Annotated in this window: 101 protein-coding genes and 2 pseudogenes (2 of these 103 cut by a window edge); 58 read left to right on the forward strand and 45 right to left on the reverse strand. The window is 60.8% G+C overall.

The genetic code is table 11. The annotated features are described in order from the left end of the window. Nucleotides 1–201: the 5' portion of a hypothetical protein gene (locus HY067_18665; GenBank protein MBI3529975.1), read on the reverse strand. The gene continues 96 nt to the left of window position 1, outside the view; 201 of the gene's 297 nt are visible here — the first part of the coding sequence; its start codon is at nucleotides 199–201; its stop codon lies beyond the left edge, outside the window. 351 nt (nucleotides 202–552) lie between these two features. Here HY067_18665 and HY067_18670 point away from each other — a divergent pair, with 351 nt between their 5' ends. Together HY067_18670 and HY067_18675 are read left to right on the forward strand one after the other, a co-directional pair. Further along, nucleotides 553–1,959, forward strand: coding sequence for an amidase (locus tag HY067_18670; GenBank protein ID MBI3529976.1), 1,407 nt, complete (start codon nucleotides 553–555; stop codon nucleotides 1,957–1,959). Between the two features lie 24 nt (nucleotides 1,960–1,983). Continuing rightward, nucleotides 1,984–2,286: an N-acetyltransferase gene (locus tag HY067_18675; GenBank protein ID MBI3529977.1), complete on the forward strand. Its 303-nt coding sequence runs from the start codon at nucleotides 1,984–1,986 to the stop codon at nucleotides 2,284–2,286. A gap of 23 nt (nucleotides 2,287–2,309) precedes the next feature. Here HY067_18675 and HY067_18680 read toward each other — a convergent pair whose 3' ends face one another. Both HY067_18680 and HY067_18685 read right to left on the reverse strand, forming a co-directional pair. Continuing rightward, nucleotides 2,310–2,900 carry a DUF479 domain-containing protein gene (locus HY067_18680; GenBank protein ID MBI3529978.1) on the reverse strand — a complete coding sequence of 197 codons (591 nt, stop codon included), beginning with the start codon at nucleotides 2,898–2,900 and terminating at the stop codon, nucleotides 2,310–2,312. A gap of 189 nt (nucleotides 2,901–3,089) precedes the next feature. Then, nucleotides 3,090–4,379, reverse strand: coding sequence for an amidohydrolase (locus HY067_18685; GenBank protein ID MBI3529979.1), 1,290 nt, complete (start codon nucleotides 4,377–4,379; stop codon nucleotides 3,090–3,092). Nucleotides 4,380–4,506: 127 nt separating this feature from the next. Here HY067_18685 and HY067_18690 point away from each other — a divergent pair, with 127 nt between their 5' ends. Beyond that, entirely contained in the window at nucleotides 4,507–5,991 is a 1,485-nt protein-coding gene (locus HY067_18690; GenBank protein MBI3529980.1) for a glucose-6-phosphate dehydrogenase, read from the forward strand. A 112-nt stretch (nucleotides 5,992–6,103) separates the two neighbouring features. Here HY067_18690 and HY067_18695 read toward each other — a convergent pair whose 3' ends face one another. Then, nucleotides 6,104–9,487 (reverse strand): PAS domain S-box protein, encoded by a 3,384-nt coding sequence (locus tag HY067_18695; GenBank protein MBI3529981.1) that lies wholly within the window; start codon nucleotides 9,485–9,487, stop codon nucleotides 6,104–6,106. Between the two features lie 393 nt (nucleotides 9,488–9,880). Continuing rightward, nucleotides 9,881–10,390, reverse strand: a complete 510-nt coding sequence (locus tag HY067_18700) for an EAL domain-containing protein (protein ID MBI3529982.1) — start codon at nucleotides 10,388–10,390, stop codon at nucleotides 9,881–9,883. A 124-nt stretch (nucleotides 10,391–10,514) separates the two neighbouring features. Between HY067_18700 and HY067_18705 the strand changes: the two genes are divergently transcribed. Continuing rightward, nucleotides 10,515–11,789 (forward strand): GGDEF domain-containing protein, encoded by a 1,275-nt coding sequence (locus tag HY067_18705; GenBank protein ID MBI3529983.1) that lies wholly within the window; start codon nucleotides 10,515–10,517, stop codon nucleotides 11,787–11,789. 381 nt (nucleotides 11,790–12,170) lie between these two features. Next, nucleotides 12,171–12,647: a sel1 repeat family protein gene (locus HY067_18710; GenBank protein ID MBI3529984.1), complete on the forward strand. Its 477-nt coding sequence runs from the start codon at nucleotides 12,171–12,173 to the stop codon at nucleotides 12,645–12,647. 62 nt (nucleotides 12,648–12,709) lie between these two features. Here the strand turns inward: HY067_18710 and HY067_18715 are convergent, their stop codons facing one another. Both HY067_18715 and HY067_18720 read right to left on the reverse strand, forming a co-directional pair. Then, entirely contained in the window at nucleotides 12,710–13,060 is a 351-nt protein-coding gene (locus HY067_18715) for a cupin domain-containing protein (protein ID MBI3529985.1), read from the reverse strand. Nucleotides 13,061–13,225: 165 nt separating this feature from the next. After that, nucleotides 13,226–13,516: pseudogene (locus HY067_18720) on the reverse strand (DUF962 domain-containing protein). Between the two features lie 260 nt (nucleotides 13,517–13,776). Here HY067_18720 and HY067_18725 point away from each other — a divergent pair. Continuing rightward, a complete protein-coding gene (locus HY067_18725; protein MBI3529986.1) occupies nucleotides 13,777–17,505 on the forward strand; it encodes an EAL domain-containing protein in 3,729 nt (1,242 codons plus the stop codon). A 78-nt stretch (nucleotides 17,506–17,583) separates the two neighbouring features. On the opposite strand, the gene HY067_18730 is transcribed toward HY067_18725, so the two are convergent. After that, nucleotides 17,584–19,089, reverse strand: a complete 1,506-nt coding sequence (locus HY067_18730; GenBank protein ID MBI3529987.1) for an amidohydrolase family protein — start codon at nucleotides 19,087–19,089, stop codon at nucleotides 17,584–17,586. A gap of 212 nt (nucleotides 19,090–19,301) precedes the next feature. Here HY067_18730 and HY067_18735 point away from each other — a divergent pair, with 212 nt between their 5' ends. Beyond that, nucleotides 19,302–20,348: a hypothetical protein gene (locus tag HY067_18735; protein MBI3529988.1), complete on the forward strand. Its 1,047-nt coding sequence runs from the start codon at nucleotides 19,302–19,304 to the stop codon at nucleotides 20,346–20,348. A gap of 189 nt (nucleotides 20,349–20,537) precedes the next feature. On the opposite strand, the gene HY067_18740 is transcribed toward HY067_18735, so the two are convergent. Then, nucleotides 20,538–21,539, reverse strand: coding sequence for an alpha/beta fold hydrolase (locus HY067_18740; GenBank protein ID MBI3529989.1), 1,002 nt, complete (start codon nucleotides 21,537–21,539; stop codon nucleotides 20,538–20,540). Nucleotides 21,540–22,014: 475 nt separating this feature from the next. Between HY067_18740 and HY067_18745 the strand changes: the two genes are divergently transcribed. From HY067_18745 to HY067_18810, 14 genes are all read left to right on the forward strand, one after another. Continuing rightward, nucleotides 22,015–23,001, forward strand: a complete 987-nt coding sequence (locus HY067_18745) for a serine/threonine protein kinase (protein MBI3529990.1) — start codon at nucleotides 22,015–22,017, stop codon at nucleotides 22,999–23,001. A 130-nt stretch (nucleotides 23,002–23,131) separates the two neighbouring features. Next, nucleotides 23,132–24,385, forward strand: coding sequence for a polyhydroxyalkanoate depolymerase (locus tag HY067_18750; protein MBI3529991.1), 1,254 nt, complete (start codon nucleotides 23,132–23,134; stop codon nucleotides 24,383–24,385). Nucleotides 24,386–24,487: 102 nt separating this feature from the next. After that, a complete protein-coding gene (locus HY067_18755; protein ID MBI3529992.1) occupies nucleotides 24,488–24,826 on the forward strand; it encodes an SDR family oxidoreductase in 339 nt (112 codons plus the stop codon). 60 nt (nucleotides 24,827–24,886) lie between these two features. Next, nucleotides 24,887–25,858 (forward strand): quinone oxidoreductase, encoded by a 972-nt coding sequence (locus tag HY067_18760; protein MBI3529993.1) that lies wholly within the window; start codon nucleotides 24,887–24,889, stop codon nucleotides 25,856–25,858. 109 nt (nucleotides 25,859–25,967) lie between these two features. Then, entirely contained in the window at nucleotides 25,968–26,732 is a 765-nt protein-coding gene (locus tag HY067_18765; GenBank protein MBI3529994.1) for a glucose 1-dehydrogenase, read from the forward strand. Nucleotides 26,733–26,906: 174 nt separating this feature from the next. Continuing rightward, a complete protein-coding gene (locus tag HY067_18770; GenBank protein MBI3529995.1) occupies nucleotides 26,907–27,671 on the forward strand; it encodes a glucose 1-dehydrogenase in 765 nt (254 codons plus the stop codon). Between the two features lie 41 nt (nucleotides 27,672–27,712). Continuing rightward, nucleotides 27,713–28,732 carry a dehydrogenase gene (locus HY067_18775; protein ID MBI3529996.1) on the forward strand — a complete coding sequence of 340 codons (1,020 nt, stop codon included), beginning with the start codon at nucleotides 27,713–27,715 and terminating at the stop codon, nucleotides 28,730–28,732. A gap of 145 nt (nucleotides 28,733–28,877) precedes the next feature. Then, nucleotides 28,878–29,690, forward strand: a complete 813-nt coding sequence (locus HY067_18780) for a hypothetical protein (protein MBI3529997.1) — start codon at nucleotides 28,878–28,880, stop codon at nucleotides 29,688–29,690. A gap of 63 nt (nucleotides 29,691–29,753) precedes the next feature. Beyond that, nucleotides 29,754–30,773, forward strand: a complete 1,020-nt coding sequence (locus HY067_18785; GenBank protein ID MBI3529998.1) for a hydroxyacid dehydrogenase — start codon at nucleotides 29,754–29,756, stop codon at nucleotides 30,771–30,773. 98 nt (nucleotides 30,774–30,871) lie between these two features. Beyond that, nucleotides 30,872–31,861 carry a TRAP transporter substrate-binding protein gene (locus HY067_18790; protein ID MBI3529999.1) on the forward strand — a complete coding sequence of 330 codons (990 nt, stop codon included), beginning with the start codon at nucleotides 30,872–30,874 and terminating at the stop codon, nucleotides 31,859–31,861. A gap of 203 nt (nucleotides 31,862–32,064) precedes the next feature. Continuing rightward, complete coding sequence (locus HY067_18795) at nucleotides 32,065–32,550, forward strand: TRAP transporter small permease (protein ID MBI3530000.1); 486 nt, start codon at nucleotides 32,065–32,067, stop codon at nucleotides 32,548–32,550. Continuing rightward, nucleotides 32,543–33,847, forward strand: coding sequence for a TRAP transporter large permease (locus HY067_18800; protein MBI3530001.1), 1,305 nt, complete (start codon nucleotides 32,543–32,545; stop codon nucleotides 33,845–33,847). Before HY067_18795 ends, HY067_18800 begins: the two co-directional genes overlap by 8 nt. A 15-nt stretch (nucleotides 33,848–33,862) precedes the next feature. Continuing rightward, on the forward strand, nucleotides 33,863–34,738 hold the full coding sequence (locus HY067_18805; protein MBI3530002.1) for a TauD/TfdA family dioxygenase: 876 nt from the start codon (nucleotides 33,863–33,865) through the stop codon (nucleotides 34,736–34,738). Between the two features lie 158 nt (nucleotides 34,739–34,896). Beyond that, entirely contained in the window at nucleotides 34,897–35,979 is a 1,083-nt protein-coding gene (locus HY067_18810) for an alpha/beta fold hydrolase (protein MBI3530003.1), read from the forward strand. Between the two features lie 405 nt (nucleotides 35,980–36,384). Here HY067_18810 and HY067_18815 read toward each other — a convergent pair whose 3' ends face one another. After that, complete coding sequence (locus HY067_18815; GenBank protein MBI3530004.1) at nucleotides 36,385–37,284, reverse strand: MBL fold metallo-hydrolase; 900 nt, start codon at nucleotides 37,282–37,284, stop codon at nucleotides 36,385–36,387. 677 nt (nucleotides 37,285–37,961) lie between these two features. Here HY067_18815 and ltrA point away from each other — a divergent pair. Then, nucleotides 37,962–39,293, forward strand: coding sequence for a group II intron reverse transcriptase/maturase (gene ltrA / locus HY067_18820; protein MBI3530005.1), 1,332 nt, complete (start codon nucleotides 37,962–37,964; stop codon nucleotides 39,291–39,293). 450 nt (nucleotides 39,294–39,743) lie between these two features. On the opposite strand, the gene HY067_18825 is transcribed toward ltrA, so the two are convergent. From HY067_18825 to HY067_18845, 5 genes are all read right to left on the reverse strand, one after another. Continuing rightward, nucleotides 39,744–40,409 carry an HD domain-containing protein gene (locus HY067_18825; protein ID MBI3530006.1) on the reverse strand — a complete coding sequence of 222 codons (666 nt, stop codon included), beginning with the start codon at nucleotides 40,407–40,409 and terminating at the stop codon, nucleotides 39,744–39,746. A 48-nt stretch (nucleotides 40,410–40,457) separates the two neighbouring features. Then, on the reverse strand, nucleotides 40,458–41,246 hold the full coding sequence (locus tag HY067_18830) for an SDR family oxidoreductase (GenBank protein ID MBI3530007.1): 789 nt from the start codon (nucleotides 41,244–41,246) through the stop codon (nucleotides 40,458–40,460). 18 nt (nucleotides 41,247–41,264) lie between these two features. Then, nucleotides 41,265–42,215, reverse strand: a complete 951-nt coding sequence (locus HY067_18835) for an alpha/beta fold hydrolase (protein MBI3530008.1) — start codon at nucleotides 42,213–42,215, stop codon at nucleotides 41,265–41,267. Between the two features lie 203 nt (nucleotides 42,216–42,418). Continuing rightward, nucleotides 42,419–42,682, reverse strand: coding sequence for a hypothetical protein (locus tag HY067_18840; protein MBI3530009.1), 264 nt, complete (start codon nucleotides 42,680–42,682; stop codon nucleotides 42,419–42,421). A 270-nt stretch (nucleotides 42,683–42,952) separates the two neighbouring features. Continuing rightward, nucleotides 42,953–43,786, reverse strand: a complete 834-nt coding sequence (locus HY067_18845; GenBank protein ID MBI3530010.1) for a helix-turn-helix transcriptional regulator — start codon at nucleotides 43,784–43,786, stop codon at nucleotides 42,953–42,955. Between the two features lie 121 nt (nucleotides 43,787–43,907). On the opposite strand from HY067_18845, the gene HY067_18850 reads away from it, so the two are divergent. Beyond that, complete coding sequence (locus HY067_18850; protein ID MBI3530011.1) at nucleotides 43,908–44,495, forward strand: hypothetical protein; 588 nt, start codon at nucleotides 43,908–43,910, stop codon at nucleotides 44,493–44,495. 79 nt (nucleotides 44,496–44,574) lie between these two features. Next, nucleotides 44,575–44,970: a helix-turn-helix transcriptional regulator gene (locus tag HY067_18855; GenBank protein ID MBI3530012.1), complete on the forward strand. Its 396-nt coding sequence runs from the start codon at nucleotides 44,575–44,577 to the stop codon at nucleotides 44,968–44,970. Nucleotides 44,971–45,048: 78 nt separating this feature from the next. Here HY067_18855 and HY067_18860 read toward each other — a convergent pair whose 3' ends face one another. The 5 genes from HY067_18860 to HY067_18880 all read right to left on the reverse strand — a co-directional run bounded on the left by HY067_18860 (nucleotide 45,049) and on the right by HY067_18880 (nucleotide 49,476). Next, nucleotides 45,049–45,513, reverse strand: a complete 465-nt coding sequence (locus tag HY067_18860) for a hypothetical protein (protein ID MBI3530013.1) — start codon at nucleotides 45,511–45,513, stop codon at nucleotides 45,049–45,051. Between the two features lie 27 nt (nucleotides 45,514–45,540). Continuing rightward, the gene (locus HY067_18865; GenBank protein MBI3530014.1) at nucleotides 45,541–46,290 is read right to left on the reverse strand and encodes an FAD:protein FMN transferase; all 750 of its coding nucleotides are present in this window, start codon (nucleotides 46,288–46,290) and stop codon (nucleotides 45,541–45,543) included. Further along, nucleotides 46,287–46,826 carry an FMN-binding protein gene (locus HY067_18870; GenBank protein ID MBI3530015.1) on the reverse strand — a complete coding sequence of 180 codons (540 nt, stop codon included), beginning with the start codon at nucleotides 46,824–46,826 and terminating at the stop codon, nucleotides 46,287–46,289. The genes HY067_18865 and HY067_18870 overlap by 4 nt, the downstream gene beginning before the upstream one ends. Further along, nucleotides 46,826–48,082, reverse strand: coding sequence for a hypothetical protein (locus HY067_18875; GenBank protein MBI3530016.1), 1,257 nt, complete (start codon nucleotides 48,080–48,082; stop codon nucleotides 46,826–46,828). The genes HY067_18870 and HY067_18875 overlap by 1 nt, the downstream gene beginning before the upstream one ends. Nucleotides 48,083–48,300: 218 nt before the next feature. Continuing rightward, on the reverse strand, nucleotides 48,301–49,476 hold the full coding sequence (locus HY067_18880) for a c-type cytochrome (GenBank protein ID MBI3530017.1): 1,176 nt from the start codon (nucleotides 49,474–49,476) through the stop codon (nucleotides 48,301–48,303). A gap of 533 nt (nucleotides 49,477–50,009) precedes the next feature. On the opposite strand from HY067_18880, the pseudogene HY067_18885 reads away from it, so the two are divergent. Together HY067_18885 and HY067_18890 are read left to right on the forward strand one after the other, a co-directional pair. Next, nucleotides 50,010–51,302, forward strand: a pseudogene (locus HY067_18885) (glycerophosphodiester phosphodiesterase). 565 nt (nucleotides 51,303–51,867) lie between these two features. After that, complete coding sequence (locus HY067_18890) at nucleotides 51,868–52,413, forward strand: type II secretion system protein (GenBank protein MBI3530018.1); 546 nt, start codon at nucleotides 51,868–51,870, stop codon at nucleotides 52,411–52,413. A gap of 87 nt (nucleotides 52,414–52,500) precedes the next feature. Here the strand turns inward: HY067_18890 and HY067_18895 are convergent, their stop codons facing one another. The 3 genes from HY067_18895 to HY067_18905 form a co-directional block, all read right to left on the reverse strand. Next, nucleotides 52,501–54,309, reverse strand: coding sequence for a redoxin family protein (locus HY067_18895; protein ID MBI3530019.1), 1,809 nt, complete (start codon nucleotides 54,307–54,309; stop codon nucleotides 52,501–52,503). Between the two features lie 86 nt (nucleotides 54,310–54,395). Further along, nucleotides 54,396–54,833 carry a hypothetical protein gene (locus tag HY067_18900; GenBank protein MBI3530020.1) on the reverse strand — a complete coding sequence of 146 codons (438 nt, stop codon included), beginning with the start codon at nucleotides 54,831–54,833 and terminating at the stop codon, nucleotides 54,396–54,398. A gap of 104 nt (nucleotides 54,834–54,937) precedes the next feature. After that, nucleotides 54,938–55,141: a cold-shock protein gene (locus tag HY067_18905; GenBank protein MBI3530021.1), complete on the reverse strand. Its 204-nt coding sequence runs from the start codon at nucleotides 55,139–55,141 to the stop codon at nucleotides 54,938–54,940. A gap of 392 nt (nucleotides 55,142–55,533) precedes the next feature. On the opposite strand from HY067_18905, the gene HY067_18910 reads away from it, so the two are divergent. Beyond that, entirely contained in the window at nucleotides 55,534–56,628 is a 1,095-nt protein-coding gene (locus tag HY067_18910) for a TRAP transporter substrate-binding protein (protein ID MBI3530022.1), read from the forward strand. Between the two features lie 76 nt (nucleotides 56,629–56,704). Here the strand turns inward: HY067_18910 and HY067_18915 are convergent, their stop codons facing one another. Continuing rightward, a complete protein-coding gene (locus HY067_18915; GenBank protein ID MBI3530023.1) occupies nucleotides 56,705–58,270 on the reverse strand; it encodes a TRAP transporter large permease subunit in 1,566 nt (521 codons plus the stop codon). Beyond that, nucleotides 58,267–58,842, reverse strand: a complete 576-nt coding sequence (locus HY067_18920; protein ID MBI3530024.1) for a TRAP transporter small permease subunit — start codon at nucleotides 58,840–58,842, stop codon at nucleotides 58,267–58,269. The genes HY067_18915 and HY067_18920 overlap by 4 nt, the downstream gene beginning before the upstream one ends. A 153-nt stretch (nucleotides 58,843–58,995) precedes the next feature. Between HY067_18920 and HY067_18925 the strand changes: the two genes are divergently transcribed. Next, complete coding sequence (locus HY067_18925; protein ID MBI3530025.1) at nucleotides 58,996–60,015, forward strand: methionine synthase; 1,020 nt, start codon at nucleotides 58,996–58,998, stop codon at nucleotides 60,013–60,015. Between the two features lie 4 nt (nucleotides 60,016–60,019). Here HY067_18925 and HY067_18930 read toward each other — a convergent pair whose 3' ends face one another. The 7 genes from HY067_18930 to HY067_18960 all read right to left on the reverse strand — a co-directional run bounded on the left by HY067_18930 (nucleotide 60,020) and on the right by HY067_18960 (nucleotide 68,661). Then, the gene (locus tag HY067_18930) at nucleotides 60,020–60,364 is read right to left on the reverse strand and encodes an antibiotic biosynthesis monooxygenase (GenBank protein ID MBI3530026.1); all 345 of its coding nucleotides are present in this window, start codon (nucleotides 60,362–60,364) and stop codon (nucleotides 60,020–60,022) included. Between the two features lie 87 nt (nucleotides 60,365–60,451). Further along, nucleotides 60,452–61,753 carry an MHS family MFS transporter gene (locus tag HY067_18935; protein ID MBI3530027.1) on the reverse strand — a complete coding sequence of 434 codons (1,302 nt, stop codon included), beginning with the start codon at nucleotides 61,751–61,753 and terminating at the stop codon, nucleotides 60,452–60,454. A gap of 111 nt (nucleotides 61,754–61,864) precedes the next feature. Then, nucleotides 61,865–63,832, reverse strand: a complete 1,968-nt coding sequence (locus tag HY067_18940; GenBank protein MBI3530028.1) for a hypothetical protein — start codon at nucleotides 63,830–63,832, stop codon at nucleotides 61,865–61,867. A gap of 227 nt (nucleotides 63,833–64,059) precedes the next feature. Next, on the reverse strand, nucleotides 64,060–65,160 hold the full coding sequence (locus HY067_18945; GenBank protein ID MBI3530029.1) for an ABC transporter ATP-binding protein: 1,101 nt from the start codon (nucleotides 65,158–65,160) through the stop codon (nucleotides 64,060–64,062). A 137-nt stretch (nucleotides 65,161–65,297) separates the two neighbouring features. Beyond that, nucleotides 65,298–66,128, reverse strand: coding sequence for a carbohydrate ABC transporter permease (locus tag HY067_18950; GenBank protein MBI3530030.1), 831 nt, complete (start codon nucleotides 66,126–66,128; stop codon nucleotides 65,298–65,300). Nucleotides 66,129–66,168: 40 nt separating this feature from the next. Beyond that, entirely contained in the window at nucleotides 66,169–67,065 is an 897-nt protein-coding gene (locus tag HY067_18955) for a sugar ABC transporter permease (protein MBI3530031.1), read from the reverse strand. 120 nt (nucleotides 67,066–67,185) lie between these two features. Beyond that, nucleotides 67,186–68,661 (reverse strand): extracellular solute-binding protein, encoded by a 1,476-nt coding sequence (locus HY067_18960; GenBank protein MBI3530032.1) that lies wholly within the window; start codon nucleotides 68,659–68,661, stop codon nucleotides 67,186–67,188. Between the two features lie 158 nt (nucleotides 68,662–68,819). Here HY067_18960 and HY067_18965 point away from each other — a divergent pair, with 158 nt between their 5' ends. The 4 genes from HY067_18965 to HY067_18980 all read left to right on the forward strand — a co-directional run bounded on the left by HY067_18965 (nucleotide 68,820) and on the right by HY067_18980 (nucleotide 72,595). Next, nucleotides 68,820–69,722, forward strand: coding sequence for a fumarylacetoacetate hydrolase family protein (locus tag HY067_18965; protein ID MBI3530033.1), 903 nt, complete (start codon nucleotides 68,820–68,822; stop codon nucleotides 69,720–69,722). A 125-nt stretch (nucleotides 69,723–69,847) separates the two neighbouring features. Next, nucleotides 69,848–70,657, forward strand: coding sequence for an ABC transporter ATP-binding protein (locus tag HY067_18970; GenBank protein MBI3530034.1), 810 nt, complete (start codon nucleotides 69,848–69,850; stop codon nucleotides 70,655–70,657). Further along, entirely contained in the window at nucleotides 70,654–71,922 is a 1,269-nt protein-coding gene (locus HY067_18975) for an ABC transporter permease (GenBank protein ID MBI3530035.1), read from the forward strand. Before HY067_18970 ends, HY067_18975 begins: the two co-directional genes overlap by 4 nt. A 19-nt stretch (nucleotides 71,923–71,941) precedes the next feature. Beyond that, entirely contained in the window at nucleotides 71,942–72,595 is a 654-nt protein-coding gene (locus tag HY067_18980; GenBank protein ID MBI3530036.1) for a DUF3299 domain-containing protein, read from the forward strand. 180 nt (nucleotides 72,596–72,775) lie between these two features. Here the strand turns inward: HY067_18980 and HY067_18985 are convergent, their stop codons facing one another. Next, a complete protein-coding gene (locus tag HY067_18985; protein MBI3530037.1) occupies nucleotides 72,776–73,318 on the reverse strand; it encodes a hypothetical protein in 543 nt (180 codons plus the stop codon). A 125-nt stretch (nucleotides 73,319–73,443) separates the two neighbouring features. Here HY067_18985 and HY067_18990 point away from each other — a divergent pair, with 125 nt between their 5' ends. Beyond that, nucleotides 73,444–74,199 (forward strand): methyltransferase domain-containing protein, encoded by a 756-nt coding sequence (locus HY067_18990; GenBank protein ID MBI3530038.1) that lies wholly within the window; start codon nucleotides 73,444–73,446, stop codon nucleotides 74,197–74,199. Between the two features lie 69 nt (nucleotides 74,200–74,268). Here HY067_18990 and HY067_18995 read toward each other — a convergent pair whose 3' ends face one another. Next, nucleotides 74,269–75,366 (reverse strand): cyclase family protein, encoded by a 1,098-nt coding sequence (locus tag HY067_18995; protein ID MBI3530039.1) that lies wholly within the window; start codon nucleotides 75,364–75,366, stop codon nucleotides 74,269–74,271. Between the two features lie 306 nt (nucleotides 75,367–75,672). Here HY067_18995 and HY067_19000 point away from each other — a divergent pair, with 306 nt between their 5' ends. The 6 genes from HY067_19000 to HY067_19025 all read left to right on the forward strand — a co-directional run bounded on the left by HY067_19000 (nucleotide 75,673) and on the right by HY067_19025 (nucleotide 84,217). Beyond that, a complete protein-coding gene (locus HY067_19000; GenBank protein MBI3530040.1) occupies nucleotides 75,673–76,554 on the forward strand; it encodes a phytanoyl-CoA dioxygenase family protein in 882 nt (293 codons plus the stop codon). A gap of 116 nt (nucleotides 76,555–76,670) precedes the next feature. After that, entirely contained in the window at nucleotides 76,671–77,783 is a 1,113-nt protein-coding gene (locus tag HY067_19005; GenBank protein MBI3530041.1) for an S-(hydroxymethyl)glutathione dehydrogenase/class III alcohol dehydrogenase, read from the forward strand. Between the two features lie 215 nt (nucleotides 77,784–77,998). Next, nucleotides 77,999–78,835 (forward strand): S-formylglutathione hydrolase, encoded by an 837-nt coding sequence (gene fghA, locus HY067_19010; protein MBI3530042.1) that lies wholly within the window; start codon nucleotides 77,999–78,001, stop codon nucleotides 78,833–78,835. Between the two features lie 192 nt (nucleotides 78,836–79,027). Then, nucleotides 79,028–79,891 (forward strand): sugar phosphate isomerase/epimerase, encoded by an 864-nt coding sequence (locus tag HY067_19015; protein MBI3530043.1) that lies wholly within the window; start codon nucleotides 79,028–79,030, stop codon nucleotides 79,889–79,891. Nucleotides 79,892–80,102: 211 nt separating this feature from the next. Further along, the gene (locus tag HY067_19020; GenBank protein ID MBI3530044.1) at nucleotides 80,103–81,038 is read left to right on the forward strand and encodes a hypothetical protein; all 936 of its coding nucleotides are present in this window, start codon (nucleotides 80,103–80,105) and stop codon (nucleotides 81,036–81,038) included. An 11-nt stretch (nucleotides 81,039–81,049) separates the two neighbouring features. Beyond that, nucleotides 81,050–84,217, forward strand: coding sequence for a hypothetical protein (locus HY067_19025; GenBank protein MBI3530045.1), 3,168 nt, complete (start codon nucleotides 81,050–81,052; stop codon nucleotides 84,215–84,217). Nucleotides 84,218–84,283: 66 nt separating this feature from the next. Here the strand turns inward: HY067_19025 and HY067_19030 are convergent, their stop codons facing one another. Further along, a complete protein-coding gene (locus HY067_19030) occupies nucleotides 84,284–84,928 on the reverse strand; it encodes a FecR domain-containing protein (protein ID MBI3530046.1) in 645 nt (214 codons plus the stop codon). A gap of 289 nt (nucleotides 84,929–85,217) precedes the next feature. Here HY067_19030 and HY067_19035 point away from each other — a divergent pair, with 289 nt between their 5' ends. After that, nucleotides 85,218–85,910 carry an MgtC/SapB family protein gene (locus HY067_19035; GenBank protein ID MBI3530047.1) on the forward strand — a complete coding sequence of 231 codons (693 nt, stop codon included), beginning with the start codon at nucleotides 85,218–85,220 and terminating at the stop codon, nucleotides 85,908–85,910. A 29-nt stretch (nucleotides 85,911–85,939) separates the two neighbouring features. On the opposite strand, the gene HY067_19040 is transcribed toward HY067_19035, so the two are convergent. The 7 genes from HY067_19040 to HY067_19070 all read right to left on the reverse strand — a co-directional run bounded on the left by HY067_19040 (nucleotide 85,940) and on the right by HY067_19070 (nucleotide 93,769). Beyond that, nucleotides 85,940–86,485, reverse strand: coding sequence for a hypothetical protein (locus HY067_19040; GenBank protein ID MBI3530048.1), 546 nt, complete (start codon nucleotides 86,483–86,485; stop codon nucleotides 85,940–85,942). After that, complete coding sequence (locus tag HY067_19045; GenBank protein ID MBI3530049.1) at nucleotides 86,482–88,020, reverse strand: GldG family protein; 1,539 nt, start codon at nucleotides 88,018–88,020, stop codon at nucleotides 86,482–86,484. The genes HY067_19040 and HY067_19045 overlap by 4 nt, the downstream gene beginning before the upstream one ends. Nucleotides 88,021–88,026: 6 nt before the next feature. Beyond that, entirely contained in the window at nucleotides 88,027–88,728 is a 702-nt protein-coding gene (locus tag HY067_19050; protein MBI3530050.1) for an ABC transporter permease subunit, read from the reverse strand. Further along, nucleotides 88,725–89,645 carry an ABC transporter ATP-binding protein gene (locus tag HY067_19055; protein ID MBI3530051.1) on the reverse strand — a complete coding sequence of 307 codons (921 nt, stop codon included), beginning with the start codon at nucleotides 89,643–89,645 and terminating at the stop codon, nucleotides 88,725–88,727. Before HY067_19055 ends, HY067_19050 begins: the two co-directional genes overlap by 4 nt. A 91-nt stretch (nucleotides 89,646–89,736) precedes the next feature. Then, complete coding sequence (locus tag HY067_19060) at nucleotides 89,737–90,654, reverse strand: N-acyl homoserine lactonase family protein (protein MBI3530052.1); 918 nt, start codon at nucleotides 90,652–90,654, stop codon at nucleotides 89,737–89,739. A 167-nt stretch (nucleotides 90,655–90,821) separates the two neighbouring features. Then, nucleotides 90,822–93,380 carry a PAS domain S-box protein gene (locus tag HY067_19065; GenBank protein MBI3530053.1) on the reverse strand — a complete coding sequence of 853 codons (2,559 nt, stop codon included), beginning with the start codon at nucleotides 93,378–93,380 and terminating at the stop codon, nucleotides 90,822–90,824. After that, nucleotides 93,377–93,769 carry a response regulator gene (locus HY067_19070; protein MBI3530054.1) on the reverse strand — a complete coding sequence of 131 codons (393 nt, stop codon included), beginning with the start codon at nucleotides 93,767–93,769 and terminating at the stop codon, nucleotides 93,377–93,379. Before HY067_19070 ends, HY067_19065 begins: the two co-directional genes overlap by 4 nt. A 152-nt stretch (nucleotides 93,770–93,921) precedes the next feature. On the opposite strand from HY067_19070, the gene HY067_19075 reads away from it, so the two are divergent. After that, the gene (locus tag HY067_19075) at nucleotides 93,922–94,647 is read left to right on the forward strand and encodes a response regulator (GenBank protein ID MBI3530055.1); all 726 of its coding nucleotides are present in this window, start codon (nucleotides 93,922–93,924) and stop codon (nucleotides 94,645–94,647) included. Here the strand turns inward: HY067_19075 and HY067_19080 are convergent. Then, entirely contained in the window at nucleotides 94,619–95,473 is an 855-nt protein-coding gene (locus HY067_19080; protein ID MBI3530056.1) for an IclR family transcriptional regulator, read from the reverse strand. The two genes, HY067_19075 and HY067_19080, sit on opposite strands and share 29 nt — an antisense overlap. Before the next feature lie 221 nt (nucleotides 95,474–95,694). On the opposite strand from HY067_19080, the gene HY067_19085 reads away from it, so the two are divergent. From HY067_19085 to HY067_19145, 13 genes are all read left to right on the forward strand, one after another. Next, complete coding sequence (locus HY067_19085) at nucleotides 95,695–96,795, forward strand: SMP-30/gluconolactonase/LRE family protein (GenBank protein ID MBI3530057.1); 1,101 nt, start codon at nucleotides 95,695–95,697, stop codon at nucleotides 96,793–96,795. A 72-nt stretch (nucleotides 96,796–96,867) separates the two neighbouring features. Next, a complete protein-coding gene (locus HY067_19090; protein ID MBI3530058.1) occupies nucleotides 96,868–97,725 on the forward strand; it encodes a phytanoyl-CoA dioxygenase family protein in 858 nt (285 codons plus the stop codon). A 134-nt stretch (nucleotides 97,726–97,859) separates the two neighbouring features. Continuing rightward, on the forward strand, nucleotides 97,860–98,162 hold the full coding sequence (locus tag HY067_19095) for an antibiotic biosynthesis monooxygenase (protein ID MBI3530059.1): 303 nt from the start codon (nucleotides 97,860–97,862) through the stop codon (nucleotides 98,160–98,162). A 99-nt stretch (nucleotides 98,163–98,261) separates the two neighbouring features. After that, nucleotides 98,262–99,536, forward strand: coding sequence for a hypothetical protein (locus HY067_19100; GenBank protein MBI3530060.1), 1,275 nt, complete (start codon nucleotides 98,262–98,264; stop codon nucleotides 99,534–99,536). 13 nt (nucleotides 99,537–99,549) lie between these two features. Continuing rightward, entirely contained in the window at nucleotides 99,550–101,709 is a 2,160-nt protein-coding gene (locus tag HY067_19105; protein MBI3530061.1) for a hydantoinase/oxoprolinase family protein, read from the forward strand. Continuing rightward, nucleotides 101,706–102,317: a hypothetical protein gene (locus tag HY067_19110; protein MBI3530062.1), complete on the forward strand. Its 612-nt coding sequence runs from the start codon at nucleotides 101,706–101,708 to the stop codon at nucleotides 102,315–102,317. Before HY067_19105 ends, HY067_19110 begins: the two co-directional genes overlap by 4 nt. Before the next feature lie 47 nt (nucleotides 102,318–102,364). Continuing rightward, entirely contained in the window at nucleotides 102,365–103,468 is a 1,104-nt protein-coding gene (locus tag HY067_19115) for a Zn-dependent alcohol dehydrogenase (GenBank protein ID MBI3530063.1), read from the forward strand. A gap of 195 nt (nucleotides 103,469–103,663) precedes the next feature. After that, a complete protein-coding gene (locus tag HY067_19120; GenBank protein MBI3530064.1) occupies nucleotides 103,664–104,725 on the forward strand; it encodes an alpha/beta fold hydrolase in 1,062 nt (353 codons plus the stop codon). Nucleotides 104,726–104,810: 85 nt separating this feature from the next. Beyond that, nucleotides 104,811–105,224 (forward strand): hypothetical protein, encoded by a 414-nt coding sequence (locus tag HY067_19125; protein MBI3530065.1) that lies wholly within the window; start codon nucleotides 104,811–104,813, stop codon nucleotides 105,222–105,224. Nucleotides 105,225–105,275: 51 nt separating this feature from the next. After that, nucleotides 105,276–105,749 (forward strand): GNAT family N-acetyltransferase, encoded by a 474-nt coding sequence (locus HY067_19130; GenBank protein MBI3530066.1) that lies wholly within the window; start codon nucleotides 105,276–105,278, stop codon nucleotides 105,747–105,749. A gap of 357 nt (nucleotides 105,750–106,106) precedes the next feature. Then, the gene (locus HY067_19135) at nucleotides 106,107–107,351 is read left to right on the forward strand and encodes a DUF3393 domain-containing protein (GenBank protein MBI3530067.1); all 1,245 of its coding nucleotides are present in this window, start codon (nucleotides 106,107–106,109) and stop codon (nucleotides 107,349–107,351) included. Nucleotides 107,352–107,482: 131 nt separating this feature from the next. Beyond that, nucleotides 107,483–108,526, forward strand: coding sequence for a DNA topoisomerase IB (locus HY067_19140; GenBank protein ID MBI3530068.1), 1,044 nt, complete (start codon nucleotides 107,483–107,485; stop codon nucleotides 108,524–108,526). A 157-nt stretch (nucleotides 108,527–108,683) separates the two neighbouring features. Next, a complete protein-coding gene (locus HY067_19145) occupies nucleotides 108,684–108,992 on the forward strand; it encodes a hypothetical protein (protein MBI3530069.1) in 309 nt (102 codons plus the stop codon). A 183-nt stretch (nucleotides 108,993–109,175) separates the two neighbouring features. Here HY067_19145 and HY067_19150 read toward each other — a convergent pair whose 3' ends face one another. Continuing rightward, nucleotides 109,176–109,676, reverse strand: a complete 501-nt coding sequence (locus HY067_19150; GenBank protein MBI3530070.1) for a hypothetical protein — start codon at nucleotides 109,674–109,676, stop codon at nucleotides 109,176–109,178. Nucleotides 109,677–109,868: 192 nt separating this feature from the next. Between HY067_19150 and HY067_19155 the strand changes: the two genes are divergently transcribed. From HY067_19155 to HY067_19170, 4 genes are all read left to right on the forward strand, one after another. Then, entirely contained in the window at nucleotides 109,869–110,711 is an 843-nt protein-coding gene (locus HY067_19155; protein MBI3530071.1) for a pirin family protein, read from the forward strand. Nucleotides 110,712–111,046: 335 nt separating this feature from the next. After that, complete coding sequence (locus HY067_19160) at nucleotides 111,047–112,039, forward strand: DUF3617 family protein (protein ID MBI3530072.1); 993 nt, start codon at nucleotides 111,047–111,049, stop codon at nucleotides 112,037–112,039. A gap of 9 nt (nucleotides 112,040–112,048) precedes the next feature. Continuing rightward, nucleotides 112,049–112,864, forward strand: coding sequence for a D-alanyl-D-alanine carboxypeptidase (locus HY067_19165; protein MBI3530073.1), 816 nt, complete (start codon nucleotides 112,049–112,051; stop codon nucleotides 112,862–112,864). Next, a complete protein-coding gene (locus HY067_19170) occupies nucleotides 112,851–114,200 on the forward strand; it encodes a tetratricopeptide repeat protein (GenBank protein ID MBI3530074.1) in 1,350 nt (449 codons plus the stop codon). Before HY067_19165 ends, HY067_19170 begins: the two co-directional genes overlap by 14 nt. 4 nt (nucleotides 114,201–114,204) lie before the next feature. On the opposite strand, the gene HY067_19175 is transcribed toward HY067_19170, so the two are convergent. Further along, nucleotides 114,205–115,343, reverse strand: the 3' portion of a protein-coding gene (locus tag HY067_19175; protein ID MBI3530075.1) for an MFS transporter. Its footprint extends 163 nt past the window's final position; 1,139 of the gene's 1,302 nt are visible here — the last part of the coding sequence; the start codon falls outside the window, past its right edge; the stop codon is at nucleotides 114,205–114,207.

Genomic DNA, 115,343 nt, shown 5'->3' on the forward strand with positions numbered 1-115,343 from the left:
TTCTTCACGCAGTTCATCCCTGCTGATCTTGCCGTCGGCGTTCAGGTCGATTTTCATCCAGATGGGCTGGACTTCGGCCGGCTGGTAGTGCTGCGCGGCAGTCAGCGGCGCCATGTTGGCGAGCAGCCCGAAGGAAACCAGCAACGCGCAGGCGACAAGCAGTTTGGGAAAATGCCGGGATTTGGCGTTTTGATTTTTCATTCTTTACCTCCAACAATGAACAACATGATGCATCCCGGTTCTCGCGCAGGCGATGCCTTTGGTCGTGCGTCATTACAAGCATCGTGCCAGCACCGCTGACCTGTTTTGATATCAGCGGGTTAAGGCGCGCAAGTCAGGCGGGAGCAGCGGAAAAACCGTCCAGACTGTAGCTGGATGGAGTCACTATTGCATGCAATCCGCAAAATGCTGTTGTTTTGAAGGAAAAGTTTCTGTCGCCGGTTGGGGACAGCGGGCGCTTGGGCCCTCGCGTCCGAGCATGCGCCGCGTCATTGGAATGAACGCGCAATGGCCTATTCTTATCCGGCAATGGCGCGAAACCTGGAGCGAAAAATCATGAGCCAAGAGCTCTGTTTCATCCCGGCGGCCGAATTGGCCCGCATGATCAGGGAGAAAACCGTCTCGCCGTTGGAGGTCATGCGCGAGACGATCGCGCGTGCCGAGGCCCTCAATCCACGGCTCAATGCGATCTGCACGCCGACATTCGATGCCGCGATCAAAGCCGCAAGCGAAGCGGAAGATGCGGTGATGCGAGGCCGTCCATTGGGAATCCTGCACGGCGTGCCGACCAGCATCAAGGATCTCGCGTTTACGCGCGGCGTGCGCACCATGAGCGGATCGCACATCCATCGCGACCGCATTCCGGATTTCGACCATCTGCACGTCGAGCGACTGCGCGCAGCCGGTGCGATCTCGATCGGCAAGACGACGGTCTCCGAATTCGGCTGGAGCGGCGTCAGTAACAGCCCGCTCACCGGCATCACGCACAATCCGTGGAAGCAGGGCATGAATGCCGGTGCATCCAGCGCCGGCGCGGCCGTCTGTGCGGCGGCGGGGATCGGGCCGATTCATCAAGGATCGGATGGCGCCGGTTCGGTGCGCATGCCGGCCGCGTTCTGCGGCATTTACGGAATCAAGCCCTCGCATGGGCGAGTGCCTTACTGGCCGACGCCGGCGAACGGCCTGATCTCGCATGTCGGGCCGCTGACGCGCACGGTTGCCGACGCCGCATTGATGTTGCAGGCGATGGCGGGTCCCGACGATCGCGACATGACCAGCCTCGAATCCCCGCCAGACGATTTCGTCGGGCGTCTCGACGAAGGCATTGCCGGGCTGAAGGTCGCCTACAGTCCGGACCTCGGTTATCTGAAGGTGGATGCGGAAGTCGCCGGGCCGGTCCGCAAAGCGGCGGCTGCATTCGAGGAACTCGGCTGCAAAGTCGAGGAGATCAAGCCGGGCTGGGACAATCCGATCGAAATGGAGCACATGCATTTCTCGGCGAACTTCAGCAGCCGACTCGGTCCGTTGCTCGATGAATGGGAGGACCGCATGGACGCCGGATTGGTCGCGCTGGTGAAGCACGGCATGAAATTCAGCGCCGCGGAATATTGCCGGCTCGATGAGAAGCGACTGGCGCTGTACGACAAGGTGCGCGCGCTGTTCGAGCGTTACGATCTGTTGTTGACGCCGACGTTGTCGGTCGCTGCATTTCCCGCCGATCATCTGATTCCGCCGCACTGGGAACAGCATCCGTGGGACTGGATGCGCTGGGCCGGCTTCAGCTATCCCTTCAATCTCACCTGGTTGCCGGCGGCGACATGCCCCTGCGGCTTTACGCGGGCCGGATTGCCGATCGGATTGCAAATCGTGGCGAGCCGGCATCGCGATCTGCGGGTGCTGCAGGCTTCGCGCGCGTTCGAGCGCGTCCGCCCATGGGCGCAACATCGCCCGCCCTGCTGATCTTTCACTCAACTGGAGGTTAACATGCCGACCGACGCGGACTTGCCTGTCGTCCACAATACCGCGGCAAAGCGCTTCGAAATCACTCTCGATGGCAAGATCGCATTCTCCAAATATCTCCTCGTCGGCGAAAAGATCATTGTCGAGCACACCGAGGTTCCGATTGAGCTGGAAGGAAAAGGCATCGCCAGCCGGATTGTGCGCACGGCGCTGGATTACGCGCGTGCGCAGCAACTCAAGGTCATGCCGCTGTGCCCGTTCACCGCGGGCTTCATCCATCGGCATCCCGAGTACCAGGACCTGGTATTGGAGGGTTATCGATACTGAACGCCGGACCGGGCTGGAAGCTGTCAGTCGATAGTGGCCAGGTGATGGCGCTGCGCAAATTGCAGAACCTGCGGCATGAATGCTCGGAAATCCGATTCAAGTTCGCCGTAGTGCTCCACCAGTTCATCGGCTGAGTTCAGCAACCGATTCTCGCGTTTCAGCCGCCGACCCATGCGATCGAGCGCGGTGTGGATCGAACCGACTTCTGCATAGGACGCGAGCCAATTCCATTGCGCCATCTTCGGCGCCATCTGCTGAAGTCTTTCCGGGAGCATCGCGTGCTGCCGATCGAGGATCGCATAAATCCTGGCGGTGAATGCGTCGAGCGGTTCATCATGGAATTCGCGCCAGTGCCTGGCCAGGAAATGATCGTAGAACATGTCGATCATGATGCCGGCGTAGCGGCGGCGCCCGGCACTGACTCGCGATTTGCTCCGCAGCACCACGGGGTGCGCGTCGGTGAAGCTGTCTATCTTCCTGTGCAGCGCGATTGCCCGCGTGATGTCCTCGCCATAGCGCCCGTCCAGCGGCCCCTTCACGAAATCGCCCAGCAGGCTGCCCAGCCATGCCTCTTCGGTCGGCTCGGACAGGTACAGATGGGCGAGGTAGTTCAAGGGCTGTGAATGGTGATTGGTAATTAGTAATTGGGAAAGACAGGACTTCCAGGAATCATCTCCAAAGCAATCATCTAACTGCAGTCACCAGTCACCAGTCACCAGTCACCAGTCACCAGTCACCAGTCACCAGTCACCAGTCACCAGTCACCAGTCACCAGTCACCAGTCACCAGTCACCAGTCACCAGTCACCAGTCAGTCAGGTTGAGCAGCGCGCGCACGCCGAGCTTCATTGCCGAGTCCTCGACAAAAAACCGCGACGAATGGTTGTAGGCAACCTTGCTCATGTCGGTGCCCTTCGGCGATCCGCCGAGGAAGATGAACAGTCCGGGGGACTGTTGCGCGAAAAACGAAAAGTCTTCGGAGCCGGTTACCTTCGGGCGCAACTTCACGTTCGACTCACCGGCAACGCGCTGCAGCGTCGGCAGCATGCGCTCGGTCAGTGCCTGATCGTTGATGGTCACATCGTAAGGTTTCTCTATCGTCACCGTGGCGGTTGCACCGGAAGCGGCTGCAATGCTCTCGACGGTCAGCTTCACGCGCTTGTGGATGTCGTCGCGCATCTTCTCGTCGAAGGTGCGGATCGTGCCGACCATTTCCACCTTGTCCGGAATGATGTTGAAACGGTTGCCGCCGTCGATGCCGCCGATGGTAATGACGGCCGGCTCCTGCGTGACGTTGATCTGGCGGCTGACGATGGTCTGCAGTCCGAGCACGATCTGTGAGGCGGCCACGATCGGATCCACTCCGGTCCAGGGCGCGGAGCCGTGGGTGGTGCGTCCGTGCACGGTAATGCGCAGGATGTCCATCGCCGCCATGAAGGGTCCCGCGCGATAACCGATGATGCCGGTTTCGGCTGCGGACGTGATGTGCAGACCGAAGACGACGTCGGGATGCGGATTTTCCATCGCGCCCTGTTTCACCATCAGCGCGGCGCCGCCGTCCTCGCCGGGCGGGGGGCTTTCCTCGGCGGGCTGAAACAGGAATTTGACCGTGCCGGGCAGCTGATCCCTGACCTTCGACAGCGCCTCGGCGACGCCCATCAGAATGGCGACATGCGTGTCATGGCCGCAGGCATGCATGACACCGGTGTCCTTGCCGGCCCAGGTGGTTTTCACTTTCGACGCAAAGGGCAGATCGACTTCCTCGGTCACCGGCAGCGCATCCATGTCCGCACGCAGCGCGACGACCGGACCAGGCTTGCCACCCTTCAGCAGTGCCACGATGCCGGTGTGCGCCACGCCGGTCTGGACTTCGAATCCAAGCGCCCTGAGATGTCCGGCAACGATGCCCGAAGTGCGGAATTCGCGGTTGCCGAGTTCGGGATTCTGGTGGATGTCATGCCGCCATTCGATCACTTTGGGTTCGAGCTGGTCGGCCAGCCGGTCGAGATCGGTTCTGATGTCGGCCGCGAAACCGCCGGCGGAAAGAATCGTCAGGAGGCCGGCGACAAAGCATGGCGCGTAACGCATGAACATCTCCTTGCTGATGCGGTTGGTTTCGCGAAGTTTGGTGCCGCGGGCGGCGTGAGTCAATCGTACCTGCGGCCGAACGTGTATAAATGGCTGCGATACGCCCCCCCACATTTCCAGACCAGGTAAAAACGTGAACCAGGCAGACGCGTTATATCCGTGCAGTTTCGTCATCTTCGGCGCCACCGGCCATCTGGCGGCAACCAAGCTCCTGCCGGCGCTGTACCGGCTGGAATTGGCAAAGCGGCTGCCCGATGTCACCAACTTTGTCGCTTTCGCAAGGCGGGAATGGAATGACGCCGCATGGGCAGCACACATGGAGCAGGCGCTGCGACAAAAGCTCGGGGCGCAGTTCACACCCGAGTGCTTTGCCCGGTTCGCTTCGCGCTTCAGCTACGTTCGCGGTGACCTGCAGGAGGTGCAAGCCTACCCGCGTCTGCTGGAAGAACTGGGCAAACCGAAGACCGGGGTGTGCTCGAACATCGTGTTCTATCTGGCCGTCAAACCCGAGGACTTCGGCGCCATCGTCGACAATCTGGCGGCCACCGGCTTGAATCGCCCGCGCGGCCTGCACCGCATTGTCGTGGAGAAACCCTTTGGCGAGGATATCGAGAGTGCGCAGCGGCTCAATCAGCTGTTGCACCGGCACTTTGACGAGCAGCAGATCTACCGCATCGACCATTACCTGGCCAAGGAGAGCGTGCAAAACCTGCTGGTATTCCGTTTCGCCAATCTGATGATCGAGCCGCTGTGGAACCGCAATTTCGTGGACCATGTGCAGATCACGGTCGGCGAGCAGGCCGGCATCGAGACTCGCGCCGACTACTACGACAAGGCGGGTGCCATGCGCGACATGCTGCAGAACCATCTGATGCAGCTGTTCACGCTGGTGGCGATGGAACCGCCGGCCGCGTTGGAGGCCGACACGCTGCGCGACGAAAAAGTGAAAGTGCTGCGCTCCATCCGCCCGATTTCCCGGGACGCGGTCCATGCACACGCCGTGCGTGCTCAATATGGTCACGGTACCGTGGAGGGCGGGCAGGTACCCGGCTATCACGGCGAAGCCGGTGTCGGCAAGGATTCGACTACCGAAACCTACATCGCCGCCAAATTCTTCATCGACAACTGGCGCTGGCGCGGTGTGCCATTCTATCTGCGCACCGGCAAACGACTGGCGAAACAGATGTCGATGATCGCCCTGCGTTTCCGCGACCCGCCACAGCAGTTATTCCGCGAGACCCCGCTGGAAAACATGACGCCGAACTGGATACTCCTCAGTCTGCAGCCCAACGAAAGCATGCACCTGGAAATTCATGCCAAGCAGCCGGGGCTGGGCATGCATACCCGTGTAATCCAGATGAATGCCGGCTATCGGCAGGATCACGATCCCCAGCCGGACGCCTACGAAGCACTGCTCTCCGACATCATTCGCGGTGATGCCACCAACTTCATCCGCTTCGATGAAGTGGAATGGGCATGGCGGGTAGTGGACCCGATCCTGAAGTTCTGGGCACAGGAGCGGGACTTCGTTCATGCGTATCCCGCCGGCAGTTGGGGACCGGAGGAAGCCAATCGACTGTTCGAGAATGCAGACCAGGCGTGGCGCGACCAGGTCTGAGCGGACGGAACAGTTCACGATCAGCTTGTAGTCCACCGCAGCCCGAGAAGATACTTGGGATTTAGGGGAAAAGAATATCCGGTACTGCGTACTGACAACACGCAGTATTTCGCTACGCGAGCCTTCTTAGAAGCGCCGGCACTTCCTCCGGGGGCACCGGGGGACTGAAAAGAAAGCCCTGCATTTCATCGCACTCCAAATGGCGCAACAGCGCGGACTGGGCTTCGGTTTCCACGCCTTCGGCGACGACCCGCAGTTTCAGCGTATGGGCGAGCGAGATCACCGAGTTGACGATGTTCAGGCTTTCCTCGTTCTGCGTCATGCCGACAATAAAGCTGCGGTCGATTTTCAGGGAATGGATCGGAAGCCTGGCGATGTAGGCGAGGGAGGAATAACCGGTGCCGAAATCATCGATGTAAGTCTCCACGCCGAGGCCGCGGATCGTTTGCAGTTTCGGGATGATGGCATCGACATTTTCCATGATCACGCTTTCCGTGATCTCCAGGTCCAGTGCTCCGCCGGCGGCCTGCGTTTCGTCCGCCGCCCCCTTTACCTTTGCGACGAAATCCTTCTGCCGCAATTGAATCGGAGACACGTTCACCGCGACGCGAGGCGGCTTCAGCCCGTGGTTTGTCCATAGCCTGCATTCCACGGCAACCTGGGACAGAGCCCAGTTCCCCGCGTCCAGAATCATCCCGGTCTGTTCCATGATCGGAATGAATTTCCCGGGCGGAACCAAACCGGATTCCGGATCCCGCCACCGCATCAGGGCTTCCATTCCGGTGATTTTCCCCGTCTTGAGGTCGATCTTGGGCTGGTACCAGAGCACGAGTTCCTGATTGGCGATGGCGCGCCGCAATCGGGTCTCGAGCCTGAGGGATTCCGCTACTCGGGCGTTCATTTCGGGTCCGTAGAACAGGAAAGGCGCGCTCTGGGCCTTGGCAAGACGGAGCGCCGCCTCGGCGTTCGCGAACAGCGCTTCGGCATTCTCCCCATCGTCCGGGAACATCGCGATCCCCGCCGTGGCGGAGATGCGCAATTCCTCGCCGCTTACGGTGAATGGGCGCTCGAACCATTCGCGGTTGCGGGATTCCAGGGCATGAGCAACATCCGGCGAATCCGAGATGCCGGAAATCGCCAGAGCGAAGCGATTGGAACTGACCCTGGCCAGCGAGTCCCGGTCCCGGACCGTGCTGTTCAGCCTCTCGGCGACCGCTGCCAGCAACGCGTCGCCGGATTGTCTGCCCAGCGTGTCGTTGACTTGACGGAAGCGGTCCAAATCGATCAATAGCAGCGCCACGTTCGAGCCGTCGCGCGCGGCTGAGCCGAGCTGGTGTGTCAGTCTGTCGAAGAACAAGCTGCGATTGGGCAGCCCGGTCAACGCATCGTAGTAGGCGAGATAATCGACCTTCTCTTCCTTGGCGATGAACTCCAGGCCGAACGAAATGTCCCCGGCCAGCTCGTTCAGCAGTTTTATTTCCTCGTCGTCGAAGAAGTTTCGCTCCGACGCGTACAGCGTAAGGATGCCGAACGTCTCTCTCTCCACGACCAGCGGCAGCACGATGACCGATTTCGCGCCCAACTCGATGGCGGCCCGTCTGACCTTCAATGTGTCCGGCTCATGTTCAGCGTCCATTAACCCGGGCGCATCCTCTATGACGTTGTCAGTGGCTGAATGTTTTTCCCGCAGCGCGACTTCCGCGGTACCCGCCGGCACGAGTCCAACCGCGCCATTAAAAAAGGCGCTGCCAGCACCCGAATTCTCAGGCAGGCCCGCCTGGGCGACAGCCATCAGCTTCCCGGTCGCATGGTCCAGCACCGCAATCCAGCCCAGACTGAAGTGGCCATGCTCTACAATGATTCGGCACGCTTCCTGAAACAGTTCACCGCGATCGCGGATGCGAACGATCACCGCGTTGATGCCGCTCAATACCGCATGGATCCGGCTCAAGCGGGAGATTTTTAGTTCTTGTGCGCGGCGATCGGTGATGTCGCGGATGATCAACTGGATCATGCCGTTGTCGAGCATCTTGATACTGACCTCGGCGGGAAAGGCGGAGCCGTCTTTCCGGCGCATCATGCGCTCGATCCGCAAAACTTTCCCGGCGCGAACCTGTTCCAGCCGCTCGCCATACATCTGCCGTTCTTCCTCCAGATAGGTCTGCCATCCGTTCATGCCGAGCAGCTCGCTCTCGGTATAACCCAGAAGTTCGCAAGCGGTGGTGTTTACGAGAATGTAGTTGCCGTGAATATTTGTGATTACGATGCCGTCCGTAGCCTGCTCGATGAGTTGCCGGTACTTGGCCTCGCTTTCCTGCAATCGATGCTCGGCCAGCTTGCGCTCGGTGATGTCGTCCGAAATTCCCGCGATTCGGACGATCCGCCCCTCGTCGTCGAAGACCGGAAACGCCTTGTCGCTGATCCATCGGACCGAGCCGTCGGGCCGCACGATGCGATACTCCTCCACATACCCGCTGCGGTGTGCCGATCTCTCGATGACTTCGAGCATTCTTGGGCGATCTTCCGGATGGATGAAAGCGAACCACTCCGCGACCATGTTGGAAAGATCCTCTTTGCTTCGCCCCCATATTTCTTCGTGCGCCGGGCTGACGTAAAGCGCCTTCATGTAGGTGGGATCGGTCAGCCAGAAGGCCTCCTTGATGTTCTCCGCCATTTGGCGGAATCGCTCATCGCTCGCCCGCAACTCCGCTGCCGCGCGTTCGCGCTCGGTCACGTCCCGGATGAAGGCAGCGAACACCGGCTTGCCGCCGATCGTCATGTGGCTGAACGCGAGCTCCACCAGGAACTCATGACCGTCGCGGTGCAGTGCCGGCACCTGGGTGCCGCGCCAGTTCAACGTCTTGACGAGGGTTGCAAGGTAGCGTTTGAACCCTTGCCGGTGCGCCTGCCGCAGGCGTTCCGGCTGGATCACGGCAAGGTCCTGTCCCGCCAGTTCAGCGGCGTCGTAGCCGAAGATTTCCTTGACCGCGGGATTCGCGTATTGGATCCGGCTGTCGGAGTCCAGTAGAACGACTGCGTCGGTTGTGGTCTCCCAGAGCAGACGGAACCTCTCTTCGCTTCCTGCGAGCGCCTGTTCCGCCTCACGGTAGGCGAGGCGATCCTTCTGCTCGCGCATCGCGCGCTGCACAGCGGACGGCAGCCTGGTCAGGTTGGTCTTGAGGATATAGTCGGTGGCCCCGCATTTCAGGGATTCGATTGCCGTTTCCTCGCCGATGGTGCCCGAGATGAGAATGCAGGGAGTGTCAGGGGAAAATTCCTTTGCGATCGCCAATGCAGCCAGGCCGCTGAATCCGGGCAGGGTGAAGTCACAGAGAACGACATCCGGAGCGAAATCGCGAAGTTCGTGAATGAAATCCTCGCGGGTCTCCACCCGGCGGGAAACGCATGCGATCCCCGAATGCTTCAACTCGCGCATTACGAGTTCGGCGTCAACCGCTGCGTCTTCCATCATCAGGATTTTGAGCTCTCTTTCCATGGCGACGTGTGTTCCCTGACGGGGAGTCTCCCGGGTTAGCGATCTCAGGCGGACTTGAAAGAATTTCTCACGCTTGAATGACAGTACCCGCCGGCGCTCGTTCTTTATGTTAGCGGTCTTTCCGCTCGCGATGCCGGCGACGGGTGCTACTCGTACAATTTTAGGCGAAAGGACAGAAATTTCTGCCGATATCGGAGCAGACGCCGCGATCTGATGTGACTTGGCAATCTTAAAACATGCTCATGACGGCGGACTAAAAAGCAGGAACTGTGTCGTGCCGCATCGCAATAAGCCTACAGTGCGATGCCGGTGTGATGCGGTCGCGGATTGCGGAATAGGCGGGTGGCGCTGCGTCGCAGCATGGAGATGCCGGCGGAAAGCGAACAGGAACTATCAGGTTGTTCGAGTCAATTTCCCAAGCTGTGTCGCCTGCTCGTCCGTTTCCACCCCTTCAGCTATAACCGTCAGCTTCAGTGTATGCGCTAGGGATATCGCAGAGCTGACGATAGCGAGGCTCTCCTGGTTCTGGGTCATGCCCACAACGAAACTGCGATCGATCATGAGCGCGTGGATAGGTAGACTCGCGACATAGGCCAGCGAGGAATATCCGGTACCGAAATCGTCCACTGAAATTCGCACATCCAGGCCGCGTATCGCCTGAAGTGTGGAAACGTCTACCGCGATGCGCAGCTTGTTTTCCAGCGCGAGTGTTTCCGCAACTTTTGCGTTCATTTCCGGCGCGTAAAATACGAATTTCTCGCCGCGCGTGTAGTCGCGCGGCGACAGTGGCAAACACACCGTGGCTCGGCGGCTTGGCATTCGATGCTGACGGATTTGTCGTCGGCCGCCAACAAAGACGCGCAGATTGCGCGCCTCACGCCCCGTCGATGAACGAATTTCCATCTGGTATGTCTCTTGCAAATGATTGCGTGTCGTCGCCCAGGTGCTCGCGTTGCGTACATCCTCAGAAGAGAAGGATAGGGCGGATGCGTTCGAGACGACTCGCAGCAATCGACGTGGAGGCGCCGTGGATCTGGTAAGTCATAACGAATTCGTGGTCGAGGATTTCACCCCCTCTACCGCGGTTGGCAAAGTGCTCGGCAATTTCGCCGTGCCGCTTGGCCTGTGGGGAATTGCGCTGCTGCTGGCCGGACACGCAACTCTTCCCGACTATCTGTCGGGGCTCAAAATTCACGGACCTTACCTGGTGCTGACGAGCGGACTCTTGCTCAGTCTCGCCTTCAGGCGTGGTCGCGCCTTTTTTGTCCTGCTCTCCTTCACGCTTGCCTATTTCGCGTTCGTGTTCTTTCTCGAACGCGAGAATGCAGGTCTCATGTCGCGCACCGTCTACGCGGCGATCTGTGTATTTGTACCGCTCAACATCGCGATCTTTACGTTGCTGCGCGAGCGCGGGGCATTGAACGTGCCGGGGTTGCGCCGGCTGTCGTTGCCACTGATCGAAGTCGGTGCCGTCGCCGCCATGGTGCTCGCCGATGCGAGCGAATTCACCGATGTACTGTACCAGCCGATCATCGAACACGCATCGCTCACAGGCATTCAGATTCCCCAGTGGGGTATTGCCTGCACGGTTGCGGCCGTGATCATTGCAGCAACATGCGCGGTATTGCGTGGTTCGGTGATTGACGCTGCGTTCGCCGCCGCAGCCGCGTCTTTCGCGCTGGCCTGTAACAGTTTGCCGTGGCCGGGTTTGTTCCTTTGGTTTTGCACGATCGCGGGAGTGATCGTGGCTGCTGCGGTCGTGCAGGACTCTCATCGCATGGCGTTTTATGACGAATTGACCGGTTTGCCGGGGCGTCGCGCGTTGAACGAGCGCCTGGGGTCTCTCGACCGCAGTTTTACGCTGGCAATGGTGGATATCGATCACTTCAAGGCATTTAATGACACCTGGGGCCACGATGTCGGCGATCAGGTCCTGAAGCTGGTGGCCGCGCAACTGCAGCGGGTGGGCGGCGGCGGCACCGCGTACCGATATGGCGGGGAAGAATTCACCATCGTTTTCCCGGGACGGCGCGCGATCAGCGTCATGCAGCATCTCGAATCCCTGCGCAAAAAAATCGAAAGCTACAAGCTGATGCTCCGCGAGAACGGGCGCCCACGCCGTCCCAGGTCGGGCAAGGCCATGCCTACCGCTAGCGGTGCAAACAAATGGATTTCGGTGACCATCAGCACTGGCGTTGCGGAGAGAGGAGACCGCCTGGATGTGCCCGAGGTGGTGCTCGCAGCGGCCGACAAGGCGCTTTACCGCGCCAAGACCGACGGACGCAACAGGGTCAGCCGCTGATTCGACATCTGCAATTGAAACATGGCCGATTCCCCCGGTCACTCGGGGTGTCATGGACTCTTACAAATCGGCGCTTTACAGCAGGCACTTTCAGGACCACAATTTTTCCTGGCGCCCGGGACTGGGTTTCATTCGCTTGGTGACGGCGATAGTAAGGCGATTATGACCGCCTTGACGTGTACGGACCCGATGTTGCATCAGGGGTTCCGTCAGTAATTCCCTCCCACCTTGAGAGCCCTGTCGGGGTTCAGCCGCGGTCTTCATGGTTGCGGCCACAAATTGGACGACAGGCCCGGCGCCTCATCCTTCTGCGTGCGCGATATCGGCGCGGCGCACGGCAAGCGCGTTACAATCCCGGTCTGATCGTTCCGAGGATATCCAATGAAACGTTTTATCGCGGTTTTTGCTTTTCTATTGCCGCTCGCTGCATGGGCGGGTATGGACGAAGGCATAGAAGCCTATACAACCGGGGACTACCCTAAGGCGCTCACCGAGTTTCAGGCGCTGGCGGACCAAGGCAATGTGGATGGGCAATATTTTCTCGGGCTCATTTATCACAACGGTTTCGGCGTGAAGCGTGACCAGGCCGAGGCCGCCAGATGGTTCCTGAAGGCGGCGCAGCAGGGCGATGCGCGTTCCCAGTATTACGCGGGGATCATGTATGCGGCGGGACAGGGCGTGGCCAAGGATTTACCGGCGGCTGACATGTGGTTGTCGCTGTCGGCCGCCAATCCGAAGAGCAGCTACCGCGATTCCCTCTATACCAGAGAGGAGATCAGCAAGATCGAAAAGAAGATGACGCCCGAGCAGATCGCTCAGGCGAAGGAACTTACCAAGAACTGGAAGCCGCAGAATTGACCGCGTGACCGTGCGCGGCAAAAAGGCCGGGGTTGTCCCGGCCTTTTTTGTTGTTGCGCGGCTTACTTCGCGCGCAGGTAGGCATCGTCTCCGTTGATCCAGTCTTCGCGCGGCGGCGTGAAAACGTCGTAGGCCACCAGTGTCTCCAGCGCTTCGGCGGTATGCGCAACATTGGCCGGTATGAAAATCATTTCGTTCGGACCGACTTCCACGGTCCTGCCCTCGAGCTTGAAGCGCCAGACGCCGCTGGCTACGAATGTCACCTGCTGATTGTCATGCGAATGCAACGGCACGACATAGCCTTTCTCGACCAGGGTCTGCCCGATCATGATCTTCCCGTCCCAGGCCAGCTTGCGAACGAACTTGTCGTTGAGTCTTTCGGCGGGAACCTTGTCCCAATTGATGTGTTTCACGTCCGGTCTCTCGCTAGTTGAATAGTCATCGTGAGCATAGCATTTCGCCTGCGGATGAAAATCCGCCATAGGAATCTAGACTTTAAAGCCCCTAGCCCCTAGCCCCTAGCCCCTAGCCCCTAGCCCCTAGCCCCTAGCCCCTAGTCCCTAGCCCCGTGTCCTCAGTCATGCCTTCCCCCTGATTTTGGCAGACCACCAACGCAGCCCGACGAAGAGGAAGCGCCGGTCGCGGAAAAACTCCGGCGGTTTTCGATCCACATAGGGGCCGCGGAACTGGAAAATCCAGCCGGTCACGAATAGGGCGATGGGTATCGGCCAGAAATCAGACCGGAAAAACAGCGCCGCAAACAGCGGGTTGGAGCCAGCGACCAGCGGAATTCCCACGGTATGGCAAAAGCGATTCACCGGATGTTGGTGACTCCTCGCCTATTCGCCAACCCAGTCCCTTCCAGGCATGCTGCGCCGCACTACCACCTCCTATCCCGGCAATACGTCACCTGAGTTGGCAATCTAGGCCGTGACGCTGGCGAATACAAATGCAAGGTAAACTCGCAGCGCCGGGTGGAAATTGACTGACGACTGACGCGCCCCTGCGTGTCGGCGGGTTCGAGAGGAGCAATTCTTCCGTGGCCGGACGGCGCATTCAAATCCAATTGCGGCATCCTTGCGCGGCATCGACTGTAAAGCCTTCGCCGTGCCTTGGGCGCGGACTCGCTGTGCGTGGCATTTCACGTTTGGCGCTGCTGGGGTTCGTGCTGGCGATCGCCGTGGCTGGCCTGCTTGTACCGGCCTCCGTGAATGTCGTACGCAACCTGATGGAACAGGAAGACGGCATCGCGCACGGCTATCGCACGCTGCGCGAATTCGACGACTTGCGAGTCAACCGTGCGGAGGCCGAAGCCTTTTACGTCGCTTTCCTGTACTCGGGCGAAACCAAATTTATCGGCGGGTTCGATCGCGCCGGCGTACGCATCGTCGAAAACTGGCAGAAGAACAGGCCGCAATTGCGGCAAGCGAACGCCGACATTGCGGACGCTCTGGGGACGGCGCTGTTGGCCGACATGACAGCGATGCGCAAGGCCATGGAGTTGCGTCAGTCCGCTGGCGCAAGGACGGCGCGCAGACTGATAGAGCAGGAGCAAAGAGCCGATGAACTGGATGTCCGCATTGCCGGAATGATGACCGCGCTGCGGGCCGAGCAGAACGCGCGCATCGAGGCGCTGCGGCGAAACCGCGATGCGGGCATCGGCATGGCCTGGAAGAGCGCTGCACTGTTGCTCGCCGCACTGGTCGGCGGACTGGGCTGGCTTTACTGGCTGATCGTGCGCTCGCAACGGCGGGGGGAGGTGGCGATAGGTTCGTTGCGCGACAGCGAGGCGCGCTTTCGCAGCCTGATCGAGCTGTCAGCGGACTGGTATTGGGAGCAGGACGAGCAGCAACGTTTCACCTTCCTTTCGGCCGAAGCGGATGCAAAAAGCAACCTGAACATGAGCACTCTCGGGCTCACTCGTCGCGAAGTGCCGGGCATCGATCTAGCCTCCGCCGACTGGGACGCGCACGAGAAAACCTGCAGCGCTCGCCAGCCTTTCCGGGACTTTACCTATCGAAGGTTCACTCCGGACGGGGCGGTGCACTGGATCCGCACCAGCGGCGAACCGTGGTTCGACAGCTGCGGGGTCTTCAAAGGCTACCGCGGCGTGGGATCGGACATCACGCAGCAACGACGAGCCGAGCAGGAAATCGTGCGCCTCAAGGATATGTATGCGGCGCTCTCCCAGACCAATCGGGCGATTGTCCGGATTCACGAACCCGAGATGCTTTTCGACGAAGTGTGTCGGGTTGCCGTGGAATACGGACATTTCTGCCTCGCCTGGATAGGCCTGGTGGAGGAAGCGACCGGCTGGATACATCCGATTGCGATCCGCGGGCCGGTAAGCGAGGTGTACAAGCGCATGCGCGTATCCGTGAATCCCGATATTCCGGAGGGAAGAGGGTTCGCGGGCTCGGCCGTTCGCGACAATCGGCACTATATCGTCAACGATTTTCTGGCCGAACCGAGGGTCGCCCCGTGGGCGGAACAGGCACGCGCCGCGGGCGTGCGATCGCTTGCGACATTCCCCTTGAGGCGCGCTGGACATTGTGTAGGCGTGCTGAACCTGCACGGCGACGAAATCGGGTTCTTCACCGACGAACTGGTTGCCCTGCTGACGGAGATGGCGGCGAATATTTCATTCGCGCTGACGAACATGCAATTCGAAGCGGAAAGGGAAGCGGCAAAACGCGCGCTCTACGCCAGCGAACAGAAATTCCGCCATCTTGCGGCAAACGTTCCCGAAGTGTTCTGGACAGCCGATCCGGATCCGCAAAACTTTACTTACGTGAGTCCCGCGTACGAGAAGATCTTCGGGCGCAGATGCGACGCCCTGCTGCAGAATGCATCGGAATGGATGGATGCAATTCATCCGTCGGACCGACCCCGCATCGAAGCCTCGCGCCCTCTCGCCATCAACGGCAATCTCGACCAGGAATTCCGCATCGTGCGCCCGGACGGCGATGTGCGCTGGCTGCACAACCGTTCGTTCCCGGTGCTGGACGAAAGCGGCCAGGTAACAATGATCACTGGAATTGCCGAAGACGTCACATCGCGCAAGCTGGACGAGGAGAAGCTGCAGTTCCTGGCCCATTACGACAATCTGACCGAGCTACCGAATCGTTCGCTGTTTTTTGATCGCCTCCAGCAGACCATCCTGCACGCGCGCCGCGAAGGGCGTGCAGTGGCGGTGGTCTTCGTCGACGTCGATCACTTCAAGCGGGTAAACGATACGCTCGGGCACGCCGCCGGCGATCGCCTTTTGCAACAGGTTGCACGCCGCCTGGAGAGCGCCGTTCGCGCGGGCGACACCGTGGGGCGGCTCGGTGGCGACGAGTTCGCGCTGATCCTCTCCAATCTCGCCAATGCCAGCGACGCCGGACTGGTCGCGCAGAAGCTGATGGACGTGCTGCATAAATCCTTCGACGTCGAGGGGCGCGAGCTTTTCGTAACCGCCAGCGCCGGCGTCACCCTGTTTCCCGACGACAGCGAAGATCCCGACACGCTGATCAAGAATGCCGATATCGCGATGTACCGGGCAAAGGAACTCGGACGCAATGCTTACCAGTTCTTCAAATCGGAAATGAATGCCCGGGCGCTCGAGCGCATGTCCATGGAAAACCACCTGCGCCGGGCGCTGGAGCGCAACGAGTTCCAGTTGTACTACCAGCCGAAGGTGAACATCGCCAGCGGCGAGATCACCGGACTCGAGGCGCTGCTGCGGTGGCAGCACCCCGAGCTGGGCATGGTCTCGCCGGTCCGCTTCATTCCGATTCTCGAGGACAACGGGCTGATCATACCGGTCGGGGAGTGGGTGCTCGGGGAGGTTTGCCGGCAGATCGGCAGGTGGATGGGGGACAGGGCGCTTTCCGTCGTCCCGGTTGCAGTAAACCTGTCCGGACACCAGTTACAGCAGAAGGACATCGGCGAATCCCTCATGCGGATCATCACCGGATTCGACGTGAACCCGCGCCTGATCGAACTCGAAATCACGGAAAGCGTGCTGATGCGCAATGCCGAGCAGACCGGCAGCATGCTGCGCGGCCTGCAGCAGTTCGGCGTCCGCCTGTCCATGGACGACTTCGGAACCGGCTATTCCAGCCTGGGTTACCTGAAGAGTTTCCCGCTCGATGCGCTCAAGATAGACCGCTCGTTCGTCCGGGACATCGTGACGGATCCCGACGACGCCATGATCACGCGCGCGATCATCTCGATGGCGCACAGCCTGCGTCTGAAAGTCGTCGCCGAAGGCGTCGAGAACGCGGCGCAACTGGCGCTGCTTGCGCGCGCAGGCTGCGACGAGATCCAGGGGTTCCACTTTTCGAAGCCGCTGCCTGCCGAAGAATGCATGGCTCTCGTGCGGGCGCGGCGGCGGCTGCTCCGCGCGCAGCAGGGTGGGGAGGGCGAACCGACCCTGTTGGTGGTCGACGACGATCCTGCCATGCTGATGCTGTTCGAGAAATTGCTGCGCCACGAGGGCTTCCGGATTCTGACTGCCGCGGATGCCGATCGCGCTCTCGAACTGCTTGCGACCAATGAAGTCAGCGTCGTGATGGCGGACCAACGCATGCCGGGGATGCCGGGCGTCGAACTCCTGCGCAGGATAAAGAGTCTCTATCCCGAGACGGTGCGCATCGTGATGTCCGGAGAAGTGGACGTGCACACCGCGACGCAGGCGATCAACCAGGGCGCGGTATACAGGGTGCTGAACAAGTCCCTGAGCGACGAGCAGCTCAGGGCGAGTCTGAAAGAGGCCTTCGTGCACAAGGCGCTGCAGGATGAGAACCTGAGGCTCGCCAACCGTTTGCGGGCGCTGGAGGCGGTATCGAAGGAGGCGGACAAGCGGGCTTCCTAGACGCGCGCTTCCGGCGTCCGGGCAGCGCAAAGAAAAACGGGGAGCCTGCGCTCCCCGTTTCCTTTCCTGGCGGCGGCCTTACGCCGTCCTGGTCCCGACGTAGCCGTAGGCGACGTTGTTGCGTTCCACCCCCTCGGCTTCGTAGCTCTGCTTCATCAGCGCCAACTGGTCGCGGCTGAGATCCGGATACTCCGCCTGGATCTTGTACTTGTACAGACGCGCCGAGTTCTCGCCGAAGATCGTGTTCTTGATCTTGCCGTCGGCTGCGCCGAGCCTGGTTTTCCAGCCCATCTTCTGCATGATGTCGTCCGGAACTTCCAGACGGCGGAAGGCTTCGATCTGCCACTGCGGGCTGCCGTACCAAACCGAGTCCGAACCCCAGACCACGTGATCCGCACCCATGTGGTTCACCATCTGCCCGATCATGGCCGCTGCCAGGCGCGGGCTGGCCACGGCGACCGTCGCGAACGTCGTGCCGAGCTCGGCGTAGACGTTTTTACAGCCGTGCTTGCTGGCAAGCTCGCATACATCCGTCGTCCAATCGATGCGGCCGGTCTGTTCGAACTTGTCGAGCGAGTGCTGCGGATCCTCGAGGAAGTTCCTCATCGCGCCGTGATAGATGATGAAGTTGATCTGCGGCCAGTCTTTCGCGGCCTTGAGCACGTCGTCCGGGGTGGCATGTTTCCACACGCCGGGCCAGGAAGTCTCGTAGTCGAGCGGCAACAGGCCCTTGTGGATCGCGATGGTCCTGATGCCAGACTTCATTGCTTTCTCGTACCACGGGTAGACCAGTTTTTCGTCATCCAGGCGCCAGGCGGTGCCTTTGGTGGATGGCGACAAGGGATCCCCGATCGTGTAGCACTTCCATGCATCCGGCTTCAGTTCGGCGATACCCCTATCCACTTCATCCATCCACCCCGGCTGTCCCGGCGTGATCACCGTGTGGCCGAACAGGCGGCGCGAACCCGCAACCTTGTTGATTGCGGAACGAGCCTGGATGATCTGGTCGTTGGAGAGCAGCCACCAGGTGGGATCGTCGAAGGGCGCCCCGGACAGTAGCGCGACTTTGGTGTCGCTGTCGAGGTAGATCTCCTTCAGATAGTTCTGGAACTTGTAGCGCTGCAGCACCAGCGGTATGTCTTTCAGCATGTCAGGGTTCCAGTGCTCGGACGCGTATTTGCCCAGGCCCAGCAAACCCTCCTTGTCGAAATCGTCGCGCACGAAGTGCGTCTGATCGTCGAAGATGAATTGCTTCTTCAGCGCGTTGGCGCGCGCGTCCGCTGCATCGGTATCCGCGGCTTCCGCTTCGGACACGTTCCATACCGGACCGAACACTTCGTTCATGGCCAGGAACGCGACCGCCATGCCCGAGGACGTCTTCAGGAAGTGGCGGCGGTCCATGTTCAATTTTTTCGCATACTGGTCGGCGAGTTCCTTGATGCGTCCCTCGACCTGCTTCTGCTTTTCGGTTTGCGGCAACGGATTGTATTCGCCGTTTGAAACGATCTGCGTGGGTACCGGCGACGCAAAGCTGGCGTCATCGGCGTGCGCAGTTTGTTTACGTTCTTTTTCGGTTAACCACATGCTCGACTCCCCCTATAGGAATAGGAATGTTTCGTGGGCCTGCTGAACGTTCAGAAGACGGCGCGTCGGGGGTGTTTCCACTTATTTGCACCGGCGGCCGCCTCTTTCGTTCTAGCACTTGACCGGACAGAGTCAAGACAAGCTTTCGTTGCGACACGGCAGGGCGTTTCGATCCGCCGTTGCTACAATGGCCGCCCGCTGAATCCGACCCAATGAAAACCCTTCCCGATCCCCGTCGTTACGTGCCGTTCTCGTCGAATTCGCTGGTCGCGCTCGCTCAACAGGCGGTTGGACTGGGTTCTGCGATGCAGCACGGAAAGGCAGCCGAAAACCTGTCTGACGCCATTGAGCGGGCTCTTCGGAGCGGCGACGATCCACTGATCGAGCAGGCGCTCGCCCAATCAACCTCCCATGCGGCGTTTCGAATGCTGGCCGCTGCGCTGGATGCCGCGCTGAAAGCGCCCGGTGAAGCGGCGCTGCATTTGCGCATCTTCGCCATTCCGATCCTGGTCGTGACGGGTGGGCGCGGGCCGCTCATCCTGCCGGGAGTGGTGGCGGACGTCGGGGAACTGAAGAAGCTGTTTGAAATGCACGGCACGCTTGGCCCGATGAAGAATTTCGGCCTGAGCGGTGCATTGGTCTCGGCGGCGGGGCTCGCCGCGCTGAAACCGAGCGCGGTCTATCGCCGGTCACGCGAAACGGACCGGAAAAATTTCCCGCCGCTGGATCTCCCGCCCGAGGAAATCCACATAGCGGGCGACGAAGAAGAGGTGCATCTGCGTTTTCTGACCGGCGTTTCTGTCACATCCGCCGATGCTCCGGGATTTACCGAAACCGCCGGCAATATCGGCGCATGGGGAATGCCGTTCACCCGGGCGCTGGCCGCCCAGCTGGGGCAGCCGGGATTGTCGCTGTTGCCGATACCTCGACCGCCGATGAGTCATCTGCAGGCGATCGAAGCCGGCAAATTCGCCGCAAGTGAACTCGGCTTCCAGTTGTTCCTCAGCGCCGCGCTGCGCAAGTTCCGCGCGCATGTCGGCGAGGCCGAGGCCGTTGTTGCCGCCTGCGCCGATGGCAGCATCCGCATCCGCTTGCGTTCGCCTTTCGACGCATCGCTGTCGCAGGAATATGGTTGGGCGCTGCAACCCGGCGACGACTTGGCGGCGGTCGGCAGTGGCATTTTCAGCCTGCTGGCGGAGTGTCGGGTGACAAATGTCCAAGTCGCCGAAACCATCCAGCCTGTTGCAGCTTCGCATTAGATCAAATTCGAAAGGCGTCGACGCAAAGGTCGCAGAGGAAAAGCAAGAAAGGTCGCAGAGGAAAACCTTAACGAATAACGTCCGTGAGACGAACAATCTAACGACAAGCGATATTGGATTTTTTCTTCCAATAATGTTTTTGCCTTTCTCTGGGTCCTTTGCGTCCTCTGCGCCTTTGCGTTGAGATTTTTATTTTGCTGCTTCATCCAGGAACAACTGCACTTCGCGGAACAGTTGCAGGCGGTTCTTTTCCATGATGACCGTGTGCGTGCCTTCGCCGATTTCCACGTAGCGCTTCGCCGGTGTGTTTTTCAGCAGCGGGAACAGCGCCTGCGACATGTAGGCCGGTGTGTCCTGGTCCCACTCCGCCTTGATCAGCAGCGTAGGCACGCGAATGTTCGCGGGATCGTAATAGGGTTTGCCGGAGGCCCAGTAATCCTGCACGTCCTGAATCACGCCATTGGGCGCGCGCAACTGTCCGCTGTCCTTCGCCTTCGGATCGGTTCCCCAGGTGGCTTCCGCCCAGGCGTCGAACCAGCCCGCCGGGATGAGGTCCGCCTGTTTGTCCTCCGGAACGCCGGTGAGCCAGCGCTTCCTGGCGTTTTCCTTGGTTACCGCGCGATACGCGCCCAGCGGCCCGTCGCCGCCGATCAGACCCGGGGTGTTGCGCAGCCAGAGCGGCGCATACAGTGCGAGCTTGTTGACCTTGTCATTGTTGGCGGCGGTGTAAGCCGCCATGATCGATGTGCCCCAGGACCAGCCGAGCAGATTGATCTTCGACACTTTGCGCCGCTTCATGATGTAGTCCACCGCCGTGCCGACGTCGCGCACGGCGACATCCGTGGTCACGATGGGTGTGTTGTCCCTGGCCGGTTGGTCCATTTCCGGCGGTCGCGTCGACTGGCCGTAGCCGCGCAGGTCCAAGAGGTAGACATCCCAGCCGTGCGCGGCGATGTAATCCATCCACGACATGCCGTCGAGCCGGAGGTCGAACGCGGTCGTGGCGGGATAGGTTGCGCCGTGCACGTACAGCAAAATTCTGTCGGCCGATATGACGACTTCCTGCGGGCGCTTGTTGCGGATGTAGAGCTGGATGCCCGGCGTGTCGGACGCAATGGTGATGTGCTCGGTCACCAGCGCGGGCACCTTGCTCTTGATCTCGTCTTCATGCGCGGCTGCGTCGTGGACCATTGGGGCGGCGATTGCGATGGTGGCTGCCGCCAGGAACACTCGGATAACGGACTTCAACTTGATCTCCTTGAACGCGCCGTGTAGGCGCCGGCTGCCACTGTAGCGAAAGCGGCTACGCACGTCACCCTGTGCCACACAAGCCCAATAAAACGTGAACCACGGATACCCTCGCGAAGCGTGGAGTACCCTTTTAGGACACGGAGGGCACGAAGGAAAGGCAAGAGAAGAACAGAAACCGGGCTAGGGGGTTTCATTGGCGGACGACTTGTCGCGATTAAAAATTTGCGCGTACAGGTGCGCAGACAGTTATCTCGCATTTAACCCCTATCGTTCTTTCCCGTTTCTGTTTTTCCTCCGTGCCCTAAAAGGGTACTCCACGCTTCGCGAGGGTATCCGTGGTTCATTTGTTTCGCCTTGAATTCCTTCCGCTTTGCTTCGTCGTGAGCCGCGGGATTTTTTCGCGTATCGTCGCGGCATGAGCGAAACGACACCACCGTATGCCGGACTGACGCCCGATCTGATTCTGAACGCAATCGATTCCACCGGATTCCGCACCGATGGACGATTGCTCGCATTGAACAGCTATGAAAATCGGGTCTATCAGGTCGGGATTGAAGAGGAGAAGCCCCTCATTGCCAAGTTCTACCGCCCAGCACGCTGGACCGATGAACAGATACTCGAAGAGCATGCCTTTACCGCGGAACTGGCGGAGCGCGAGATTCCGGCGGTTCCCGCCCTGGTGATTCTCGATTCGACGCTGCATGCGTTCGAAGGATTTCGCTTCGCCTTGTACCCGCGCCGCGGCGGGCGGGCGCCCGAACTGGACGATCCTGATACGCTGGAATGGCTGGGCCGTTTCATCGGGCGCATTCATGCAGTCGGCGCGATCGCCCCATTTGCGCACCGTCCCGCTTTCGACATGGCGAGTTTCGGCGAGGAGCCGCGCGCGTATCTGCTCGGCAGCGAATGGATTCCCGCCGAACTTCGCGATGTCTATTCCAGCGTCATCGACCAGGCGTTGGCCGGCGTGCACGATTGCTTCGATCGCACGGGCCCGGTCAGCAACTTACGCCTGCATGGCGATTGCCATCCCGGCAACGTGTTGTGGACGGACGACGGACCGCACTTCGTCGACTTCGACGATGCCCGCATGGGCCCCACCATGCAGGACTTGTGGATGTTGTTGTCGGGTGACCGGGCTTCGATGACCCGACAGCTTTCCGATGTGCTGGCGGGGTATGAGGATTTCGCGGAATTCGACCGTCGCGAACTCGGCCTGATCGAGGCGCTGCGCACGTTGCGGATGATCCACTATTCGGCGTGGCTTGCGCGGCGCTGGGATGACCCCGCATTCCCCGCGGCATTTCCCTGGTTCCACACGACGAAATACTGGCAAGACCAGATTCTGCAACTGCGGGAGCAGGTTGCGGCCATGCAGGAACCCACGCTCGGGCCGTTATAACAGTCGGGACCGGGTCATATCGCTTCCTTGACGCTCCATGACAGAGTCTTTACAGTCCGCCGAGTCCGGGCTTTCGGACGTTTCACATTGAGAAATCGGCGGTTTTCAGCCTTCTCCGAAACGAGGCACGATGATCTATCAGTTGCATGAATTTCAGAAATCGGTGATGGCACCCGCGGTGGCATGGGCTGATACCGCACGGCATCTGTTTACCAATCCGCTGAGCCCGCTGGCCTACACGCCGCTGTCCCGAACCATTGCCGCCAACAGCGAGATGTTTGTGCGCCTGATGCGGCGTTATCCTAAGCCGGAGTGGGGCATCGACGAAGCTCTGGTCAATGGCGAGCGCGTGGCGATCACCCGCGAAGTCGTGATCGACAAGCCGTTCTGTCAATTGCTGCATTTTCGCAAGGCCGTCGACGTCGAGCAGCCGAAGCTGTTGATCGTGGCACCGCTGTCCGGGCATTTCGCGACGTTGCTGCGCGATACGGTACGTACCGCGCTGGCCGACCATGACGTCTGGATCACCGACTGGGTGGACGCAAAGATGGTGCCCCTGGCGCAGGGCGCTTTCCATCTCGACGACTACGTCGACTACATTCGCGAATTCATCCGTTTCTTGTCGCCGGAACTGAACGTGATGTCGGTATGCCAGCCGACGGTGCCGGTGCTGGCCGCGGTATCGCTCATGGCTGCGGAAAACGATCCCGCCGTGCCGAAGGCGATGATCATGATGGGCGGCCCGATCGACACGCGCCGCAATCCGACCACAGTGAACGATTTTGCCTCGGGACGCCCGCATTCCTGGTTCTCCGATCAGGTCATCATGCGCGTGCCGGCCAACTATCCGGGCTTCATGCGCAAGGTCTACCCGGGATTCCTGCAGCACGCGAGCTTCCTGGCGATGAATCCGGATCGTCACATGGATGCGCACAAACGGTTCTACAATCATCTGGTCCGTGGCGATGGCGACAGCGCCGAGGGCCACCGCAAGTTCTACGACGAATACAACGCCGTGCTCGACATGCCGGCCGAGTACTACCTCGACACGATCAAGGTCGTGTTCCAGGAATTCCAGTTGCCGAAGGGGAAATGGTCGGTACGCGGTGCCCCGGTGCGTCCGGAAACGATCCGCAAGACCGCGCTGTTCACGATCGAGGGCGAACTGGATGACATTTCCGGCAACGGCCAGACCGAAGCGGCGCAAACGCTCTGCAGGAGCATTCCTTCCGACAAGCGCAAACATCTGCTGGCGAAGGGCCTGGGGCATTACGGCATCTTCAGCGGCCGCAAATTCCGCGAAACGGTTTACCCGCAGATCCGCAGTTTCGTCCGCCTCGTGTCCCAGCGCGAAGCCGATCTCAAGCTGGTGCGCGTAAAGTAGACTACGGCGGCCGGCGTCGCCCCGCCCTCTGCACTGGATTCGACAAAAATCTGACTAGCATCGCCGCACCGCAGGCCATGCGCACGCACGTTCGGCAGTGGAATGGTCCCCGGCGATGCTCCCAGCAAGGGCGGCGCCGCGCGACTGACCAAGTTGCTCGCGATCGCGTATGCCCCTGATACAATACGAGTGAATGCTGTCGCGCCGGGCTGGATTGCCACTCCCCCGACCCGGGCGCTGCAGGACGATCTCTCCCGCCGTCAACCCCTTATCGACCGTACGCCGATGAAGTGCTGGGATCGTCCTGACGTTATCGCCGGCGCGGACGAAAAAGGCTCGACCGTCGATTACGAGGAGGTGTTCACCAAGATCGAGATATACCGCGCTCACTATCAAAAAGCAGGCCTCGGCGCGGATTTCGTGAATCAGTTCGTTAGTTAGGGGTGAGGGTTTGTACGCCACTCGAGGCATCGGTCGACAAACAACAATCAGGAGTGAGACATGGCTAAGGCGATACGTTTCCACAAAACAGGCGGGCCCGAAGTCCTGCAGCTCGACGATGTTGAAGTCGGCGCTCCCGCAGAGGGCCAGGCAAAAGTCAGGCACACCGCGATCGGCCTGAACTTCATCGATACCTATCATCGGTCCGGCCTCTATCCGTTGCCGCTGCCGAGCGGCGTCGGCAGCGAAGGCGCAGGTGTGGTGGAGGCAATCGGCAAGGGTGTAACGCAGGTGAAGGTCGGCGACCGTGTGGCCTATGCCGGCGGCCCGCCGGGCGCCTATTCAGAAGTTAGACTGTATCCGGCAGGGAGGCTGGTCAAGGTGCCGGAGGGCATTTCCGATCAGCAGGCGGCGGCGGCGATGCTCAAGGGCCTCACGGTGCAGTATCTGATTCGGCGGGTGTACCGCGTGCAGAAGGGCGAGACGGTGTTGTTCCACGCCGCGGCCGGCGGCGTCGGACTGATTGCCTGCCAGTGGCTCAAAGCGCTCGGTGCGACCGTGATCGGTACCGTCGGGTCCGACGAGAAAGCCAAGATCGCGAAGGCGCACGGCTGCGACCACGCCATTGTCTATACACGCGAGAATTTCGCCGAGCGCGTGAAGGAAATCACCGGCGGCGCGAAAGTGCCGGTGGTGTTCGATTCGGTCGGCAAGGACACTTTCGCGGGCTCGCTCGACTGCCTGAAGCCGCGCGGCCTGCTGGCCGTGTTCGGCAACGGTTCGGGACCCGTGACCGGTGTTGACATCAACACGCTGGCAAGGGGTTCATTCTACGTGACCAGGCCGACGCTGATGACTTACACCGCGGCTCGCAAAGACCTGGAAGCGTCCGCGAAGGAATTGTTCGAAGTGGTGAAAGCAGGCAAGGTCAAGATCGAGATCAACCAGACTTACAAGCTGGGGGACGCCGCGCAGGCGCATCGCGACCTAGAAGCGCGCAAAACCACCGGCTCGACCGTGCTGCTGCCGTAAAAGCAGGACTGAGGACTCGGGACTGAGGACTGAGAAAAAAGACGAGACGAGTTAGGTTGCCAGTCACCAGTTACCCGTCACCAGTCACCGATTTTGGGGAGGAGGAATGATCGAAGATCTGAAGAATAAAGTCGTCCTGGTTACCGGTGCCAGCACCGGCATCGGCGCAGCCGCAGCGATTGCATTTGGACAGAATGGGGCGAAAGTCGCGGTGCACTACAACAAGAGCAGGGCCGAAGCCGAGAAAGTCGCGGCGCAGGTGGAGAAGGCCGGCGGCAAGGCATTGCTGGTCGGTGGCGACGTCACCGACTCCGCGATCTGCAAGCAGATTGTCGACAAGACGGTCGCCGGCTTCGGCCGCATCGATGTGCTGATCAACAACGCCGGCGGACTGGTGCAGCGCGCGCCGATCGAAACCATTACCGACGAATTGTTCGAGCAGGTCATCAACCTGAATGTGCGCTCGACCATGATCTGTTCTGGCGCCGCTGCGCAACAGATGCGCAAGCAGGGTAGTGGCGGCGCCATCATCAACGTGACCTCGGTAGCGGCTCGCCATGGCGGCGGGCCGGGTGCGTCGCTCTACGCAGGATCGAAGGGTTTCGTGAGCACCATTACGCATGGCCTCGCCAAGGAACTGGTCAAGGACAAGATCCGCGTGAACGCGGTGGCGCCCGGCGTCATCACGACACCTTTCCACGATCGTTACTCCACGCCGCAGATGCTCGAAAGCTTCAAGGCCAGCATTCCGATGAACCGGCTCGGAAGCGCGGACGAGTGTGCGGGCGCCTTCCTGTTTCTCGCGTCGGAGAAGCTCAGCGGTTACATGACCGGGCAGATCCTGGAAGTGAACGGCGGGCAGTACATGCCCTGACGCGAAGCGTCGGGCATGCGTGACGGCGTGATTCTTTTTTATACTCCCTTGAGGGGTGCGAACGTGTCCACAGGGATACCGGGCTGCGCCCATAACGCGTGACGGGATGTAAAAAAGCCTTAGAGCTTGTTCGTCACGATCTAACAGAAGTTACAAGAACAACAAATATCGGAGGTGGCAAACATGTTCAATCTGGCCGGGAAGGTGGCGTTGGTATCGGGCGCATCCCGCGGTTTGGGCTGGGCGATGGCGCAATCGCTGGCAACGGCCGGCGCACATGTGATCCTGAATGCGCGCGACGAATCGGCGCTGAAAGATCGGGTCAGGGAACTTGCGGCCAAGGGCCTGAAAGGCGAGGCGGTGACCTTCGATGTCACCGACCACGCCGCGGGCGGTGCCTGCATCCAGGCCGCAGTAAAGAAGCACGGCCGGTTCGACATCCTCGTCGCCAATGCCGGCATCCAGCACCGAAAGCCGATCACCGAGTTCGAAGCCGCCGATTTCGAGCGGGTGGTTGCCACCAATCTCACTGCAGTGTGGGCGCTGGCGAAAGAAGCCGCGAAAGCGATGATCCCGGCGAAGCGAGGCCGCATCATCATGACAGGCTCGGTTGCCGCCATTCTCGCCCGGCCCACCATTTCCGCTTACATTGCCAGCAAGGGGGCGGTGCACGCGCTGACCCGCGAACTGGCGGTGGAACTGGCGCCGCACAATATCACCGTCAATTCGATTGCGCCTGGCTACTTTGCCACCGAGATGAATACCGCGCTGATCCAGAACAAGGAATTCAACGACTGGGTTTGCAAGCGCACGCCGGCGGGGCGTTGGGGCAAGCTTGACGAGATTGGCCCGGTTGCGGTGTTTCTCGCGTCGGACGAGGCGTCTTTCGTGAACGGCCATATTCTGGTGACGGACGGGGCGTTCAGCGCGGCAATGTAAACGCCGCAGGGGTTAGGGATTAGGGACGAGGGGAACAGCAATTGGCGAAATTCAAGATTGGAATCTCCCGCGACGCGATCACCGCGAACGGCACGATATTCGGTGAAGAAGCATTCAAGGTGCTCGAGGATCCGGCGGTCGAATGGGAGTTCCTGCCGGAGAAGGTGGCGGAATTGCCGCCGGAATACGGCGATGCCTACGACGCAATCTGTCTGATGTCGGCGAAGGTCACGCGCAAGACGCTGTCGACGCCCGATAGAAAAGTAAAACTGATTGCCCGATTCGGTGTCGGCTATGACGCGGTCGACGTGGCCGCGTGCACTGAAAACGGTGTCTTGCTGACCATTACGCCCGACGGCGTGCGCCGGCCGGTGGCGGCCAGCGTGATCGGCTTCGTGCTCGCGCTCGCGCACCGCATGTTCCTCAAGGACAGGCTGACGCGCGAAGGGCGTTGGGCGGAAAAAGGCAACTATCTCGGCAGCGGTTTGATGGGGCGCACGCTCGGCGTGATCGGCGTCGGCAACATCGGCAAGGAGATCTTCAAACTCGCGCAGCCCTTCGGAATAAAACTGCTGGGCTGCGATCCCAATGTCCCGCAGTCGGCCGTGGCATCGCTCGGCGTGACCATGACCGACAAGGACACACTACTCAGACAGTCGGACTACATCTCGGTCAATACGCTGCTCGATGACAAAACCCGGGGTCTCATCGGCGTACGCGAATTCGCACTGATGAAGCCCACTGCTTACTTCATCAATACGGCGCGCGGTCCGGTGGTCGTCGAATCGGCACTGATCGATGCGCTGAGGAACAATCGCATCGCCGGCGCCGCCATCGACGTGTTCGAGCAGGAACCGGTGTTGCCCGACAACCCGCTGCTGAAAATGGACAACGTGATCGTCGCCCCGCATGCTATCTGCCATACGGACGAATGCATGAGCCTGCTCGGCCAGAGCGCATTCAAGGCGGCGGTGGATCTGGCGCACGGCCGGAAACCGCACCTGATCGTCAACACGGAAGTGTTGAAGCATCCGGCGTGGGTAGGGAAGTTTCATGCGTAGCATGAAACTTCAGGTTGGAGGGCTGAGGTTCGAGGGTCGAGTGGGAGCGACAGAGTCCGGAGAGTTCACGATAACGGGCGTAGGCTTTAAATTGAGTCCCAATGTTTTTCTCGGCCCTTCCCAAACTAGCCACGGACACTGAACTATGCGGACCAATCCCGTCAAACAGAAACTCCTGAAAGACCAGCCCGTCTTCGGTGCTTTCGGCTGGGAATTCCTGGTTCCCGGCCTGCCGCAGATCGTGAAGTCCTGCGGCGCCGAATTCCTCCTGATCGACATGGAACACGCCGGTACCAGCTACGAAACGCTCAAGGACCAGGCGGCCCTGTGCCGCGGGCTCGATCTCGTGCCGATGGCAAGGGTGCCGGCAAATCAATATCACTACATCTCGCGCGCGCTGGATCTCGGCGTCATGGGCGTCATGGCGCCGATGGTGGGTTCCGCCGAAGAGGCGCGGCACATTGTTTCGTGCACGCGTTATCCGCCGGCCGGACGGCGTGGCGCGGCGTTCGGGTTCGCCTCGGACGACTACATCGGCGGCAGCGTCGCCGACAAGATCAGGATCGCCAACGAGCGCACGTTGGTCATGTGCCTGATCGAAACCGCGGAGGGCATCGAGAACGTGGAGAAGATCGCGGCTGTTCCCGGCGTGGATGTGCTCTGGCTCGGCCATTTCGATCTCACGAACTTCCTCGGCATCCCGGCGCAGTTCGACCATCCCAAATACGTCGCCGCGATCAAGAAAATGGTCGCCGCCGCGAAGAAGCACGGCAAAATCCTCGCCTGCATGACCGCGGACGAAAAATGGAGCCACGAGTACTGGGACAAGGGGTTCCGGTTGTTTGCCATGGGCGTCGATTCGATGCTGCTGCAAGGCGCGTTGACGCAGGGCATGGCGACGCTCAATTCACTCAAGGCTTCGGCAAAGGCAGAGAAGAAGAAGGCAAAGAAGAAGTAGGTGTTCGACCCGCGACCGGCCCGGGCGTCCAACAAGGGCCGGCGCATCCAAGGAGGAGAGAAAATGGTCCAGGCCCAATTTCGCGTCGGCATCACCCGGGACAACATCAAGCCCGACGGCAAGCCGATCTTCGACGAGTCAGCCTTCAAGCTCCTGCAGGACGCGGGCATCGATTATGAGTTCCTGCCCGAGATCGAAGCCGAGCTGACACCCGAGACCGCGGCCAAGTACGACGCGCTCGCCGTGATGCTGGCCAAAGTCACGCGCAAGACCGTATCCGGGCCGAACCGCCGGCTCAAGCTGATCGCCCGCTTTGGCGTCGGCTACGATACCGTCGACGTGCCGGCCTGCACCGAGAACGGAGTGATCCTGGCCATCACGCCCGACGGCGTGCGCCGTCCCGTGGCAACTTCTGCGCTGACATTTATCCTCATGCTCGCGCAGCGGGTCATGATCAAGGACCGCATCACCCGCGAAGGCCGCTGGGGCGAGCGTATGAACCACTTCGGCACCGGACTGTCCGGCCGCGTGCTCGGCTCGATCGGGGTGGGTAACATCGGCTCCGAACTGTTCCGCCTCGCCGCGCCGTTCGGCATGAGGTATCTGGCCTGTGATCCTTACGTGACCCAGGAATCGGTTGCGCCGCTCGGCGTGAAGCTGGTCGACATGGATACGCTGTTTCGCGAATCCGATTTCCTCTGCGTAAACTGTCCGCTCAGCGACGAGACCCGCAAGCTGGTCGGGTCCCGCCAGCTCTCCCTGATGAAGCCGGGCGCGTATTTCATCAATACCGCGCGCGGGCCGATCGTCGATGAAAAGGCGTTATACGAGGCGTTGTCGAACAATCGGATCGCGGGTGCCGGCATCGACGTGTTCGAACAAGAACCGGTCTCACCCGACAACCCCCTGCTCAAGCTGGAAAACATCGTGGTCACGCCGCATCACATCTGCCTGACCGACGAGTGCATCAACACGATCGCGGCAAGCGTGTTCAGTGCCTGCCGCGACCTCGCCGCCGGCCGCGTGCCGAAGAGCGTGGTCAATCAGGAAGTGCTGGGCAAAGTCACCTACTTTCACCGTTAAGATCAGGGCCGAGGATCGAGGGCCGAGGAGCGAGAGAAAGTGACTCAAACCTCGACCCTCGAGCGTCGAACTCTGCGATGATTCCATGGAGGATATACATGAATGCCGCCATCCGCTTCGTCTTCACGGCAATGCTCGCGGTTGCCATCACATCGTCCGTGGTCCGCGCCGAGACGATTACCTTGCATGGTGCGGTCCAGTTCAACGATGAGCACGCGTTTAACAAGACACTGCTCAAGTTCGAGGAACTGATCAAAAAGTACTATGGCAAACCGGTCGACTTCGTCCTGCACCGAAACAGCGAACTGGGTACCGAGAAAGATTATTTCGCCTACCTGAGCCAGGGCATCTCGGTGGACTACGCCATCGTTTCGCCCTCGCACATGTCCACCTTCGCCAAGTCGGCGCCGCTGATGGACATGCCTTTCCTGTTTCGCGACCTGGACCAATGGCATAAGGTGCTGGACGGCGACGCGCTCAAGCCGATCGCCGATGAGGTGGCGAAGCGCGCCGATGTGATGATCCTGGGCTATGCCGGCGGCGGCACCCGCAATCTGATCGTGAACAAGCCGGTGCGCAACATGCAGGAGCTCAAGGGGCTGAATATCCGCGTCATGGGCGCGCCGGTACAGACCAAGATGTTCCAGGCGATTACCACGTCACCCACCGTCATCGCCTATACCGAAATCTACAACGCGATCCAGACCGGTGTGATCCAGGCCGCGGAAAACGAGGCGGCCGGACTGGAGCAGATGAAGTTCTACGAAGTCGGCCCGCATATTTCATTGACGCGCCACGCTATTACCGTGCGCCCGGTCTGCTTTTCCGGCAAGACCTTCCGCCGCCTGCCGAAGGAGCTGCAGGACGCGATCGTCAAGGCCGGGCGCGAAGCCGGCGCTTACGGACGCAACCTTGAGTCGAGCGAAGATCAGGCCCGGCTGCAGCGCATGGAAAAGGAAGGCAAGTTGAAGACCTACGTATTTGCCGACCGCGATCAGTTGCTGAAGCTCGCCGAGCCGATCAAGCAGATGTATGCGAAGGAAGTCGGCGCCGAAGACGTGCTCGCCCGCATCAACGCAATCAAGTAAAGATAATTCCAACACCCAACGCAGAGACGCAGAGAACGCGGAGATCGCAGAGAAATGCACATCGTGGGTAAGAGCAGAAACGATCACGATCCGCGCAATGGCCACCCTCGCAAATATTACAGGCCGTTCCCTGTCCCGTTTTCTTTCATTCGTGTTCCTTTGCGTCCTCTGCGATTTCTGCGTCTCTGCGTTGAGGTTTTCACTTGAAGAAAATCGTCGATTACTTCTACCGTGGGCTGCAGATCCTGCTCACGCTGCTGATGGGATTGCTGATCTTGCCGGTGTGCATGCAGATCCTGTCGCGCTTTACCGGATTCATCCCGCGCTATATCTGGACCGAGGAAGCGGCACGCTTGGCCTTCATCTGGATCATCATGCTCGGCTCGATGATCGCAGTGCGCGACGGCACGCATTTTGACCTGGAAGTATTGCGGCAACCGAAAACTCCGCGCGGTCGGGCGCTGATGCGGATGGTGCGTCACGCCATGATGTTGCTGGTTGCATTGACCTTCGTGTGGTTCGGCTACGAGTTCTCGCTGTTCGGCTACAACCAGGAATCGGAGCTCACCGGACTCAACATGCTCGCGATCCACATAGCGTGGCCGCTGGCCGGTGTGGCCTACACGATCTTCCTGTTCGAGAAGCTGCGCAAAGACGTGCAACTGTATCGCGGGGGTCACGATGAGTAGCTTCCAGGTTGCGCTGATCCTGTTCGGCATGTTTTTCGTGCTGTTGCTGCTGAGGGTGCCGGTGGCGTTCGCGCTGGGACTGGCCTGCGTGCCGGTGTTTTTCATCGACGAGCGGCTTACACCTTTCCTGCTGCTGAACGAAATGCTCAAGTCCTACAACTCGTTCCTGCTGCTCGCCATTCCATTCTTCCTGCTGGCGGCCAACCTGATGAACGCGGCGGGCATCACCGAGAAGCTGATCAAACTCGCGCGTACCGTTGTCGGCCACCTTCCCGGCGGGTTGGGGCACGTGAACGTGGTGGTCAGCATGCTGTTCGCGGGCATTTCCGGCTCCAGCACCGCCGAGACCGCGGGCGTGGGCGGCGTGCTGATCCCGGCGATGAAGAAGCAGGGCTTCGATGCGCGTTTTACCGTGGCGTTGACGGCGTGCGCATCGGTGATGGGCGTGATCATTCCGCCCAGCATCCTGATGGTGGTGTGGGGTGGCGTGATCTCGGTTTCGATCGGTGGACTGTTTCTCGCCGGGGTCCTGCCGGGCGTGATGATCGGCCTGTCGCTGATGGTCGTCGTGGTGATCTATGCCAAGCTGAGGCACTACCCGATCTACGCCCGGGCGACCCTGGCGGAGTTCGGCTCGGCGCTGTTGCATGCGCTCTTGCCGATGGCCACGCCGGCCATCATCGTCGGCGGGATCGTCGGCGGTTTCTTCACCCCGACCGAGGCCTCGGTGGTCGCGGTGATCTACGCGCTGCTGCTGGGCACGGTGGTGTATCGCACGGTCGGCATCCGCGAGATTCCAACCGTGCTTTACGAATCCGCGCGCTTTGCCGCGATATCGCTGTTCTGCATCGGCACCGCTTCCGCATTCGGCTGGCTGCTGGCCTACTTCCACGTGCCGCAGGTTTTCGTGAACTGGGTGTCGGGCTGGGGCGGAGGGCCGATCAGCGTCGGATTCATCGTGGCCGGCTCCTTTCTGGTCATCGGCTGCTTCATCGATGCCATTCCCGCCATCATCATTCTCGGTACCATTCTCGCGCCGCTGGCTGCGAGCGTGGGGATGCATCCGATCCATTTTGCAATCATCGGCGTGATCTCGATCGCGTTCGGGCTGGTGACGCCGCCCTACGGCTTGTGTTTGATGATCGCCTGCTCGCTCGGCAAAGTGACTATCCGCGAAGCGCTCAAGGACGTTCTGGTGCTGCTCATCCCAATGCTCGGCGTACTGACCTTCGTGATCCTGTTTCCCGAGGCTATACTTGCGTTACCGCGCTGGCTGATGCCTGCGTTCGTGAAATGAGCCTGAATTCGTGAAATGAGCCAGGCAAACATGATTTCGGTCAGAAAATCCTCGTCCTGCATGGGCGCCGACATCGACGGCCTCGATCTTTCGCAACCCTTGTCCGATGCGGCGTTCAATGAAGTCCGCGATGCACTACACCGCCACCACGTACTCGCCATTCGGGGGCAGAAGCTTCAGCCGGCGTCCTTCCTTGAATTTTCGAAACGCTTCGGCCCACCCGAGCCTCACGTGCTCGATCAGTTTCACCATCCGGAGTATTCGGACATCCTGGTGCTGTCCAACGTGGTTCGCGACGGCAAGCCGGTCGGGTTGGCGGACGGCGGTACCTACTGGCACAGCGATTATTCCTATCTGGATATTCCGGCGCGGGCCACGATGCTGTATTCGGTCGAAGTCCCAAAGGTCGGCGGCGACACGCTGTTCGCCGATCAGGAGCAGGCCTACGAAGACCTGCCAGCGGCGATGAAGAAGCACATCGAAGGACTGGTTACGCTGAATGTCTACGGCAATCGCGACGACCTCGATCAGACTTCGCGTACTTCCGCTTTCGCGCCGACCCTGGAGCAGAAGGAGAAGCGCGGCGCGTTACTGATCCGCCATCCGCTGGTGCGCCGCCACCCTTACAGCGGCCGCAAGGCGTTGTACGCGGTATCCGGGACTTCGTTCGCAATCGAGGGCATGCCTGACGAAGAAGGGATCGGCCTGCTGCGCGAACTGGCTGCGCATTCGACGCAGACGAAATACCAGTATCGCATGCAGTACGGCGTGGGCGATGTCGTGGTGTGGGACAACGCCTCCGTGCTGCATTCGGCGACACTGACCGATCCGCGCCATCTGCGCACGCTGTTCCGCGTCACCACCAAGGAATTGCGGCGTCCGGCGGCATAGGAGCATTTCCCAAGTCGGCAATCTAAAACCGAATCTTGAACCACGGAGGACACGGAGGACACGGAGAAGTGCGAGGTTCGACATGAACACAATCGGCTGGATACCCGTGTTCCCATGTCGTCATCCCGGGCGGATTCAGTGTCTCTCCTTGAAATCTCATGTTATTTCTCCGTGCCCTCCGTGATTCATTCTTTCCGTTCTTTCTGTTTTGCGCAGTAACGGCGCAGGCGGCGCCGTATCCCGAGCCGGTCCACGGCGACTTCATCCTTCGCGATTTTCGCTTCGCCAGCGGCGAAGCGCTTCCCGAACTCAGATTGCACTACTTCACGCTCGGTACGCCGGCGCGAAACGTGGATGGGCGCATTACTAACGCAGTGCTGCTGTTGCACGGCACGAACGGCCGGGGCGCAGGCTTTCTAACGGATAGTTTTGCCGGAGAACTTTTCAGCGGCAGCCAGCCGTTGGATGCGGGCCACTGGTTCATCATCGTTCCGGATAGCATCGGCCATGGCAAGTCGAGCAAGCCGAGCGACGGTTTGCGCGCGAGGTTCCCACGATACGTCTACGCCGACATGATCGAGGCGCAGTACCGCCTGGTCACCGAGGGGCTGGGTGTGGATCACCTGCGGCTGATCGTGGGTGCGTCGATGGGCGGCATGCACGCCTGGATGTGGGCGGAAAAATATCCGCAATTCATGGATGCGGTACTGCCACTGGTCTGTCTGCCCGCGCAGATCGCCGGCCGCAATCGCATGGAACGGCGGCTGATCATCGACGCGATCCGCAACGATCCGCAATGGAAGGACGGCAATTACGAGCAGCAACCGCAGGGACTCGTGACCGCGCTCAGGATGATTGTGATCAGTGCCGGCAGCACCAGGCAACTTTACCGCGAAGCGCCGACGCTGAATTCGACGGACTATCTTCTGGACAAGCTGGTGCAGCAGCGCATGCAGAATAGCGACGCCAATGATCTGCTTTACGCATGGGATGCTTCGCGCGACTACGATCCCGCACCGGGCCTGGAGGGTATCCGGGCTTCGGTCACCGCGGTCAATTTCGAGGATGACGAGCGCAATCCGGTCGAACTGGGCGTCATGGAGCGCGAGATCAGGCGCATTGCCGGCGCGCGGTACGTTCTGGTTCCCGCCAGTGATCGCACCCGCGGTCACGCCAGTGTCAACGATGCGACGTTGTGGAAAGACTACCTCGTGGAGTTGCTGGCGCGGTCTGCGCGCTGAGGATGCTTATCGAGCTTCAGAAAGCGCTCCTCCCTACACGCACAACCGTGTCTGATAGGGAGCCCCATTGATCGTCCGCTATCGACCCAAAGCGGAAGTTGCGGACGGCGGGAAGCAGACGTTCAACGTCAGAGTTGACGGGCGGCGGCGAACACAAGAGCGTTGAACCAACCACGCAATTTGGGAGAGCCGCTACCCGCCGCTCCGGTCCGATGACGTGTTATGTGGCGCCAGCAAAAAACGAGTCTACGGATAAGTCGGGCGGTGCTTCATGAATTTAACCGGCATCATCACTGTGCCGTAAACAGACGCCGGCCATTCTCGATAGCAAAAAGCCCGCTCGACGACTAACAGCCAGCAACAGTAGTCTGCGGCAAGCCTACTGTCCTCTGCTGGCTGTCCAAGCTACTGTGGCGCCGGCAGATCAACCACTGATCCCACGCCCGCGTACACGTACTGGTCACCAAATGCTCTCTTCAGGGCGGCGAACTCCGGCTCGCCGGTGCAATGTCCCGGCGCCACGCGTTCCAGCTTGTACTGGTCGTGCAGCACGGCGGCAATGCGCTCCACCTCGGGATCGGGTTTCTGGATCTGGTGCAGCCCGCCGAACAGGATATTGACGTGAGGATCGATGGCGGTCGCCTCCTGCATGATGTGCTCCACGCCGGGATGCGAGCATCCAACGATCAGAATCACTCCCTGTGGAGTCTTGATGGCCAGCGATAGCTCCTTCAGCTCCAGCGTGCCGGGAGATGTGGAGACGCCAGCGAGGATAAATATTCCGGGCGCCACCTCAGTCCTTTGGCTGATAGGGATAAAATTGCCGCCCGGCCAAGGCGTGCCCGCTTCCAGGATCTCCGGCGGATGGCCGCCATAGTAGCGCATGTCGGCGGGCAACGATGGGTCTTTGCGATAGAAGTCGTTCTTCACTCCGCGCGCAAACAATCCCCAGGGTTCGTCAGGAACATAGATCTGCACCTTGGGATTGACTGTCAACAGGTAGGTGATGCCGCTGGTGTGATCGGCGTGGCGGTGCGAGATGACCACAAAATCGATGTTCCGCAGGTCAACTCCAAGCGCCTTCACATTGTGTTCGAAGATCCTGGCATTGTTCCCGGTGTCGAACAGGATGCGCTTGCCCCCATACTCCACCAGGGCTGCGAAACCCCAATCCATGGTCAGCGAAGGAGACTTGCCGAACGAGTCGTACAGAATGGTGACGCGGTTTGGCGTTTCCGCGGCAGCCATACCCGCGAGCAGCAGAACGATAACAGCCAGGGTGCGTAGCGAACTGTGCCAATACATGGTTCACCTCCGTGTCGCAACAGAAGCCATATAAACTTTGAATTAGCCGACACCAGTGTCGGTTCAATTTCTTATCCGGACAGAGGTTGTCCCAGGCATTTTGGCCTTCGGTTGGGCCCAAGACAATGCCTCGGCCAAGCTGAATGACTGCTATCGGGAGTTATCAAAAGGGGCTGTTTTTGGCGTGCGCCGTGCAAAGGCGGCGCTTTCCAGTGGGTGCAAACCCCACCCGGCAACGGCTCCAGCCGGAAGCAACCGGAGCAGCTATGGAGGAAACGAAATGGCTGAAGCCTTCGGGTAAGCGTGTCACGAATTGGTGACAGCGCGAGTGTGCAGGCCGTAACGCGAGTGAACGCCGAGCAAGCCTCGAAAAGGACGATGCGCGGGCCGACCCGGCTGCCATACCGGGGAAGGCTGATACCACTGGACGAATGAGCGACGCGGTATCGCCAGTGGCTGCGCCGGGGTAGTGGCGACAGCATGTACACAAGGAAAGCGCACGCAACACGGGAAACCCTGCGGCGTGGTCAAGGATGACCAACCGGAACTCCGTGAGGAGCGACCGGGCGCCCCGGGGTGACGGAGAGGCTCGTAGTACCGTTGAAGCCGGGTAACGCCGGTGGAGGGAAGGAGCCTTGGTTCAAGACAGACGCAAGACGTGGCGAGGGACCTGGAGATTGGGCAACCTATCAACTCCGAAGAGTGTTCAGAAACTGCAGACGGCGTTACACGCGAAAGCGAAGGCAGAAGCCGGCTATCGCTTCTACGCCCTGTACGACAAGATTCACCGAGAAGACATCCTGGCGCATGCCTATGCCCAGTGCTGCTCTAACAAGGGCGCACCAGGGGTGGACGGTCAGGACTTCGCGGACATCGAAGCGTACGGGGTGCAGCGGTGGCTTGGAGAACTGGCGCTTGCGCTCAGGCAGGAGAACTACCGACCGGACCCCATCAGACAAGTGTTCATCCCGAAGGCCAATGGCAAGCTCCGACCGCTGGGTATCTCGACCCTGCGCGATCGGGTGTGCATGACAGCAGCGATGCTGGTGCTCGATCCGATCTTCGAAGCCGATCTCCCACCAGAGCAGTACGCCTACCGGCGGGGCCGCAATGCCCAGCAAGCGGTGGTCGAGGTGGAAGAACTGCTGTTCCTCGGCCACCCGGAAGCCGTAGACGCCGACCTCGCGGACTACTTCGGAAGCATTCCCCACGCCGAACTGATGCGTTCGCTTGCGCGTCGCATCGTTGATCGGCGCGTGCTGCATCTGATCAAGATGTGGCTGGAATGCCCCGTGGAAGAAACCGATGATCGAGGACGGAAGACACGCACGACCGAGGCCAAGGATAGTAGACGCGGCATTCCGCAAGGCTCACCCCTCTCACCACTGCTGGCCAATCTGTACATGCGTCGGTTCGTGCTGGGATGGAAGAAGCTCGGGCTGGAGCGAAGCCTCGGCAGTCGCATCGTGACCTATGCCGACGATCTCGTGATCCTGTGCAGGAAGGGCAAGGCCGAGGAGGCCCTGCAACGACTACGCGAGATCATGGGCAAACTGAAGCTCACGGTCAACGAGGAGAAGACACGAATCTGCAAGGTCCCGGAAGGGGAGTTCGATTTCCTGGGGTACACGTTTGGGCGGGTATATTCGGCGCGCACGGGCCAAGCTAATATCGGGCACCGGCCATCGAAGAAGAGCATCAAGCGCATGGTCGAGAAAGTCCATGCGCTGACCGCCCAATCGATGACATGGCAAGACACCACGGAGTTGGTGGGTATGTTGAACCGCACGCTGCGCGGCTGGGCGAACTACTTCCAAGTAGGCACCGTCAACAAAGCGTATCGAGCGCTCGACATCTACACGGCTGCGCGGTTGCGTCGGTGGTTGCGCAACAAGCACAAGGTCAGGCGGCGCGGGGGCGGGAGCTATCCACTCTCGCACCTCTACGGGTACTTCGGTCTCGTGCGTCTGACAGCGCTTGGGCACGACGTGTCGTGGGTGAAGGCGTGAAGTCTTGTCCGAGAGCCGGATGCGGGAGATCTGCATGTCCGGTTCGATGAGCGGGATGTGGAAACGGAGCGACGGCGAGGTTACTCGGGCACCGCCAGACGAAAGGGGCGGCAACAGACAAACTGGACCTACTGCCACCGCGCCACATCTCGACTCTACCGAATGCAGACCTATCCAGGAGAACCCACTTTCACTTGAAGCGATGACCCGCGACTGCTTGATCAAATTCGAAAGTGAATTGGAATATGCGTGTGTTTTGGCGTTCGATAGTGGAGATCGCAGGTTCGATCCTGCATAGTTGCATAAAGAAGTGGCACGGTAGCCCACCCCTAAAAGCATTCACTATCTCCATTTCCTGTTTTCCTTTGCGCCCTCTCTTGCTTTTCCTCCGCGCTCTTTGCGTCAACGCTCTTTTTGCCGGTCAAGGGCCGGCTGTTGTGATTTGAAAAATCAAAGCGGCTTGCTCGGATCGATCAGCGTGCGCCACATGTGCGCGGTTGTGCTGCTGTCGTTGCCGAGGCCTTCCTTGGGCTGGCGGAAGTGGCGGCCGATGATGTCCGTGAAGGGGTCGATCGACCAGGACGCGCTTTTGTCGAAGCTGTAGTCGTCGAACAGCGTGATGTTGCGGGCATGCATGTACCAGCGGTGATTGCGTGCGTACTCGTGCGCCGCGGCGATGTATTCGGGCGGCCTGTAGTCTGCTCCGAACATCTTGACGTACATCTGCGGATATTCGTAGCCGACCGACTTGTCCGGGTAGTAGCGCAGCGCCTGGTGGTAGCGGATTGCCCAGGACACTTTCTCGGAAACATAAGGCTCGACCAGTTGCGCGCCCCACCAGCCGTGATCCGGCCGGACGACGGCGAGGCCGACGTCGTGCAGCAGGCAGGCCAGAACCGTTTCTTCGTCCATTCCGGCTTTCAAAGCGTTCAACGCGGACTGCACGCAATGCGGTGCCGCCGCAATCGGCAGGCCGAACTTCGGCGTGTTCAGCCGCAGGTTGAAAATATCGAACAGCGTCGGTCGCGCCGGCATTTCGGTTGTCGGCTCCGGCGGCCGGGTGCGTGCGAACGCACTGCCGATTTCCTCCAGGGTTTCCTGCCTCTCGTCATTCATGGGGATCCTCGTTCCTGTCTGACCGTTCTGCCCGCCGGTGCGTTCCGTTCAGAAGCAGGCGCGCACCACGCCGCCGTCCACGCGCAGCGCCGCGCCGTTGGTGGCCGACGAGAGCGGGCTGCAGACATAAGCGACCAGGCTGGCGACTTCCTCCACCGTGGCGTAGCGCTTGAGCAGCGAGCTTGGGCGGACTTTCTCGAAAAACTCCTTTTCGAATTCCGGAAAAGGTTTTCCCGCCGCGCGGTTTGCGATGCCGGCCTTGTTGCCGTCGGAGAGCGTCGGTCCGGGCAGCACGGCGTTCACCGTGACGTTGCTGCCGACGCAGGTCTCGGCAAGGCCGCGCGAGATCGCCAGTTGCGCGGTCTTGGTCATGCCGTAGTGGATCATGTTGTCCGGAATCTGGATGCCGCTCTCGCTGCTGATGAACACGATGCGGCCCCAGTTGCGCTGCTTCATGCCCGAGAGATAAGCACGCGAGAGTCTCACACCGCTCATCACGTTGATGTCGAAAAAACGCTGCCATTCGGCATCGTCGATCTCCTCGAACATCTTGCGCTCGAAAATACCGAGGTTGTTGACCAGAATATCCACGGCCGGAAAGCGTTTGACCATCTCGGCGGTCGGTCCCGGCGCCGACAGGTCGCCGGCGAAGCCATCCACCCTGGCCTTCGGCGTCGCGACGCGGATCCGGTCCGATGCCTCTTTGACGGCTGCGTCGGTGCGGCCGTTGATGATGACCCTGGCGCCTTCGGCCGCCAGCAACGCCGCAATGGCAAAGCCGATGCCCTTGGTGGAGCCGGAAACCAGAGCCGATTTATCCTGTAGCCTGAGATCCATGCCGCATTTTCTCCCGGTTTATTTTTTGAGGTGCTGGTCGAACCAATCGATCGCCAGTCTGGTGGACTGCTCGCGTGCTTCGCCATAGATATCGTAGTGCGCAATGTTCGGGATCACGACGTATTTCTTCGGATCCGCCGCGCGCTCGTAGGCGAGCTGCGGATGCTGGCGATTGTCGAACAACTCCTCGTGTTCCGCGGCGATGAACAGCATCGCGCAATCCCTCACCCTGGCAACGTCGTCCACAGGCGCATAGAGCAGAAATTTCTCGCGGATCGGTGCGCCGGCCAGATTGCCGATTTCGCGTAGTCCCGGCGGAGGGTAGCCGAGTTCGCCGCGCGCACGCCGCGTGGCGTCGTTGTAACTTTTTTCCAGTGCGTTGGCCGGAGTCGAAGCGACGGGCTGTCCCATGTAGCCGACCTGGCTGACCAGTGCGCGCACGCGCGGATCGCGCGCGGCAACATAGACGATCAGCCCGCCGGAAAAACTCGTGCCCCACAATCCGAGACGGTTCTTGTCCACCGCGGGCTCGCCCATCGCCCAGTGGATCACGTTCTGTATGTCCATCGCCTGGTCGAGCGGATCCACCATCCCGCGCAGTTCCTGCATTTCTCCCGTGAAACGCCCGTCGACGCCTTTTTCCGTGGTCGCCGTCGCGGTCTCGATCACCCGCGAATGGCTCTCACCCCAGCCGCGGTAGTCGAAGGCGATGACGAGGTAGCCGGCTTGCGCAAAATCCGTGGCCTGGGGCCGCAACATTGCCGCGGTGCCTCCCCATCCGTGCGACATGATGATCGTCGGCAGGGGGTGTGAGGCTGGTTTCGGGGTGTAGACCTCGGCGCGCAGGCGCACGCCTTCGCTAACAATGACGGCACTGCGTTCCTCGACGTCGGCGGCATGTGCGAAACACTGCAGAGCTGCCAGCAGCAGGCTGCCGAGAAGCCGGAGCGGGATTGTCTTGGACGTCATATGCGGTTTATTCGCGGAGTCCGGGTGGGCTCGCCGAGGACGCAAAATCGCGCCCCGGTTTCATCCGATATAGGGATTCCGTTTGCCGCCAAGGCCACAGATACCCTCGCGAATACCCTACGTGCGTAGCACGTCGGAGTACCCTTCTAGCGTGGAGTACCCTTTTAGGGCGCGGCTTCAACGCGGAAAACGGGGCGTGCGATTCAGTCCGTGTCGGTCGATTCGTCCGACCAGCGGCGGCGCGGGCCGGCATAGCCTCCATCCGACATTTCTTCGTCGGGATCATCTTCTTCCCCGTCGAATTTTTCCATCTCCTTGAGCAGCGACTGCAGTCGCTTTTCCGCGACGGTCTCCCGATCCGCCTCGCCTGATATCTTCTCGATGACGGATGCCGCGCCGGAATAGTCCTTCTTTGTCTTGATGGGGCGTACTACCCCGTTCAGTTTATTAACGCTGCCTCGTGTCATGTTTGCCCCCTTTGGCAAAGACGCCCAGTCCTCCGGGGGCGTCAGACCAATTCTGCTCCTACTTCGGCTGGCTTTCGAGGCATTGATCCGCGTCCTTGCCTTCCTGCCTCCGCCAGCAATTCCGCCAATCGTACACGCTCTTCGTGGTCGGCGATTTTCCGGAGGATTGTGGCCGCAGTGTACCGCAGGAAATCGGTCCGGTTTTCGCCACTGGCGAAGTTGGAGCGGCAGGCGCCGAAGTCGGTGCAGCGGGCGCTAGGCGAAGTCCGGTCAGTTTGACTTGGCGGCCTGTGCAAACCACCCGGCCGTGGCATCGTCGGCGGGAAAGAACAGTTCGAGCCGCAGGTTTTGCAACGAGACATCGAGCGGCGTACCCATGGTCGCGATCATCGAGAAGAGCGCGAGCCGTGTATCGCCCTTGCGAAATCGTACGACGAGGGTCGGCGGCAAATCGCGATCGGCATGCGAGGCCTGCGTGATCTGACCTACGCCGGGGAGCAGGAGCATTTTCTTCAGCAGGTCCGCGGCCAGCGTTCCCGCGACTTCAAGCGTGGCTTCCGCACGCAAACGCCGGATCGACCAGACCGCGACTTCTTCCCAGTTTTCGACGAAGGGCCGCAAGCCTTCCGGATTCAAAAGTATTTCGATGCCGTTCATTGGTGCCTGGGATTCGAGCGCTCCGGTCCCGGCCGTCAGGAATGCGATCAGTGCACCCAGCGGGCGATTTGCGCGCAGGGTGTAGTGGGCATGATCGACCACCAAGGCGGGATAGGGCTCCTGCTGGCGCAATGCATGGTCGAGCGCGAGGTCGACCGGCCTCATATCCGCGGCGTCCAGCCCGCGATCCTTGTACACCGGCGCAAAGCCGGCGCAGAGCAGCATCGCATTCTGCTGTCCCAGGGGCACATCGAGCGCGGAAGCAAGGTGCAGCACCATGCCGCGGCTCGGCCGGCTCCTGCCTGACTCCAGGAAGCTCAGATGCCGTTGCGACAGACCGCAGTTGAGCGCGAGATCGAGCTGGCTCGCGCCGCGCGCCTTGCGCCATTCGCGCAACATGGGGCCGAAGCTGGCGGTGGTCGAAGCGTGTCGGGTCGAGATCGTCATAGCGCCTTTTTCCTCTTCCTTGCGATTTCTGGCAATTACCCCGGAGGTAATTGCGGCACCTCCCGTGGCGGCACGATGATGCCTCCGCAACTTCGCAACTTCAACCGTAAAGGAGAGCACCATGACTGCGCTGACTCACGAAGTGTCCCTCTCGCGTTCCATCATCCACAAGCCGGCTGTACTGGATCGATTTAAATTTCTTTTGCCCGCTTGTCTGGCGTTTCTTGCTTCTCAAGAGGCATTTTGTCAAGACAGGCAGACGGTGGCGTACAGCCTTCCCGCCGGCAGCAGCCGATTCACGCAAGAGCAGGTGATCGAGGTCGGCGATGTCCCGGGCCACAAGCTGCGCATTTTCGAGAGCCATGTCGATTACAGGGACGTGAACCTTGCCTTCGGCGGCGTGAAGATGAAGGAGAGCTTTACGCGCGGCTCCTCCGACTACACCAACGGTACCGGTACCGCGAACAACTATGCCGTCTACCTGCTCGAGGACGGCAACAAGCTGTTCGCCAAAGAGTCCGGGGTGGGGCAGGTGACGGTCACCGCGGATGGAGCGATTGCGCTCAAGTACGCAGTGATGGCGACTTTTACCGGAGGCACCGGCAGGTTCCGCGGCATCAGGGGGCAACTTCGCGGCAACGTGGTGCGAGTGCCGGGTGAAAGCTCCATAAAAGCCGACGTCAACGGCGAGTACTGGATCGAAGAGTAGCGACGATATCAGCGGCGGCTGCCGAAGAGAATTTCGGCATCCTCCGACCGTTCCCATGCCATGGACAAGAGGGATTGGAATGGGCGCCATCGATTCTCATCTGAAGGCATTTGTTTCCACGGAGTTCAACACTGGCCGGATCGGCCGGCTCTCGGCCAAGAGACTGTCTCTGGCGATCGGATATATCCGCGAACACCTGGCGGATGATGTACGTCTGAAAGACATTGCCGGAGCGGCCGGATTGAGCACGTTTCATTTTTCCCGCGCATTCAGAAATACCACCGGCGTTGCGCCGTACGGTTATTTGCGCCAGGCTCGCGTCGAACGGGTCAGGGAATTGTTGGTCGGAAGCGACAAGACGCTGTCGCAGATCGCCACGGAAGCGGGCTTCTCGGATCAGAGCCACATGAGCAAAATCTTCAAGCGATTCACCGGCGTCGCGCCCAGGGCGTTCAGAAACCGTGCGACCAGTTGACTGCTGTGACGACGAATCGGCTTGCCGGCCGACACCGTCGCTGCGGCGGACTGGGTGCCGATCCCGGACCCGCTGCGTTCAACCCGCGACATCGGGCAGTCCGGCCTCCTTTCTGCGTCTATGAAGGATGATCAAAATCCCCGTCGCCATGCCCACCAGTGCGTGAGCCCAGCCAAGCGCAGGACGGATCGGTTCCGGTGCGAAGTAGTAGAGGAAGTAACCGGTGGTCGCCAATGCCGCGGCCAGCACGCACAACGTGACGCCGGAACTGCGCTGGGATGCCCAGTGATGCCGACGAGTTACCCTCCAGCCATGCGGAACGTGGGAGGCGGACAGCACCCCGAACATGAACAACCCCCCGAACGCGGCAAGTCCGTGCACGCGAAGCATCCATGATTCCATCGGGTGAGGCAGTTCGCCCGCTCCCGCTCCGACGCTGTAATGCACCACGAGCCAAAGCACGCCGCTGAGCATCAGCACTGCTCCGGTACAGTACAGGACCTGGCGCTGCCAGCGCGCAAGGCGATTGACGGGAAGGTTCATAGGGCGACAAAGCGCGGTTTGCGGCGCTCAGTGCAACCAGGCCTGTGCGCCGTGGCGGGATAATAACGGTAAAAGGGTATTTCCCGTGATCGCTACCAGCTTGGTCAGCGCGTCGGCCCACAGGCACAACGGCGCCGCTACGCTGACGTGCGCGCGCACGGGCCGCAGGGCCGTGGCCCGGGAACGGCTGCCGCGATCGAAATGGCTGGTTGCAAAAGCGCCATTGCTGATTGTCGCGAAACTACGCACGCCGCCCAGCGTTTCGTCGCGCAGCGATAGCGGCAATTCGGCGTCGCCGAAGGCGCGCAGATCGCCGCCGGCGTTCACCCATCCGCTCTCGCATCCGTTCGAGAGCATCGCCTCCACGGCACGATCCACCGCATAACCCTTGCCGATGCCGCCGGGGTCCAGGCGAACGTCGCCGCTCAGCTTGTAAAGACGCACCCCATCGCAATGCCAGCCCCCGGGCGCCGAGCCCAATGTTATGTCGAAGAGTCCATCGGAGGCTTCTTGCAGGCCGCGTGCTGCCGAAAGCACCTCGGCCGTAGGGGACCGGATCGCAAGGCTTGCGCCGGCGGGTAACGCATGAAAGCGGGTAATGTCGCTTTCCGCCTCGAAGCGCGACAGGCAGGCCTGGATCCCGGAGATGGCCTCGAATGCGGCGCGGATCATTTTCTCACCGCCGGTACCGCAATCGCGAACGCCCACTTCCACCAGGGTCCCGAGCATCGGCCTGGCGCGGCGCAGCCAGTTGGTACCCAAGGCGCCGGAGATCATGGCAATGCTCCGCTGCTGCGGGCGAGATCGATCACGTTGACGATGCGCTTGACGCCCTCGGTTACATGGTTGCAGCTCAGCGTCGCTCCACTGATGTTGGCAATGTCGTCGCCGACACGCATGGGCGACGCGAGGGTCGTGCCGACAAACTGTTTGCGCCACGCAGGAAGGCGGATCTCGTGGCCATGGCTTTCACGGTAGGACAGCACCTCGACCTGTTTGACGGCGCCGTCGAGTCCGATGCCGACTGCGTAGGTGATCAGTTCGAACTTGCCGACGACTTCGTCCACCACCACGAAGCCGATAGTCGAGGCGCCACGCTGCGCCTGACGCACCTGCCAGCGTGCGGAACGGGCCCGTACACCCCGGGCATCGAGTTTCTGCATCTGCGCGGTATCGAGTGCAATTTCGCGTGTCTCGAACCGATCGGCCTCCGGAAACATCATTTTGGTCGCCTGATCGGCAGTCAGGTAATCGACTGCGAACACGCTCGCTGGCGCCAGCGCAACGGTCGCAGCCGCAAGGACGATACGCATCAGAAGCTCCAGCCGAGGCCCAGGTCGAACCGGTTGGCGTCGTCGTTCTCGCGGAACCTCTGTACGTCGGCCTTCAACACGATGCCTGGCGTCACCTGGAAGTTCGCTCCGACCGTTATGACCCGTTCGGTGGGGGCCGCGTCAGGCGTGAGGCCGACGCCCAAGTCGGCAAAGCTGCGTGCCGTGTTGAACTGTTCCCAGCGCACGAACGGCGAGAGCACGTAGTCATTGTGCATCCATAGTTTGTACGCTGCCTGCGCATACCAGCCGTCGAAGGATTTCGGGATCAATGTCGGATTGCCGACCAACGTGGTGTTCAACTCCGCGGTTTTGGAAATGCTGCCGCGCGCATAAAGCGCAGCCAAATCCCAGCGGCCCGGCGTCCAGCGTGCATGCAGATCCCAGAGGGTGACACGCGAATTCGTTATGGCCTGACCTTGCGTGGCTCCGCCCGTAAACAGCCCGCCGCCCAGTTGCAGACCCGGAACGCCGCGCCAGTTGAGTGCGCCGAAAACCGAAAGATCGCGCCCCTTTGCCAGTGCGAGCTCCTGATGGATGGAACCCAGCGGCGATTCGGCGCCCTCCGTCGAAGTGGCATCCCATTTGTTGAGATCGAATCCGGTACTGATGCCGGTTTGCAGCGTGAATCCGTTTTCGAAATTCCCCACGAATTGCAGTCCGCCTTCGCGCCAGGTTGTCGGAATGATTGCCGTCTCGACGAAGTTGCGCTCCACTCCGTAGTACGCCGTCGGTTCGTGCTTTTCGTTGAGCAGGCCCAGCGGAATGAGGAACAGGCCGCCACGCGCGGACCATGTGGGATTCAGCGCGTGTTCAACGTATGCCTGCTCGACCTCGACTTCTCCGGGATCGGAGGCTGACGAGACCGCATGCTCCACCTCGAGTTCCGTCACTACCTTGTTGTTCGGGTCGAAGCGGTGCTGGAAGCCCAGCACGAACCGGCGCACGTCGACCTCGGTGTTTTCCGTAGCCTTGGTGGGACGGTTGTAATTGATTTCGCCATAACTGAAAAGAACAGTGGCTGGCCCGGATGGGCTCGACGGTGCGGCCGCGACATCGGCAGCAGGAACAGTGGCGGGCACCGGGGCGGCCTTGCTTTGGTCCTGCATCTGCTTGAGCTGCACCTTTACTTTCGCCAACTCGTCGGCAAGCTGATCGACTTTTCGCGCCAGTTCCCGTTCGGCGGCAGTCTGCGCGAAACCGGCCGTCGCTGTCAGCGCCAGGATCGCGGCGAACAGGAAATTGAGAGAGGGCGCCAGCAGGCGAATTCGGTTCATGAGTTTTCTCCAGATGTTGTGTGTTCGTTACCTATGCAACTGGTCCAGCAATGAAAGCGGTTGCGAATGCAGTCAATCGAATAAAACTGGCAAGACTGGCCAATCAAGTCCTCCGCTAATCCGCTGCAAGCCGACAGGCATCGCGGGATTGCCACCACTTCGTCATCGGAGTCGAAAATTCACGGCGTATAGCCGTCGCTCAAGGTTTGAAGGAAGGCGATTACGTTGTCGATCTCCGCATCGGTGAGCGCGGGCGCATCGCCAAGGCGGCGGTTGTAAGGCACCTCGGCGGTGTTCACATTGCCTACGAACTCCGGCGGCAGATCGTCGAACTTCTTCACGGTAAGGTCCGGATTGAGCGGATAGAACTTCTCCGGATTGGTGTCGCGCTGCACGTAAAACGTGAGGGTATCTTTCAGCGTCTTGAACTTGCCGTTGTGGAAGTAGGCCTTACGATCGGCCACGTTGCGTAAGGAGGGCACTTTGAACACGCCGCATAGATCGGTGCGGGCGGCGAGGTCGGCGCGTTGACACAGACCAAGGTCGAAGTACGCCGGATCGGCATTGGCAAGAATGTCAGTATTGCGCGGCACCCCAAGGTTGTCGTACGTGAAATCGGTAAACAGCGGCATCGACCCGTCGGACCCCCTGGCCGCGGGGTGGCAGCCGGCGCAATTGCCTTTCGTCGGGGCGTTGAACAAGGCAAGGCCACGCAATTCCTGGTTGGTCAACGCGGCCTTGCCGCGCAGGAACGCGTCGTACTTGCTGGTGAACGCGTTGAATTCCTCGTCTTCCTTCTCATAGCGCTGAATCGCCAGCGTCATGCGCAGATAGGCACCATCGACATCATTGAAAATGTCAGCACCAAAGGCCGCCTTGAATTCGGTGGCGTAGCTGGCGGCCGCAAGCTTGGCGACGACGCTTGCCTTGTCGGGATTGGCCATCTCGACCGGATTGAGAAAAGGTTCCGCCGCTTGCTCGGCCAGTGACGCAGCCCTGCCGTCCCAGAAGAATCCCCCCGTGGGCGTGTCTTCACTGTCGAAGAAGAAAGCAGTGTTGGTGTTGAGATAGCGGATCCCGGGAGTCTTGCGAAATCCTTGCTGATTGCTTGCGAGCCCGCCAAGTTGGACCGCCAATGCGTTGGCGGGCGAATGCGCATGGTTGGGGTCGTGACAGGTGGCACACGACTGGGCGCCGGAGGCCGACAGCGACACATCCTTGAAAATTTTTTCTCCGAGCTTGGCTTGAGCGGAAAGCGATGCTTCGCTGGGGGAGGATGAGCCGGAACTGCCGCACGCTGACAGCGCTATCGCTCCGATGCTGGCGAGTAGCCATATCAGTGACCTCCCTTTCATTTTTTTATCGCCTGTTGGCGTGCCAATGCGCCAATTAATAATACGAACTATTCGTAATACTATCACTATGTTGAGCTAGAGGTAAATAATTTTTTATTAATTTAATTATATAGTTATGAATAAAAGTGGAGAGTTATTACCGGAAATATGCTCCGTGACAACAACAAATGTCTTAAGTAGACGAAGGGCCTTTGTCGCTGGATCCGAGGTCACCCGGATGACGCGTAAAACCGAGGGCGTTCCTTCGCAATTTCCATTTGAGGTCGAGAGCTCTGCGCTCAGGAATGGTTGAGCAAGGAATCGAAGGCTCCATCACGACGCCGATGGCATATTGGGCTCAGGGGGGCGCACGGCCATCGCGGGAAATTCGAAAACAATGTTGCAAAGAAAGCGGTGCGAGTTCTTGCGGCTGCTTTTCATCTGCACGAAACGGTCATACATTTGCCACGGTATCTACACAGCTCGGGCATAACGTGCTCGGCGGGTGCCACTGCGCGCCTGCCCAGTTCAACTCGAGTTGAAAGGAGAGACCGATGCACAACACGTTTCGTACGCTCGCCGTGACGGCCGTCATCGCCACGGTGCCCGCGTCAGCGGCTAATGCCGATGAAGACAGCCGTTTCTACGGCGGCAAACACAACGAATATTACGACGGTCGTGGTTTCTACAGCGATCATGGCAAGCGAATGCAGGACGACGCCATTCAACTTGGCCCGCGGCCCTTCTATCTGATGGAAGGCATGGACGAAGGCGAGCTCAAAGACCGGTTGATGAAGTGCGAAAACGGTCCGTTCTACCGCACCACTTTTTTGATCGGCCATCGCGGCGCGGCGCTGCAGTTTCCCGAGCATACGAAAGAGGCCTACCAGGCCGGGGCGCGCATGGGCGCCGGCATCGTCGAGTGCGACACGACGTTTACGAAGGACGGCGAGCTGGTTTGCCGCCATGCGGAATGTGACCTTCACACGACAACCAATATCGTTGCCTCGCCTTTGAATGCCAAATGTAGCGTGCCATGGTCCGGCCCGGGATCGAACCCCAAATGCTGCACCAGCGACCTGACGCTCTCCGAGTTCAAAACGCTCAAGGGCAAGATGGATGCAAGCAATCCTGCCGCGACGACGGCTGAAGGCTATCTGGGCGGCACGCCGGGCTGGCGTACGGACCTCTACACCGGACGCGGCACGTTGATGACCCTCAAGGAAAGCATTCGACTCAACGAGAAAAACGGCGTGAAGCACACGCCCGAACTCAACGAAGGCGACCCTGATCGCATCAAGGCGGTATTCGGCAGCCAGGCGAAATACGCACAGAGAATGATCGACGAGCTGAAGGCGGCGGGCGTCGATCCGAAAGACATCTGGGCGCAATCGTTCAACAGGGACGATATCCTTTACTGGATTTAGAACGAGCCGAAATTCGGCAAGCAGGCTGTCTATCTCGACAACATCGATCCGACCGTCACGCCGGCGATTCCACGCCCTTCACTCGATGAGTTCAAGCAACTGAAGAAAAAGGGCGTGAAGATCATCGCGCCGCTTGCGGTCAATGCAAACGCAGAAATCGTTGTGTCTCAATACGCGCTGGACATCAAGGGGCTGGGGTTCGATACCATCACCTGGACCTTGGAGCGCGCGGACCTTCGCCGGGGCGCGGCTTCCGCCGGCTTCTACTACCTGTTCGATTCCGAAGGCAAGGCCGTGAAGAAGGACAGCGACATGTACAAGACGCTGGATGTTCTCGCGCGCCAGGTCGGCGTCATCGGAATTTTCTCCGATTGGCCTGCGACCGTCACTTACTACGCCAACTGCATGGGCCTGAAGTAATCCCGGCGCGGGCAGCCTCCATCAGGAGCAGGGGGGGGCTGTACCCGCGGCGGTCGTTGATGATCGGCGCAACATTCCGGCGGGGGTGAGCGCTGACAGGGCATTTATCGGATAGACCGGCAAGGGATCGCGCCGCTCAAAGTCCAGGCCGGCCTTCTTGCACCGACCTGACCGTGCGTCCATGCGTGAGCAATCCAGCGGCCTCGCGGGAGTCTGGCTGCTTCGTTGTATTTCTGCCGAACCTCCAGAGTCGCGACCGTGGCGAGGCAAGCGTTTTCATTGACTCCGGTTCGACGCGAGTGTCGAATATCCGTTGCATGCGCTCACAGCCATGCGCCAATTCTTGCAAGCAGGGCCGCAAAGAGCCGATCCATTGAGCCTCCGGCGGAGAATTTGCGCTCCCGCTGTTGCAATTCCGACGACGGTTTCGTGGCCGCAACCCGGTCCGACCGGACACGCCGATTTGGCTTGCTATTTGCATAAGAAGTTCACCGTGTGTACATTGCTGTGCCATCGCAATGCCATGGGTTCTATTTGGATTTCTATCGAACGAATGGAGATATCAGTGAAAAACAGCAAGGGTTTTACCCTGATCGAACTCGTAGTGGTCATTTCCATTGTCGGCATCCTCGCGGCGGTGGCACTGCCGCGATTCGTCAGCATGCAAACCGATGCGCGGATTGCCAAGCTGAACGCGGTTCGTGGCGCCGTGGGCGCCTCTGCGGCACTCGTACACGCCGTCTTTCTGGCGCGTAACGGCGTTGCCGATGCAGCGGCTTGCCCCGCTGGTGGCGGTACCGCAACGAATACGACGAACATTTGTACGGAAGGCGGCCTTGTGGCCCTCGTCAACGGCTATCCCCAGGCACTCGCCGCGGGCGCCGGTGCTGGAATTATCTCCGCCGCGGGTTTAACCTCGGTGTTCAATCCGACTGCGGCTCAGTTCACAGCCGAAGGCTTCGGCCAGGCGGGCGGCGGGGCAGCTGCCGGGTCAGCCCTGGACATCCAGGTAGTCGGCAATACCCCGGCGACATGTTTCTTCACCTATACAGCCCCCGCCGCGGCCGGAGCGGCGCCGGTAATCAGTGCCCCGGTCACCACCGGCTGCTGATCGGCGGAAAGCGAACAGTCTTCCGTAAGTAAAACCGGCGCCCTCGGGCGCCGTTTTGTTTTGGAACGCAGAGCGCATATCAACAGATCAGTTTGCGCGGCGGTCCTGCCGCAAATCCGCGGCACGCGTGTCAGCGCCGACGCGCGTTGCGTTAGCGCGGTCTTCGTCGTTCGCATTGCGGAACCGGAACCACCCGACATTCATTTCCTCCCAGGTCTGATCTCCCCAACGCACGACCTTGTCCGGATCGGGATTGGCGGGATTCTGCGCGGAATTGTCCCAGGTCATGTCCATCACGACGCGAGTGCCGGCGGGCATCAGTTTCGGTGGATTCAATACGTATAACGGCTGCCAGTTGAAATCGTATTTCGGCACCGACAGCAGAATCTCTTCGCGGCCGTCCGGATAGTGCGCCGTGAATTTTGCGGCCCGCCCACGCAAGTGCGCATGCGGCAGCAGGCTGTAGAGCATGACGTCCCGGTCGAAGACGTGATCGAGCGATTCCGAATACGATTTCGTGTTGGCCGGAATCGCAAGCGATGCGTTATAGATGATGTCCATCTGCATCGAATGTTTCGGCGGCTCGTCGTAAAAATACAAACCCAATCGGGTCACATCGGCAATCGCTTTGCCGTTCGGCGTGTAGTGCATCTGGAATCGGAAACTTGCTTCCTTGCGCAGCAATATCCCGGTGTCGGTCGGATAGGGTATCGCGTTCTTGCCCGGCGCATAGCCACCCAGTTCGCCCATCTGGCCACGGATCGCACGCCGTTCGCCGTTGCCGGGATCATCAATGCCGGCCAGCACGTGATGAACGATCGCACGGTTGCCCGGAATGATTTCAATCGCTCGAATCCAGACGTCGCGTCCCAGTGGATTGGCGGCGTGCGGATACTGGTAGCTGATCACACCTGTGGCCGGTACTTGGTAGGCGGGGACTTCGACGATCAAATCGGGTTTGCCCAATGTCCATTCGGACCAGGATTTATCCAGCGTCGCAAGCGGGTCGGGCCCCTTGCCGCGCGGCGCGCCAGCCTCGATCCAGTGAACCAGATCCCTGGCGTCTTCGTTCGTCATCGAGCGATCTCCGACGAAACTGCCGTAGTGCGGATCGGCATGCCACGGCGGCATGCGTTTGGTGCGAACGACCTCGCGGATCATCGGCGCGAACCCGTGCACGATGTCGTAGCCCGTCATCGCCCAGGGGCCGACCCCGCCTTCGCGATGGCAGGCGACGCACTTGTCGACGAGCAGCGGCGCGATCCGCTCGATATAGGAAATCCGTGCGTGCGCGTCATGGCGCTCGCGCTCCGGAAGATTGACGAGGCAGCCCAGCGCTTCTGCCTTCGCGACCGCAACCGGCTTTCCGGCAAGCGTGGCGTCCAGCGCATCCGTTAAATATTGCTTCTTCGCAGCCGGCTTTTGCGTGCCATACGAGAGGCGATCGTCGATCGGTCCGCGATAAACCAGTTGCCAGTTTTTCGGATCGACGACGAATACGTCGGCCGTGCGATCCACACCCAGCGCTTCGCCGATGAGCTGCGTCTCGTCGATGAGGATCGGCAAGTCATTGTTGAAATCGGCCGACTCCCTGGCAACGGCGTTACGATTGTCCTGCAGGTTGGAATCGATCAAAAGAATTTCCACGCCCTTTGCCTTGTACTCATCGCGGATTTCCTTGAGCCGCGGCAAGCTCTTCTGCACGATGCCGCAGCCGTTGCCATAGGTCATCAATACCACGGCCTTGGCATCGGACAAGTAATACAGTTCGTGCGATGCCCCTGTCTGGTCAAGCAGACGGAAGTTGTCGACGCGATCGCCCGGGTTGAGTGCCAAAGTGGAGCCGGCGAAGAAGAAACCTGCGAGCACTGCCAAGAGACGAAGTACGGCTTTCATGCGACCTCCCGCGACCACGATCACGCTGGAAAAACCATCTTACGCGCAACGGGGCACCGTCCTATGCGACCCGGAGAGCGTTCTGTCTACTGCTGCGGTGGCGTCGGAACGTGGATTGCCAGGCCGCGCCCGGTCTTGTTGTCGCTCGCCGTGAAAATGCCGGTGCCGACCGACAGCCCGCCGCCGATCCCAACCCCCGTGCCTATGCCGGTGCTGATCCCGCCGCCGGACTCGGTACCCGTACTTTGCAGGAGCACGCCGTTCGCGCCCAGCGAAGCCGCCTCCTTCCTGAGCCTCTCCATGACCGCGTCCATTTTCTTCTGATCGCCGAACGAGAACGACAATCGACTCGTGGCGTCGACGACCGCGATTTCCTCGTAACCCGGCGGAGCGGTCGAATAGACTTTGACCTGTGATGGATCGATCGGTGTGCGGGTTTTGCCGGTGATGACGTGCGATGCAGTGGCGCATGCGGCGAGCAGGAAAACGGAAAACACAAGCGCGGATAAACGGGCCGGTATCATACGAAACTCCCGCAACGCAAAAAGAAAAAGCCCGGGAAACCGGGCTTTTTTCAGTCCTGAATACCCCCCGAGGCGGGTATTGAAAGACTACTGCTCCACACGGATTACGCCGGTCGGATATTCGACGCCTGGTCGCCCTTGGGCCCCGTGGTCTTGTCGAAACTGACCTTCTGGCCTTCCTTGAGGGACTTGAAGCCGGCGTCCTGGATCGCGGAGAAATGGGCAAAAAGATCCTTGCCGCCGTCATCCGGCGTAATGAATCCGAAGCCTTTTGCGTCGTTGAACCACTTAACGGTACCTGTAGCCATGTCTTTGTCTTCCTGAAATAGTTTAAGAGTGTGGGCGCTGCCCGATTGCGGGATCTTGAAGAGAAGAGGAAAAAAGGCCTGAGAAGTACCCGTTGAACGGTCATATCCGACTGATTGATCACTGCTCCCGTATCCTGCGACTCCCTTTATACGACTACATTTCGATGCCGTCAAAGGGTACCTCTGCCCTCTCGTTTCCCGAACCAACCGGGATCGCCCCGTTGCGACGCGCGATGGGCATCAGATACTCGAGGAAAACCAGACAATCTGAATATTTCACCTCAAGCGAAGGGCTGGAGGCAACGGACCGACCCCGCCCCGGGCCGACTGGAACTAGAATCGCAACGTACGCGGAATCGATTCGACAAACGTTCGATCACCACGGGGGACTTATGGAGCGCAGATCGTTTCTCGGGAAGGCGGCCGCAGGCGTGGCTGCAAGCGTTGTTGCTGCACCGGTCATTGCCCAGTCGCAACCGACCATTCAGTGGCGGCTGGCGGCGAGTTGGCCGAAGAGCCTCGACACCTTGTTCGGCGGCGCCGAATTGGTCGCGAGACGTGTTGCCGAAATCACCGACGGCAAGTTCCAGATCCGCACCTTCGCTGCAGGCGAGATCGTGCCGGCGCTGCAGGTGCTCGATGCCGTCCAGGCCGGTACAGTGGAAATGGGCCATACGGCGACGTACTACTATTTCGGCAAGGATCCGACGTTCGCCCTCGCCTGCTCCGTCCCGTTCGGTCCCAACTCGCGCCAGGCGAATGCATGGTGGCATTTTGGCGGCGGTGCCGAAGCCATGGCACCGTTGTTCAGGGAGTACGGCTGCATTGCGATCCCGGCCGGCAATACCGGCTGCCAGATGGGCGGCTGGTTCCGCAAGGAAGTCAATTCCGTCGAGGATCTCAAGGGGCTGAAGTTCCGCATCGGCGGCATGGCCGGGCTGGTGCTGGCAAAGCTCGGCGCGGTGCCGCAGATGATCGGCGGGCCGGACATCTATCCCGCGCTCGAGAAAGGCACCATCGACGGCGCGGAGTGGGTCGGGCCTTACGACGACGAGAAGCTGGGCTTCAACAAGGTAGCGAAGTACTACTACTACCCCGGATGGTGGGAAGGAGGGCCGATATTGATGGCGCTCGTCAACGAGAAGAAATGGAACGAACTGCCGAAGTCCTACCAGGCCGCGCTGACTGCGGCTTGCGGCGAAGCCAATGTCTGGATGCCGGCCAAATACGACGCGCAAAATCCGCCGGCGCTGCGCCGCCTGGTGGCCAGCGGAACGAAGTTGCGGCCTTTCCCGAAATCGGTGATGGAAGCGTCCGAGAAAGCGGCCTACGAGTTGTACGAGGAGTTGAAGGCGAAGAGCGAACACTGGAAGCGCATCTATCCCGGGTGGAAGAAATTTCGCGACGAGCAGTTTCTCTGGTTCCGCGTCGCCGAATCCACTTACGACAACTACGCGTTCTTCTCGAAGCTCGGCGAAGGGAAATAAGCCGGCATCGATTCGCGATCCATCGAATCGCAAACCCCGTCGGCGGCGGGGTTTGTGTCTGTGAAAGTTGAATCGATTATTTCGACTGCTTGAACAGGTTTTCCAGATCGCTGCCTTCGTCGGCACCCGAACGCTGCTTGCCGGGCGTGTCCCCCGCCTTGTCCCGCTTGGATGCGCCGGCATCACGCGCGGCACCTTTGTCCTCCAGTTGCTCGCGCCCGTATTCCGGCGTGGGAATGTTGATTTCGATCTTTGACGGATCGACCGTGCTCTTGTGCAAGGTGACGGTGACGATCTGCGGGAACGCGATCACGATTCCGACCATGACGACCTGGATCACGACGAAGGGCACGGCACCCCAGTAGATCTGGCCGGTGGTGACCGCTGCGATCAGCTTGCCGCTGATCTTGTCCAGATATGCCTGGGCCGGGGCCACGCTGCGCAGATAGAACAGGGCGAATCCGAAGGGCGGGTGCAGGAAAGATGTCTGCATGTTGACCCCGAGCAGAACGCCGAACCAGATCAGGTCGATGCCGAGCTTGTCCGCCACCGGTGCGAGCAGCGGCACGATGATGAAGGCGAGCTCGAAGAAGTCGAGAAAGAAGGCGAGGACAAATACGAGCGCGTTGACCACGACCAGAAAACCGATCGGACCGCCGGGAAGGCCGGTGAGCAGGTGCTCGACCCACAGATCGCCGTTCACGCCGCGGAACGTGAGGCTGAAGACGGTCGAGCCCACCAGGATGAAAATGACAAAGGAGGACAGCTTCGCCGTCGAGTTCATCGCCTGCTTGAGCAGGGACCAGTTCAGGCGCCGGTTGATGAGCGCGAGGATCAGCGCACCCGTAGCTCCCATGGCCCCGCCTTCGGTAGGTGTGGCGATGCCGAGGAAGATCGTTCCAAGCACCAGGAAAATCAGTGCGAGCGGCGGGATCAGAACAAAAATCACCCGGCGCAGCAGTTTGACGCCGCGCAGCTTGCGCGCTTCGGCCGGCAGCGCAGGTGCAGCCATCGGGGAGAACAAAGATCTGCCGAGCACGTAGATCAGATAGAGGCCTGTCAACGCCAGGCCTGGCAGAATCGCGCCCTGGTACATGTCGCCCACCGAGCGGCCGAGTTGGTCGGCGAGTACGATGAGTACCAGCGACGGCGGGATGATCTGCGCAAGTGTCCCCGAAGCTGCAATCACGCCGGTCGCGAGGCGCCGGTCATAGCCGTAGCGCAGCATGATCGGCAGCGAAATCAGCCCCATCGAGATGACCGACGCGGCCACCACCCCGGTGGTCGCGGCCAGCAGTGCGCCGACGAGTACGGCGGCATAGGCAAGGCCGCCGCGGACCGGCCCGAACAATTGGCCGACCGTGTCGAGCAGGTCCTCGGCCATGCCGCTGCGCTCGAGCACCAGTCCCATGAAGGTGAAGAACGGCACGGCCAGCAGCGTGTCGTTGGCCATGATGCCGAAGATCCGTTCCGGCAAGGCCTGGAACAGGGCCGAGTGCAACAGCCCCAATTGCACGCCGAGGAAGCCGAAGGCCAGGCCGACCGCGCCAAGCGCGAACGCGACCGGGTAGCCCAGCAGCAGGAACACTACCAGCGCCCCGAACATCAGCGGCCCGATGTTCGCGGTGACGAAGGCGATCATTTCGCCGCTCCCTCGTCGGCGCGCAGCTGCTCGATGGCCGGATCTGCGTGTCTTTCCATCGGATCCGGGATCAGGCCCTTCAGGAAGGCGATGCGCTTGATCAGCTCGGAGACGCCTTGCAGGCTCAGCAGAAAGAACCCGACCGGAACGATCAGCCTTGCCGGCCAGCGAATCAGGCCGCCGGCGTTACTCGACATCTCGCCGCTGACCCAGGCGTTGACGAAGATCGGCCATGCCAGGCACATGATGTAGAGCGATACGGGCAGCAGGAAGAAGAGGGTGCCGAAGACATCGATCCAGGCCTGAGCCCGGCGGGTAAGCCGCGACGACACCACGTCGATCCGGATATGCGCGTTATGCAACAGCGTGTACCCGGCGCACAACAGGAATATCGCCGCGAACAGATACCACTGCAGTTCGAGCCAGGCGTTCGAGCTCAGGTTGAACAGGTAACGAGCCAATGCGTTGGATGCGCTGACCAGCGCCATCACCAACACGAGCCAGAGAACGGTTCGTCCGACCCGCTCGTTGAGCGCGTCAATGGCATGCGAAATCGTCAAAAGGAACTTCATCATGGCGTGCTCCGATCGCGGTGAATCCCGGTCTTGCAGCGGTGGCGAAGGGATTCTCGCCGATCGGGCGCCTGTGTGCAAAACTGACGGGTTCGCGTCGGATTGCATACGGGATTACTATGTGGCGCTACCCATTACTCTCAGGACATGCGCATGTTTGAAACGACTATTGCAGGCAGCTTGCCCAAGCCGTCCTGGCTCGCCGAGCCGAACAAGCTGTGGCCCCAATGGAAGCTCTCGGGTGAAGCGCTCGCCGAGGCAAAGCGCGACGCCACCCTGCTATGGATCAAGTCACAGGAGGATGCCGGCATCGACACCGTCGGCGACGGGGAACAGTCGCGGCAGCATTTCGTGCACGGCTTCCTCGAATCGGTCGAGGGAATCGACTTCGAGCACAAGGTCAAGATGGGGATTCGCAACAACCGTTATGACGCGATGGTGCCGATGGTGGTCGCGCCTTTACGCTTGCGCGGCAGGGTGCACGAATCGGAGGCGAAGATTGCCCGCGCACATACGAAACGCAAGCTCAAGATCACCATGCCGGGGCCGATGACCATCGTCGACACCATCGCCGACTCGTACTACGGTGACAAGGTGAAGATGGCGATGGCATTCGCCGAGCTGCTGAATCAGGAGGCGCGCGCTCTGGAAGCGCAAGGCGTGGACCTGATCCAGTTCGACGAGCCTGCTTTCAATGTCTACATGGACGACGTGAAGCGCTGGGGAATCGACGCGCTGCATCGGGCAATCGAAGGACTGCGCTGCAAGACCGCCGTTCATATCTGCTACGGTTACGGCATTCAGGCCAATATCGACTGGAAGAAGTCGCTCGGAACCGAATGGCGGCAATACGAAGAGATATTTCCCGCGTTGGCGAAGAGCCGCCTGGATCAGGTGTCGGTCGAGTGCATCAATTCGCGCGTTCCGATCAGCCTGTTGAAGCTGCTGGCGGGAAAGGACGTGCTGCTCGGTGTGATCGACGTGGCGTCCGACAAGATCGAGACCGCGGAAGACGTTGCCGGCGTCATCGCCGAAGCGATGAGGCACGTGCCGAAGGAACGTCTGCAGCCGTGCACGAACTGCGGCATGGCGCCCATGGACCGCAATGTCGCCATGGCCAAGCTCACCGCGCTTGGCGCAGGTGCCGCGCTCGCACGCAGCCGGTATAGCTGAGGCCCTAGCCGTGCGCCTCGCGGCTGTCCGCGGGCGCTTCGCTCCGCTCTTTCATGCCGTAGTCGCGTACCACCGAGGCGACGCGCAGGCGATAGTCCGCGAACACGCCGGCGCGCCCTTTGTTCTGCGCCGCCCGGTGCTCTTCCAGCCTGCGCCATGCGCCGATCGCTTCTTCGTCGCGCCAGAAGGAGATCGAAACGAATTTGTCCGGCGTGACGAGACTCTGGAAGCGCTCGATTGAAATGAACCCGTCGATGCGCTCCAGGTCGGTTCTCAGACGGGCCGCCAGATCGAAATACTCGGCGGCCCTTCCTTCAGCGGGCCAGACTTCGAAAATCACGGCAAGCATGAGGACCTCCTGCGATTGGAGCACTGCAATACTGTAACGGCCGAGTTGGATGGGACGTAATTTTAAATCCGTGTGTCGCTCGTCGACCTAGCTGCGCGCGCCGTCCTCCGTCCTGCTGGCATGGATGTCGGTCAAGTAGGTCTCAGGCCCGAAATAGATCGCGATTGCGGTGAGCAGCGACAGCACGATGATGTAGCCGGCCACCCCCCAGGGCCTGCCACCCGCCCATATCAGCAGCAGGCCGGAAACGAACGGCGCGGGACCGCCCGCGAGCAGCGAGCCCAATTCACGCGCGGAGGCGAAGCCGCTGTAGCGAAGTCGCGCGCCAAACAGCTCCGCGAAGTACGCTGCCTGCGAACCGAACATGCCGGCGACGCCGACAGCGATCACCAGAATGAGTGAGATCCATACCAGCACTGGGGAACCGGTGTCCACCATCCAGAAAAATGGAAACGCCATCACAGCGGAAAACAGGGCTGCGCTGCCATACACCGGGCGCCGGCCGATGCGGTCCGACAGGGAAGCGAAAAAGGGAATAGTGAATAGCGAAATGGCGTACGCGCACATGATTCCGGAAAGCACCATGGTCCGGGAAAGACCGAGCTGCTTGGTCATGTAACTCAGCGTGAATACCGGGTACAGAAAGCCCAGTCCGTTTTCCGCGAGACGCGCGCCGAACACCACCAGGAACTCGCGGGGGTGCTTGAGAAAGGCTTCTTTCACCGGCGAGCGCGCAGCCTTGGCATTGGACGCGATTTCGCTGAAGACCGGGGTTTCCGAAACGCGGGCGCGGATGTAGAAGCCGAACACGATCAGGATGATGCTCAGCAGGAACGGAATGCGCCAACCCCAGTTCAGAAAATCTTCCTTGGGCAGCAGCGAGACCAGTGCGAAGACGCCTGTGGCGAGCAACAGGCCGAAGTTCACGCCGAGCGCTGCCCAACTGCCGAAGAATCCGCGCTTGCCTGGGGGCGCGTGCTCGACCGCGAGGATCACCGCGCCGCCGTATTCCGCGCCGGCGCCGAAACCCTGCACCAGGCGCAGCGCCACCAGCATCGCGGGTGCCCAGATGCCGGCTGTTTCGTAGGTCGGCAACAAACCGATCAGGAAGGTCCCGACCCCCACCAGCAGCAACGTGATCACCAGCACCGGCTTGCGCCCGAGCCGGTCGCCGAGGTGGCCGAACACCATGCCGCCGAATGGCCGCGCGAAAAAACCGACGCCGAAAGTTGCGAACGCGGCAAGCGTGCCCGCGGCGGGCTCGAGCTTGGGAAAGAACAAGTCACCGAAGACCAGTGCCGCAGCCGTGCCGTAGATGAAGAAGTCATACCACTCCAGGGCCGACCCGACAGCCGAAGCCAGCATGACTCTGCGCTGCGAAGCATCCATTGCTCTCCCCCTGTTGTTGTCCGGCGCTCGGCGCTTCGCGCGGCGCGATGTTGTTCTGGTCCCGAATTCCCTCGGGCGGAGTCAGGATACAGCAGGGCTGCCGGGCCGGCTTCAGTCGTTGATCGAAATGACGGCGACCGCGTAAGGTTTCAACGTCAGCGCATCCTTCATCGCCTTCCAGCTTTTCTGGAAACCCCGCGGATCGGTGGTTGCGCTTACGAAACTGTCTTCGTCGAGCGTCGTGCCGAATATCGCGCCTTTCGCGCCGGACAGTTTTACCGGCTGATTTTCCGCAGTTAGATTGGCAAGCCACAGCGTCGTGCCGCCTTTGCCCTTGTAGGCCAGGCTCTGCACTTTCGCGGAATCCGAAGAGTCCGCGTTCACCAGTTTCCGGCCCGCGCCGCGGGTCAGGCCGCTGATGACGTGATACGCCGGGAACACCGCCGTACCGGAAAGCTGGTCGTACCACGGCTGCTTGTGTTCCGCTTTGCGATAGATGATGCCGAGCGGCCCGGTTGGCGCGCCCATCGCAATCGCTTCGATGCCAGTGCGCGCGAACGTGGCGATATAGCCCAGCGTCCATGCCGCGGCGAACAGGGCGCGCTGCCGGGGTTCGAGCTTGGTCAGGCACACGCGCACGTTGTCCGGGTTGGGCGTCCAGGTCGCACCATGGGGATTGTCGCGGCAGCCGATGCCGCTCGGTCCGATGCGGTACGCGGTCTTGCCGATGAAGGAGCGCGCGGTGGTGACCTGATAAGGCAACGCCTCCAGGGTTTCCATTACCGACCGGTCGTCTGCCGCGTGAACGATCGGGCTGGTGGTGTTGACGACGAAGTCGAGCAGTTTTGCGGGCGGATGTTTGCGATTGAGTTCGGTGAAGAAGGAGAACATGCCGCCGCCGAGCCTGAGGCCGGGGAAGGCCTCGCGCGCCGCCGCGTAGAGGTCTTCGAGTTTCGGCGCGGGTGGACGCGGCCCGCCCGGCAACACCGATTTCAGGTCGCCAACCGGCACGACGGCGATCGATGACAGCTTGATGCCGGACTGCCTGACCATGTCGGCAAGTTGCTTCAATTCCTTGCGGAACTCATCGATACTTTCGACCACGGCTTCCAGCGCGACTTCGGCATCGGTCTCTTCGCTCAGCACGCGATAGCCGTAGAGTTCCTTGAGGCCATGCTTTCTGCGCGGATCGATGTGACAGATCAGGAAGCGCGGCGCCGCGAGCTTGAGCAGGCCGAGCCGGGCGATCGCGTGTTCGATCTCTTCCGCGGGCACGCCGAGCCCCACCGGTTGCAGGGAATCGCGGGACACGGCGCCGAGTTTGATTTCGATACCTCTATCGGCGGCCACTTTGTCGCCTCCCTCCACCGATCCGCTCAACGTGACCTTGATGGATTGCCTCGCCGCTTCCCCCGCTTTCAGCGTGTACGGCCAGGGGCGGATCAGGGGACGAACATAGGTTTTGAACGAAGCATCGGTCCAGTTGCGATGATCTTCCATCTCGAAGGTGTCGCCCTCCATCAGCACCGTCGCCCTGAGTCCGGGCAGTACTTCGTGCGTCAGCGAGCGGATGTCTAGCACCGGCTGGATCGGATTCACGAGTTTGGGGAACTTGCTCTTGACCTTGCGGCCATCGACGTGTTCGATGTCGACCGGGAAACCGGCGACGCCTTTCAGTGGATGCAGTACGACGAAACCGGTGCGCGCGGTAAGGAAATCGGTTTTCGGCAGCGCCGTTCCGGTGAACTCGAGGTTACCGTCTTGCGTGCCCTCGACCTTCGCGTCGTACGAGAGCTGCTGGCTTTCGATCCGGATTTCGGCGTGAAAGGAAACCGAGAAACCGTCGGCGCGCTGATCGATCTTCAGATTGCTGATCGCGGGCGCGGCCGTGCCCCAGTTCTTGTCCCGGATCAGAAACCCGACCACGCGCAGCACCTCGACGCCGTTGACCTTGAGATAGCGGAGCTGGCCGTTTTCGAATTCAACCGACAGCGGGCCGGCGGTCAGCACGCGACCCGGTGCGTCGGGTTGTTCTGTGCCGCAAAGCGCAATCGCGCGCGAGGGTTTGGTTGCTTTCATCTCTTTCTCCTCCGATCTCTCAATCAGGCATGAACCACGGATACCCTCGCGAAGCGTGGAGTACCCATTTAGGACGCGGAGAGCACGGAGGAAAAGCAAGGACGAGATAAATGACCACGACCGCGCAAATGTGGGTAGGAAAGCGAAATAGGAACCCCTGAAAATCCGTGCGCAGCCAGCAGTTCACCCTGCCTGTTGTCGTTCTCCGTGTTCTCCGTGGTTCAGTTCTAAAGTACTTTCTCGGTAGATGGATCGATCACAATCGCCCGGTTCATGTCGATCGACAGTTCGATCTTCTGGTTGATCCCGGTGGCGTCGTGTGCCTGCAGTTCTGCGTTTACATCAGTGCCGCCGAGTTTGAACGTGACATAGGTGCGGGAGCCGGTCGGCTGCAGCAATTCGATGGTCGCGGTATGGCGGGCCAATCCGCTGCGCGAGTCGCCGGGATGCGCGCGGTTCATGTGCTCCGGACGCAAGCCGAGGATGACAGTCTGGTCGCGCCGGTCCGCGAGTTTCGCCGCTCGATCAGGCGGCAGCGCCAGCAACGTGCCGTCTTCCAGCCTGACGGCGAGTCCGCCGCCTTCTCCCACGAGGCGCCCATTGATGAAGTTCGTCGAAGGCGAACCGAGGAAACCGGCGACGTACTTGGTGGCGGGTCGCTCGAACAGTTCCAGCGGCGCACCGGCCTGCTCGATCACGCCGTCGCGCAGCAGCACGATGCGATCGGCCATGGTCATCGCTTCGATCTGATCATGGGTGACGTAAATCATGGTCCTGCCGAGTTCCTGATGCAGGCGCTTGATCTCTCCGCGCATCTCGTCGCGCAGCTGCGCATCCAGATTCGACAGCGGTTCGTCGAACAGGAAGAGCCGGGCATTGCGCACGATCGCGCGGCCGATGGCGACGCGTTGCAATTGGCCGCCCGAAAGCTGGCGTGGATAGCGATCGAGCAGATGATCGATGCCCAGCATGTTGGCGGCGACCTTTACCTTGGGCTCGATCTGATCCTTGGGAGTTTTGCGCGAGCGCAACCCGAACGCAATGTTGTCGAACACCTTCATGTACGGATACAACGCATAGTTCTGGAAAACCATTGCGATGTCGCGATCGCGCGGCGGCAGGTGATGCACGGTCTCGCCGCCGATCTCGATGCTGCCCTTGTCGGCCTCTTCCAGCCCGGCGATGGTCCGCAACAGGGTGCTTTTGCCGCAGCCCGACTGGCCCACTAGCACAGTGAATTCACCCGCTGGAATCTCGAGGTCGATGCCGCGCACGGCGTGTACGGAGCCGTAGTATTTGTGCAGGGCTGTAATTTTCAAATCTGCCATACGTAGTTACCAGAAAGTGGAGCGCTTGTGAATGTGTGAATGCGTGAAGGAGTGAAGGGTAGAGGCCCAACGCAGCTACCCCATCACGCGAACGGGTTTTACCCCTTCACTCATTCACCCTTCACACCTTCACGTACTTAACCTTTCACCGCTCCCAGTGATATCCCGCGCACCAGGTAGCGCTGCATGAACGCCACCGCGATGAAGATCGGCAGCGTGCCGAGCACCGACATTGCGGAAATCTTGGCCCAGAAGTTCGACTGGCCGCCGAAGTAATGAGTAATCTGGACCGTATAAGTCGTCGCCTCTGTGCGCGTCAGCACCAGGGCGAACAGAAAATCGTTCCAGGCGAATACGAAAGTGAAGATCGCGGTCGCGAACAAGCCGGCGCGGCACATCGGGAACACGACTTTCCATATCACCTGCCAGCGGGTGCAGCCGTCCACCAGCGCGGATTCCTCAAGGGCTTTCGGGATGTCGAGAATATAGCCGCGCATCATCCAGATCACGTAAGGCAGGTTGAATGCAGTGTAGAGCAATATCACACCTATATAGGTATCGACCAGATGCAGCCAGACGAATAGGAGAAAGATCGGAAATACGACTGCGATCGGCGGGATCATGCGCTGTGAGATGATCCAATTGGCCAGATGCTCGCCCCCGGTCCTGAAGCGGGCGAGCGAATAGGCGCAGATGGTGCCGAGAAACATCGCGATTACCGTGCTGACGCCGGCGACCACCAGGCTGTTCCATACCGTGACCGCGTCGCCGTCCTTGAACAGAACCGCATAGTTATCGAAATGGATCCGACCCGGATACCACTTCGGCGGAAACGAGTAGATCTCCTCCGGCGTCTTGAACGAGATCATGAACAACCAGTAGACGGGGAACAGGAACAGCAACGTGATGACAACGGCGGCAAGAAGACGCAGCGCCATCCGGATCGTGGTTCGCTGTTTGATAGTCATCATCTTGCAACCCCGATAGTCAATTCCCTCGCCAGGTCGCTCATCGCGCCAACTCCACTCTTTTCAGCGCGAGCATTACGATTGCCGACAGCAGGATGATGACCAGGAACGCGACCGCGGCCGTGTAGCTGGTTTCGAATTGCTGGAAGCCCTTGACGTAAGTGAAGATCGAAATGGTTTCGGTCATCGTGCCCGGGCCGCCCTTGGTCAATGCCCAGACGATGTCGAACATGCGGAACAGGTCGAGTCCGCGAATCAGGATCGCGATTGCCATGACCGGCCAGATCGCAGGCAACACGATCCGGAAGAATGTGCGCCACCAGCTTGCGCCGTCGATGGCGGCCGCCTCGAGCTGCGATTTGTCGACGTTCGCGAGCGCCGCGAGCAGCAGCAGAAACATAAATGGCGTCCACTGCCAGATTTCCGCTGCGATTATCGCGGGATATACGAGATTCGGATTGATGGTCCACAGGATCGCCGAATCGTTGCCAGTGAACCAGCCGATGACCTGGTTGATCGGACCGAATCGATGGTCGAACAGCAAAGCCCAGGTCGCGCCGGAAACGATCGGCGACACGACCACCGGCAGCACCAGCAGCGCAATGAAAACCTGTCGCCCGGGGATCCGCTCGAGGAACAACTGCGCCATCGCCAGCCCGAGCAACAATTCGATCGGCAGGGAGATTGCAGTAAAAATCACCGTGTGCAGCAACGCCTCCCACATGCGGGCATCGTCGAACAGTTGCGCGTAGTTGCGGCCGCCTACAAAGGCGGTGTTGGTTTCGGTCATGGTGAGGCCCTGGAAGCTCACCAAGAGCAGGTAGACCAGCGGAAAGATGCCGATCAGGAGCAGCACGAAGATCGCCGGTCCGACTAGCAGATATTTGAAATTGCGGTCCGCAAAGGCCGCGCGGTTTGGTATCGAATCTGAAGCCACAAGAAAACCTGTGCAATGTAGCCGACAAAAAAGGGAGCGCCGTGTTCCAGCGCTCCCACCTTTTGTTTTGCTCCGGGTTCCTACTGGAAGCGCCGGAGCAATCCGCGTCGTTTGTGCTGCTTACTTCGGGTAGGCACCGGACTTCGCAGCCCAGGCGTTGTAAACCGTCTTTTGTTTGTCCACGCCGACCTGCTTGGTTACTTCGTCCCAGTCCGCAGCCACCTTGCCGAGAATCTTCTGCGGATCTTCGCCGGCCCACAACTTGCTGATGCCCTGGCGAAGAGCTTCCTCGTACTTGTCGGTCTGGATCAGCGACAGGTCGAGCAGACCGGTCTGTGCGCCGGCGTGCAGTGCCGCGAGATAGTCCTTGGCGTCAGGCCACAGCTTCAGGTAGCCCGGATTCGTATAGTGCGAATCGCGGAACGGATCGCGCAGAGTGTACGGAAGCTGCACGCGCTGGTTGCTGATCTCTTCGCTGTTAAGCCATTGGATGAAGAGATACGCAGCTTCCTTCTGCTTGCTGGTGGAGGCGACCGACAGCGCGAAACCCGCCGCCAGTTCGGGATGGCCGCCAGGGGGCAGCGCATACCCGACCTTGCCGGCGATCGTCGACTTCGGCACCCAGTCCAGCGCCTTTTCGCTGCCCAGATAACCGGCAGCGAAGCGGCCGTATGGCGGCCAGGAGATCGTCATTGCGCTTTGTCCCTTCAGGAACAGTGCGAGGTTTTCGACGAAGCCGAACTTTTCCACGCCTGGCGGCATGAATCGGTTTTCATTGCGCATGTCAGCGAACACTTTGACGCCGATCGGGCTGTTCACCGTTGCCTTCATGGTGCCGGCGTCGAAGAATTTGCCGCCTTCCACGCGGAAGCGCTCCTGGAACATGAACATCGTATACGGTGGCTCGCGGAAGAACGCGGCGCCGTAAATGCCTTCTTTCTTCAACGCCTCGGTCAGGAAGTTGCCAATCTCGTCGAATTGCTTCCAGGTCTTCGGCGGCGCCAGATCGTATTTGTATTTGTCCTTGAACGCCTTCTTCAGGTCGGCGCGTGCAAAGATGTCCTTGCGGTAATAGAACAAGAATACGTCGCCGTCATCGGGAAAGCCGTAGATCTTGCCGTTGACCGTCATCTGATTGTCGCGATACGTCGGCGCGATCTTCTTCAACTCGTCGCGAAAGCCGTACTTGTCGACGTAAGGATCGAGCACTTCCAGTGCGCCGGCCTGCGCGAGGTCGGGCATCCACGCCGGGATTACGTTCAGCGCGTCGTACGCGCCAGTGCCCGCGCGGAACTCCTGCATGATCTTCGTGAACATTTCCGCGGTCGGGACTTCGACGACCTTGACCTTGCAACCGGTCTCCTTTTCCCACAGCGGACCGGAGAATTGGGTTGGATCGAGCGACTGCAGTCCCGCTTCCCAGACGATGGTGATGGTCTTGCCATTGCAGATTTTCTTGGCGGCTTCGACGGCGGTCTTTGCGGCGTTTTGCGCGCTGGCGACGCCCGTCCAGGCCAAGGCCGTGGCGGTAGCAATCGTCAGGAGCAAACCTCGGGACAGACCTAGCCGGCGAAGGACGGATGAATAATCCTTCATGATGCGTCCTCCGTACATAAGTTTTTGATTGTTCGCTCTTTATGTGGAGCGACTCCGTGCAGCGTCTGGATTATGTTGAAGCCCCTCTGGGGTGTCAAGCAAACTGAGGATGCTTTTTTCATGCGGCGCGGCAGCAAAACTTCACGGCGCTTCCGGGGATGATTTCATGGCCTGTGAATATTACGTCCAGGTTCGCGTGTTGCCGGTTTGTGTGGTGCAATTGCGTCATTGCATCCTGGCGAACTGATTTTTTGGGAGAAACGCTGTTGAGCGCACCAACCCTGCAAGCGGCAACCCGTCTGCTCGATCAGCGGCTGTCGCTTGAGCCGATCACCGATCTTCCCGAGGCAATGCGACCGCAGACCGAGGCGGAGGGTTACGCATTGCAACGCGTGCTCAATGGGCTGCTTACGATAGCCGGGTTGGGACGACAGGTCGGTCACAAGATCGGCTGCACAACATCGGTCATGCAGAATTTCCTGGGTATCCCGAATCCCTGCGCTGGTGTGATATTCGAGAAAACCGTGCTGCACCGCTCCGGACGCATTCCGCGCTCTGGTTTCGTCAGGCTCGGCATCGAGTGCGAAATTGCAGTGGAGCTCGCGCGTGATCTCGCGCCGGCGGGAGCACCGGTCGACCGCGAGTTGGCGGGCAGGGCGGTCGGTGCGGTGATGGCGTCGATCGAGCTTGTGGACGAACGCTACAAGAACTTTCGTACACTCGGTGTGCCGACGCTGATCGCCGACGACTTCTTCGACTCCGGATGCGTGCTCGGCGATCCGGTGCGCGACTGGGACAAGCTCGACCTTGGCAAGCTTTCGGGCGCGACGTACGTCAATGGTGTCGAAGTCGGGCGCGGCACCGGCGCGCTGGTGATGGGGCATCCGTTCGAGGCGCTGGCATGGCTGGCGAACTCGCGGGCAAAACATGGTCTCGCCCCCCTCGGGGCGGGCGAATTCGTGCTGCTCGGCAGCGTGGTCGAGACCAAGTGGCTCAACGCCGGTGACAAAGTGCGAATCGAGATCGAGGAACTCGGCGAGCTCGCGCTCGCCGTGATCTGAGCCGGCCGGAGGCCGGCATCATTGGCGTTGACGCAAATGATGCAAAGATGAAAAGAAAGGACGCAAAGAAGGGCGAAATCGCATTCACCATGGGGTAAACAGAGAAAGAAAGATTGAAATTCTGAATGTGCGCGGCACCCAGTTCTGGCCAGTCGACAGTCACGACGCAAACATCGCCGGAGAAAAGCGACGTATCGCCCGAAGCCGTCGTCGACCTCTCGGGCGTGCGCTTCTCGTGGTCCGGCACAGCCCCGGTCGTGGTCGACATCGAGAGCCTGCGCGTCGCGAACGCAGAGCGCATCTTTTTGCGCGGACCGAGCGGCAGCGGAAAGTCCACGCTGCTCAGCCTGCTGGCAGGGGTGGTCACGCCGCGGGAAGGCACGGTCCGGGTTCTCGGACAGGACATCGGCAGGCTCGGCAGCACGGCGCGCGACCGTTTCCGCGCCGACCACATCGGCTTCATCTTCCAGATGTTCAACCTCATTCCCTATCTTTCCGTCGTGGAAAACGTCTGCCTTCCGTGCGGCTTCTCCGATCGGCGGAGGCTCCGCGCCACTCGTGCCGGCGCAAGCGTCGAGGCCGAGGCGGTCAGGCTGCTCGAGCACCTCGATATGGCGGAAACCGGTGTTCTGCGCCGACCGGTTACGGACCTGAGCGTCGGTCAACAGCAGCGCGTGGCCGCGGCCCGCGCGTTGATCGGCGCGCCGGAGCTGGTGATCGCCGACGAACCGACCTCGGCGCTCGATAGCGACCGGCGTTCGGCGTTTCTCGACCTGCTGTTCCGCGAGTGCGCCCGCGAGCAGGCCGCGCTGATATTCGTCAGCCACGACGCGTCTCTCGCATCGCGGTTCGATCGCGCCATTGTTTTTGGCGAGATCAACCGCGCGCTGCTACCCTCCCCGGCGCGGAACGCTTCCGGAGATCGCCACCCATGATCCTCGCGCTTGCCCTCAAGAGCCTGCGCAACCGCAAATTCACCGCGGGGCTGACGGTGCTGTCGATCGCGCTTGCGGTCATGCTGCTGCTGGGCGTGGAACGCATCCGCCACGAATCGCGCCAGAGTTTCGCCGCCACGATTTCCGGCACGGATCTGATCGTCGGCGCGCGCAGCAGCCCCGTGCACTTGTTGCTCTACTCGGTATTCCATATCGGCAATGCCGCCAACAACCTGCGCTGGGACAGCTACCGCGCGATCGCGGCGAACCCCGCAGTGGCGTGGACCATTCCGCTGTCGCTGGGCGATTCGCATCGCGGTTACCGCGTGCTCGGCACGACGCCTGATTACTTCGAGCACTTTCGCTTCGCACGCGATCGCCGGCTGGTGTTGACACAGGGCAAGGGCTTCGGCGATGAGCGCGATGCGGTGCTGGGTGCCGACGTCGCCGACACTTTGAAGTATCGGCCGGGCGACTCGATAGTCATCGCCCACGGCGCCGGCGACGTCAGTTTTTCGCTGCACGAGCATCATCCGTTCAAGGTCGCCGGCATCCTGGCGAGGACCGGCACGCCAGTCGACCGCACGGTGCACGTGTCCCTGGCGGGCCTGGATGCCGTGCACGAAGACACCGATAAAGGCGGTGCGGCCGATCCGCTCGCTGCGATCGTCCGCGAGGAACGCCACGCGGCCACAAAGATACCGTCAACCCCGCGTGCGATCACCGCGTTTCTGGTTGGACTGAAATCGCGCAGTACCGCGCTTTCGATGCAGCGTTGGGTGAACGAATATTCCGGGGAACCTCTGACGGCGGTGCTACCCGGGGTCGCATTGCAGGAAGTATGGGAAATTACGAGCGCGGTCGAGAAGACATTGTTCGCAGTGTCCGGGCTGGTGGTGGTCGTGGGCCTGGCCGGCATGCTGGTCGCGCTGCTCACCAGTCTGAGCGAGCGGCGCCGGGAAATGGCGATCTTGCGATCGGTCGGCGCCCGGCCGATGCATGTATTCGCGCTCATCCTCGGCGAGGCGGCGTTCCTCACAGCCGCGGGAATCGCGCTCGGTGTGGCGGCGCTTTACATCGGATTGCTGGCCGGGCAGCCATGGTTCGAGTCGCGCCTCGGCTTGTTCATCGCCGTGGGCCGGCCTTCAGCTTACGAATTCGGGCTGATCGTTCTGGTGGGAACGGCAGGTCTGCTGATCGGCCTGATTCCGGCCTATCGCATCTATCGTTATTCGCTGGCCGACGGCATGACCCTTAGACTCTGAACGAGAAGGCAATGCAAAGATGATCGCACGCCCACGCTGTTTGTTGCTCCTGATCGGGGCGCTGCTGACGGTGACCGTCTTTGCCGAAGAACCCCGCCAGGTGATGTGGGCGGACTTGGTACCGAAGGCCGCAGCGTTCGACAACCCTTTCCTCAAACTCACCCCGGAACAACTCGCGCGGGTCAGCGATGTCGCCGCGATCCGCGACCGCAGGGAGCGCGGCGACAAGAACCTTTCACGGGCGGAAATCGAAAGCGAGCCAGGGCTCGTTCGCAAGCTCGAACAGGCGGGCGTCGACGTCGACGGACTGCTGGCGAAGCGCAAGGAGATCATCGAGCGCGGCCGTACGGTGAATCCGCTGCTGAACGGGCAGACCGTGCGCCTGCCCGGCTATCTGTTGCCGCTGGAGTTCTCGGGCAAACAGGTCAGCGAGTTTCTGCTGGTGCCGTGGGTCGGAGCCTGCATTCATACCCCGCCGCCGCCGCCGAACCAGATCGTGCACGTCAAACCGGAAAAGCCGGTCGAAATGAGCGGGATATTCGCGCCGGTATGGGTTACCGGGCAGATGACTACCGGCTCGATCAGGAAAAGCCTGTCGCTGGTCGACGGGAGCGCCGACATCGACGTGGGATACTCGTTGCAGGCGAGCCGGGTGGAGCCGTACAAGGAATAGCCCCCTCTCCCCAGCCCTCTCCCGCGAGGGGAGAGGGAGCCCTGAAGCCAGATACAGGCGACCGATTGTCCGCCTTAATTCTTTTCCAAATATATTCGCCGCTGATGGCTCAGGCGTTGTTTTCGTTTCTGACGTTACTCCCTCTCCCCTCGCGGGAGAGGGTTGGGGAGAGGGGGGGATTTACTTGAACGCCGGCAAGGCGGCCGTGGTGCCGATCTGTTGTCCGGCGATATGTTCGTGCGGCGCGGGCTTGTTCATGACCGTGCGCATCTTCAGACTGTCGACGCCTTCTTCCCGCACCTCGATGCGTAACTCCGCCATGGCTCGGAACTTCAGTTCCGGCGCATACCAGATGGTCATCGTGCTGGTGTCTCCCACGGTGCGCACGTTGACGATGATGAACGGCGTGTTGATTTCCATCCAGGGATTCTTCAGGTCGGCAAACGAGGTGGTGATGACCGGCTCGCCGTCGAGCTCGAGGGTGACGGTGGTGTTGTCGCTGCTGCCACCGCGCTTCACGATCTCCGCGGCGTGAAACCAGCCGGCGCCGAGCACGTGAAAGGTTGCGGCTTCGCCGGAGTGCGTAGCGCCGACTTCACGTTCGGCCGTCACCATGTCACCCCGGAAGACTTCTCCGCATGCAATCGCGGCCGTTGCCCCAACCCACAACACGGCGGCGGCAACCATGAGAGTCATCGGGTGCAACGAGCGTTGCGCTTTCATGCAGGCCTTCCTGTCGAATGACAGACAGTCTAACACCGCGACTTCCAAAGCGTAACGGTCGCAATGACGCGATCCACGCCACGGGTAAAATGTGGATTCACAAATCGTTCAGTCACCCATCGCAGATGTCAGAAACCTACACTCCCGGCTACAGCGAGGCCGCAGCCGCGTTCATGGCGCGCCGCCGGCTCGACCCCAACGGCGCGTTTTTTCTTCCCCACCTCAGGCCCGGCATCAGCGTGCTGGATTGCGGTTGCGGTCCGGGCACCATTACGCGTGATATCGCGCAGTGCATTGCGCCGGGCCGGGTGGTAGGACTGGATTTCAATGCGGATCAAGTTGCCGTCGCGATGGCAGACGCCAAGGCACAGGGCATCGCCAACGTCGAATTCAGGCAGGGCAGCGTTTATGCGCTGCCGTTCGCGGACAATAGTTTCGATGCCGTGTTTTCGCATGCTCTGATTGAGCATCTGAAGGAACCGGTCAAGGCGGCAATGGAGTTCGGGCGTGTGCTCAAGCCGGGCGGCATGCTCGGCGTGTGCACCCCGGACTGGGGAGGCTTTCTGCTGGCGCCGCCTTCGGAAAAGCTGCTGGTTGCTTTCGAGGCTTACAAGGAATTGCAGAACCGTAACGGCGGTGACGTGTACTGCGGACACAAGCTGGGAATGTATCTCGAGAGCGCCGGGTTCGAAGGGATCGTGATGCGGTCGCGTTACGAGAACTACGACCCGCTCACCGTCATCGGCGATTTCCTTGCGGTGAACCACGAGGAAGCGGGCGATGCAAGGAACGCCGTAATCTGGCGCGAGTGGGGGCGCCGTCCCAACGGCATGTTCTCGCAGGCGTGGGTGTCTTGCATAGGGAGAAAACCAGGCCCCTGAAAAAAACCGGCAGGCGCTTGCGCGACTGCCGGCTCAACTTTGAGGGGTAGAACTTTTTTTGTTGGCTTATTAGTACAGCACGACCGGGTTGCCGGGGGAACCGGTCGCACCGATGATGCGCAGCGGCGCCCAGACGAATGCGGCTTCCTTGATGCCGGATGCAACCAGCGATTCGGTATCGACGTTTTCCAGGTTCCAGATGCCGTAGCGGGTCTGAATCTGTGTATGGCAGGGAACAGCCCAGCCTTCGACTTCGTTGCCGGGTTGCGCGTCGTTCGCCGAAGTGTCACCCATGGTCAGGGCGATATCCCGAGAGGCAAAGTACTCGCATGCGCTCAAGCCGAAACCGGGCTCGCCTTGCGCGAAAATCGCGCGGGCAGCCGCACGTTGCTCGGCGGTCATGGTCGCATAATGGGCATTACCCCAGGTGTTGCCCTGGCCGGTATGCAGCGCCACGCAGTCACCGGAACTGATCTCTCCGAGGCCTTCCGCCTTCATCATGCCTTTGACGTCGTCGACGGTAACGATGCCGACGTCACCCGGCTTTTTGGGAATCGGCAACATTTCGGCGCTAGCCGGGATCTGACCTTTGGATTTCTTGTAGGCCACGGCATCCAGTACTACCAGGCGACATACAAAACCGCCGGCGGTATTTTCCACACCCATCGGACCCATGCCGAGAACACGACCGCCAGGGCCGCGCTCGTAGTTGTCCCAGGTGATGCGGCCGTTGTACATCATCGGACCCTGAGAGGTGTTCACGCCAATGTGGCCGGGACCGTCGAACTGAGTCTGGATCTGGCCGATTTCGGTGGTGACCAGTTCATCGTGATAAATCAGCGCGTTCTTCCCGAACGGGCCGCCGGTCGGCGTACCGGGGATGCTCATTTGCCAGCCGCGTGCACCGAACGCCGGCGCCTCACGGTGGTAGACCTTCCCGATGGTGAGGGCCTTGAATTGCTTGATGGTCGACAGAGCACGCTTGATGTTGGCCGAATTCTTTACGTGATTCGCGCTGCCGGCTTTGTCATCCGCGCCCCACTTGGTTGGGAACCATTTTTCCGTGATGGGCGCATCGTTGACCGGGCCCTTCAAGGTCTGAGCAGACGCCGATCCAGCAAAGCACAAGGCTCCGACTGCCGCGGCAATGACGGTAAGTTTGTTCATTCGGGATTCTCCTCCGTAAGTTGTAGTTAGCTTTTTGGTCTGACTGCTTTGCTGTTTTCTGTCCGGCACCCCCGAACATCGTCGGGATCCCCGTGCCGCGCAGCGACAAGTACACTGACACAACTTTTCTGACATTTCAACTCGTAGTCATTCGGTTTCAGACTGCAACAATCCACTGCTGTTCGGATCGAAAAGCGTCGCCGACAGCCTTCGGGTCCGCTGCTGCATAGCAGCGCGGATTGCATCCCGGCCCAGTGCCGGACGGCGTAAAATCACGCCAAGTCCGCAATTCCACGGAGGAAAGAAGTGCTCAAGGCAAAAGACGTAGAGTTCTATCGCGAGAACGGCTACCTGCTGGTCGAGAACGTGCTCGACGCGACAACCCTTGCAAAAATACGCAAGGTGATCGCCGACCTGGTGGCCAAGGCCGCCGGCGTCAAGACCCACAACGACATCTATGACCTGGAACCGACGCATACGCCCGAAAATCCTCGTGTGCGTCGCATCAAAACACCGCACAAGGTCGACCCGTTCTTCATGGAGGTCGTCAAACAGCCGGTCATGACCTCGATCCTCAAGGCGCTGCTCGGCAAGGACATCCGCCTGCATGGATCGAAGCTCAATGTGAAGGCGCCGAAGTACGGCTCCCCGGTCGAATGGCATCAGGACTGGGCGTTCTATCCGCATACCAACGACGACATCCTCGCCATCGGCGTCATGCTCGACGACGTGGAGATGGAAAACGGTCCGCTGCTGTTGATGCCGGGCACGCATCGCATAAACAAGGTCTGGGACCATCATCTCGACGGCCGTTTCTGCGGCGCGATGGATCCCACGAAAACCCCGGAGCTGGATTATTCGAAGGCTGTGCCGTGTGTCGGAAAAGCCGGATCGTGTTCCTTTCACCATGTGCGGCTGGTGCATGGCTCGGCGCAAAACACCTCGGAAAGACCACGGCAGCTGCTGCTCTACGAATGCACCGCTGCGGATGCCTGGCCGCTGGTCAACTTCAAGGACCTCGATGAATTCAACAGCCGCATGGTTTGCGGCGAACCGACGCTGGAACCGAGGACCGAAAAAGTGCCGATTCGCATGCCGTTACCCCCGGCGCTCGCGCAAGGTTCGATCTATGAGAACCAGACGGCGTTGCGCAACCGCTTCTTCGACGTCAAAGCGGCAGCGACCTGAGGGGCCATCATTCACCGACGGCGGGCTAGTCCCGCCGTTTGTTTTTTTCGGGGCTGCGGGCCGCAGGCCCCGGGCAATCCACGCAGTCAGAACATAACAATTAAGGAGGAGCAGTCATGGATGTCCGCGCAGCAGTCGCGCACAAGGCCGGCGCGCCGCTTTCCCTCGAAACCGTGCAGCTCGAAGGCCCCAGGGCCGGGGAAGTGCTGGTCGAGATCAAGGCCACCGGTATCTGCCACACCGACGAATTCACGCTCTCAGGCGCCGATCCCGAAGGGTTGTTTCCCTCCATACTCGGCCACGAAGGCGCGGGCATCGTGGTCGACGTCGGCCCGAACGTAAAAAGCCTGAAGAAGGGCGATCACGTCATTCCGCTGTATGTGCCGGAGTGCCGCGAATGCGAGTACTGCGTGTCGCATAAAACGAACTTGTGCCAGTCGATTCGCGTAACGCAGGGTCAGGGCGTGATGCCGGACGGCAGCAGCCGCTTCTCGCTTGGCGGGAAGAAACTGCACCACTATATGGGCACATCGACGTTCGCAAACTACACGGTCGTGCCGGAAATCTCGCTGGCGAAAATCCGCGAGGACGCGCCGTTCGACAAGGTCTGCTACATCGGTTGCGGCGTCACCACCGGCATCGGCGCCGTGATCAACACAGCGAAGGTCGAGCCGGGCGCGAACGTGGTGATTTTCGGGCTGGGCGGCATCGGACTCAACGTCGTGCAAGGCGCGCGCATGGCCGGTGCCAACATGATCATCGGGGTGGACATCAATCCGAAACGGCGCGCACTTGCCGAGAAATTCGGCATGACCCATTTTGTGAATCCGAAAGACATGGCCGAAAACGAACTGGTCCCGTATCTCGTCAACCTGACCAGGGGCGGCGCCGACTACAGCTTCGAGTGCATCGGTAACGTGAAGCTGATGCGCCAGGCGCTGGAGTGCTGCCACAAGGGCTGGGGCGTATCGGTGATCATCGGCGTTGCGCCGGCGGGTGCGGAGATCGCCACGCGGCCATTTCAGTTGGTCACCGGCCGCGTCTGGAAGGGGACGGCTTTCGGTGGGGCACGAGGCCGCACCGACGTACCGAAAATCGTCGACTGGTACATGGAGAAGAAAATCAACATCGACGACCTGATCACGCACAAGCTCAAATTCGAAGACATCAACAAAGGCTTCGACCTCATGCATGCCGGCGAATCTATCCGGTCTGTGGTGGTTTTCTAATGCATACACCCAACGCAGCAGCTTCAGCCGTAAGTGTTTCACCTTAAGGCGCAGAGGGCACAGAGTACGCAGAGTAAAGGCAAGAAAAGTTACCAAATGAAAACGGCATATGGCACCCATTTGGCGGCACCCGCAATTTTGATGAAGAATTTCCGTGTTCGTATTTCTCTGCGTTCTCTGTGCCCTCTGCGCCTCTGCGTTGGGTTTTGACCTAGATGAAAACAATCAGCGAACATAAATGCTTTGAAGGCGTGCAGGGTTACTACTCGCACGCTTCGAAGGAGATCGGGCTGGACATGAAGTTCTCGGTGTTCCAGCCGCCGCGGGCGAAGTCGGCCAAGCTGCCGGTGCTGTACTACCTCGCGGGACTGACCTGTACCGAAGAGACCTTCGCCATCAAGGGGGGCGCACAGCGCATCGCGGCGGAACTGGGTCTGATGCTGGTCGCGCCCGACACCAGCCCGCGCGGTGCGAACCTACTGGGGGAGTCCGACTCCTGGGATTTCGGCGTCGGCGCCGGCTTCTATGTCGATGCCGCTCGCGAACCGTGGTCCAGGCATTACCGGATGTACAGTTATGTCACGCGTGAACTGCCGGCGCTGATTGCAGAGAAATTCCCCGCGGATGCAGATCGGCAGGGCATCTTCGGCCACTCCATGGGCGGACACGGCGCGCTGGTGTGCGCGCTGCGCAATCCCGGACAGTACAAATCGCTTTCCGCATTCGCGCCGATCGCCGCGCCGATGCGCTGCCCTTGGGGGAACAAGGCGTTCACGGGGTATCTAGGTGACGACCATGCCGCGTGGCGGGAATACGATGCCAGCGAACTGGTGAAGCGTGCGCGGTTTGCAGGCCCGATTCTGGTGGATCAGGGACTGGCAGATAAATTCCTCTCCGACCAGCTCTATCCCGAAATCCTCGAGGCGGCGTGCCGTGATGTCGGCCAACCGCTGACGTTGCGCCGTCATGAAGGCTACGATCACGGCTACTTCTTCATCTCGACCTTCATGGAAGATCATCTGCGGCATCATGCTTCGCAGTTGAACCCCTAACCGCAAAGGCGCAAAGACGCAAAGGGTTCGCAAAGGAAAACAAAGTTCGCAAAGGAAAACAAAAGCAGAGTAAAAGCGGACCAGAGTTTGACCGGTCCTGTCGAGTAGGTGCGATATCCAGTTTCTTGAACGCTATTCTTTGCGTTTCCTTGGCGCCTTCGCGTCTTGGCGGTTCCAGTTAAGGAGCTTTATATGCAAAAGCTGCTTGTTTACCAGTCGTTGTGGGCCATGGAGCGCCGCCGTCCCGACGGCAAGGAGTGGACGCTCGACGAGAAGCTCACCATGATCCACGGCGCCGGTTTCGATGGTTGCGGCGTGCGCTTTTTCGACTACCAGTACGCCAGGGAAATTACCGACTTCCTGCGTGCGCACAACATGACGTGGCAGGCGCAGTGCTATCCACAGAAGGTCGACGATCTCAAACCCATTCTGGAACACGTCAAGGAACTCGGCGCGGATCACATCAACCTGCAACCTGACGTGCGGCCTTACTCGATCCAGGAATGCATTCCGTATATCGAGGGTTGGCGCCGGCTCGCGCACGACGCGAAGATTCCGGTCCATATAGAGACGCACCGAGACCGGATGACCACCGATCTGTTCTTCACCATGCAGTTGCTCGACTGCTTTCCCGACCTGCACCTGACCGGCGACCTATCGCACTACGTGGTCGGCCGCGAGTTCGCATGGCCGATCAGCGACGTGAACCACGGCTATATGCACCGCATTATCGACAACTGCTGGGGTTTCCATGGCCGAGTTGCCAGCCGGGAACAGGTCCAGGTGCAGATCAGCTTTCCCCACCACAAGGACTGGCTGGACTTGTTCATGGGCTGGTGGGAATACGGCTTCCGCAACTGGCGTAGGCGCGCGCCCCTAGACGCGACACTGACGTTTCTGTGCGAACTGGGGCCTAGGGAATACGCCATGACCGGTCCCGACGGCTATGAACTGTCCGATCGCTGGCAGGAAGCACTGATGCTGAAGGATATGATCCGCGGCCTGTGGAACCGGATCGAAAAGGAAGAATCGCCCGGCACCGCCCGGGCAGCCTAGAAAGCACTGCCGGCGCCGCCCTCGAGGGACTTTGGACGGGAGGGGTGGGGATCACGCAGGGCCAGGCCACCCCCGACGGGCCTTTCGGAATTGTCGGGAAATGGATACATTAGGCAGGTCACCCGCCACGGGTGCGGCGTTTTCCGGGTCAACCGGGCCGCAAAAACCCCGCAAGGCGCAAAAGAAGTTTTATAAAAGGTGAACTGCGTTCATGCGATCCAAGGGAGCGGTCCCGCGCAATCCTGCGCGGCAAGGGGTGTTTTCTGGCGTTTCGCGCCGGTTTCTCACGGCCGCGATGGCTTGCGCTGCGCTCTGGGCGCCCTCGGCGTTTGCTGACCTGAACGACATCCGCTTCCGGTTCACCTCGGATGCCACCTACGACGACAACATTTCCCGCGCCCGCAAGGACGACAAGCTCTATGATTCCTTCGGCACGCTGAACCTGGGCGCGAGCCTCCCCTGGCAACTGTCGGGAACCTCCCGTCTGGTGCTCAACGCGAACGTCGGCGGGGAAAAATTCAAACGCTACTCCGGCCTCGACCGGCTCTACGCCAATCTCCAGGGCGAACTCCAGTACCGCAACTCCGGGCGATTCAGCGAGCCGATCTGGGGAATATTCGTGCGGCAGGGCGAGGACTGGTACGACTCCAATCTTCGCGATGGTTACCGTACCTCTGCCGGTTTGTCGGTCAGGAAGCCGGTGACCGACAGGATTTTCTTCTTCAGCGCCCTGGCCTACAACCAGCGCGACGGCCGCAGCGCGGTCTTCGATACCAAGGAAGTTTCCGTGCGCGCCAACGTGGATTATTCGCTGTCGCAACGACAGACCCTGTATTTCGGATTCGAGGCCCGGGACGGTGACATCGTCTCCACGGCCCGCTCCAACCTGGCGTACTTCGATATTGCAAAGGCAGTTATCCAGGACGACGTTTTCACCGACACCACCCGATTTTCCTACCGGCTCAAGGCTTATACGGGCATCGCGACGATTGGCTACAACTTCGCGCTTGGCGAGCATGCTGCGCTGGATCTCGCCTATCGAGCCGCGTATTCACGCCCGCACGACCAGCCACCGAGCGTGGTGACGACCGAAAAGATCGACTACGTGGACAATCAGGTGACGTTGTCGATTCTGATCCGGTTCTAGGAGCCCGAGCCATGAACCATTTGCGCTTTGCGATCTTTCTTCTGCTGGTTTCTTGCGGCGCGCTGCTCGGCGGCTGTACTCAGGGAAACTCGGGAGATGAAGCCGCCGCGGGTACGGCGGCCGTCCCGCTGGGGCTTGATCGCTTCCTGCTGTTCCCGAATCCGATCGTCGAACCCAGCGGTAACTTTCAAACGGACACCAACGCCTTTGCGCAGGCTTATTACGCGGCAGTGGACCCCTTTAGCGAAAGAAATACGCTTGCCTCCTGGAAGAACAAGAACCAGTTTGGCACGGGCGCTCAGGAGTTTGTGGCGGTATTCCGCGACGTTCGGGATTTGGGATACGGCCGGCGCATGACCGGTCGCCGGAACTCGGACGGCAGCATCGCGTTCTTCGTCGAGAACTATAACGTCAGCAACGTGCCGGGTGGCTATTCGCAGGTGAATGTGGATGCGGCCGTCGTGCGGGACCCGACGTGGCATGTCGGTACCAACGCCATCGAATGGAGCCCGGCTCAATGCACGGCTTCGGACTCGTCGGATTGTGATATCACCGTCAATTTCACGAAATACTTCAACTTCGATCCCACCACCGGCCAGCGACAGAACACGTTGAATCTCGATGGCCGGGGCCTGAAGTCCATGCCGGGCATCTGCATAAGCTGTCACGGGGGGCGTGCCGATCCGCTGACGCCGCAATCGACCTACGCCCTCGTGGAAAATGCGCTGTCGCGCAAGCGCGGCGACGTGCAGGCCAGGCTGCAGGCATTCAATGTGGACAGCTTCGAATGGGCCACGACGCCCGGATTCACGCGCGCGGACCAGGAGTCCGTTCTCAAGATCTTCAACGAGTGGGTGCTGTGCTCCTACCCGGGCGGAGGCACGGTCAACGTGCCCGGGGGCACTTGCACGCGGCCCACCGCGGGCGCCAACGAGTGGCAGGGCACGGCTGCCGCGCTGATCCAGAACTGGTATGGCGGTGCCGCCCTGCCGAATGCACAGTTCTCCGACACTTATTTGCCCGCGGGCTGGAACACCGGCGCCACCAATGTGCAGTTGTACCAGCAGGTCGTGGCGCCGTTTTGTCGCACTTGCCATCTCTTGCGCGGCACGGCGAATCAGAGCGACATCGATTTCGACAGCGAAGCGAAATTCCGGAGTTACGCAAGCCGCATCAAGGCCCATGTCTTCGACCGCGGCAACATGCCGTTGGCGTTTCTGGTTTACCAGGATTTCTGGAAATCCAATGGACCGTCAATTCTGGCGAGCTACATCGATTCGATCCTCGGCGTGGGAACCGCGACGACTTCGAGCGGTGCCGCCAAGCAGCCGGGCCGACCGATCGCCGAACCGGGCCCGAACCGGATGGTGCGTACCGGATTCAACGCGAGGCTCTACGGCGGCGACAGTCTTTTCGCGACTAGCTACAGCTGGACTCTGGATGCCTCGACTCCTGGCGCAGCCATTACCAATCCCAACTCGCAGACGGCCACCTTCCTTTCAGCTTTCCCGAATACCTACATTGTGCATCTGACCGTAAGCAACGGCGCACAGTCCGATTCGAAGACGGTCAATGTCGTGGTCAACGACACTTTCCGCGATCCGGCCAATCTCAGGTTCGCCCATGTGAAGGATGTGCTGCAGAACGGGTCGACTTGCACCACGTGCCACCTTCCAAGCGCGCTGCCACAACCTGCAGCGACGCCGCCAATCTGGTACACCGATTTCGACCGCAATTTCAGCGGCGGTGCAGGCAATTCAATCGACGATGACTGGTTCTACAGCGAAATCATGGGGCGCGTTAATTTGACGGAGTTCGGTGAAAGCCCGCTGTTGCGCAAGCCTACCGGCAAACATCACAACGGCGGCACCTTGTTCGATCTTGCCACGGCGGGCGGGTTGTCGAACTTCTCCATCATTTACAACTGGATTCTCTACGGTGCGCAATCGGGTGGAGCGGTGGCTAATGCGTCGGCAACCAGCAGCACGACAGTCACCTTCTCGGGCTCGCCGCTATCGGCCAATATTTCCCTGAGTGGTACGCAAAGCGTTGGAACCGGGCTGACCTACCTGTGGTCGATCGTGTCGGCGCCGGTTTCGGTTTTCCCTGCTCCGAGCATCAGCAATTCAACTACCGCGACGCCGACCCTGGTTGTACATGACGTCGGCAACTATGTCGTGCAACTTCAGGTTACCGGCGGCGGCTTCACTGACACCGTACAACTTCCGATCACCGTGACCGAGAATCCGATCACGGCTGGTTTTACGCCAACGAACGGAAGCACCGTGCCCATCGCTGCGCTGCCCACAGGTATTGTGCTTACCAACACCAGCACCGGTAGCCCGACTACTTGTCAGTGGCAGATCGTCTCTGGTGCCGGTGCCTCGCTTACATCGACGACTTCGTGCACGACCACGACGCTCAACGTCTCTGCGCTCGGAACGTATCAGATCATGCTCACGGTTTCCAACATCGGATCGAGCAATACGACGCACTCGATCATCGTTACCAGCGGGACGCCGGTTGCGGCGAATATCGTTGTCAGCGGTGGCGCGTCGCAGACGCGAAGCTTTAGCGGGGGTACACCTTCCTCCGGCACGCCGTCCACCGCCACCGTCCCGGTTTCATTGAACAGTACGGGAAGCAACGGACTGCTGCCATTGACCTTTGCCTGGTCGATTACCAGCCAGCCGGACGGGACCAATGGAGCCGCATCGTTTTCGAATGCTTCCTCTTCCGCGCCGACATTGACTATCAGGGCGACTGGAAGTTATACGGTGCGACTCGATGTCACGGACGCGGCTTCGAATACGACATTCACTACGAGCACATTCAGCATTGCGCCCAGCAACGGCATTACATTTAGCACGGTGGCCGGAACATTCCCCTCTGTGTCACCAGCGTGTACCGGGTGCCATTCTGGATCCGGAGCGGATCCGGGCGTGGGCGGCGGTGCGCCGTCTTGGCAGAACGTTACCGGTTCTGACGGGAGGACGCTCTGGGGCCGTGTCATCCGCCGGGTGAATTTGGGGACGGCATCGTCCAGCCTGCTGCTGGTGTGTCCGAACGCAGGGTGCGGCGCCATGGGTGCGCAGACGCCCTTCAGCAGCACAGCATCGGGGTCGAATTACGACAACTTCCTGAAGTGGATTCAGGACGGTGCGCCGCCTGGAAATTGAGGCAAAAAGATGAAAAAAGGTCGGCTGAGTGTCCTCGGCCGGCCTTTTTGTTTTCCTACGGTGCGCTCAATAGTCTTTGCGCGGTCCGCCGTAATCCTCCGACGGAAACACGAAAGGCGGGCTGCGGCCGACGAGGGTTTCGATCAGCATCAGCTCCTGGTCAGTGTGATTGATGAAGGGGGCTTTGCGAATGGTCTTGCCGTCCTTCGGCTTCGCCAGGATGTACACCGGCTCGTCGTGGTGCTTCGACGTCACCGTCTTGCGGCTGTTGGGATCGCTGTTGGCGTTGATATCCGTGATCCCGTAGCACGTACAGAAGTAGGTCTGTTCGGGATCGGTTTCCGCATACACACCGGTGCCGCGAACGCCGATGGTGGCGGTGATGGTGGCGATCCGCTGGGGATTGTTCGGACCGAATACTGCCAACACCTTGCCAGTGACCAGACGCAGCGCATTGACCACGGCGTTGGTCGCTGACTGCTGTCCGAGACTCATGCGGCTCGACTCGCGCAGGATGAAGGCGCTGACGCCGCTGACGAACACCACTTCCGAACTCTTGCCGGTTTCAATCGTGTCGTTGAGGCCGATCCGGCTTTTCAGCGTAGCAGGTGTTCCATTGACGCTGACCTGACCGCTGAGCCGGTAGATGGAACGGTCGGGCGGCAGCTTGCCTGGCGTCTCGCCGAGCACGTCGGCAAGGACGCGGCCCATGGGCAGGGACGAGAATGCACCGGCGGCAAGCAGCTTGACCAGCAGGCGCCGTCGAGGATCATCGGGATTACGTAGCAGGTACACAAAGCCTCCCTTCAAGGTTTGCGGGTGCGGGGAATTATTCTGTTTCAACTTGTATTCCGGCGCCAGTGTACCGTCGGCGCGCCGGCGCTGGAAGCGCCGGCAAGAGCGGGGACCAGGGAAAAACAAATTCCTTCTTTTACGTCTTGTCTTGAATCCTGATCAAACTGGTCCTAGAGTTCCTCTATATCCTTCGTCCCTGAGTGCAATGAGCGAAGACCACATGGTGATGGCGGGCAGGTTGTTCGCCGCCGTTCTGGCAGGCGGATTGATCGGCCTTGAGCGCAGCTTCCGCGGTCGTCCCGCCGGTTTCCGCACACATACGCTGGTGTGCCTGGCCTCGACGGTGTTGATGCTGGTCACCGTCTACGAGTGGCAATGGATCCAGTCCCACGTTCCGGACAGCATCCGCATGGATCCGACGCGCATGGCGCAGGGCATCATGACCGGCATCGGCTTTCTCGGCGCGGGCGTCATCTTCAAGGAAGGCATCACGGTCAGGGGGCTGACGACCGCCGCGTCGATCTGGATCACCGCCGCGCTCGGTATTCTGATCGGCATCGGCTTCTACTTTCCCGCGGCCGTGACCACGGCACTGGTGATTTTCGTATTGTCGATATTTCGCTGGGTCGAATCGCATATGCGCACGCAGAACTATGCGCGACTCGACGTTGCATTCCGCCGCGAGGAGACGCTGGACGAGGCTGATTTGCGAACCGAACTCGCCGGGCATGGATTCGATGCGGCGCATATGAATTATCGGGTCACCGAAACCGGTGACCGCTTCGAATACCGCATGATGATCCAGACCACGCACCCGGAGAACTTCGGCAAGCTGGCGCGCAGCCTTTCAGCCAACCAGATGGTGAAGGAATTCCGCATAGCCCCCGCCGGCGACTGAGGGCGATTTGAAGTGTGGTTGCAGGCCGTTTACTTCGCAAGCACTCCGCCGGCCACCGATTCCCATTCCTGACCGACGAAGCGCGACATCAGAATCACGTCCTGGTGTCCATCCAACGTCATGTACTGGGCCGTGTCTTCAGGGTTGTGCGCGCCGAAGCGCACGCCGAGCACGGGCTGTGCGTCCGCGAACAGCGTGAAGGTCAGGCGCGGCTGGTCAAGCCCGAAGTCGCGCGGGTTCGTACCGTCCAATTCGGCCGGTTCCATGACGCGAATCGGACCGGCCGTGTTCATGAATTGCACAGCGAGCGAGAGTTTCTTTCCCATTTCTGCAGACAGCGCGCTGCCGCCTTGAACGGCCCAGTTGCCGTCGGACGTGCGCAGCAGGACCGCCTTGCGCTCGCCTTGGTGAAGCTCCACGCGCGAGATGCGGTCCGGTTCGAGCTTCATGATGCCTTTGGCTTCGAACTTCACCAATTGGCGCTGCTCGGGCAGTGCGCCGCTAATCACCATCGCGACCAGAAATGCGAAAGCGGCCGCGGCGGCCAGCGCCGTCCAGAGGGTGCGATTTTTCAACGCCGGCGCCACCAGACCATCACTCCGAGTGCAATTACCGAGAGCGGCAGGAGTACCTCGACCAGAAGGAAGATCGCCTTCATCTGGGCGCTGGAGAGCAGGATCATCGGTGGCACCGGGATGCGGTTTGCCACCGCGGTGGAGCGCTCCTCGCGCACCAGCCAGCGCACCATCGCCATCGCCAGATCGCCGTTCGACAGATACGGAAGAAAGGAATTGCTGGCAAAGTCGCCGTCGCCCACGATGACCGCCCGGAAACGGGGCGACTCGCTAGCTGCCCCGGGTAGCTGGCCCTCTGCGGCCACCGCGAGCAGGCGCGGACCTACTTCGTCGGTGCGAGAACGAGGAGCAGAACTGCTTTCCCCGGCTTCGCGAACCCCCACAGGCTGCACCGGTCGCGTATAGCTGTCGCGGCTGCTCGAGAACAGAGGCGCCACCCTGATTCCCTGCTTGGGTTGCACCGGAATTAGCGGCCGGATCCCGGGGTAGAAGGTCATCGAAACGTTTGCCGTCATCGGGTTCTGATCGTAAACGGTGACGGCAACCATCTCCGCGTCGGTGGAATAGTGACTGAGCGGATCGACGACGGCTTCCTGCGCCAGCCGCACGCCCAGCTTCTCGATCAGGGCCGCGAGGCGCGGTTCCGGCACGAAGCCGAGATCGAACATTGCAAACAGCGAGCCCCCGCTCTGCAAGTACGCTTCCAGGGCGGCGCTCTCCGCCGGCAGGAAAGTGGTGCGCGGATTCGCGACAATCAGCACTTGGCAGATCTCCGGCACGCTCGGTGAGGTGGCGAGAATCACCTTGCGCGTCTCGTAGCCCTGAGCCTCCAGCGCGCGCCGCAGCCGGCCGATACCGTGACCGGCCGTCTGGATCAGCTTCGAAGAAGCGTCGCCGTGACTATGCCCGGCGATGCCTTCGACGTGCGTGTGGAACTCGAAGTTGTCCATCGGAAACTCGTTGTGGCCTTCGAGGAAGCAAGCGGTGATCACCTTTTCTCTCAGAACCCGCTGGATGCCGATGGCAATGTCGCGTTCGTCGGTCGTCTGGATCAGGAGCTTGCGCCCCTCCGCTTCGAGGATTCCGACGTTGGACATTCGCACGCCGTAGGACAGCGCGAGCGAGGGCTCGCGGTCGGGATCCACGGTGCGTACCTCAAGCCGGGAGTTGCGCCGGCCCATCACTTCCAGCACGTCTTTGATGCGCCGGCCCTCGGGATCCTGGCCGTGATAGAAGTAGGTCAGCCGCACCGGGCGCTGCAACTGGTCTACCACGGCCATGGCCTGGCTGGAGGGGGTGAAGATCTTTTCCCGGGTGAGGTCGATGTGGATGTCGTGCAGAATGATCGCGGTAGTCGCCAGCGCGGCAACGACCAGCGCCGCTGCCACGACGCCAATGTTGTAGAAGAGGGACTTTACGCTGGTGAAGCGGGTCTGCAGCGGCAGACGCAGCCCGGCGAAGAATAGCGCTCCCACAGCGAACGCCCAGCCGAGGAACCACAGCAGCGGAGCCAATTCGATGTCGCCATGTTCCATGGCGGCTTACCGTCGCGCCAGTGCGCGCATGGCGAGGAACAAAGCCAGCAACGTGGTGCTCACGAAGAACCCGAGATCAGACGTGTACATCGCCCCGGTCGCAAACGGTGTGAAGTGCGCGAGCAGCGAAAGGCTGATCAGAACGCGCTCGAGCCCCTCGGGCATCATCGCCGCCAGCGTGTCGATCGTCCACATCAGGAACGAAATCCCGATGGTGACGATGGCGGCTGCCACTTGGTTGGAGGTGAGCGCGGAGATGGTCAGACCCAGCGCCACCAAGGTGCTCGCGAGCAGCACGAGGCCGACATATCCGCTGTAGATCGGGCCCCAATCGGGGGATCCGAACATTCCAAGCACGATGCCATAGGCGCCGGTGAGCGCGATCATCGCGAGCACCACCGCCATACTGGCAAGGTACTTCGCCAGCACGACGTGGCTCTCGCGCACCGGGGCGGTGAGCAGCAGCTCCAGCGTGCCTGCCTTGCGTTCCTCGGCGAAGAGCCGCATGGTGATGATGGGGATGAGGAGGAGCAGCAGCCCGGCGGACTGAAAAAAGATGTGGATCAGCGTGGCGAACTTGTTCAGGAACAAGGTCAATGTGAACGAGTAGCCCATCAGGAGCAGGAACACCGCGATGATGATGTAGGCAATCGGCGAGTAGAACAGTGCCCGAAGTTCTTTGCCGAGCAGGGGAAGGAAGTTCCTCATTTCCCTGCCGCCTCTGTCAGCCGCAGAAACAGCTCCTCCAGTCCGCTGCCGGTCGCACTCACTTCCTCCACCGCGAAGCCGCCCTGCACCAGCGCGCGAATCGCATCCGCCGTGCCGTTGGCGCTATCCAGAATGTAGATACCCAAGGTGGGCACGGCTTCGGTAATGCTCACATCCGGCACCGAGTTCAGGTGGGAACGCACAGTGGCTTCGTCTGCGGAGCGCAGGCGCACGCGCAACCGCGTGTTCGCGCCGTGAGCGCCGAGCGCATGCACGCTCAGCAGCTTGCCGTCGAGCAGAATGGCGACTCGGTGCGCCACGCGCTCGATCTCAGCCAGGATGTGGGAGGTCACGATGATGGAGAGCTCGCGGGATAAAGTGCGGATCAACTCGCGCACTTCGATGATCTGGCGTGGATCGAGCCCGTTGGTGGGCTCGTCGAGCACGAGCAGCTTCGGTTTTCCGAGCAGTGCCTGAGCAATGGCGACTCGTTGGCGATACCCGTGCGAGAGCTTGGAAATAAGCAGGCTGCGCACGTTTCCCAGTGACAATCGCTCGACCACCTCATCGATCGCGGCGGGAAGCCTCGCGCCATCGAGTCCACGTATACGGCCCATGAATTCCAGGAACTCTCTCACCCGCATCTGCGTATAGAGCGGGACGTCCTCCGGTACGTAGCCGAGGTGTTTGCGTGCATCGAGTCCGTGCGTGACCACGTCGTACCCCGCGACACTGGCCGTGCCGGAGGTCGGGCGCAGGTACCCGGTGAGGATTCTTAGTATGGTGCTCTTGCCCGAGCCGTTTGGCCCGAGTAACCCCATGACCTCGTTGGGCCTGACGTCGAAGGAGACCCGGTCTACGGCCAGACGTGCTCCGTAGTACTTGGTGAGGCTTTCCGCGACGATAACGGGAGTCAAGAGGAGCTGGGACGAGAATACAAAAAAACTGGGGCGAAGTTTCGCCCCAGCGCTGTGTCTTAAACTTAGCAGCGGATGATTCGCAAGCTGCTCAGTCGTAGTAGCCAGGTGGCTTCTTCATCGCTTTGTACGCGTCGGGATCATGGGCGGTGAAGTAGTCCGCCTTTTGGGTCGCCATCATCATGCGTATCCACTCATAGGCGCTATAGATCCCATCCGGTTTGTAGGCCAGGACGATGTTGGGCGGTATGCTCTTCTCGACGTTCTCGCGGAAGTAGACGTTGTCGCCGGTCAGGATGATGAGGCCGGTGTTCTTGAGCTTGACGGTCATCATCTGGCTGCCAGGCGTGTGCCCCACCCAGCGCTTCACCACCACCGAACCGTCCCCGAAGATATCGAGGTCGCCTTGCAGTTGAATCATCTTCTGGGCGTTGGGGTAGTTGCTGTTCGGCGCCCGCAGGGGCATGACGTCACCAAGGATGTACGGGCCGCCGGTGCCGGGCTCGGGCCAGAAGGCGTTCTGGATCTCCTCCTTCTGCACCACGATGGTGGAGTTGGGGAACTTGCCGACGTTGCCGCCATGATCCAAGTGCAGATGGCTCGCCACCACGTACTTGATGTCGTCGGGGGTCAAGCCGATCTTCTTCAATTGGGCTTCCATGGCAAGATCGGGGGTCATCATCGGCTTGAGCGACTGCAACCCGGCGGGCCACCAGTTGGGATCGTTGATCAGCTTGTCGTTGCAGCCCGTGTCGAACAAGATGTTGCCCTTTGGATGCCTGACCACGTAAAACCCGACCGGAATCACGATCGGCGGATCGTTCGGCGCGAGGTTCTGGAGAATGCCCTTGCCGATGGTCAGAGGCGTGGAGCTGAACGCGTAAAGCCGGGTGTCTTGCGCCTGGGCCGTTGCGGCGGCGCTCAGCAATGAAAATGCGGCGGCGCTCAGCAATGAAAATGCGGCGGCGACGGCGAGCCGGCGTTTCCACCCTTTTTCTGGATTCTTCATGACTGGTTTCTCCTCGGGTTTGTCGGATTTTTTTAAGTGACGACGAGAGCGAATAGGACGCCCGCGCCACATGTCACGCACGCAAGTGTCGCCTCTGGGCGTTGCGACGCTATTTCATGATGCGGTCGCGCATTACGATCTGTAACTGATGCGCCGGCGCGAGCGCGTCAGCGCACGAATTCGCGCGCGAGGACTTTCGATATTGCGTCGGCGATCTGCCGCAGATCCAGCGGCTTGGTGAGGATGTGGTCGATGCCCGCGGAAAGCGCCTGCTGGGTCAGCACGGGTCCGGTGTAGCCGCTGATCAGAACCACCGGAACATCGGCGCGCAACTGCCGCATCTGCCGCGCCAGTTCGGTGCCGGTCATTCCCGGCATGAGATGGTCGAGCACGACGGCATCGAAGCGTGAGGGATCGGTGCGGAACTCCTCGAGCGCTTCGGACGGACGCGTGAATCCGGCCGGTTCGTAGTTGAGCGCCGCGAGCATTTCCTCGGTCAACAACATCAGCGGTTTCTCGTCTTCCACAAGCAGCACACGTTCGCCATGTCCACGCGGTAGCGGGGCGGCATGGTCCGCCTTTTCTATCGCCTCGGCGTCCGAGCGCGGCAGGTAGATATCGAACGTGCTGCCTTGCCGCGGCCGGCTGGCGACATCGATCGCGCCGCCAAGATCGGTGACGATGCCCTGCACCAGCGCCAGTCCGAGTCCGGTGCCGGTGCCCGACTCGCGCGTCGTGAAAAAAGGTTCGAAGATGCGCGCGGCGACTTCGGGCGTCATGCCGCAGCCGGTGTCTTCGACCCGTAAGCGGACGTAGCGGCCCGCCGGCAACAGCCCGTGGGACAACGTCGCGTCTTCGTGCTCATCGATCACGTCCAGTGCGACCGTCAGCCGGCCGCCGGCGCCCATGGCGTGCACGGCATTGCGGCACAGGTTCATGATCAACTGGTGGATGTGGGTCGGGTCCGCGATCACCGCCGCCCGGCGCGCGACCGGCGGTGCACTCAGCTCGATATCTTTCGGCAACGATACCCGCACGAGTTCCAGCGTTTCCTCCACGACTTCGTCCACGTTCACCACGGTGCGCTGGCCGCGCGTGCTGCGGCTATAGGTGAGGATCTGGTCGATCAACGCTTTGGCGCGATGTGCGGCAGCAAGCACATTGCCGACATAGCGCTTGAGTATGCTGCCTTCGGGCGCGGCATTTTTCGCCATGTCGCCGTAGCCGAGGATGGCGGCGAGGATGTTGTTGAAGTCGTGCGCGATGCCGCCCGCCATGGTGCCGATCGCCTCCAGTTTCACCGCCTGGCGCAGCCGCGTTTCCAGCTTGTCGCGCTCGGCGTCCGCGAGCCGTCTTTCCGAGATGTCGCGGTAGATCGCATAACTGGCGATCTGGCCGGTCGCGACCAGAATCGGTGCGCCGAGTTCGGAAACGTGCAACCGCAGGCCGTCGTTGCGGATGCGCTCGGTTTCCATGCTGGTATGCCGGCCATGCCGCACCGAGCGCGCCAGGCGCTGCCATTCCGGCCGCAGTTCCTCGGGGACGATCAGCGTATCGAGCGCCCGGCCGCGTACTTGTTCGGCCGTATAGCCGAACATGCGGGTGAATTCGCGGTTGACGCGCGTCACGCGTTGGTCGAGATCGAGCATGACGATCGCCTCCGGCGCGCTCTCGAACAGTTCGTCGAGCAGGGCCGTCTGCACGCGCAACTGCTCTTCGGCGCGCTCGCTGCGGCGCAGATGGCGCAAGACCAACCAGACCAGCGCGATGACGCTGAGGCAAAGCAGTGTGGTGCGCACCGTGCTGTGTATGACCTGGACGTGCCAGGCATCGAGCACCGCGGTCTTCTTCACGCTGACGCCGACCGCGAGCGGATAACCGCCGACGGCCTGGGCCGCGTAGATGCGCTCCTGGCCGTCCGCTGGGCTTTGCAGCAGCGTGGCGGTCTTGTGTTGCCCGGCCAGCAGACTTCGGAACAGGGCTTCTTCCGCGAACGGGCGGCTGAGCTCGTCGCCCGCCGACGGGTAGCGCGCCAGCAGCCCGCCGCCCTGGCGAAACAGGACGACCTCGCTGCCCTCGCCGAGATCGATTGCCTGGTAGAAACGCCGGAAGTAGTCCAGGTCTACCCAGGCAACCGCCACACCCTGGAAACGGCCGCCGGCGTCATTGATACGGCGGCTCAGCGCGATGGCCCAGTTTGCCGCCCCTTCGCTGCGAAACGCTTGTGAGATGAACAGTCCCGAGCCGGTTTGTTGCCGGTGCGCCAGGAAAAACGGCTGCAGGGCGACCCATTCGCGAGGCAGTGTCGCGTCGGCGCCAGTGGCGAGTACGCGGCCGTCTCTGCCGGCGACGAACAGGTTTTCGATATGGGGAATCAATCGCATGCGACCGCGCAGGCGCTCGTGAATTTGCGGGTCGTCGGCGCGCAACCGCGTCATCTGCATGACGGTCGCGGTGTCCTGCACGACGACGTCGACAGCCTGCGCCGCGCTGCGCGTCTGTTCGGCCAGGGTTCGCGAAAGACTGGCGTAGCTCTGCTCGGCCGTTTCGACAACGATGTCCAGCCTGCGCAGGATGTCGTAGAGCTGAACGCTTGCCGTCACGACGACCATCAGCGTCCCCGCAATGCGCAGCGCGAGATGGAAATCGATGCGCGAACCTGCGCTCGGTTTGCCTGGTTGCAACCGCGGATCCTGCGCGTCGGGCGCAATGGAGAGATCGTTCACATGTGCACCGCGCCGGATTTGTCCCGCGGCAGGACTTCCTCGACGGCCGCCAGCAGGTCCCGCCGTTCGAATGGCTTGGCAAGAGCCTTCGCCGCGCCGAGCTTCAGTGCGGTCGCGGCCCAGTTCTGCCTTCCGTCGCGGGCACCGCCTGAAATGGCGATGACCGGCAGTCCTGGCAGCATGCGGCGCGCTTCGTCCAGGGTCTGGGCGCCATCGCGGCCGGGCATGTCCATGTCGGTAATCAGCAGGCCGGCGGGCCGGCTGTGCAGTATCTGCAGCGCGTTTGCGCCGTTTTCGGCCTGGCGCACGCGATAGCCCGCATCACTCAGCCATTCGGCGAGCAGTCCACGCATCAGCGCGTCGTCGTCTACCACCAGAACTTCGATCATGTCTGCAGTTTTCGGCCGTCCGGTGGGTTTGGTCGCCCGCCCGACGAGCCGCCAATATTTCAATTTGAAACTCCGCCCGGCCCGCACGTCGCTATACTAATCTTGCCTGTCGTTGCAGGCCGCAAGCACTACAAAGAACCTATTCTTCAGGCATGAGTATCCCCCGACACATCCTGGTAGTCGATGACGATGCCGACCTGCGTCAGATGGTCGCCGACTATCTGAACGATTACGACATGCGCGTGACCGGCGCGGCCGACGGTGCCGCCATGCGCGATGCCATGGCGCACGAGGTCGTCGACCTGATCCTGCTCGACCTGAAGCTGCCGTCCGAGGACGGCATGCACCTCGCGCGCGAACTGCGCGAGACGTCGAGCGTCCCCATCATCATTGTCACCGGCCGCAAGGACGACGTCGACCGCATCATGAGCCTGGAGCTCGGCGCGGACGACTATCTGACCAAACCGTTCAATCTGCGCGAACTGCTCGCACGCATCCGTGCGATCCTGCGCCGAACGCAGGCGCATCCGTTTCCATACATGGAAGGGCGTGCCCCGCAGGCTTTCCGCTTCGGCGGCTGGGAGCTCGATTTGCGTTCGCGACGGCTCACCTCGAACGAGGGCGAGCGCGTCGAACTGACCCATGCGGAATTTGCATTGCTGGCGGCTTTTCTGGGCGCTCCCGAACGCATCCTCAGCCGCGAGCAACTCCTCGAACTGAGCCGCGGCAACGACGAGAACGTGTTCGACCGCAGCATCGACGTGCAGATCCTGCGGCTGCGCCGCAAGATCGAATCCGACCCCAGCCGTCCGAATCTGATCCGCACCGAACGCGGCGCCGGCTATTTCTTCAACGCCCAGGTGGAAGTCGTCGGGTAGCGGCGGTACTCAGCAAAACCCGAATATCGTCGGCGTCCCTGTCCTTCGACCCCGCCCATCCGAGTGACTTCGAAATTGTGTGAGTGCTCTGGCGCAGCTTCTCGCGCGCTACCGGCACCGACAGCTTGGTATCGCGATGGCGCATGTAGACGATGTTGAGCGACGCGACCGCGCCGAAGTGATCGAAGATCGGAAAGCAGATGTCCACCACACCGCTGACGGTGTCGCTCGGACCCTCGTCGTAGCCGCGTTTACGGATTTCCTCCAGGCGCTTGTCCAGGCTGCGTCGGCGCGCATCGCGGTTGCGACCCGTGCCAACCAGCTCGCCGAGGAACTGTTCGCGCCGGGCGCCTTGCTGGAAGGCTGTGATCACGCGAGCCGAGACGCGATCGTCGTGAAATGGAAAATGCGAACCTTGGCGCACCGAATAACTCATCGGCTCCGGCGATTCGGCCCGCGCAAGAACCACGAGCCGCGCATCGTGATGCACGCACAAATGGTTCGACTGGCCCGTGCCGCGGGCGAGTTCCTGCATGTGCGGCATCGCACAATCTAGCAGACGATCCACCGGTGGATGCAGGTGGGCCAGCTCGAACAATCGCAGCGTGAGCAAATAAGTCGCGTCGGGCTGGCGGGCCAGGAAGCCGCGACGCACCAGCACGTCGAGCATGCGGAACAACTCGTTCGGCGAGCGACCGAGGCGGCGCGCGATGTCCTGCAGGTTCAGCCCATGCGGTTCGGCCGCCAGCAGTTCGAGCACGTCCAGGCCCTTCTCAAGGGCGGGGGCGGAGTAGCGCGCTTCTTCCGGCGATTTTCGTATTGACAAGCGGACCTCCTGTTTTTATATTTGAAACCTGATTTTATATATGAACAAGGGCCGCGAAGGTTAGTGTGCGGCCGCACATATGTTACCGGTTGAAATCTTGCCGGGAGGTCTGCGCCGACGGTCCGCATGCTTCGCGTCGGGTGAGGGGGCATACGAGGCAGCACCGTCCGTCATACACATAAACGAGTGGCAAACACTCGGGAATCTCTTGGAGGAGATGCATGGAAACCCTGAATGTGTTCAAACGCGATTCAATTAAACGCGGCGCGGCCGTTCTCGGCACGTTTCTCGCGATGTCCACGGCGGCGTATGCGGCCGATCCGGCTACGTTCCCGGCCCCGACCGGCGATCCCGCCTTGGTTCCCGCCGGCGCCAGACTCGAACTCATATTCGACGGCGGTTGCGCGCTGACCGAAGGGGTCGCGGCGGGTCACGACGGGATGATCTATTTCAGCGACATCACGTTCACCAAGTTCTGCAAGGACCCGTCCGGCAAGTATCTGCAGGCCGGCAATATCTGGAAGTACAACCCGAAGAACGGCGAATCCTCGATTTTCCGTTCGCCGAGCGGCATGTCGAACGGCATCAAGTTCGACCGCGAGGGCAACATGATCGCAGCGCTGGGTGCGGACTATGGCGGCCGCATGCTGGTCAAGACCGACATGAAGACAGGCAAGACCTATATCCTCTCCGGGTTATACAACGGTCGACCCTACAATGCGCTGAACGACATTACCATCGACGAAAAGGGCCGCATCTATTTCTCCGATCCGCGTTATCTCGGTCACGAGCCGATTTATCAGGACGGCTTCGCGGTATACCGCCTGGATCCGGATGGCACGGTGACGCGCGTGGCGACCGACTGCGGCAAGTGCAACGGAGTGCTGATTTCACCCGACCAGAAGACGCTGTATATCATCGGCAACGACAACGGCTGGTTCGAGTTCCAGAACCTGAAGGAAGGCGAGAAGCCGCTGCAGGGCCATCATCAGTTGCAGGCCTATGACGTGGCCGCCGACGGCAGCCTGAGCAACCGCCGCGTGCTGATCGACTACACGGCGCGCGACAAGCCGTGCAGCGGTCCGGATGGCATGGTTGCCGATTCCGAAGGCAACATCTGGCTGGCTTCGCGCTGCGAGTATCGTCCGGGCGTGCAGGTGCTGGACGCGCAAGGCAAGGAGCTGGCTTATATTTCCACCGGCAAAGAGCTGCCCACCAATGTCGGCTTCGGCCGTGGGGCGGACTCCAATCTGTTGTATCTGACCTCGGGCAAGAGCCTCTACAAGATCCGGGTGGGGAAGAAGGGTTATCAACTTCCCTGAGCTTCGCGCAGTAGCAAGTCGGTCGCGGAGGCTTAAGGCCTCTGCGACTTTTTTCCTGAACGGGAGAAATTCATGAGCACCGCGCAGCAAGCCGCCGCCGGCGAGGTTTACAAGGTCCTGACGGAGGCGCAGGTGGAAGCGTTCAGACGCAACGGTTACCACTTTCCTGTGCGTGTGATTTCCAAGGCGGAGGCCGGTGCGTACCGGGAGAAGATCGAGACGTTCGAATTCGATCGCGGCCTGATCATGAAGACACCGTATCGCAACAAGCCGCATATGGTGTTCAAGTGGGCCAACCAGTTGATCCGGCATCCACGGATTCTGGATACGGTCGAAGACATCCTTGGCCCCAATCTGCTCGTCTGGGGAACCAGTTTCTTCATCAAGGAGCCGAATGATCCGGCTTATGTGTCCTGGCATCAGGACTCGACCTACTGGGGTCTTTCGCATCCCGACATCGTGACCGCCTGGGTCGCGCTGACGGTGAGCGACCTTCCCAACGGCGCGATGCGCGTCGTGCCCGGTACCCATCTCAAGGACCAGTTGCCGCACAGGGATACCTTTGCCGAGAACAATCTGCTGACCCGCGGGCAGGAAGTCGCGGTGGAAGTTCAGGGCGACAAAGCCGTGGACCTGACGCTCGAGCCCGGTGAAATGTCTCTGCATCATGTGCGCATCGTGCATGGCTCGGAGCCGAATCGCGCGCACTACCGCCGCCTGGGCCTCGCCATCCGTTATGTGCCGACCTATGTGCGCCAGACCGAAGGGCCGAGAGATTACGCCACGCTGGTGCGTGGAAAAGATGAGTATCATCACTTCGACTACGAGCCCGTGCCGCGCATCGATCTCGGCGCGCAGGAAGTTGCCGAACACAAGCGCATCACCGAGGAAGCGAACAAGATCCTCTACCGCGGAACGGACAAGGTGTAACAAGGGGCTAGGGGAAATGCAGGGACTAGGGGCTAGGGGTTGATGCTATTTCATTTTGCTTCAGTGAAAAAATCGCAACTTCCCTAACTGCAAGTCTCCAATCCCTAGCCCCTAGCCCCTAGCCCCTAGCCCCTATGATCCTAGAGGTCGCCATCCTGAACGTGATCCCCGGGCGCGAAGCCGAGTTCGAGGACGCATTTCGCCAGGCGCAGCGCATCATCTCGACGATGGGCGGCTACCGCTCGCACGAACTGCGCCGTTGCATGGAAGCGGCCAATCGCTACATCCTGCTGGTCAGTTGGGACAAGCTGGAGGATCACACAATAGGATTTCGCGGTTCGTCCGGCTACCAGAAATGGAAGCAGTTGCTGCACCATTTCTACGATCCCTTTCCTGCCGTCGAACATTACACTGCCGTGCCTGGCGCGCCGGACTGACCCATCGAAGGGCAAACCAGCCCGCCGCCGCAACGCCGATAACTAATGTAGGGGCGGTCATGCCTTGGGAAACATCATAAAAATAGAGGGGGAAAGGAAATGCTCACCGGCATATTGCTCCTGGTCGCGTTCCTGATCGTGGTGGCCGCCATCGTGCGCGGCCAGAGCCCGATCATCATGCTGCTCTTGCTCGCCATCGTCTGGGCACTGCTGGCAGGCATCGGTATCAACGATATCCAGGCCAAGATCCTGCAAGGCGGCGGAGTGGCCTATGCCTCTGCAGTCATCATTATCGTATTCGGTGCCTGGTTCGCGCAGGTACTGATCCAGACCGGCATTGCCGAGAGCGTGATCCGCTCGGCGGTGGAGCTGACCGGCGACCGGCCGATCGTAACGGCGATGACTATCAACCTGGTCACCGCGCTGCTGTTCACTTCGATGTACGGCGTCGGTGCGGCGATCGCCATCGGCGTCATTGCGCTGCCGATCATGCTGAGCCAGGGAATTCCCGCGCGCGTCGCCGCGCCGGTGTTCACCATGGGCGTGGGTGCCGGCGCATTCGTGAACCTGGTGCAGTTCGGCACGTTCGAGAAGCTGTTTCCCGGCATCAAGTACGAAGCACCCTGGCTGACTTATTTCTTCATCGGCATGGCGGTCTACATCCTCATTGCCTGGCTGATGATCTGGATCAACCTGCGCAAGCTGGGCGTTCGCCATGCCGCTTCGGTGGACACGACCGCTCCGGTGGCGCGCAAGCGCACGCCTTACTACACCTACCTGGTGCCGGTGTTCCCGGTGTTCATGATCATGGTGTTCAAGTGGCAGATCATCCCGACTTTCCTGTTATCTATCGTGCTCGCCCTCGCACTCACCGCCAGAGGCCGCAGCTTCCAGGGCACGCTGAACCTGTTCAACAAGACTTTCTACGACGCCTTTCCCGACATCGCCACCATCGCCGCGCTGTGGACGATCTGCGGCATGATCATCGTGGCCGGACAGATGCCCCAGATCGCGGGCGCCTTGCGGCCGATCTTCGATCCGATCCTGCCCCATACCACATTGCACGCCGCAATCTTCTTCGCGGTGCTGGGCGGCATTGGCAGCATCTACCGCGGCCCGCTGGTCGTGGTGGGCACCGGCGCGGCGCTGCTGGCGATCATCCTGTCCAACAACGAGATCCCCGTGTTGTATCTGTACGCGCTATGGCTTGGTCCGACGGTCATGCAGGGCAGTTGCGACCCGACCAATTCCTGGACGCTGTGGACCATCGGTTATACCAAGGTACCTCACGGCCAGTTCCTGAAAACGGCGCTGCCCTTTGGATGCCTGATGGTCGTCATCACTTCGGCGATCTGCTACTACATGTTCGGCTGAGTGGACTCGATAGATGAGTGAACGTAAAACCTACCGCATCGGCATCGACGTCGGCGGGACTTTCACCAAGGCGGTGCTGATCGATAACGCCGGCTTCGAAGTCGTCGGGCGTTATTCCGTGCTGACCACACACAGCGACGTGCGCGGTGTCGCGGCCGGCGTGGTGGAAGTCTTCCGCAACGTGCTCGAGCGCTCGCAGGTGGACCCGAAGGACGTGGTGTTCCTGGCGCACTCGACCACGCAGGCGACCAACGCCTTGCTGGAGGGCGATGTTGCCGCCGTCGGCGTCATCGGCATGGCGAGCCGTGTCGAATCGGTGCTGGCACGCGGGCAAAGCAACGTCAAGGACATCGAACTCGCGCCGGGACGCTTCCTGCGGCCTTCGCATCGTTTCATCACCACCGACAAGCTGGATGAAGCGCTGGTGCGCCAGACGCTGGAGGCCCTGCGAGATGAAGGCATGCAGGTCGTCGTGGCCAGCAGCGCGTTCGGCGTGGATGACCAGAGCGCCGAAGAACTGGTGATACGCATTGCCACGGAACTCGGCCTGGCCGTGACCGGCGGCCACGAAATCACCAAACTCTACGGCCTGACCACGCGCACTCGCACCGCGGTCATCAACGCGAGCATCCTGCCGAAGATGATCGGCACGGCGAACATGACCGAAGAGGCCGTGCGCGAAGCTGGCATCGCCGCCCCGCTGATGATCATGCGCGGCGACGGCGGCGTGATGGACGTGCAGGAAATGCGCCGGCGTCCGGTGGTGACCATGTTGTCCGGGCCGGCAGCGAGCGTGGCCGGCGCGCTGATGTATTTGCGCGTTTCCGATGGTATCTATTTCGAGGTCGGCGGCACCAGCACCAACATCGGGGTAATCCGCAACGGCAGGCCGACCATCAAGCACGCGCGCGTCGGTGGCCACGACACCTACGTCAATTCGCTGGACGTGCGCGTGATCGGCATCGCCGGCGGCAGCATGGTGCGCGTGCGCGGCAACGACATCCATGACGTCGGTCCGCGCAGCGCGCATATCGCCGGCCTGCACTACGCCGCGTTCGCGAAGGCGGAAGACATCGTCGATCCGCGGATCGAACTGTTCCGGCCGAAGGACGGCGATCCGGACGATTACCTCGCGATCCGCTGTTCGAACGGCGAGCGTTATGCGCTCACCAACACCTGCGCGGCCAATATTCTCGGCTACGCGAAGCCCGGCTGGCACGCGCACGGCAATGCCGAATCGGCGCGCCGCGCGTTTGCACCCCTGGCACAACGCATCGGATCGACCATCGAGGAAGCGGCGCGTCGTGTGCTGGTGAAAGCGGCGGCCAAGGTCACTGGCGTCGTCGAAGACCTGGTCGAAGAATACAAGCTCGACCGCGACCAGGCCGTGCTGGTCGGCGAGGGCGGCGGCGCGGCATCGCTGATCCCCTTCGTCGCCGAAACCATGAAGCTCGACTTCAACATTTCGCGAGACGCCGAAGTGATTTCTTCCATCGGCGTGGCGCTCGCACTGGTGCGCGAGACCATCGAGCGCGTGATTCCCAATCCAGGCCCGGAAGATCTTCAGCGCATCAAGCGCGAAGCCTTCGATGCCGCGGTCAAGCTCGGCGCCGCGCCGGAGAACGTCGAAGTCGTCATCGAGGTCGATCCGCAGATGCAGCGCGTGCGTGCCACCGCCATGGGTGCTTCGGAAATGCGCGCGCAGGACCTGCGCAAGCAGGTCAGCGAAGAAGAGGCGGCGGGTATTGCGGCCACATCGATGGGGCTGACGACCGAGACCGTCAAGCTTGCCGCGGCCACCGACGGTGTGCGCGTGTTCCAGGCGGAGGTGAAAGAGCGCAAATGGCACATTTTCACCACGCGCCGCACCCCGGTGCGTGCCGTTGATCGCGAAGGCGTGATCCGCATCCAGCGCAGCGATGGCGTCGTGAGACAGGCCAGCGCGTCCGATGGCCTGCAGCAACTGCGCAGTCTGTGGGAGTCGGTCACGATCTACAACGGCGATAGCGTCATTGCGCCGGACATGTTCGTCGTTGCGGGCCGTCGCATCGTCGACCTTTCCGGCATCACCGCACTCGACCAGGCAATCGCGATCAGCCGCGGCGAACTCGAAGGCCTGCCGCCGGAGGCGCCGGTCGTGCTGATCAGCATGCAGGGAGCGCGCGGGCTGTGAAGGATTCCGGCCCCGGCTGGAGTGCCGCACCGTGGGCGCTGGGCCTGCTGCAGTTGCGTGAAGATCCGCAGTACCGGCGCATACCAATTGAACGCCGCGCCGCGCTGGTCGAGACCGCTCTCGAAGACGGGCGCTCGCTGGCCGATCGGACTCGCGATCTATGGGGGTCGGATCCGATGAACATCGCGGCGCGCTGCAATGTGCCGGTGATCCACAGCGAAAACGAGGCCGGATTCGGCAGCACGATCGTCCATGCCGAGTATCGGACGCGCTCGCCGTCGATCACGCTTTATCTGCCGGCGATCCGGCGGCTCGACCGGTTGGTCTCGGAACAAGGCGCCCAGGACCGCCTCGGCATTCACCGAACGGCACCGGTATTTCTGGCACACGAGCTCTATCATCACTTCGACTGTACGCACGGCAGCGCGCCGTTGAGCCGGCGGCATCGGGTACGACTTTTCAGCATCGGTCCGTGGAGTTGGACTTCCGGCCTTTCCAGTCTGTCCGAGATCGCCGCCGGTGCCTTCGCGCAGCGACTGCTCGGTCTGTCGTTTCATCCAAAGCTGCTCGACCTGCTCCTTGCCCACGACGGGAGCCAGGCCGGTTAGCCACAGAATCCCCCGTGGCTCAAACTAAAGGTGGAGAGCGAGAGAGAATGAAGTTTCGCGCAGCAGTACTGAACAAAGTCAACGAGCCGATGACGCTCGACACGCTCGAGATGGCGCCGTTGTCTCCGACCGATGTTCTGGTCAAGGTCAAGGCCAGCGGGCTTTGCCATACCGATCTGGAAGTCATCCAGGGATCGCTGGCTTATCCGTTGCCGATCGTGCTCGGCCATGAAGGGGCCGGCTTTGTCGAGGCAGTCGGAAGCGATGTGACGCAGGTCAAAATCGGCGATCACGTCATCTGTTCCTGGAATCCGCATTGCGGACACTGTTTCTACTGTGAACGCGATTTGCCTATCCTGTGCGAGCCCTTCGCACGCAACCAGCCGAAAGGCTTTCTGCTCGACGGACGTTCGCGCATGAAACGAGACGGCGACCAGGTCCATCATTACTCGGTGACGTCCACGCACGCGGAGTATACGGTCGTGCCCGAATCCGGTGCGATCCCGATCCCGCGGGAGATCCCGTTCGATCGCGCCTGTATCATCGGCTGCGGGGTGATGACCGGCGTTGGCGCAGCGGTACGCAAGGCGAAAGTCGAGGCCGGAGCCAATGTGGTCGTGATCGGTTGCGGCGCGGTCGGGTTGAACGTCCTGCAGGGCGCGAAGCTCGCGGATGCCGGCAGGATCATCGCGGTTGACGTGGGCAAAGCCAAGCTCGATCGTGCCGTGCAGTTCGGCGCCACGCATACCGTCGACGGCTCGGTTGGAAACGCCCTGGACCAGATCAAGGCGCTGACCATCGGTCGCGGTGCGGACTATGTGTTCGAAGCGGCCGGCAACAAGAGTACTTTCCGATTCTCCGTCGAAGCGGTGCGCCCGGGCGGGCAAGTCGTCTGGCTCGGCAAGATCAACGTCAACGAGGACGTCAGCTTCCGCTGGGGTGCGCTGATGGGCGAGAAACGCATCGTGCGCTCCAGCTATGGCGACGCGCGCCCCCGCCGCGACTTCCCATGGATCGCCAATGAATATCTCAAGGGCAGGCTCAAACTGGATGAGCTGATCACGAACCGCATCAGGCTGGATCAGATCAACGACGGCTTCGCCTCTCTCGCCCGCGGCGAAGGCATTCGCACTGTCGTCATGTTTGACTAAGTGTAAACCCAACACAGCAGCTTCAGCCGTAAGTGTTTCACCTTAAGAGACAGAGAGCACAGAGAACACGGAGAAAGAAAGAGCGAATGAAATTGGAAATCCGCAACTCTGAGCAGCTATCGAATTTCGGTGTGACATCGCTCAAATCGATACAGAAATCCATTCCTCTGTGCCTCTGTGTTGGGCGTAGACAGCATGATCCGGTTTAACCATCCGCCACTGGCTACTGGGCAGATCGACGCGGAGCACCGCATCGCGGAGCTTGGCGATTTCGAGCTGGAGTCGGGCGAAACCATATGCGACTACCGGCAATCCTACGTTACCCACGGCGAGCTCAACCGCGAGAAATCGAATGCCGTGCTGGTCTGCATCTCTCTGACCGGCAACCACCACCGGCTCGATTTCCTGATCGGACCGGGCAAGGCTCTCGATCCCGCGCATTGCTTCATTATCGCAGCCGACCCAATCTCCAACGGTCTCTCGACATCTCCATCGAACAGCGAGCACCAGCCGGGGATGCGTTTCCCGCGTTTTACGATCCGCGACATGGTCGAGAGCCAGTACCGCCTGTTGACTCGGCAGTTCGGAATTTCCCGCCTGCAGGCGGTCATCGGTGCCTCGATGGGCGGCATGCAGGCCCTGCAATGGGCGGTGAGTCACCCGCTGACCATGCACGCCTGCGTGGCGATGACGCCGATGGCGAGAACATCTCCCTGGGCGGTGCTGGTGACCGAGACGGCGCGTTCCTGCCTGATGGCCGATACGGCCTGGACCGGCGACGGTTTCAGCGCCGTACCGGAGAAAGGCTGGCGTGCCTACACCGGTTTGATGACGGTGTTGTTGAGCCGGACACCGGCTGCGCTTGCGGAATTCCTGCCGGATTGTGCCGAGGCGCATCTGTGGTTCGAAAAAATCCGCGCGCAAAACCGCACAAACGGCTTCGATGCACACGATTACCTGTATCAGTCGTGGGCCTACGAAGCGCACGACGTGGGAACAACGACGGGCTTCGAGGGCGACACCGACGCCGCTCTGGCTTCGATCAAGGCAAAGACGCTGGTTCTCGCCCCGCCGCTCGATCTGTTCAATCCCGCGGAAGCCGCTCGCGCCGCCGCCGCCAAGATACCCGGCGCGCAGTTCATCGAGATTCCCTCGGTACAGGGACATCAGGCCGCAACCAGTCTGAAGGCGGAAGACGCGGCGTTCCTGAATCGTGTCCTCCGTGGTTCAGGATTTTTCGTAAGGAGAAAACCATGATCGTCGATCACCGCACCTACAATGTGAAGATGGGCAAGCTCAACGAGTTCCTGAAACTTTACGAGACCGAATTTCGAGGAGCCGTATGAAAACCGCAATTTTTCTTGCTGTTGTTTTTGTCATGGCCTCATCTGCGCATGCTGGAGGTGAATCGTCAGACATCGTGGGCAAGTGGACCTGGACCCGGGCCGAGAACGCCTGTACGGAAGTCTATGACTACCGGCCCGATGGCACGCTCTATGTGGAGAGCGGCACCGAGAAAACGGATAACACCTATTCGATCGCTTCTTCGCCGGATCAGAACGGATTCTTCAAGATGGTGCTGAAGATCGTGAGAGACTACAGCGGAAAGGACTGCGCAGATTCGGATGAAGACAGCACCGGCCAGGAGAATACGGTCTATATCCTGTTTCACTCCTCCAGGTCGATACACGCCGTATGTCGGGATCCGAATCTCGATGCATGCTATGGCCCGCTGCATAGAATAAAGGAAGAATGACTTTCTCCTGCCGTTGGTGTCCTGCCTTGATTGACTGATCGCCGGCAATCGATGTCAAAAACCGAAATCCAGCCATTCCAGTCCACGACCGACGCCGAATGGGCGGCGAGGATCATGGCCGGGTCCGAGCCGTGGGTTACGCTTGGCACCGGCTATGAACGCAGCCTTCATTTTCTGAGCAACGCTTCGCAAGAGCGTTTTCTGGCGAAAGTGGCCGGTGAGCCCGCCGGATTCCTGATGATCAGCATGCAGGGCGCGTTCGTCGGCTACATTCAGCTCCTCGGGGTGGCGCGCAATTTTCGTGGTCGCGGTGTCGGCAGAGCCCTCATCGAACACGCCGAGCAGCGCATTTTCCGCGAGACACCGAATGTATTCATCTGTGTGTCGGACTTCAATCAGGAGGCGCAGCGCTTTTACGCAAAGACGGGTTACCAGCGGGTCGGCGAATTGACCGACTTCATCATCGCCGGACACTCCGAAATCCTGCTGCGCAAGACCATCGGTCCGATCCGCGCAAAGGCATGAAAGCGACGCTCTCGGTGTGTCCGGAACGGGGAAAAGGAACGCGAATGAAATTCACAGCTTCACGCTCGAGCTTGGCAATCCTGGTTTCAGCACTTGTTCTGGCTGCTTGCAGCGGCAGGCAGATATACGAGTCGGCAGCAGGTTGGCGGCAGAACGAGTGCCAGAAGATCCTCGAAAGCGCTGACCGGGCTTGATGCATGGAGACGGCCAACAAGGATTACGACACGTACAGCAAACAGAAGTCTGCATCGCCGGATCAGCCGTGAGACAGGTTGCGATTCCCTAAGGGAAATCGGCGGCTGATTTTGATTGCGGCTCGCTATGGGCAGGGATTGCCGATGTCTCTAGAATGCCGGCATGAAAAAAGCCATCCTGACCGGCGTTGCCTGCCTACTGCTGCCGGGTTGTCAGTCGTTCGACAAGACCCTGGACTCCGCCGATCGTGCCGTCGCGGTCGCCAGGACCCCGACGGCAAGAACCATCGCCGACATTGCCAAGTCCGACAATCGCGAGGCCGCCATCCGCGAGGGCCTCAAGCGCCGGGCCGAGCTCTACGAACGCGACCCGCAGGTCATGATCAGCGACCTCCGCGGGTTGAAGCGCGACTACGACAATCTGGTGTCAGTGCTTACCGGCAACGTCAACCGCAACTGGGGGAAAAAGGAAACGAAACTGCCCAGCCGTACCAGTTACATCAAGTACACGCAAAACTACAAGAGCCGCGCAATCGTCGACTTCGACGCCGGCACGGTCACCGTGGAAACGGTGGACGACAAGGACCCGCGGAGCAGCCTCAAGAACGCAATCGTGACCACGCTGCTGACGCCGGATGATCCGCGGGCAGTCGATCTGTTTTCGGACAAATCCGTCACCCTCAGCGGTGCCAGGGAACCTTATCTTCTGGGACTGGTGCAGGATCAGCGCGGGAAATCCATCGCGACACCGGCGCAAGCCGAGAGCTTCGCGGACTACCTGCTGGAGAAGCAGGCAACGACCCGGAAAGTCGATGTGCAGGAGGGCGCGAAGGATGCGCTGTACGTCACGGTCGCGATGGTGGCGAACTTTCAGAACAGACAGGCCGAGAAGTATCGGGACATCGTGAGCAAGTACGCCGCGCAGTACAAGGTGAGCCCGAGCCTCGTTTACGCGGTGATTCGCACCGAGAGCAATTTCAATCCGTTCGCCGTGAGTCCGGCGCCGGCGTACGGAATGATGCAACTGGTGCCTTCGAGCGGCGGGCGTGAAGCCTATCGCACCGTCAAGAGTCGCGACGAAATGCCCACGAAGGACTATCTGTTCGACGCGGAAAACAACATCGAACTCGGCACGGCTTATCTCGGCGTTCTGTCTTCCAAACAACTCGACTACGTGACCAATGCGACATCGCGCGAGTACTGCGTGATTTCCGCGTACAACACCGGCCCGTCGAACGTCCTGAAAGCCTTCTCCAGGGACAAGGTTGCGGCCGTCAACAGCATCAATGGTCTCGAGCCCCCCGGCGTCTACGAGAAGCTGCGGACCGGCCTGCCCCATGAAGAAACCCGGCAATACCTGGTCCGGGTCGTGGGCTATCGCAAGCAGTTCCTGAACTTGGGCAAGTAGGCCACGCAAGGCCCGCAGGTCCGGGATCCGGGGGGCGCGAAGTTGTCGCGCTTGCCACCGGAGTTGACCTTGGCATATCGTGTGCGGCACCGGAACCCGGGAGGAAGCGTCCGATCGCCTCATCGCGCACTATCGAGCATCGCAAGGCGGCCAGCCGTGCCGGACTCAACTACGTGACCGACGGCGTGGCCGGCATTACCCGGCGGCGTGCAGGCAAGGGCTGGACTTTCCTCGGGCCCGGCGGTGTGCGCATCAGCGATCCCGACGAGCGCCGCCGCATCAACTCTCTGGTCATTCCCCCGGCCTGGACCGACGTCTGGATCAGCCCCGATCCGAAAGGCCACATCCAGGCCACGGCGCGCGACGCCCGCGGCAGAAAGCAGTACCGTTACCATGCGCGCTATCGCGATGCGCGCGACCAGTCGAAGTTCCGTCACATGCTCGAGTTGAGCGAAGTGCTGCCCGCCATTCGCGAGCGTGCGGAGCGCGATTTGCGCGCGCCGGAACTCAGCCGGCGCCAGATCCTCGCCACCGTCGTGCAGTTGCTGGACAAGACGCTGATCCGCGTCGGTAACGACGAGTACGCGCGCGAGAACCGCTCCTACGGACTGACCACGCTGCGCATGCAGCACGTGCAGGTAAACGGCTCCAGACTGAGCTTCAGCTTCCGTGGCAAGAGCGGCGTGCAGCACGCGGTATCCGTAACCGACCGGCGCATCGCGCGCGTCGTACAACGCTGCCAGGATTTGCCTGGCCAGGAGCTGTTCCAGTATCTGGATGGTGCCGGCAAGCGGGAAACGGTCACATCCGACGACGTGAATGCCTATCTTCGTGAAATCTGCGGTCGCAATATCACCGCGAAAGACTTCCGCACCTGGGGCGGCACCATGCTCGCCGGCGTGGAACTGCGCGAGATGGGTGCGGCGTCCACGCAACGCGAGGCGAAACGCAACATCATTCGTGCGATCGATGGAGTCGCGGAGCGACTCGGCAATACGCGCTCAGTGTGCCGCAAGTACTACGTTCATCCCGCGCTGGTCCATGCTTATTTGCAAGGGCTCGTCCCGGGCCCGTCCGCGAACGTTTCGCCACGCCAGAATCGCCGCCGCCGGCCGATCCCGGCGCTGCGGCGTGACGAGGTGGCGATCCTGCAATTCCTGCAGGAGGTCCTGTGAGTCGCTTGGCGGCTCATTTGTGCATGCGTTGTCGTCGGGTCGCGACAACAGGGAGGCGGACCCTTGATGATTTTGTGATTGCCATGAAGCAGATGAAGTGTCCGGCGCAATCCTTGCATCGGCAAGCAGAATATTCTAATGCCGTGCGACTATCGCCATGACCCAGGACGTCGGAAATTCCGAACTCACTCCCGCCGACATTCCCTCGTTCAAGGAAGTCTGGACGCGCATCGAGCCGTTTGCGCTGACTTTCGATGGATTCAAGTATTGGGGATCGGTGGAGAAATGCGCCGAGGTCGCGCAGGCAAAGCGACCGGGTTCGCTGACTGAACTCAGGACCTGCTTGTTCTACGAGGCGAGGCGTTGGAAGCTTGCCGGGAAATCGCCGGATGCGGCGTCCATGAAGTATATCCGCGCACTGATCTATGCGATCAGGGAGAAGGTCAACGGCGGGGATACGAGATAGGGAAGGAACGAGAGGCTAGAGGAGAAGCAGGGACTAAGGGCTAGGGAGAAACGTAGTTCCTACACGATGCCATGCAATGATTTGTTGAGCAAAACGACAGAAACGAGGTCGAAGTTCTTGAAGCTTCTCGTTTGAGACGGTCCAATCCCTAGCCCCTAGCCCCTAGCCCCTAGCCCCTAGCCCCTAGCGCGCAAAGCGCGCGGCCCTGCGCTTGCCGGACGAGTAGGCGGGTCGGCTGGGTAACTTGTACTGCGGCTTTTTCTCCGGCAGTTGTGGATTGCGTTTTTCCTGCTGCGCTTCAAGTGTTCCCTTGTCTTCCACATCGGCGTCCCCGCTAGTGAATGCTTCAGCGGCGGATTCGGCCGGCGGCACTATCTCTTCTTCATCCGCGTATTTGCGCGCCGGCCGGTGCTCGTCGCGGCCCGCCATCGAGGGCTCTTGCCCGGGACGCGTCGAGAATACCGGGTAGTCCGGCCTGACTTCGATGTCCAGCTTGGCTGGCATCCCGGGTTCGATGCTTTTGCTCCACAGCTTGAGTGGCCCCCCGCTGCTGAGTTTGCCCTGCGCGAAACCCATATCGATGAAGATATGCTCTTCGATCATGTCGGGCTCCGGCGCAGGACGGCGGGCGCGGGCGGCGAACCAGCCGCGGTAGTAGGCATTGCGAAATTCAACTAGGGTCATGGCGCCGGAACATCATTGCGGGTTCGATCGGGAATGTAAGGGGGCGGCTCTCCCTGGTATTTCGGCGCGTCAACTGCCAAGCTTTAGCCGCCGTGTGCGAGTTCGCCGGCCGGGCGTTTCAAGTTGAAAATCCGCCGGTCCGGCCGCACATAAGCCGGATTGCTGTCAGACCCCTTATTTGCGGAGAATACGATGCGTTACATAGGCAAGAAAGTCGCCGGCATGCCGGCCACGGATGGCGCCGGCGTGAAACTCAAGCGCGTGATCGGCAGTCCCGCCCTGGATATGATCGATCCTTTCCTGATGCTCGACGAATTCGGGTCCGACGACCCGGAGTCCTGGATAGCGGGATTTCCGGAGCATCCGCACCGCGGCTTCGAAACCGTCACGATCATGCTCGAAGGCCGGGTGAAGCACGCGGATTCGGTGGGCAACCAGGGCGTGATCGAAGCCGGAGATGTCCAATGGATGACCGCGGGCAGCGGTATCATCCATTCCGAAATGCCAGAGCGCGCCGACGGCAGGTTGCGCGGTTTCCAGCTCTGGGTGAACCTGCCCGGCAAGCTGAAAATGACTTCACCACGCTACCAGGATGTGAGGGCCTCGCGCATTACCTCGGCATCACACAATGGAGCGACCGTGCGGGTGATCGCCGGCGAAGGCTTCGGCTTGAAGGGTGCGGCGGACACACTGATTCCGGTGCGCCTGCTCGACGTGGCGATCGAGGCGAATGCGGCCTTCGAGATCGAAGTGCCGGACGAGCATGCCTGCTTCGTGTATGTCTACGAAGGCGAGGTGCGCGGCACCGGTCGAGACGGCAGCCCCGTCGACATCGCGAGCGGATCTCTTGCCGTGCTGGTGGGTGCCGGTGGGGTCAGACTGGAAGCGGGCGAGTCGGGCGCGAAACTGCTCTTCGCCGACGGCAAGCCGATCCGCGAACCGATCGCGCGCTACGGCCCGTTCGTGATGAACACGCGGGAGGAAGTGCAGAAGGCTTTCGAGGACTACTCACGTGGCGAACTCGTCAGCGCCTGAGGACGGTGGGCGTATACATGGCGGATGTCATGCCGGTCATCCAGCAGGAGATGTTCCGCGCTCTGCAGTTGATGCCGGGGCAAAAGCAGTAGCCGCATGACCGGCAAGCAGGAACGCCAGGAATTCGGGCGGGCATCTCCCCGCCCGTTTTTTTTGACGCCGGCATACAGCTTGCCGTATCCCGCAAGATTTTCTTGCCGCATTGCAGCCGGTCCGGCACAGTATCCGGATTCGCAATGTCCAGCGTCGCAAGCGCTATTCGCAGCCGGCCATGGATATGCAAGAACATGGATATGCAAGAATCTGCGCAACTTTTTCGTCCGGGAAACCGCCAAATGAAAACACTGCCCATAGCAACTTTCCTCGCTGCGCTTTGCTGCACCGCCACTACCGTGTTTGCCGAGGGGCCCGATGAACTTTGGGAAGTCACCATGAAAATGGAGATGCCCGGCATGCCGGCCATGCCGGCGCGCACCTCGCAGGTTTGCAAAGGCAAGGGCGATCGCGATCCTTCCAAAACGGTGGCCAGGGACAGGGACAGCGATTGCAAGATGGTCGACTCCAAGCAGTCCGGTAACAAGAGCACCTGGAAAATGGTTTGCACCAAGCCAAACGCCATGACTGTCGTGGGGGATGTCACCTACAACGGGGACAGCTACCAAGGCACGATGAAGATGACCGGAGGGGACATGGATATGACGCAGACCATCTCCGGCAAGAAAATCGGCAATTGCACTTACGAAGATCCGGCCAAGAGGATCGATGCGGTTCAGGCGCAGAGCAAAGCCGCGATCGCCAAGGAATGCGACAAGCAGATCGAGAGCCTGCAGCCGTTGATGATCTTCGGCGGCGCGAATCTGCCGGAGGAATCCCTTTATTGCAAGGATCGCAAAGCGGATTTCTGTGCGCGCTCCGCCAAGGTCGCACAGCAGATGCGGGACCTGGCGGGTTTCTCGGAAGCCAGTCGCAAGTATCCGGAATGGCGCGAAGCCATGAAGGCCTGCGGCACGGATCCGGCGACGCTGAGCGCACCGCTGTGCAAGGCCGCGGTGGACAAGAAAGACTGGCCTTTCGTTTCTGAAAATTGCCCGGCGGAAGGCCGCGCGGTCGCGCAGCAGAATTGCACCGGCATGGATTACACCGCGGTACTGGCTTCGCCGTACAAAGAGGTCTGCCAGAAGTACGGCGCCGATCTGGCGAAGAAGAAGGTCGCTGACGACAAGGCGAAGTCCGAACCGGCAGCCAAACCCGCGGCCGAGTCCAAACCGAGCGTCGGCGACACGGTCAAGGAAGGCGCGAAGTCGCTCAAGAAACTGCTGAAGTTCTGATCTTCGCGCGTGCGGGCCGGTCGGCGTTTTGTTGGTATCCTCGCCTGCTGGTTCGCCAGTTTTCCGGCGGCCGCCGCGACCGATCCGTTCCCGGAACTCGCCGACGCCTATCTGGTGCAGATCGGCGAGCGCGATCTGTGGGCCGGTCAGGCCGACAAGCGTCTCCCCCCGGCCAGCCTGACCAAGGTCATGACCGCGCTGCTGGTGCTGGAAGACTACCGGCCGGCACAGATCGTCACCGTCAGCAAATCGGCCGCGCAGGCCACGGGTTCGCGAATCCGACTCAAAACCGGCGACAAGCTCTCGGTCGAGGCATTGCTGGCCGCGACCTTGATTGCTTCCGCAAACGACGCCTGTGCGGCACTCGCCGAATTCAAGGCCGGCAGCGTTGAGGCTTTCGTCGCGAAAATGAACGCGCGTGCGCAAACGCTCGGCCTGGGGAATACCCATTTCTCCAATCCCTGCGGCCTCGATGCCGCGGAGCACTATTCGAGCGCAAACGATCTTGCCCGGATTGCACACGCAGCGCTGGCGCATCCGGAATTCGCCGAACTTGTTGCAAAGTCCGAGGATGAAATCACGACTGCTGACGGCAGACGCCGCTTCCGCTTCAAGAACAAGAACGCCCTGATCGGGAGCTACGCGCCCGCCATCGGCGTAAAGACCGGTTATACCAGCCGTGCCGGCAAATGCCTGATCGCGCTGGCGCGCAAAGAGGGCGCGCAAGTCCTGCTGGTCATGCTGAACGCGAAAAGCCGCTGGTGGGATGCAATCGGCATCATCGAGAACGCTTTCGACGAAGCCGGCACCCATGCCGCGCATTAAGTCGACCGCACCCGTGGTCGTGGCCGTCGCGGTGCTGCTGGCGTACTTCAACGCGCTGACCGGGATCTTCCAGTTCGATGACTACAACGTCATCGTCAACAATCCGGCCGTGCATTCTCTCGCGGCGTGGCGGGATTCCATGCCCGGCATGCGTCCGCTGCTAAAGATTTCCTATGCACTGAACTGGACGGTCGACGCCGGACCGTTCGGTTTCCATCTCTTCAATGTCCTCGTGCACGCCATCAATGCGGTGCTGGTCTACCGGTTGCTGCTCGCGTTGCGCGAGGAAAGAGCCGGCACGGACTGGGCGCCGCTTGTGGGCGCGTTGCTGTTCGCGCTGCATCCGGTGCAAACCGAAGCCGCGACTTACGTTTCCGGTCGTTCGGTGTCGTTGATGGCGCTGTTCTATCTCGGAGCCGTGCTGGCGTGGTTGCACGCGGACAGGACGCCGAGTCCGCGAGCCTGGAGAGGACTGTCGGCGGGGTTGTTCGGCGCAGCGCTGCTGGTGAAAGAAACGGCTGTCACGCTGCCGTTCGCTTTGCTGCTGCTGGATGCTGTTCGCGCGCGGTATCAGTTCACAGCAGGGCGGATGTTGCGCCGCCAGACCTGGCACTGGCTGATGTTGATCGGCGGGTTGCTCGTCATGGCCGCCAGTCCGACCTATCGCCATTTGCTCGACGTGAGCCTCTCCACCCGGGGCGTGATCGATAATCTGCTGATGCAGGCGAACGCGGTGTGCTATCTCGCCGGGCAACTGCTCCTGCCGTGGCGCGTGAATATCGATCCGGATCTGCCGATGAGGACTGCACTTTCGCCGACCCAGGCGTTGCAGATACTCGCGATCATCGTCATCGTCGTCGCCGGATTGCGCAATCTGCGCCGGCGCGCGTGGCTGGCTTTCGCCGTCCTCTGGTTTTTTCTTCATCTGCTGCCGACAAATTCGCTGCTGCCGAGGCTCGACGTCGCCAACGACCGCCAGCTCTACATCGCGTCGATCGGCGTGTTCTTCGCGGTCGGCATCGGTGTGGAGAAGTTATCTCTGCGCGCGAATCGTCGCTGGCTGGTCGGTGCGGTAACGGCCTTGGTGTTGCTCGGGCTCGGTTTCGCCACGGTGCAGCGAAACCGGATCTACGGATCGGCCGTGGCATTCTGGGAAGATGCAGCGATGAAATCGCCCGGCAAGCCACGCGTCGCCAACAATCTCGGCTACGCCTACCAGCAGACCGGCCGCTTCGCGGAAGCAAAGCTCGCCTATCGGCACGCCATTGAACTCGATCCCGATTATTGGAAAGCGCGTATCAACCTCGATGCGCTCGAGTCCGCCCAGCCGCGTTGAATGGTCAGGCCGGCTGCCCGGCGGTGCGCAGCCGGGCGACCCTGCGGCCCACAATCACCGCCACGATCGAGCCTGTCAGCAGGCACAGCGAGAGGAAGATCAGGCCGGCCTGGAAGCCGCCGAAGTGATCCTTGAGCCAGCCCACCGCGAACGGCCCGACGAAGCCGCCCAGGTTGCCTACGGAGTTGATGAAGGCGATTCCGCCCGCCGCCGCAACGCCTGAAAGATAGCTGGTCGGCATCGACCAGAACACGGGTTGCGAGCAATAGAGGCCGATCGCCGCCACGGTCATAGCGGCCATTGCGAGCACCGGATCGCCGGCGTATGCGCTGCAGATCAACCCGACGCTCGCCAGCGCCAGCGGCCCCGCGCAATGCCAGACACGTTCCCCGGTCTTGTCCGAATGGCGCGACCACAGGACCATGCAGACGGTCGCAACCAGATAAGGGATGGCCATGACGAGGCCGATATCGAGCGGATCCTTCAAGCCCATACCCTTGATGATCTGCGGCATCCACAAGGCCAGGCCGTAGATGCCGATGGCGAGAGAGGTGTAGACGACCGCGAACAACAGGACCTTCGGATTCGCGAGCGTTTGCCAGATGGTCAGGTGCTTGGTCTCCATGCGCGTCGCAGCCTCGCGCTCGAGCGTTTCTGACAGATGCTTTTTCTCGCCATCGGTCAGCCAGCGCGCGTTGGCGGGCCGGTCGATCACCACCTTCAGCGTGATGAAGCCGAGCAGCACCGAGGGAAGGCCTTCGACGATAAACAGCCACCGCCAGCCGGGGTAGCCCATGGTGCCGTCGAAGAATTTCAGAATCAGGCCGGCGAGGGGCGCGGCGATGGTGTTGTTGAGCGGGCTGATGATCAGGAAGAGGCCGAAGATGCGCCCGCGGTATTGCGCCGGGAACCATAGCGTCAGGTAATAGATCACGCCGGGGAAAAAGCCAGCCTCCGCGACGCCGAGCAGGAAGCGCGTCCACTTGAAACTGGTCTCGCTGCCGATGAAACCCATCGCCATCGCCACGATGCCCCAGCTCACCATGATGCGGGCGAACCAGACGCGCGCGCCCACCTTCGAAAGGATCAGGTTGCTCGGTACCTCGCCGAGGAAATAGCCCACGAAGAACAAGCCCGCGCCCC

The organism is Betaproteobacteria bacterium, assembly GCA_016194905.1.
Classification (GTDB): Bacteria; Pseudomonadota; Gammaproteobacteria; order Burkholderiales; family JACQAP01; genus JACQAP01.

What these genes read in the sequence shown, in the direction of transcription:
- HY067_18900 (MBI3530020.1), bottom strand. Translation starts at nt 54,833, where the DNA reads ATGATACCGGCCCGTTTATCCGCGCTTGTGTTTTCCGTTTTCCTGCTC.
- HY067_18930 (MBI3530026.1), bottom strand. Translation starts at nt 60,364, where the DNA reads ATGCTTGCCGTGATTTTCGAAGTCTGGCCCGCTGAAGGAAGGGCCGCC.
- HY067_18995 (MBI3530039.1), bottom strand. Translation starts at nt 75,366, where the DNA reads ATGAACAAACTTACCGTCATTGCCGCGGCAGTCGGAGCCTTGTGCTTT.
- HY067_18735 (MBI3529988.1), top strand. Translation starts at nt 19,302, where the DNA reads ATGAAAACCCTTCCCGATCCCCGTCGTTACGTGCCGTTCTCGTCGAAT.
- HY067_18675 (MBI3529977.1), top strand. Translation starts at nt 1,984, where the DNA reads ATGCCGACCGACGCGGACTTGCCTGTCGTCCACAATACCGCGGCAAAG.
- HY067_18915 (MBI3530023.1), bottom strand. Translation starts at nt 58,270, where the DNA reads ATGATCGCCTTCGTCACCGCGAACATCGGGCCGCTGATGTTCGGGGCG.
- HY067_18990 (MBI3530038.1), top strand. Translation starts at nt 73,444, where the DNA reads ATGTCAGAAACCTACACTCCCGGCTACAGCGAGGCCGCAGCCGCGTTC.
- HY067_18840 (MBI3530009.1), bottom strand. Translation starts at nt 42,682, where the DNA reads ATGACACGAGGCAGCGTTAATAAACTGAACGGGGTAGTACGCCCCATC.
- HY067_18755 (MBI3529992.1), top strand. Translation starts at nt 24,488, where the DNA reads ATGGTCCCCGGCGATGCTCCCAGCAAGGGCGGCGCCGCGCGACTGACC.
- HY067_18950 (MBI3530030.1), bottom strand. Translation starts at nt 66,128, where the DNA reads ATGACTATCAAACAGCGAACCACGATCCGGATGGCGCTGCGTCTTCTT.
- HY067_18860 (MBI3530013.1), bottom strand. Translation starts at nt 45,513, where the DNA reads ATGAACCTTCCCGTCAATCGCCTTGCGCGCTGGCAGCGCCAGGTCCTG.
- HY067_18730 (MBI3529987.1), bottom strand. Translation starts at nt 19,089, where the DNA reads ATGTGGTTAACCGAAAAAGAACGTAAACAAACTGCGCACGCCGATGAC.
- HY067_18695 (MBI3529981.1), bottom strand. Translation starts at nt 9,487, where the DNA reads ATGGAAAGAGAGCTCAAAATCCTGATGATGGAAGACGCAGCGGTTGAC.
- HY067_19075 (MBI3530055.1), top strand. Translation starts at nt 93,922, where the DNA reads ATGAGTATCCCCCGACACATCCTGGTAGTCGATGACGATGCCGACCTG.
- HY067_18805 (MBI3530002.1), top strand. Translation starts at nt 33,863, where the DNA reads ATGAGCCAGGCAAACATGATTTCGGTCAGAAAATCCTCGTCCTGCATG.
- HY067_18785 (MBI3529998.1), top strand. Translation starts at nt 29,754, where the DNA reads ATGGTCCAGGCCCAATTTCGCGTCGGCATCACCCGGGACAACATCAAG.
- HY067_19120 (MBI3530064.1), top strand. Translation starts at nt 103,664, where the DNA reads ATGATCCGGTTTAACCATCCGCCACTGGCTACTGGGCAGATCGACGCG.
- HY067_19085 (MBI3530057.1), top strand. Translation starts at nt 95,695, where the DNA reads ATGGAAACCCTGAATGTGTTCAAACGCGATTCAATTAAACGCGGCGCG.
- HY067_19020 (MBI3530044.1), top strand. Translation starts at nt 80,103, where the DNA reads ATGCGATCCAAGGGAGCGGTCCCGCGCAATCCTGCGCGGCAAGGGGTG.
- HY067_19160 (MBI3530072.1), top strand. Translation starts at nt 111,047, where the DNA reads ATGAAAACACTGCCCATAGCAACTTTCCTCGCTGCGCTTTGCTGCACC.
- HY067_19125 (MBI3530065.1), top strand. Translation starts at nt 104,811, where the DNA reads ATGAAAACCGCAATTTTTCTTGCTGTTGTTTTTGTCATGGCCTCATCT.
- HY067_19050 (MBI3530050.1), bottom strand. Translation starts at nt 88,728, where the DNA reads ATGAGGAACTTCCTTCCCCTGCTCGGCAAAGAACTTCGGGCACTGTTC.
- HY067_18960 (MBI3530032.1), bottom strand. Translation starts at nt 68,661, where the DNA reads ATGAAGGATTATTCATCCGTCCTTCGCCGGCTAGGTCTGTCCCGAGGT.
- HY067_18940 (MBI3530028.1), bottom strand. Translation starts at nt 63,832, where the DNA reads ATGAAAGCAACCAAACCCTCGCGCGCGATTGCGCTTTGCGGCACAGAA.
- HY067_18980 (MBI3530036.1), top strand. Translation starts at nt 71,942, where the DNA reads ATGATCGCACGCCCACGCTGTTTGTTGCTCCTGATCGGGGCGCTGCTG.
- HY067_18740 (MBI3529989.1), bottom strand. Translation starts at nt 21,539, where the DNA reads ATGGTCCACGACGCAGCCGCGCATGAAGACGAGATCAAGAGCAAGGTG.
- HY067_18970 (MBI3530034.1), top strand. Translation starts at nt 69,848, where the DNA reads ATGTGCGCGGCACCCAGTTCTGGCCAGTCGACAGTCACGACGCAAACA.
- HY067_18745 (MBI3529990.1), top strand. Translation starts at nt 22,015, where the DNA reads ATGAGCGAAACGACACCACCGTATGCCGGACTGACGCCCGATCTGATT.
- HY067_18850 (MBI3530011.1), top strand. Translation starts at nt 43,908, where the DNA reads ATGACTGCGCTGACTCACGAAGTGTCCCTCTCGCGTTCCATCATCCAC.
- HY067_19135 (MBI3530067.1), top strand. Translation starts at nt 106,107, where the DNA reads ATGAAAAAAGCCATCCTGACCGGCGTTGCCTGCCTACTGCTGCCGGGT.
- HY067_19170 (MBI3530074.1), top strand. Translation starts at nt 112,851, where the DNA reads ATGCCGCGCATTAAGTCGACCGCACCCGTGGTCGTGGCCGTCGCGGTG.
- HY067_18895 (MBI3530019.1), bottom strand. Translation starts at nt 54,309, where the DNA reads ATGAAAGCCGTACTTCGTCTCTTGGCAGTGCTCGCAGGTTTCTTCTTC.
- HY067_18780 (MBI3529997.1), top strand. Translation starts at nt 28,878, where the DNA reads ATGCGGACCAATCCCGTCAAACAGAAACTCCTGAAAGACCAGCCCGTC.
- HY067_18760 (MBI3529993.1), top strand. Translation starts at nt 24,887, where the DNA reads ATGGCTAAGGCGATACGTTTCCACAAAACAGGCGGGCCCGAAGTCCTG.
- HY067_18845 (MBI3530010.1), bottom strand. Translation starts at nt 43,786, where the DNA reads ATGACGATCTCGACCCGACACGCTTCGACCACCGCCAGCTTCGGCCCC.
- HY067_18800 (MBI3530001.1), top strand. Translation starts at nt 32,543, where the DNA reads ATGAGTAGCTTCCAGGTTGCGCTGATCCTGTTCGGCATGTTTTTCGTG.
- HY067_19130 (MBI3530066.1), top strand. Translation starts at nt 105,276, where the DNA reads ATGTCAAAAACCGAAATCCAGCCATTCCAGTCCACGACCGACGCCGAA.
- HY067_19025 (MBI3530045.1), top strand. Translation starts at nt 81,050, where the DNA reads ATGAACCATTTGCGCTTTGCGATCTTTCTTCTGCTGGTTTCTTGCGGC.
- HY067_18810 (MBI3530003.1), top strand. Translation starts at nt 34,897, where the DNA reads ATGTTATTTCTCCGTGCCCTCCGTGATTCATTCTTTCCGTTCTTTCTG.
- HY067_18835 (MBI3530008.1), bottom strand. Translation starts at nt 42,215, where the DNA reads ATGACGTCCAAGACAATCCCGCTCCGGCTTCTCGGCAGCCTGCTGCTG.
- HY067_18945 (MBI3530029.1), bottom strand. Translation starts at nt 65,160, where the DNA reads ATGGCAGATTTGAAAATTACAGCCCTGCACAAATACTACGGCTCCGTA.
- HY067_19150 (MBI3530070.1), bottom strand. Translation starts at nt 109,676, where the DNA reads ATGACCCTAGTTGAATTTCGCAATGCCTACTACCGCGGCTGGTTCGCC.
- HY067_18815 (MBI3530004.1), bottom strand. Translation starts at nt 37,284, where the DNA reads ATGTATTGGCACAGTTCGCTACGCACCCTGGCTGTTATCGTTCTGCTG.
- HY067_18865 (MBI3530014.1), bottom strand. Translation starts at nt 46,290, where the DNA reads ATGATCTCCGGCGCCTTGGGTACCAACTGGCTGCGCCGCGCCAGGCCG.
- HY067_18790 (MBI3529999.1), top strand. Translation starts at nt 30,872, where the DNA reads ATGAATGCCGCCATCCGCTTCGTCTTCACGGCAATGCTCGCGGTTGCC.
- HY067_19035 (MBI3530047.1), top strand. Translation starts at nt 85,218, where the DNA reads ATGAGCGAAGACCACATGGTGATGGCGGGCAGGTTGTTCGCCGCCGTT.
- HY067_18985 (MBI3530037.1), bottom strand. Translation starts at nt 73,318, where the DNA reads ATGAAAGCGCAACGCTCGTTGCACCCGATGACTCTCATGGTTGCCGCC.
- HY067_19115 (MBI3530063.1), top strand. Translation starts at nt 102,365, where the DNA reads ATGAAGTTTCGCGCAGCAGTACTGAACAAAGTCAACGAGCCGATGACG.
- HY067_18855 (MBI3530012.1), top strand. Translation starts at nt 44,575, where the DNA reads ATGGGCGCCATCGATTCTCATCTGAAGGCATTTGTTTCCACGGAGTTC.
- HY067_18880 (MBI3530017.1), bottom strand. Translation starts at nt 49,476, where the DNA reads ATGAAAGGGAGGTCACTGATATGGCTACTCGCCAGCATCGGAGCGATA.
- HY067_19045 (MBI3530049.1), bottom strand. Translation starts at nt 88,020, where the DNA reads ATGGAACATGGCGACATCGAATTGGCTCCGCTGCTGTGGTTCCTCGGC.
- HY067_18910 (MBI3530022.1), top strand. Translation starts at nt 55,534, where the DNA reads ATGGAGCGCAGATCGTTTCTCGGGAAGGCGGCCGCAGGCGTGGCTGCA.
- HY067_18965 (MBI3530033.1), top strand. Translation starts at nt 68,820, where the DNA reads ATGATTTCATGGCCTGTGAATATTACGTCCAGGTTCGCGTGTTGCCGG.
- HY067_18925 (MBI3530025.1), top strand. Translation starts at nt 58,996, where the DNA reads ATGTTTGAAACGACTATTGCAGGCAGCTTGCCCAAGCCGTCCTGGCTC.
- HY067_19090 (MBI3530058.1), top strand. Translation starts at nt 96,868, where the DNA reads ATGAGCACCGCGCAGCAAGCCGCCGCCGGCGAGGTTTACAAGGTCCTG.
- HY067_19070 (MBI3530054.1), bottom strand. Translation starts at nt 93,769, where the DNA reads ATGATCGAAGTTCTGGTGGTAGACGACGACGCGCTGATGCGTGGACTG.
- HY067_18920 (MBI3530024.1), bottom strand. Translation starts at nt 58,842, where the DNA reads ATGAAGTTCCTTTTGACGATTTCGCATGCCATTGACGCGCTCAACGAG.
- HY067_18830 (MBI3530007.1), bottom strand. Translation starts at nt 41,246, where the DNA reads ATGGATCTCAGGCTACAGGATAAATCGGCTCTGGTTTCCGGCTCCACC.
- HY067_19095 (MBI3530059.1), top strand. Translation starts at nt 97,860, where the DNA reads ATGATCCTAGAGGTCGCCATCCTGAACGTGATCCCCGGGCGCGAAGCC.
- HY067_18935 (MBI3530027.1), bottom strand. Translation starts at nt 61,753, where the DNA reads ATGGATGCTTCGCAGCGCAGAGTCATGCTGGCTTCGGCTGTCGGGTCG.
- HY067_18685 (MBI3529979.1), bottom strand. Translation starts at nt 4,379, where the DNA reads ATGTTCATGCGTTACGCGCCATGCTTTGTCGCCGGCCTCCTGACGATT.
- HY067_19015 (MBI3530043.1), top strand. Translation starts at nt 79,028, where the DNA reads ATGCAAAAGCTGCTTGTTTACCAGTCGTTGTGGGCCATGGAGCGCCGC.
- HY067_18825 (MBI3530006.1), bottom strand. Translation starts at nt 40,409, where the DNA reads ATGAATGACGAGAGGCAGGAAACCCTGGAGGAAATCGGCAGTGCGTTC.
- HY067_19105 (MBI3530061.1), top strand. Translation starts at nt 99,550, where the DNA reads ATGAGTGAACGTAAAACCTACCGCATCGGCATCGACGTCGGCGGGACT.
- HY067_19145 (MBI3530069.1), top strand. Translation starts at nt 108,684, where the DNA reads ATGACCCAGGACGTCGGAAATTCCGAACTCACTCCCGCCGACATTCCC.
- HY067_18700 (MBI3529982.1), bottom strand. Translation starts at nt 10,390, where the DNA reads ATGGAAATTCGTTCATCGACGGGGCGTGAGGCGCGCAATCTGCGCGTC.
- HY067_18975 (MBI3530035.1), top strand. Translation starts at nt 70,654, where the DNA reads ATGATCCTCGCGCTTGCCCTCAAGAGCCTGCGCAACCGCAAATTCACC.
- HY067_19100 (MBI3530060.1), top strand. Translation starts at nt 98,262, where the DNA reads ATGCTCACCGGCATATTGCTCCTGGTCGCGTTCCTGATCGTGGTGGCC.
- HY067_18905 (MBI3530021.1), bottom strand. Translation starts at nt 55,141, where the DNA reads ATGGCTACAGGTACCGTTAAGTGGTTCAACGACGCAAAAGGCTTCGGA.
- HY067_19060 (MBI3530052.1), bottom strand. Translation starts at nt 90,654, where the DNA reads ATGAAGAATCCAGAAAAAGGGTGGAAACGCCGGCTCGCCGTCGCCGCC.
- HY067_19030 (MBI3530046.1), bottom strand. Translation starts at nt 84,928, where the DNA reads ATGGGCCGCGTCCTTGCCGACGTGCTCGGCGAGACGCCAGGCAAGCTG.
- HY067_19155 (MBI3530071.1), top strand. Translation starts at nt 109,869, where the DNA reads ATGCGTTACATAGGCAAGAAAGTCGCCGGCATGCCGGCCACGGATGGC.
- fghA (MBI3530042.1), top strand. Translation starts at nt 77,999, where the DNA reads ATGAAAACAATCAGCGAACATAAATGCTTTGAAGGCGTGCAGGGTTAC.
- HY067_18750 (MBI3529991.1), top strand. Translation starts at nt 23,132, where the DNA reads ATGATCTATCAGTTGCATGAATTTCAGAAATCGGTGATGGCACCCGCG.
- HY067_18710 (MBI3529984.1), top strand. Translation starts at nt 12,171, where the DNA reads ATGAAACGTTTTATCGCGGTTTTTGCTTTTCTATTGCCGCTCGCTGCA.
- HY067_18870 (MBI3530015.1), bottom strand. Translation starts at nt 46,826, where the DNA reads ATGCGTATCGTCCTTGCGGCTGCGACCGTTGCGCTGGCGCCAGCGAGC.
- HY067_19005 (MBI3530041.1), top strand. Translation starts at nt 76,671, where the DNA reads ATGGATGTCCGCGCAGCAGTCGCGCACAAGGCCGGCGCGCCGCTTTCC.